This is a genomic window from Pseudofrankia coriaricola, assembly GCF_001854805.1.
Classification (GTDB): domain Bacteria; phylum Actinomycetota; class Actinomycetes; order Frankiales; family Frankiaceae; genus Pseudofrankia.
Window position 1 is genome coordinate 57,672 of sequence record NZ_MBLO01000147.1, and the last position, 115,343, is coordinate 173,014.

The window sequence follows — 115,343 nt, forward strand, 5'->3', positions numbered from 1 at the left end:
GGCGGACAACTGCACCGACGCGAAAAAGACGGCCCCGAGCGGGTTGACCTTGGTCAAGGTGGACAAGCTCTCGGGCGCCTTCGACGCACTGAAGAAGCTCGGCGGCCCCCAGCAGTCCTCGATCCCGACCTGCTGAGCCCGCTACGGGCGAAGCGCAGCGACTGAGTTGGGATCGGGTCGGGGCAGAAGGTTGTCTCTGGTTCGCTCCGTGCGGGCACGGCCCTCCGGCAGCCCGCTCGCCTGGCGGCTCACGGGCTACCTCCAGGCCGTGTCCTCCTCCGCTCACGTGCGCTGCGGTGACCTCCGCTGCGGCCCAACCACGTCGCTTCGCTCGTGGCCGGGCCTCCGCGGAGGTGCGCCTCCGCGCCAGCTCGGTTGCGTCCCGCTTGAACGGCACCAGTCCAAGACCGGCCCGATCCGGAGCCAGGCCCTTGCGGGGGCCACGTCGCTTCGTTCGTGGAACGTCTGGACTGGTGCTGGTCGCGGGTTCCGTGCCGATCAGGCGTGAAGGCCGCCCCACAAGCGAAGCGACGTGGCCGCGCAGAAGCTGGCCGTGGTTGATCCGTTCAAGCGTGACGCGACCGAGCTGGCGCGGAGGCGCGCCTCCGCGGAGGCATCCCTACGAGCGAAGCGACGTAGGGGTGCCGCAGCGGAGGTCGCCGGAGCGCACGTGAGCGGAGGAGGACACGGCGCGGAGGTCCCTTGGGAGCGAAGCGAGTAAGGGGCCGTAGCGCCGTGCCCGGACGGAGCGAACCATTAAAGGAAAGTCGCGAAGAGACCGTCGAACAGGGCGTCGGCGATGTCGGGGTCGACGACAACCTCGCCTTCGTCGTTGCGGCGGCGAAGGCACGAGGTGAACTTGCCCGAGCGGGTGACCGCGACGGCGACGCGGATGTCCTGGCGCTCTGGATGCCTGGTCGCCCAGATGTCGATCTCGTGATCCTCGTAGGGGATGTCCTCCTCCGCGCTCGGAGGCAGCACCACCAGCTCGGTCACGAGAACGCAGCCCTCGACCTCGTCCGGCCACCCGATCGTGCCCAGCATCTGCTCTAGCGGGCCCTCGGGCAGGTTCTCCTGCTCGATGGGGGTCAGCAACCGTGACGCCGCGTCGCCGAGGTGGTCGGTCAGGCCTGGGTCGTATGCCAGCAGATCGGCGGTGTGCGCGAGCGCGAAGAGCCGGTGAGGCTGGTTCCAGCCGGCCGCGGCGACGTATCGCTCGAGCTCGAGCACGACCTCGGTCAGCTCCGGGAGATTTGGGCTCGTCACGGGGCCCATCCTCTCCGATCGGCCCAGACGCCTTTCGGGCCACCCCGGACGGCTGGCGTAGGTTGCCCGTAGTGGGCCAAAGGGCGTGCGAAAATGATCTTTCTTCGCGCGCCCGGCGGCCATCGTCGCTGGAAACCGCCGGTGGGCCAAAGCCCGAGCGCCAGGTCGACTCGGGGGAAGGCGGGCCTGGTCCTGAGGGCACGGAGGATGCACTGTGGCAGCGCAACCGTCTGAGCGGGGAGCGCCGAGGGGCGCGAGCCGCCGGCTGTTCATCACCCGGCTACGCGTGATCGTGCCGCTGCTTGCGTTCATCCTGCTGGTGATCTTGTTCTTGGCGCTGACGCCGGTGTACACCGACCTGCTGTTCTACCAGTCGGTCAACTTCAGCAAGGTCTTCACCACGGTCCTGTGGACGCGGGTGCTGCTGTTCGTGCTGTTCGGCGCCGTGATGGCCGTCGCTGTCGGCACCAACCTGGTGCTGGCCTACCGGCTGCGCCCACCGGTGCGGCCGTTGTCGGTGGAGCAGCAGAACCTGGAGCGTTACCGGACCGCGATCGAGCCGTATCTGCTCGTCATCCTGCTCGGGGTCACGGCGCTGTTCGGCCTCGCGGCCGGCCTGTCGGCGTCCGGGCGGTGGCGGACCTGGCTGCAGTGGGTCAACGGGCAGTCGTTCGGCGTGCGCGACCCGCAGTTCCACCGGGACATCAGCTACTACGCCTTCACCTACCCGTTCTATCGGTTCCTGTTCGGTTTCCTGCTGAGCGTGATGATCCTCTCGCTGCTGGTGGCCGTGATCACCCATTACCTGTTCGGGGGCATCCGCATCCAGGCGCCGCGTGAGCGGACCGCCAGCGCGTCTATGGAGCGGGTGACCCCGGCTGCGAAGGCGCACCTGTCGGTGCTGCTCGGCCTGCTCGCGCTGCTCAAGGCCTGGGGTTACTACCTGGACCGGTTCGGGTCGGTCTTCTCGTCGCGCGGGGTGGTCTCGACGGGCGCGGGCTACACCGACGTGCACGCGGTACTGCCGGCGAAGCTCATCCTGCTGTTCATCTCGCTGGCCTGCGCGGGCCTGTTCATCTACAACATCTTCCAGCGCGGGTGGACGCTGCCGTTGCTCGGCGCCGGGATCCTCGTGCTGTCCGCGGTGGTGATCGGCGGCATCTACCCGGCGATCGTCCAGCAGTTCCAGGTGAAGCCGAACGAGGCGTCCCGGGAGGCGCCGTACATATCGCGCAACATCGAGGCGACGCGGGCGGCCTACGGAATCGCGAACGTGAAACCACGCGAATACCCGCCTGTGACGGACGTGACCGCGGACGCCGTCGCGGACGATGTCGGAACCGTCTCCAACGTCCGGCTGCTCGACCCGAACAAGCTGTCGAGAACCTTCACCCAGCTCCAGCAGTTCGGCAACTACTACGGCTTCCCGGACACCCTCGACATCGACCGGTACAAGGTCGACGGCAGCACGCGGGACTACGTCGTCTCCGTCCGTGAGCTCGACCAGGCCGGGCTCGTACCGTCGCAGCGCAACTGGATCAACGAGCACTTGATCTACACACACGGCAAGGGATTCGTCGCGGCGCCGGCGAACACCGTCGAGGGCGGCAAGCCGGACTTCACGGTGGGAAACCTGCCGCAGACCGGTGACTTCGGTATAACCAAGAACCAGATTTACTTCGGCGAGCTGTCTCCGGAGTACTCGATCGTCGGCACGAAGCAGGCCGAGATCGACGGCGCGGGTGACTCCCAGAACCAGGCGACCACGAGTTACGACGGCGGCGGCGGAGTCTCGATCGGCTCTAGGTTCAACAGGTTCGTCTTCGCCGTCCGTTTCGGTGAGAAGAACATCCTCTTCTCGTCCGACATCACCGACCAATCGCGGATCCTCTACGAGCGCAACCCGCGCGACCGGGTGGCCAAGGTCGCGCCGTGGCTGACGCTCGACGGCGACCCGTACCCGGCGGTCGTGAACGGCCGGGTGACCTGGATCCTCGATGGCTACACCACGTCGGATGGCTACCCGTACTCCGACCGCAACGCCCTCGGCGAGGTCACCGCCGACGCGGTCACGGGACAGAACCGCACCCAGCAGGGCTCCAACCAGATCAACTATCTCCGCAACTCGGTGAAGGCCACCGTCGACGCCTACGACGGCACGGTGACGCTTTACGCCTTCGACGAGTCGGATCCGGTGCTGCGGACCTGGATGCGCGCCTTCCCTGGCACGGTGAAGCCAGCCAAGGAAATCCCGCCCGCGTTGAGGGCGCACTTCCGCTACCCCGAGGACCTGTTCAAGGTGCAGCGGGACGTGCTCGCCGACTACCACGTGACCGATCCCCGGGCGTTCTACTCGCAGGAGGACTTCTGGGGTGTCTCGCCGGCGCCGGATGACGGGAGCAAGGACCAACCACCCTTCTACGTGTATAGCCAGCTGCCGGACCGGGACGCGCCGTCGTTCAACCTGACCTCACCGCTGATATCGCGAAAATCATCGAAGTTGGCCGCGTACGTGGCCGTCTCCAGTGATCCGGACAACTACGGGCAGTTCGAGGTGCTGCACCTGCCGCAGGGGGTGACGATCAACGGGCCGGCGCAGGTGCAGAGCCTGATAGAGGCCAACAGCGACGTGGCGCAGAAACTCCTGGCCTGGCGAGGGAGCGGCTCCAACACCACGATCGAGACCATCGAGGGCAACCTGCTCACCCTGCCGGTCGCCGACGGGCTCGTGTACATCGAGCCCTACTACGTCCAGGCCAGAGGTTCGTCCGGGTACCCGACGCTGCAGGGCGTCGCGGTGGTGTACGGCGACAAGGTCGCGCTGGAGGACTCGCTGCAGGCGGCGCTCGACAAGGTGTTCGGCCCCGGCGCCGGCGCGCCCGCCGCCGGCGCCGGGATCGGAGGCGGTGGCGGCGGCAGTGGCGCGGGGCCACCGACGACGACGCCCACCGCGGGTGCCACCGCCTCGGGGACACCTTCGCCGTTGACGACCGCGTCGCCGAGCGTGGCTCCACCTGGTGCGGGCCCCGATCTGCTGCGGGCGATCGGTGACCTCAACGCAGCCCGCACCGCCGAGGACAAGGCGCTGGCGGAGTCCCCGCCGGACTGGGCGGCCTTCGGCGCGGCGCGCGTGGACGAGGACAAGGCGATCCGCCGGATCAACGAGCTGACGGGCGCCAGCACGCCGTCGGCCTCACCGCCGCCGACAACACCGTCGCCCAGCACCGGTCCGTCCGGCTAGAGGGCCAAAGGGTGTGCGAAAATGATCTTCCTTCGCACACCCGGCGGCCCGTTGTCCCCAGGATCACTAACGGAGTCCCGATGGGGCCGCCCGAGGGGCGGCCCCATCGTTTTGACAGCCCACTCCGACCATCTGATACGGTAGTGACAACGACGCGGGGTGGAGCAGCTCGGTAGCTCGCTGGGCTCATAACCCAGAGGTCGCAGGTTCAAATCCTGTCCCCGCTACGAATTCAGGCCCGGAGATCGTGGATCTCCGGGCCTGAACATTGTGATGCGTCAGATCTCCCCTCCCGCGGACATGGCCAGGGTCGCGTCCAGCTCGGCGCGGGTGGGCGGGTCGGCGCCCTCCCTTCCCACCGTCAGCCCCGCGACGACGGAGGCCTGGGTCAGCACGTCGAACCACCCTCCGTCGTCGAGACTCCGGAGAGCCTCGCGCCGCGCGGACCCGAGCAGGCCCAGGCACCAGAGCCGGTCGATCACCCCCGCGCAGAAGGCGTCTCCCGCCCCGATCGTGTCCACGACCTCGACCCGTTGGGCGGCCGCGGCGACGACCGCACCCGGCGTGACGCACAGCGACCCGCGGGCGCCGAGCGTCACCACCACCGCGCTCGGCCCCAGCCCGAGGAGTCGTTCGGCGGCCTGGGCGGGCGCCAGCCCCGGCAGCAGGTGCGCGAGATCCTCGTCGGACGTGGTGACCACGTCCGCGAGTCGCACGATGCGCTCGACCCGTGTCCGCAGACCCTCGTCGGCTCCCATCGCGGCCGGGCGTAGGTTGAGGTCGTAGGTAACGGTCGTGGCTGGGGCTAGGCCGCGGATGAGTTCGGCCACGTGCTGGGCACCGGGCGGGAGCACGGCACCGAACGATCCGGTGTGCACCACCACGGGCCGCGTGGCTGGAGGGTCGGGAGCGACGTCCCAGTCGAGGTCGAAGACGTATGACGCGTTGCCGTCGGCCCGCAGCCGTGCGTGGGCAGTCGACGTCCGCGGTCCGCGCTGGGCGAGCAGCTCGATGCCTTCGCCGCGGAAGTGCGCCGCCAGCCGCGCGCCTCGGCGGTCCGTCCCAAGCCGGGTGGCCAACGTCACCGGATGGCCGAGCCGGGCCAGCCCCACCGCGACATTCGCCGGACTTCCGCCGGGTCGCTCGCGAAGCGAGCCGTACGCGCCGTGCAGCACGTCAACGAGCGCCTCGCCGACGACCAGCGCGCTCCCGGGTCCCACCGCGCCCTGGCCACCGCGGCCGCGGGTCGTCGCCTGGAGCGGTACGCCGGCGTCGATCGTCATGGTGCCGCACGTCCCGGGGTCTCGGCCAGCGTCGTGGCGCCGGTCATGATCGCGACGGCCTCGGACATCGTGTGCGACCTCGGCGTGATCACCCCGGCCGACCGCCCGAGCCGCTGAATCTGGATCCGGTTCGCCACCTCGAACACGTTCGGCATGTTGTGGCTGATCAGAATCACGGCGAGCCCGCGTTTCTTCACCTCCTCGATCAGCCGGAGCACCTGGGCCGTCTCCTTCACGCCCAGCGCGGCCGTCGGCTCGTCGAGGACGACGAGCTTGCTGGCGAAGGCCGCGGCACGCGCCACCGCGACCGCCTGCCGCTGGCCGCCGGAGAGGGTCTCGACCGCCTGGCCCATGTTCTGCAGGGTCCCGATGCCGAGTTCGGTCATCGAGCGCTCGGCGCTGGCGCGCATCCCCTTCTTGTCGAGCATGCGCAGGACGGAGCCGAGGACGCCCTTTCGGCGTACCTCGCGTCCGAGGAACAGGTTGCTCGCGATGTCGAGGGCCGGTGCCACCGCGAGCGTCTGGTAGACGGTCTCGATTCCGGCGGCCCGGGCGTCCTGCGGGCGCTTGAACTGCACCGGGGAGCCGTCGACCAGAATCTCGCCGGCGTCGGGGATGTAGGCCCCGGTGAGACACTTGATCAGGGTGGACTTGCCGGCGCCGTTGTCGCCGATGATGGCCAGAACCTCGCCTGGGTAGAGGGCGAGGTCGACGCCGTCGAGGCCGACCACCCGGCCGAAGGTCTTCACAAGCCCGCGGGCCTCGAGGGCGGGGACCCGGCGTTCGGCCGCGGCTAACGGCTTGGTCATCGTTGTGCTCATGCCCGCACTTTCCTGATCCATTGGTCGACACCCACGGCGGCGATGACGAGGATGCCGATGGCCAGCACGCGGTACTGGTCGTCGACCCCCGCGAGTGACAGGCCGCTGCGGAACACCCCGACGATCAGTGCGCCGATCAGCGACCCGACCACGACACCGCGGCCGCCGAAGAGGCTGGTTCCGCCGATCACGACGGCCGTGATGCTCTCGAGATTCGCGTCTGTCAGCGCATTGGGGCTGGCGGCCCCGGCGCGGCCGATGAGGATCCACGCGGTTATCCCGAAGATCACCCCGGCCGCGACGTACACCGACAGCAGCACCCGGCCTACTCTGATGCCCGCGAGCCTCGCCGCCTCCGCGTCGTTGCCGACCGCGTAGACGTGCCTGCCCCAGGCTGTCTGGCCGAGCGCGTACGCCGCGAGGACGTACATCACCGCGACGAGCACGACCCCGGTGGTGATCCGGAACCGGCCCGCGCCGAAGGTGTCGCCCGTCCAGCTCAGCACGTCGGGCATGGACGACGCCTGGATGCTGCGCGCCTTGGAGTAGAGCAGCCCGAGCGCCGTGAAGACGCTCAGCGTGCCGAGCGTGGCGATGAATGGCGGCACCTTCAACCGCATGACGAGCAAGCCGTTGACGAGGCCGCCCAGCGCGCCGAGGGCGACGCCGATCGCGATCGCGAGCCCGCCCGGCAGGCCCTGCTCGGCGGCGAGCTTGGCCATCACCATCATGGAGAGCAGGGTGAGCGCGCCGACGGAGAGGTCGATGCCCGCCGTCAGGATGATCAGCGTCTGGCCGATCGCCAGCGCCGCCACGATCGCTACCTGCTGGAGAACCAACGAGAGCGACTGCGCGGAGGAGAACCTCGGGTTGACGATCGTGAACACGACGAACGAGGCCACCAGCACGAGGATCGGGCTGATCGTGGGATGCCCGTGCAGGAGGTGCTGAACCGACTGCGTCGGCGACCGGCGCCGAGCGGCGAAGGCCTCAGCCGCCATGGCTGGCTGGTGCGGGATCGTGGTTGACACAGGCTCCTCCATCCCGGCCTCAGCTGACGGTGCCCCAGCAGATCTTGCTGGCCTCGTCGGTTCCGATGCTGTCGACGCCCGCGGCCGGCTTCTCGGTGACCAGCGCCGCGCCGGTGTCGATGAAGTCAAGGCCCGGCGAGGTGGCCGGCTTCGCGCCGCCCTTGGCGATCTGGGCGATGGCCTCGACGCCGAGCTGGGCCATCTTGAGCGGGTACTGCTGCGAGGTGGCCGCGAGCGTGCCGTCCTTCACCTTGCTGACGCCGAGACAGCCGCCGTCGACAGAGACGATGGTCGCCTTCTTACCCGCCGCCGCGAGGGCCTCGGACGCCCCGATCCCGGCCGGCTCGTTGATCGAGTAGACCAGGTTGATGTTCGGGTTCTTGGCCAGGCAGCGCTCCATGGCGCTCTTGCCGTCGGGCTGGGCGCCGTTGGTCGGCTCGTTGCAGGCGATCGTGTACCCGCCGCCGCTGTAGGTGCCGGCCTTGGCCTCGTCGCCGTTCTTGGTCTTGTCCTTGACGTCGATCCCCATGCCGGTCAGATAGCCCTGGTCGCGGTTGTAGTCCACGGAAACGATCTTGTCGTTGAAGAGGTCAAGCATCGCGATCACGACGTCCTGGCCCTTCATGGTCTTGGCCGCCCACTGGCCGATGAGCTCGCCGGCCTTGAAGTTGTCGGTCGCGTAGGTGATGTCGACGGTGTCGGCCGGGTCGGGCGGGGTGTCGAGCGCGATCACGTACAGGCCGGCGTCCCGAGCCTTCTTGATCGCGGAGTTCACGCCCGGCCCGTTCGGGGTGATGAGGATGCCGTCCTGGCCGGCCGCGATCGCGTTCTCGATGAGCGTGATCTGGCCCTCCTCGTCACCGTCCTCCTTGCCCGCGCCGACGGTGAGGTCGACGCCCTGGTCCTTGGCGGCCTTCTTGGCGCCCTCCTGCATCGCGACGAAGAACGGGTTGATCGAGTCCTTGGTGATCAGCGAGACCGCGACCGTGTCGGACCCGGACCCGGACCCGGAGCCGCCGCAGGCCGCCGTGGCGGTGACGGCAGACAGTAAGACGGCCACGCAGGCGACTCGGCTAACGCGGGAGCGGACCCGGCCGGACGCCGCGGGTCGGGTGTGGCGGGTTCGGTGCATCGTGGCGACCCTTCTCTCGACTGTCCGGCAGACCTCGGCCCCGGACCAGACAACGTTGTCAGGCGATGGTCATAGCGGGATGGCCCCGTGTCAAGTCTCATATGTCTGGATGCCGGGTATGATTGACAGCGTTGTCGGGACCCGGTACTCCTGGTTCCGGAGGGAGGCCGCGCATGCGCAAGCGCGCCACCATGACGGACGTCGCCGCCTTGGCTGGCGTGAGCCTCAAGACCGTCTCGCGGGTCGTCAACGGCGAGCCGGGGGTGTCGCCCGATCTGGTCGAGCGGGTCCGCCGAGCCGTCGAGCAGCTCGACTACCGGCACAACCTGGCGGCGAGCAACCTACGGCGCGGGGTGCGCACCCAGACGATCGGCGTGCTGCTCCATGACCTCCGTAACGAGTACGCCGCGGAGCTGCTGCGCGTGATCGACGACCATGCCCGGCCGCTCGGCGTCGCGGTGCTTGCGTCGAGCCTCGACGACCACGAGGACCGCGAGCAGGTTCTCGTCCACGACATGGTCACGCGGCGCGTCGACGGGCTCGTGCTGATGCCGGCCAGCCCGGACCAGAGCTACCTGCTCCCGGAGGTCCGAGCGGGCCTCCCCGTCGTCGCCGTGGACCGGCCCACGGCGGGCCTCGCGGTCGACACTGTCGTCGTCGACAACCGGGACGGTGCCCACCGGGCGACCGAGTACCTTCTTGGCCGAGGCCATGTTCGCGTCGCGTGTCTGACCGACCGCGGTCGGCTGTGGACCGCGCGGGAGCGACTCCGCGGGTACCTCGAAGCGATCACGGAAGCTGGCCTGCCCGTCGACGAGCGGATCGTCGTCAAGGACCTGGTTACCGCCGACGAGGCGACGGCGGCGACCCGTGCGCTCCTCGATCTCGCCGATCCGCCTACCGCGGTGTTCGCCGGCCGCAACGACCTGTCGGTCGGCGTGGTCAGGGCGCTGCGTGAGCGCGCCCTCGAGCGCAGGGTCGCGGTCGTCGGCTTCGACGACTTCCCCTTGGCCGATCTGATGAGCCCGGCCGTCACGGTGGTCAGCCAGCGGGTGACCGAGATCGGCGCGACCGCGGCACAGCTGCTTTTCGCCCGCATGCACGGCGAAGCGCCCACGCCACGGACTGTGGTGGTGCCGACCCGGCTCGTCGAGCGCGAGTCCGGGCTGATCCCCGTGCCGGTCACGTTTGCTTGACGGCGGCCCGCGCCAGATCGCGCTCGCGTCCTCCTGGGCGAGCGGGACCAACTCACCGTCACCCCGTCGATGGTGAACGTCGCCGGCCTCACCCCGCTCGACGAGGTCGCCTGCCCGCTGCCCGCGGCCGGGCGAGGCCGCGCGGGCCGGCGCCGCCGCTCGCTTTGACAGGCTCGGCCAGCCGGTGTGTATAGTTTGCAACAATGACGCGGGGTGGAGCAGCTCGGTAGCTCGCTGGGCTCATAACCCAGAGGTCGCAGGTTCAAATCCTGTCCCCGCTACCAGTTTGGTTGTACCGTCGAGGCCGTCCCGGAGAGATCCGGGGCGGCCTTTGACGTTTCCTGAGGGACGCTCGTCCGTGGCCGATCCATACCTCCGCCCCAGCCCGGGTTCGCCGGGGCGAAGCTGCCCAGTTTGGCCAGGTTGGGCTCCGTCGCGTACGGGTCACTCTCCGGGCGGTTGGGTTCGGTGGGGCCAGCTCACGGATCGGACATCCGCTTTGACACCTCCTGGCCACGAGCGTGTATAGTTGCCATTACCGACGCGGGGTGGAGCAGCTCGGTAGCTCGCTGGGCTCATAACCCAGAGGTCACAGGTTCAAATCCTGTCCCCGCTACGAGACCAGGGATAGAAGTAGCCCTGGATGACAAAGGCCGGCGCGATCGCGCCGGCCTTTGTCATTTCCGGGACTGGTTTTCGGGAGGGACGGGTCAGCCGGCCGCTCGGGCTAGGTCGGCGCACATCGCGTCGAGGCTGTCCAGGTAGCGGTCCACGTCGGCGTCGGTGTGCTGGACCGAGAGGGTCCACTCCTCCTCGCGCCCCGGGGCCATCAGCACGCCGCGGTTGGCGTTGTAGAGCCAGGCGAGCTCCGGCAGCTCGGCGTTCTGATGTTCCATGAATGTCGTGTAGTCGCGGATCGGGGCGTCGGTGAAGTGGACGCAGCCCTTCGACGAGATGCCGACCGTGTAGCCCGGGATGCCGTGGCGGGCGAGGATCGCGTCGCACCCGGCGATGAGCCGGTCGTTCAGGCGGTCGAGGTGCGCGTACGCCTCCGGGGTGAGCACGCCGAACAGGCTCGCGCGCGCCGCGGCCATCGTCAGCGGGTTGCCGTTGTAGGTGCCGACCTGCTTCACCTTCCCGGTCGCCACGACCTCCATGATCTCGTCGGTGGCGCCGATCGCCCCGGCCGGCAGGCCCCCGCCCAGCGCCTTGGCGAGCGTCACCATGTCCGGCGTGACACCGAACCGCTCGGTCGCGCCACCGGGAGCGACGCACAGGCCGGTCTTCACCTCGTCGAAGATCAGGACGATGCCGTGCCGCCGGGTGATGTCCCGGACGGCCTCCAGGTAGCCGGGCTCGGGCAGGATGACGCCGAGGTTCATCATCGCCGCCTCCATGATCACGCAGGCGGGCTTGCGGCCCTCGTCGATGAGCCGCTCGATCCGGCGCTCCATGGCCGGAGCGTCGTTGAACGGCACCGGGACGGTGAGGTCGACGACCGCCTCCGGGATGCCGGCGCCGTAGCCGAGCGAGTTCATGTCGTCCGCCGGGCCGATGTCGGCGTAGGGAGCGCCGATCGAGACCATGACGTAGTCGTGGTGGCCGTGGTACGAGCCGAAAATCTTGACGATGGTCTCCCGGCCGGTGAGCCCGCGCGCGATCCGGATCGCGTCCATCGTCGCCTCGGAGCCCGAGTTGACGAAGCGCCACTGCGGCAGCCCGAACCGGCGGGCCAGCTCCTCGCTCACCACGACGGCGTCCTCGGTCGGCATCGCGAAGTGGCTGCCCAGCGCGACCCGTTCCGAGACGGCGCGCACGATCGCCGGGTGCGCGTGGCCCTGCACCATCGAGCCGAACGCGTTGTGGAAGTCGGCGTACTCATTGCCGTCGACGTCCCATACCCGCGACCCGCGCCCATGGGTGAGGTAGATCGGCCATGGGTCGCGTTCCTGGTAGGACGACGGCACCCCTCCGGTCATGGTGCGCAGCGCGCGCTCGTGCATCGTGCCGGAGCCGGGGGTGGCCGCCTCCAGCCGCGCCTCCTCCCGCCCGGCGAGGTCGGCGGCCCGTTCGGTGAGTGCCGCCGTCGAGATCCTCTCGGCCGGTTGGTTGCGTGTGTCAGCCGTGGTCACGGCGGCCTCCCGGGGCTCGCGATGGGCAGTTCAACGCTGGAAGCGTAGCCCCCAACCCCGGTTTGCGATGGAATCCGTCGAGATAATCCCTTCTGATCATCGCATCACGGCCGAGATCGTGCGGTCATACGATGGCGGGTACTGTCGGCCGGCATGGCGCCGCGAATGGTGACCGGCTGGACGAGAGGTCGCCCGGCGGCTCTGTCTCGTGCCTTGCCGTCATGCCCGTCGGGGACGGGGTGACGTTCCCGCTGCCGGGTTCCATCGGGTCCAGCGGTATCCGATAACAGCCGTCAGGATTGTGGTCATCGGTGGCCAGGATTGGTGGCGAGGAGGAAGTGGAGGAAGCGGTGCAGATGCGCAGGGCGTCGGGTGGTCGCTCCTCGTCCGAGCCTCTGCTGGACGACGTCAACAAGGCGATCATCGAGCAGCTCCAGCAGGACGGCCGGCGGTCCTACGCGGCGATGGCGGCGGCGGTGGGGCTGTCCGAGGCCGCCGTGCGCCAGCGGGTGCAGCGGCTGCTCGACGCCGGGATCATGCAGATCGTCGCGGTCACCGACCCGTTGCGGGTGGGTTTCAAGCGTCAGGCGATGATCGGCGTGCGAGTGATCGGTGATACGAGGGAGGTCGCGGACGCGTTGTCCGCGCTGCCCGAGGTCGACTACGTCGTGATCACGGCCGGGTCGTTCGACCTGCTGCTGGAGATCGTCGCCGAGGACGACGAGCACTTGATCTCGCTGGTCAACGACCACATCAGGGCGCTTCCCCAGGTCAGGGAGACCGAGACGTTCGTCTACCTTCGCCTGGTCAAGCAGACCTACACCTGGGGCGTCCGCTAACACCCGCAGATGGGCCTTCGGCCGCCTGGACAGCAGCGCCGCGGTTGCCGGAGGACGCCGTTCAGTGCCGGCTTGCCCTCAACGAGGGCGTGGTGGGGTGCGCCAGCCGCCGGGGGCGGTCGGGTCGATGGTGTCCGCGGCGGCGAGGAGTGCCTGGGCGAGGGCCCGAGCCTCGGTTGGGCCCAGGTAGGCGACCGCGAGCGTGTCGAACATCGGGGAGACCAGGCGAAGCAGAATGACGGGCCCGTTGTCGCGGCCCGCTGGCGGTTCCGGCCGGACTGTGATCTCAGAACCGCCGAGGCGGGTCACCAGGATGTCATCGGCTGGTTCACGTCCGACCTGAGGCATGGGCCGTCCCATCTACCCGGGCCGGCTGACATCCGGCCACCGCGCTCTGTCGGACTCCTGAAACCACCCCCTGGTTGTGTATCGGTTGATTTTTGCGACTATTCGGCACGTTCGCCCGAGATCTCCCGCCGGTGCGGGGGAGCCGGTGCGACGAGGAAGCCGACCGACACCGCGACCAGCATCAGGTGAAACGAGTTGAGGCTGGTGCACCGGGTGGAGGCCGCGATCCGCGGTGACGAGCCGTCAGTGGCCGGTGAGACGATCCACGGCCTTGCCAAGGTGGGACGGCCGGCCGGTGCGGTTCTCCCGGGCGTCGGCCGTCGCGGCGCCGAGACGGCCGGCATTGACGCCGAGCCACCGCAGCGGTTCGGGCTCCCACGGCCGGGTCCGCCGGTTCACCCAGGGAAGCCTTGTGTTCGGCGTGTCCAGGCCCGCGACCAGCTCGGCGAGCGTCCGCCCGGCCAGGGCGCTCGCGGCGACGCCGTCGCCAACGTAGCCACCGCCGCTGCCCAGACCCGTGGCCGGGTCGAAACGCACCGACGGGGCCCAGTCGCGGGGCACACCGAGCGGGCCGCCCCAGCGATGGGTGATCTCGGCTCGCGCCGCCGCCGGGAACAGGGTGCCGAGGGTGCGGCGCAGGTGTTCGAAGACGGCGTCCTCATGGTCGAACGACGGCTTGATCCGCGAGCCCAGGTGGTAGGGCGCTCCCCGGCCGCCCAGCACGATGCGCCCGTCGGCGGTGCGCTGGGCGTAGATGATCAGGCGGCGGGCGTCGTTCAGGGTGAACCGCTCCCGCCAGCCGATCTCGTCCCAGGCCGCGGCCGGCAGCGGCTCGGTCGCGATGACCAGCGAGTAGATGGGCACGAGCTCGCGGCGGTGGCCGGCAAACCGGGGCGTCCACGCCTCGGTCGCCCGGATCACCGCGTCGGCTCGGACCGTGCCACCGTCGAGCTCGACGAGCCCAGGGGCGATCGCACGCGCCGGCGAGTGCTCGAAGACGGTCACGCCGCGCCGCTCGACCGCGTCCGCCAGTCCCCTGACCAGCTTCCCGGGGGACAGCGCGGCGCACTCCGGGTCGAACACACCGCCGAGCGCGCCCGGGATGCGCACCCGCGCCGCCACCTGGTCGGCGTTCAGCCAGCCGCGGCCCTCGGCACGCAGCCTCGCCTCCTGCGCGGGCGTGGTGGCCAGGCACAGGTAGCCGTCCTTGGCGAAGTCGCAGTCGATGCCCTCGGCCGCGGCGACCGCTCCCACCTCGTCGACGGTGGCGGCCAGCGCTGGGCGCAGCTGGTCGGCCATCGAGGCGACCGGGAACAGCGCCGAGCACCAGCCGCCGTTGCGGCCGGACGCGCCGAATCCGGCGACCTCGCTCTCGACCACGACCACGCGCCTTTCCGGGGCGAGCGTGGCCAGGTGGTACGCGGTCCACAGCCCGGTGAACCCGGCGCCGACGACGCACACGTCGGCGCGCAGCTCGCCGCGCAGCGCGGACCGTGGCGTCACCGGGCCCAGGAGCTGGTCGGCCCACAGTGAGGCCGGCAGCGCCGTCGACGGGCGCGCCGGGCGCCGGCGTATCCGCTGGACGATCCGGCTCGCGTCAGCCACCTGCCCTGCCTACCCTTCGGAACGGGGCGCGCACCGGATCCTGTCCGGTTGGCGCGGCCGGACGGAGGTGCGATCCGTGTTCTACCTCGGAACTCTGGCGCCCTTCGGCGGCGGGACCGGCTGCGGCCTGGGGCCACCGCATCGTGTGGGCCGTCCGTCACCGCGTCCCGACGACCTTCGGCCGCGCGATGGGCGACGTGCTCAGCGACATCTATCCGAGCGTGGTATCCGTGCCCTAGTGTGCGGGCAACTGCCGTCTTCGACCGTACTTGCCCGGTCCGAAGACGGCATCCGTAGGTCCGTCACGTTCTCGCCGCCGCGCGGCCGCGTGCCGGAATCCGGAATGTGGTGGAGTCTGAGCCCGGCGGATGTGGGGACCGCGGAGGGCTGACGTCGGGGACGGGAGAGGGTGGATGGGCACGGTTCTGGGCAACTTCATCGGCGGCGAGCACGTGCCGGCGGCCGACGGCCGAACGATGCCGATCGTCGACCCGTCGACCGGCGAGCAGTACGCCGAGGCGCCGCTCTCGGGCCCCGCCGACGTGGACCGCGCCGTCACCGCGGCGGCGGGCGCGTTCGAGTCATGGCGGGACGCGACGCCGAGCGAGCGCGCCCGCGCCCTGCTGAAGATCGCCGATGCGATCGAGGAGCGTGCCGACGACATCGTCGCGGCCGAGAGCCGCAACACGGGCAAGCCCGTCCAGCTCACCCTGGACGAGGAGATCCCGCCGTCGGCCGACCAGGTCCGGTTCTTCGCCGGTGCCGCGCGGCTGCTGGAGGGCCGCGCGGCCGGGGAGTACATGGCGGGGCATACCAGCTATGTACGGCGCGAGCCGATCGGCGTCTGCGGCCAGGTCACCCCGTGGAACTACCCGTTCATGATGGCGATCTGGAAGATCGCCCCCGCGCTCGCGGCTGGCAACACCGTCGTCCTTAAGCCGTCGGACACCACCCCGGCGAGCAGCCTGCTGCTGGCCGAGATCGCGGCCGAGTTCCTGCCGCCGGGCGTGCTCAACGTCGTCTGCGGCGACCGTGACTCCGGGCGGGCCCTGGTCACCCACAAGGTGCCAGCGATGGTCTCGGTGACCGGCAGCGTCCGCGCCGGCACGGAGGTCGCCAAGGCCGCGGCGGACGACCTCAAGCGGGTGCATCTGGAGCTCGGCGGCAAGGCGCCGGTCGTGGTGTTCGACGACGTCGACCCGGTGCGGGTGGCGGAGGGGATCGCCGGCGCGGGCTACTTCAACGCCGGCCAGGACTGCACCGCGGCGACGAGGGTGCTGGCCGCCCCCGGTATCTACGACGACCTCGTCGCGGCGCTCGGCGAGGCCGCCCGCGCCACCCACATCGGCCCGCCGTCGGACGCCGAGGCCGCCTTCGGGCCGCTGAACAACGCGAACCAGCTCGCCCGGGTGAGCGGGTTCGTCACGCGGGCGCCCGCGCACACCGAGGTCGTGGCGGGTGGCGTGGCGGTCGATGGTCCGGGGTACTTCTACCCACCCACGGTCATCGCCGGCGTACGTCAGGACGACGAGCTCGCCCAGCAGGAGGTCTTCGGGCCGGTCGTGACCGTGCAGCGGTTCTCGGACGAGGACGAGGCGGTGCGATGGGCCAACGGTGTCGAGTACGGCCTGGCGTCGAGCGTGTGGACGTCGGACCACGGGCGCGCCATGCGGGTCACCCGTCGCCTCGACTTCGGCTGCGTGTGGGTGAACACGCACATCCCGATCGTCGCGGAGATGCCGCACGGAGGTTTCAAGAAGAGCGGTTACGGTAAAGATCTCTCGGTCTACGGGCTCGAGGACTACACCCGGATCAAGCACGTCATGCATAACCTCGAGTTCTAGGCCTCGCGGAGGCGCTGCCCCCAAGGTCCGCGAGCGACGTCGGCGCGGTGCCGGCGGAGTGCACGGTCTGCTCCTCCCGCGCACCTCCGCCAGTCCTCAGGGGCACGGAGGCGGTGGTCGCGATGCGGGTGGATGGGACGGCCGGGCCCGAAAAACGTTCCGGTGGCCACGGCGCGTCGGGCCGTGGGGCGTCGTCAGGTGGCGGTGGCACCGAGGGGCCCGGCGGCGCCAAGCTGGAGGGCGCGGCAGCCACCAGGGCGGGTGAGCCGCGGAGCGGGCGGACGAACCAGCGGTCGCAGCGGTTCGTCACGCTGCACGGCTATCGTCGCGCCTACCTGCGCGCCGGGCGTGGCCCGGCCGTGCTGCTCATTCACGGCATCGGGGACAGTTCGGCGACCTGGAAGCCGGTGCTGTCCAGGCTCGCCCGCAGGCACACGGTCATCGCGCCCGACCTGCTCGGCCATGGCCTGTCCGACAAACCACGTGGCGACTACTCCCTCGGCGGGTTCGCCTGCGGGATGCGTGACCTGCTGACCGTGCTCGGCATCGACCGGGTCACCGTGGTTGGGCACTCGCTGGGTGGCGGTGTGGCCATGCAGTTCGCCTACCAGTTCCCCGAGCGCTGCGAGCGGCTGGTGCTGGTCGGTACCGGCGGCGTCGGGCCCCAGCTGCACCCCGCCCTGCGGCTGGCGGCCACTCCGGGCGGGGAGGCGCTGCTTTCGCTGCTTCGGCTGCCGCCGGCCCGCCTCGCCGGCCGGGGCGTGTTCGGTGCGCTCAGTCTGCTGGGGGCCGACCTCGGCCGGGACGCGGCCGATCTCGGTCAGGTGTTCGACGCGCTGACCGCGCCGGGCGCGCGGGCGGCGTTCCTGCGCACGCTACGGGCCGCCGCGGACTCCCGCGGCCAGGCGATCACGATGCTCGACCGCTGCTACCTGGCGCAGGGGATGCCGACGCTGATCATCTGGGGCGAGCACGACGCCGTGATTCCGGTCACACACGCCCGGATCGCCCACGAGGCGATGCCTGGTAGCCGGCTGGAGATCTTCCCCGACGCCGGCCACTTTCCCCACCACACCGACCCCGATCGGTTCCAGGCCGTCCTGGAGGACTTCCTCGCCACCACCCGCCCGGCGAGCCATTCGGCCCGCAAATGGCGCGCGCTGCTGCGCTCGCGCTCCCTGCCACCCGGCGAGCCCCTCGCGGGTGCGGTGGGCACGGACTCGACGGCCCCGGCCGGCCAGGGCGCGGCCACCGACCGCCCGGGGGCGCTCGGCGGCGGGACGCGTGGCGCCCGCGGCGCGCGTGTGGGGACCGCCCGGGCGGCGCAACGGCCGGCGAAGCCCGGTCGACCGGTGGAACGGACCGAACCGGCGGAATCGGCGGAACCCGCGGCGAGAACGGAGCACACCGAGCTGCTGGGACGTTTCTACAAAGCGGGATGAGTCCGCGCCCGGGCGGGCAACGTGCTGTCCGAAGGAGTCGTGGTGGCTTTCGGTGGCGTCGACAAGCAAGGCGGCGGTGACCCAAAGATGAGTGGATCATGTCTCCCACCCGGTCGGCGGTGGCATGAGTGTCCGAACGGGTCGGACCGCGCGGGCCCGGCCGTATCGGGCGCCGCGCGCCGGTCGGCGATGCCCGTGGCCCGTGGTGGTCAGCTACTGGTAAGGCCAACGCCAGTGACAAGCGGCACGGGTAAGTTCCACATTTAGTCTCCAGGAAGCGCTACCGTAGAGTTAGGCCTGTCGGCCACCGGCAATCTGACCAATGTTGGTGACCAGTCCCGGCGGCAAAGCTGGTGACGAGGCTGGCGACGAGGGACGGTGCGAGCCGCCTTGTTCGCCGAAGGGGTTATGTGGACACCCCGATGGACTATTCGGAGGTCGATCCTTGGCACGCCGTGCACGTCTCAGCTGGCCGGATGAACGCCGGGGGGCGAGTGAGGTAGTGGTGACGCGGTTCGATCCGGGCCGCGGCTGGACCCTCGAGCAGGCTCGCGACCTGGTACGCCAGGGTTACTCGGTGGATAATGTCGCGGAGCGGACTGGCTTTCCGTCGCAGATGTTGAAAGTCGCGGCCGTCGACGAGGACTGAACCTAGCCTGTCAGATTGCCGATGCCGATTTGCGAGGGTTAGGTTCAGCGCCCGACGGCGTGTCTTGCGGTGACGGTCACGAGACGGTCGACGTGGTCCGAGTAGACGGCGTCCAGGCCGTAGCCGAGCAGCCGGGCGAGCGTGGCTGGGCGCTGCGCGTCCCAGCCGAAGGCCAGCAGGCCGTGGTCGTGCAGCACTTGGGCTATCGGGGCGGTGGGCGCCACCCACTCCCGGGAACGCAGATTTAACGCGGTCACTCCGGCGGCACGCAGTTCGTGCGCGTAACGGCCGATTCCGCCGGCCGCCCGGACCTCGCGCATCGACGTGGAGTTGACCAGGCGCACATCGGGGTCGAGCTCGCGCCAGACGCGCAGGCTACCCAACGGGCCACATATCCACAGGCGGCGTGGCGCGTCCGCGCCGGCCGCCCGCGCCACGGCCAGCACCGCGGCCACGGTGGCGTCGGCCGCCCTGCCCGCCGGCGTCTTCACGTCCAGGCTGAACTCGAAGCCGGTGCCGAGCGCCCGGTAGAACGAGGACAGCGTCGGCAGCCAGCTCGGCAGCGCGTCGGCGGGCAGCGCCGTCACGTCACGGCGCAGCCTCGGCGGCCCATACACCCCGTCATGATGCAGTACGGGCACTCCGTCGGCGGCGAGCCAGGCGTCCGACTCCAGCCCCGTCGCCCTGTTCGCCAGCGCGCGGGCGAAGGCCGCCAGCGTGTTCTCCCGCTGGTACCAGGCGGGTGCCCCCCGGTGCGCGAACCCGATCGGCCCGCGTCGGGCGGTCGGCACCGGGCCGACGTCCGGGCCGTCCATGCGTCACCGTCCATGTCGTCGCTCTCACCGAGCGAAGGTTGGTGCCGAGGGGCCGCGGAGCGGCCCTGGCGGGAGCGCCGGGCGCGGGCCCGCCGGCCGGCGCGCGGGGCTGTCGGCGACCACCCCGCCGATCGGTGAGGCGGCCCGACGGCACGCCGTCAGCGCCTGGAGCCGCTCGTCACGAAGGAGGCCAGCGCCGCCTCGTGCAGGTGGCCGTTCGTCGAGAGCACCGTGCCGTGCCCGGCCCCGCGCCGGCCGCGCAGGTCGGTGAACCGGCCGCCGGCCTCCTCGACGATGACCTGCAGCGCGGCGAGGTCCCACAGCGAGACGACCGGCTCGGGAGCGACGTCGACGGCGCCCTCGGCCACCATCATGTGCGACCAGAAGTCGCCGTACGCCCTGGTCCGCCAGACCTGGCCGGCGAGGTGGAGCAGCTCGTCGAGGCGCCCACGCTCGGTCCAGCCCTCCAGCGAGGCGAACGACAGGAACGCGTCCTCCAGCCGGGACACCGAGGACACCCGCAGGGCCCGGGTGTCGCCGGTGGCGGTGCGGGTGAACGCGCCGCCGCCGCTGGCCGCCCACCACCGCCGGCCCATGGCCGGGGCGCTGGCGACGCCGACGACCATCTCACCGTCCACCTCGAGCCCGAGCAGCGTCCCCCAGACCGGGACGCCCCGCACGAAGTTCTTGGTGCCGTCGACCGGGTCGAGGATCCAGCGCCGCTGGGCGTCGCCGGTCAGCCCCTCCTCCTCGCCGAGCACCGCGTCGTCCGGACGGGCCACCGCCAGCCGCTCCCGGATCATCGACTCGACGGCCGTGTCCGCGTCCGACACCGGGGTGTTGTCCGGTTTTGACTCCACCCGCAGATCCACCGCCAGGAACCGAGCAAGCGTGATCTTGTCGGCGGCGTCCGCGAGACTCAACGCCAGGGCAAGGTCGTCGGCCGGCGTGGGCCAGCCGTCCGCGGCCGGCTCGGTCGCCGAACCGGAGTTGGTGGCGGAGTCGGCCGCCGCCGGGTCAGACAGCTTCACGGCTGTAGAGCCTACGGTTCCTTTCCTGCCGATTCTCCTTCCCCACAGGTCGCCAGTACCGGGGTCGAGACCGATCGGCCAGGTGCTTCGAATCGGTGGCCGGAGGCGATCCGCGGGGACCCGCGGACGGGGGTAGACCTTGAAGCGCGGCGGATCTCGGCCTGTGACGGTGGTGAGCAGGTCAGAAAGTAGACCGTGAAATGGAGGCGGGGTCACCCGCGGCCGTGGCGAGCGGGCCAGAAGGCGGACCTTGAAATGAGACGGGTCTCACCCGACGACGGCTGGGCAGAAAAATGAGAGACAGCTCTCATCCCTCCTTCCCCACAGATCGCCCATGTCTGGGGCCGGGCGGATCTGTGAGGTGCTGCCAGTCCATGGCTGGAGGCCGATCCGCGGGGACCCCGCGGGCAGCTAGGCCGGGAAGAGGGGGGTAGTCCTCATCCGCCCCGAGCGGCGAGAAGGCGGCGCAGGCTGGTGAGTCGGGCGGGGTCGGCGTGGCCGTCGCGGGCTGCCTGGTCCAGGGCGCAGTCCGCGAGGCCTTCGGCGTGGGTGCAGCCGGGGGGACAGTTGGCGGCGGCTTCGGCCAGCTCGGCGAACGCGGCGAGCACCCTGGCCAGGCTGACCGCCCCGAGCCCGAACGAGCGCACCCCCGGGGTGTCCACCACCCAGCCGCCGCCGGGCACCGGCAGGGCCACCGCGGCCGACGAGATGTGCCGGCCCCGACCGGTCACCGCGTTCACCTCGCCGATCTCCCTGGCCGCGTCCGGGACGAGCCGGTTGACCAGGGTGGACTTCCCGACCCCACTGTGACCGAACATCACACTCACCCGGTCGGTGATCAGCGCCCGTAGCTCGGCGGGGTCGACGTCCGGGCGGCTGGTGACGATGGTCACGCCGAGCGGCCGGTACAGGTCGCGCAGCTCCTCGTCGCCCGCGAGGTCCGCCTTGGTCAGGCAGAGCACTGGGTCGAGACCACCGTCGTAGGCGGCGACCAGGCAGCGGTCGACCAGGCCGGTACGCGGCGGCGGGTCGGCGAGCGCCGTCACGATGATGAGCTGGTCGGCGTTCGCGACGATCGGCCGCTCGGTCGGGTCGGTGTCGTCGGCGGTGCGCCGCAGCACGCTGGTGCGCTCGGCACGGCGCACCATCCGGGCGAGCGCGCCCGGATCGCCGGACACGTCACCGACGAGCGCCACCCGGTCGCCGACGACGACCGGCACCCGGCGCAGGTCCCCGCCCCGGATCGCGGCGACCACGGCGCCGGCAAGGTCCGCCCGGCCGTCCGGCAGGGTGCGCCGGCAGCTGTAGCGGCCCCGGTCGACGGCGACCACCACCGCGTCGACGGCGTCGGCATGCTCGGGGCGCTCGCGGGTACGCGGCCGTGAGCCGCGCCCCGGGCGGGTGCGGACGTCGTCCTCGTCGAGGTCGCGCCCGCTTCGTCGCGCGCCGCTCATCCAGTGTCGCTTGGGGCCGAATGCGGGCCGGTGTTGCTTGAGGCCAGGTGCGGGCCGGCGAGCATCGCTGCCCACATGGCCGGGAACTCGGGCACCGTCTTGCCCGTCGTGGCGATGTCGTCGACCGTCACCCCCGGCACCGCGAGGCCCACCACGGCGTAGGTCATGGCGAGCCGGTGGTCGGCGAGCGGGTCGAGCCGCGCCCCGCGCAGCGGCGCCGGCCGGATGGCCAGGCCGTCCTCGGTGACGGTGATGTCGGCGCCGAGCCGGCCGAGCTGGTCGGCGAGCGCCCCGAGCCGGTCGGTCTCCTGCAGCCGCAGGTGGGCGATCCCGCGCAGGCGGGACGGCGAGTCGGCGAGCACGGCCAGCGCGGTGAGGACCGGGGCCGCCTCGCCGACGTCACCGAGGTCGGCGTCCAGGCCGCGCAGGCCGTCGCCGGCGCGCACGCGCATGCCCGCGGGCGTCCGCTCGGCGCGCGCGCCCATCTGCTCCAGCAGAGCGGGCAGCATGCGGCCGGGCTGCGTGGTGACCTCGGGCCAGTCCGGGATCAGGACGTCCCCGCCGGTCGCCACCGCGGCGGCGAGGAACGGGGCGGCGCTGTTGAGATCCGGCTCGATCGCCCGGTCGTAGGCGCGCAGCGGGCCGGCCGCCACCCGCCAGGTCGGCGGCTGGCCGGCGGCGGCCGCCACGACCTCGACCGCCGCACCCGCCGCCCGCAGGTCGGCGACCGTCATGTCCAGGTACGGGCCGGAGGGCAGCCGGCCGCCGACGTGGCGGACCTCGACGCCCCGGTCATAGCCCGGCGCGGCCAGCAGGAGGCCGGAGATCAGCTGGCTGGAGCTGGAGGCGTCGACGGTCACCGGGCCACCGGGGAGGCGGCCCTGGCCATGGATGGTGAACGGCATCGCGTCGCCGTCGATGGCGGCGCCGAGGCGTCGCAGCGCGTCGAGCAGTGGGGTGAGCGGGCGCTCGCGCATCCGTGGGTCGCCGTCGAAGCGCGCGTCGCCGCGGGTCAGCGCGGCGAGCGCCGGGGTGAAGCGGGCGACGGTGCCCGCGTTGCCGCAGTCGACCGCGGTCGGGCCGCCGTCAGCGGAGCGCGAGCCGAGACCGCCCCGCACCACCCATTCCGTGCCCATGGCGACGGGAGAGGACTCCGTGTCCACCTCGATGCCGAGCGCCCGCAGCGCGCCGGCCATGAGCAGCGTGTCCCGGGAGCGCAGCGCGCCGCGCAGCCTGGAGACGCCGTCCGCCGCCGCGGCCAGGATCAGGGCCCGGTTCGTCCCGGACTTCGAGCCGGGCACCCGCACCACGGCCCGCACCGGACCGCTCGCGGTCGGCGCTGGCCACGGGTCGGCCGGAACACGTGTCGCTGTCGTCACGCCCTCTAGCATGCCCTCGCCCCCGCACTGATTCGCGGGCCGGTCCGCGGGTTCGACGGCTGCCCGACGCCTGAATGTGGGCGAATCGGCGCAGGCCGCGATCTAGCTCGGTCTTCTCGCGGAGGCGATGAGGTGGATACCGATGGACTCGCCTTCGCGCTCCGCGGCGAGTTCGACCTCGGTGCGAACCAGAGTGGGGAACGAGGACATGTCCGCTGACAGCGCCCGCTTCACCGCCTCGACGGACAGCACGGTGCGCGGCCGGACCCAGTCGACCTCCAGGCCGGCGCTCGTCAGCACGGCCTTGAGCTCCTCGGGCCAGAAGCACCGGGTGATCGTGCCGTCCTCCGCCGGGACGAGCACGACGTCGGCCCGTGGCACGTCGGAGAGCTCGGCCCAGCGGTGCTGCTCGGCCAGCCGGGCCAGGCCCAGCAGCAGCGAGTCGACGCACAGCAGCAACTGGCCGCCCGGCCGCAGCAGCCGGTGGATCTCCTCGAGGGTGCTCTCGGTGGCCAGGCAGAACGACAGTGCCCGTCCCTCGGCCAGCACCGCGTCGAACGACGCCGGCGCGAACCAGTCGAGGCTGCGGGCGTCGCCCACCACGCTGCGCAGCGCACCAGGCGGACCCCCGCCGGGCTGTTCGCCCGCGCGGCGCGCGCCGGACGCTGTCCTCGTCATCGCCTGCGAGGACGGCACCGACCGGCCGCGGCCGAGGGGCGGCGCCTGGCCACGTGCGCGCTCCCTGGGCCCCCCGAAGTCCCTGGGGCCCCGACCGGATCGGCCAAGGCCGGGACTCCCGCCGGATGGGCGAAGCCCGGCGCCCCCGCCGGATCGGTGCCAGGGTTCCTCCCAGACCGGTGCCAGGGTTCCTGCCGGGTCGGCGCCGGGATCCCTGCCGGATCGGCGAAGCCGATCGGGCAGGCCTGGAAGCCGGTCCGGGAAACCTGTTGGGAGGTCCGCGATCTGGGAGGTCTGCTGGGAGTCCGGCGATCTGGGAGTCCGGCGATCCATGAGGTCCGCCGGGAGGTTCGTGACCTGGGCGGCGTCACCGACGACGCGGATGACCTGGTGACCGGCCGCCACCATCTGCCGGGCGAACCGGTCACGCTGCCCGGAGACGTCGAGCACCCTTGACGGCGCGCCCGGCAGCCACTCGCGCAGCTGGACCGAGGCGACCTCGTCGTAGAACGACCAGTAGGGGTCGTCGCTGCCCGCGGGCGCCTCGCAGACCACGGTGGGTGCGAGGGGGCGACGAAACTCCGGATCACCAAGCTCAGGATCGGCGCCGGGACCAGAAAGCATGAACCATTCCTACCCTTCGAAGGGCCGCGATGCGAGGCATGTCACAGACCAGGGGCGGAAGCCTCAAACGTCGGAGGGTTTGCGGTCATCCTTCCTCCTGCCGCGCAGTGCACGGGCGGCGGGACCGCCCGTGATGTCGCGGGGAGGGCTTCGGTGGGGCTCACAGCACAACCTGATCTCATGACTCGAACCGTCGATGGCGCGACGCCCCGAGGTTGCTCCCAGAGCGGTGGAATCCGGGGTTCCTCCTCGATCGGCGAGGCTGATCCGGGAGGTCTGCCGGGAGGTCGGCTGGCAGGTCCAGCCACCCAGATCGCTATGGCCACATCCGCCGCCGCGCAAACCCCTGTTTCTGTGGACGGCGGACGGCTGCTCGTGGTTCCCGGTGTTGGCCAGCAGCTGGCCGCCAGTGCCGGCGGCGCGGCCGGCGGCACCGATGGCACACCGGTGGTGGTGCTGCTGCATGGCGCCGGGTCCGGCACCGACACGCCGCTGCTGCGGCGCCTGACCGAGCTGCTCGTCGTCGCGGGCGTCACCGTCGGCCGGCTGGAGATGCCCTACCGGGTCGCCGGCCGCAAGGCGCCCGACCGCCCGGCGCGCCTCGACGCCGTGCTCATGGCCGCCGTCGCGGCGCTGACCGGGGGTGCGCCGCCCGCCGAGGGCGCGCCGCGCCGGCTCGCGTTGGCGGGCGCGTCCATGGGTTCCCGGGTCGCGGTGCGCACCGCGAGGGCGGTCGGGGCTCGTGCGGTGCTGGCGCTCGGGTTCCCGCTGAACCCACCGCCCCCCCGGCCATCGCTTCGCGAGAGCCCGGGGACCCCTGCTCGCGACCGGCCCTCGCGCCAGGTGGAGCTGTCCGGCGCCGGCGTGCCGGTGCGCGTCGTCCAGGGAGAACGAGACTCCTTCGGCAGGCCAGAGCCCGATCCGCGGCGCGGCGTCGAGGTGGTCGTCGTGGCCGGCGCCGACCACTCGTTCAAGGTCAGGGTCCGGGATTGCCGTGCCGCCGAAGAGGTGATCGAGGAAGCCGCCATGCTCGGGGCGACCTGGCTGCTGCAGCGGCTGGACGTGCCCTCCTCGCCCGCCGGCGGCTCGGGGAGGCCGGTCTCGTAGCTTTCCCAGGCCCGCCTTCGACCGGTGGTCCCGACCAGGCCTGTCCAGGCCCGTCGTGGCCGTGACGGCCGGTCCGGCCGAAGCGCCGCCCGGACGACGGCGAGTCCTAAGGAGGCCCGGAGGCCTCCGGCCCGCCCGGTCAGGAATTCCTCGGGCCTGTCCAGGGATCCGCTCCAGGGATAGGGATCCGCCCTGAGCGGTCGCTCAGGAATCCCGGTCCGGTGGACCTGGGGAATCCCGAAGACGGCCAGGTGGTTGGCTGAGACGGAAGCCAAGGTCACGGAGGTCAGATTGACGTCTGAGAGCCAGCTGCGCCGGCCTGCCGCCCCGGCGGGGATGATCGGCGGTACAGGCCCATGGGCGGCCCGCGAGGTCGGCTCGTGGACGGGCGTACCTCCGCTGAGCGGGGTATCGTCACCACGGAAGGCCAGTGACAGCCGCTCGGCGCAGCCGATCACGCGATGGGAAGACGTGGCGGGCCGTGAGGCCCTGAAGGGCGACGTCCCGGCGGGCGAAGGCACGACGGACGAGAATCCGTCGGCGGCCGGCGACATCGCGACGACGGCGACGACGGCGGGCGGCCGGCGGACCAGCACGGTTGTTGACGTTCAGTCAGCTTCCCGGGGGCCCGCGACGTCGGCCGGGGAGGACCGCCTCCCGGGCCACCCGAGCGGTGAGGGAGTGATCCTGGTCGACGAGACCACCGAGGAGCGGGGCGCGCGATTCGAGCGTGACGCCCTTCCCTACCTCGACCAGCTGTACGCGGCCGCGCTGCGGATGACGCGCAACCCGGCGGATGCCGAAGATCTTGTTCAGGAGACCTTCGTCAAGGCGTTCGCGGCCTTCCACCAGTTCCAGGAGGGCACGAACCTCAAGGCCTGGCTGTACCGCATCCTCACCAACACCTTCATCAACAACTACCGGAAGCGCCAGCGCCAGCCGCTCCAGAGCCCGACCGAGCAGGTCGAGGACTGGCAGCTCGCGGAGGCGGAGTCGCACACCTCGACGGGTCTCAAGAGCGCAGAGATGGAGGCGCTCGAGCACCTGCCAGACAGCGACATCAAGGAAGCGCTCCAAGCGCTCCCCGAGGACTTCCGGATGGCCGTCTACCTGGCCGACGTGGAGGGTTTCGCCTACAAGGAGATCGCCGAGATCATGGGCACGCCCATCGGCACGGTGATGTCCCGGCTGCATCGAGGCCGGCGCGGCCTGCGCAAGTCGCTGGAGCAGTACGCCAGGGAGCGCGGGCTGGTTCCCGCCGGCTCCCCTGGGAACGAGGGCGGTGCCTCGTGAGCTGCGGCCACCCGCACGACATCGACTGCCGCAAGGTTCTCGACGCGGTCTTTCTGTACCTCGACGGAGAGTGCGACGGGACCCAGCAGAACCTGATCCGCGCCCACCTCGACGAGTGCTCGCCGTGCCTGCGCGAGTTCGGCGTCGAGCACGAGGTGAAGCTGCTGGTGGCGCGCAAGTGCGGCGGCGACCGGGCCCCCGACTCACTGCGCGCCAACCTGCTGGTCCGCCTGCGCGCCGCGCGGGTCGAGGCCGACGCGACCACCAGTGAGCTGAGCGCCGAGTAGGGCAGCCAGGCCCGCGCGGAGCGCTGCCGGGCCGCCTTCGGCCGCTGAACGCCCTCCCCGGGTTTCGGCCCGGGTCGAGTCGAGGCGTATGACAGCGCCGGCACGATCAGCCATCGGCGAGCCGGCTGGGCTGGCGGCTCCGGCCGCGGAGCGCGCCCCTGCTGGGCCTTACTTACGGGCACCGCCAGGCTCAGCCGGCCTGCCAGCGGCGGCCTTGGCGCCCCTGCTGGGCCTACGGGCACCGCGCTTCCCAACCGGCCGGCCGTCGAGCAACGCTTGACGCTTGTGCCCGCTCGGCGGCCAGGCGGTGGGAACCCCCATGAGGGCCGCACTGCGGGCCGATGGGGGGCGTCTGTCAGGTGTTGGGGCGCTTGCCGTGGTTGGCCTTGCTCTTCGCGCGGGCGCGCCGCTTACGCTTCTTCTTCGCCATGCCGCGACCTCCTTCCCTTGCCTGTCGCCGCCTTGGGCGGCGGGCGCAGTGCGCCCGCCGTCGAACGCTTCGCGTCCGACAATGTAGCCCGGGGTGGGTGCGGCAGGCTGGGGACCCGCCTGATCACGGGCCGGTCCCGCGGCCGGGTTCCTTCGTGACGGACGTGGCGGTGGACGTTCCCGAGGAGGACGCGTCCGCCGGGCGCCCGGCGGGCAGGGCCGCCGTCGGTCGACGGGGCCGGCGAGTGGCGGCGGGGGAGCCGTCGCGGTCTCCCCGAGTGTCCGCGTCCGCGTCGTCGGCCGAGCCGTCTTCGTCGGTCGTCGCCGTGGCTCGCTGCCGCTGGCGGCGCCGGCGGGCGCGTTCGGCCCCTCGGGCGCGCAGCGTCCGGTTCGCCCGTACGGGCGCGAGCCCCGCGAACAGCGCCACGCCGGACACGATCAGCACGTCCCCGGCGCTGAGCACCGACGGAGCCACCCAGAAGGGAAACGGGATCACGTCGCCGAGCACACGCAGCCGGGTGTCGTCGCCCGCGAGCGTGTAGTACCGCGAGGACGCCACATCGTCCCGCTCAACCCCGGCCGAGCTGATCGCCGCCGTCGAGACCGGCATCTGGCCATGGTTCGCGCCGATCACCGCCGCATTCAGCGCCAGCCCGAAGAACAGCAGGAATAGTCCGGGAACCCGCCGGTTCGCCGCGGTCAGGGCAGCGGCGAGTGCGGCGGCGGCGATCCAGCCCACGGTCCGGGCGCTGTCCACAAGCGCGGCGATGACCAGCGCCAGGACGATGCCCGCGGCGAGCCAGCCGAGCCGTACCCGGATGCGTCCCAGGGCGTCGAGGGTCCCTCCGCGCAGTCGGGCGACCAGCAGGCCGATCAGCAGGGCGAGGACGAGAAGAACGAACACACCTGTAGTTTGCAAGCCAAGGCACTTCCACCGCTTCCGTGGGGTCCCGCCCGACCTTCGCCACGCCGGCTGGGCTCGCCGCGAAGCGGTTTTGCGATGGCGCTCCGCGACATCCGACGCCTGAAACGGTCTAGCGGCGTCAGCCGACTACGCTGGCAGACGGACCGGAGAGCCGGTGACGTGGGCGGCCCGGTCAGCTGCCGGATCTCTGGTGATGTGCGCGACGCGCACTGTGCCCCCCGAAGGGATGACCATGGCCGAGGAAGTCCGCGCCGAGATGGTGGCGAACGTCTGGAAGGTCGTCGTGGGGGTGGGAGACCCTGTCGGCGCCGGAGACGCGTTGGTGATCCTCGACTCGATGAAGATGGAGATCCCGGTCATCAGCGAGGACGGCGGCACGGTGGCCGAGATCGCCGTCCGGGAGGGCGACGTCGTCCAGGACGGCGACCTCATCGCGATCGTGGAGCCGACCCCGGCCTGAGGGCATGGGCGGCCTCCGCCGCGGGCTGGGGTCCTCGGTGGATCCCCGCCCGCGGCCGCTCGTCAGCTGGCGGTGACGCCGTGTTCCGCGCAGCGAGCCGTCCAGCCGGTGGGAACGACCTGGACGACCAGCCTGCGCCGGCAGGTGGGGCAGTAGCGCGGTGGTTCCAGCGCGCGCGCCGCCGCGCAGCGATCATGGGAGCCCGTGGCCGCCGGCTCGCCGCAGCGGTCGCAGTAGCCGACCGGCGCGACCTGAACCGCTCCTGCTCGGTACGGCGAAGGGCCGTCGTGGGGGCCTGCCACCTGGTCCTCGTTCCTCGTCACTGTCTGGTTCCTCCGCGGTCGTCTGGACACCGGTACAGCGCCTCGGGCTCGCTTCGCCGCCGCGCTGCCGCCTCTACAGCGTCGCCTGCAGTGACTTGATCGGCATCGACAGGCGGTCGAGCATGGCGAGGTCGACGTCGGGGGACTGCCCGAGGGTCGTCAGGTAGTTGCCGACGATGACGGCGTTGATCCCGCCGAGCATGCCCTTGTCTGCCAGGTCGCCGAGGGTGATCTCCCGGCCGCCCGCGTAGCGCAGGATCGTGCGCGGCATCGCCAGGCGGAATGCCGCGATCGTGCGCAGCGCCTCGCGCGGCTCGACGGGGGGCAGGTCACCGAACGGCGTGCCCGGCCGCGGGTTGAGGAAGTTCAGCGGTACCTCGTCCGGTTCCAGCGCCGCGAGCTGCGCGGCGAGCTCCGCGCGCTGCGCGAGGCTCTCGCCGACGCCGATGATCGCGCCGCAGCACAGTTCCATCCCGGCCGCGCGGACCATCCGGCAGGTGTCGAGCCGCTCGTCCCAGCTGTGGGTGGTGACGACGTTCGGGAAGTGCGAGCGGGCCGTCTCGAGGTTGTGGTTGTAGCGATGCACGCCCATCGCGACCAGTTCGTCGACCTGCTCCTGGGTGAGCATCCCCAGCGAGCAGGCGACGTTGATGTCGACGGCGGCGCGGATCGCCGCCACGCCCTCGCGGACCTGGGTCATCAGCCGGGTGTCCGGCCCGCGTACCGCCGCGACGATGCAGAACTCGGTCGCGCCGGTCGCGGCGGTCGCCTTGGCGGCCTCGACCAGGCTCGGCACGTCCAGCCAGGCAGAGCGGACCGGCGATTCGAACTTGCCGGACTGCGAGCAGAAGTGGCAGTCCTCCGGGCAGCCACCCGTCTTGAGGCTGACGATGCCCTCCACCTCGACCTCGGGGCCGCACCAGCGCATCCGCACCTCGTGCGCGAGCGCGAGCAGCTCCGGCAGCGCCTCGTCCGCCAGCTCGAGCACGGCCAGCACCTGCCGCTCGTCCAGGCCCCGGCCCTCGAGAAGGACCTGCTGGCGGGTGGTGGCGAGCAGTCCGGCGGCGTCGGCCGGCAGGACAGCCGGACTGATGGTGGTCACGGGTGGGGTCACTTCGTTCGCTCCAGCCGCCGAAACCGGCATCGGGGACAGTGGCGTCATCATCGAGTCCATGGCCGAGGGGCGCGCGACGATGGCGAAGCCTCGCGCGCCCGGAGGCGCTTTCTAGCGTTCATGGCCGAAGGGCGCGCGACGATGGCGAAGCCTCGCGCGCCCGGAGGCGCTTTCTAGCGTTCATGGCCGAAGGGCACGCGACAGCGGCGAAGCCGCGCGCGCCTGAAGGCCCATTCCTAGCATCAGAGCCGTCGGGTGAGCGGGCATCGCCGCGTTCGTCACCACACGCCCGCTCATTGTCGAACTCAGGCCGCCCGCGGCGCGCGCCTGACGGACGTGGTATCTGGCACGTCGCCGCGGCGAGCCCTACCGTTCCGTGCTTCCGCTCTGGCCCCTCCGTGGCGTCGCCGGAGTCTGTTCCAGACCCAAGGCGTCCGGAGCTCCGGCAGGCCGTCACGAGGCCCGCGACGGGTCGCTGAGCGAGCCGGATGCCAAACGCGTGGCCGCCGAGCCCGGCCAGCCCGCGGACCGGGGCAGGGATGGGGGGCTGTGCAGGGCGCGGAAGGCGGCGGGGTCGAACGTCCCACCGAGGGACGGGGCTAGCGACCGTCGGGCGAGCTCGCGGAACCCCACACGGTCGAGCAGGCCCGCCCCGGCCGGGAGCACACCGGCGAGCGGCCGGCCGGCGACCGTCTCCAGATCGGCGAGGTTGGCTCGTTCGGCGAGGCCCGGGTCCGCCGGCCAGCTGCCGATGACCACACCGGCCGGTTCCAGGCCGCGGTGCGCCAGCGCCTCCAGCGTGAGTGCGGTGTCGTTCAAGGTGCCCAGTGCCGGCCGGGTGACCACGAGTACCGGCGCCCGGAGCAGCCGGGCCAGGTCGGCGAGCGTACGGCCGTCGTCGTCGTAGCGGACCAGCAGCCCGCCCGCCCCTTCCACGAGCACGAGCCGGTGATCGGCCGCCAGCCTGGTCACCGTGTCAGCCGCGGCAACCAGGTCGAGGGGGGGAAGCCCCGCGCGCCGGGCCGCGGTCGCCGGAGCGAGCGGCTCCGGGTAGCGGGCGAGCTCGTGCACCTCGCTGACGCCCGTCAGGTCGCGGACCAGGTCGGCGTCGCCGAGCTCGCCCGGCCCGACGCCGGTCTGCGCCGGCTTGACCACCGTCACCGGTGCGCCCCGGCCGCGTGCCAACGCCGCCACCGCCGCCGTGACGACGGTCTTGCCGACCTCCGTACCCGTACCGGTGACGACGAGGATGCTCATGTCCCGGTCTCCGGCCTGACGGCGCCGTCGGCGGCGCGCAGTGCCCCGGCGAGCGCGCTCGCGAACAGGGCCACGTCGTCGTCGGTGAGGTCGGCGCGCGCGGACAGCCGCAGCCGGCTGGTCCCCGGCGGCACCGTCGGAGGACGGAAACAGCCGACGGCCACGCCCCGCTCCCGACAGGCCGCGGCGGCCGCGACCGCCCGCTCGGGCGCGCCGAGCACGACGGAGACCACGGCCGCGGCGGGCGCTGGCGCGCCGGCGAGACGTGCCAGCTCCGCCGCCCTGGCCCGGCTGCGGGTGGCCAGGCCGGGGTCGGCCGCCAGGAGCCGCAGGGCACCTAGCGCGGCGCCGGCCGCCGCGGGCGCGAGGCCGGTGTCGAAGATGAAGGTGCGGGACGTGTCGATCAGGTGGTCGCGTACCTCGACCGGCCCCAGCACGGCGCCGCCCTGGCTGCCCAGGGACTTGGACATGGTGACGGTGGCTATGACGTCTGGCTCACCGGCGAGGCCGGTAGCGGCGGCCGCGCCCCGCCCGCCGGGGCCGACGACGCCGAGGGCATGCGCTTCGTCCAGCAGCAGCACCGCGCCGTGACGGCGGGCGGCCTGGTGCAGCTCGGCCAGGGGCGCGAGGTCACCGTCGGCGGAGAAGACCGAGTCGGTGACGACGAGAGCCCGCCGGTACCGCCGGTGCGTCAGGGCGCCGTCGACGGCGGCGACGTCCAGGTGCGGCACGATCGCGACGTCGGCGCGGGACAGCCGGCAGGCGTCGACGATCGAGGCGTGGTTTCGCTCGTCGGAGACGATCAGGTCGCCCGCCCCGACGAGCGCGGTGACGACGCCGAGGTTCGCGGCGTATCCGGAGGCGAAGACCAGGGCCGCCGCGAACCCGGTGTGCGCGGCGAGCGCGTCCTCCAGCTCGGCGTGCAGCGCCGTCGACCCGGTCACCAGCCTGCTGCCGGTGGAGCCGGCACCCCAGATCCGCAGCGCCTCGACACCGGCCTCGATCACGGCCGGGTGCCTGGAGAGGCCCAGGTAGTCGTTGCCAGCCAGGTCGACGCGCACCTGGTCGTCCAGCGCGGGCCGGGGCCGTACCGACCGGCGCAGCCCGGCCTCGCGTCGGGCCCGCGCGTTCGCGTCCAGCCAGGCGAGTGGGGCGGGCGGGGCGGAAAGTCGCTGGTCCACGGTCACGTCGCGACTGTATGACGGCGTTCTGGCTACGGCCCTTGGCGCTGTGAGCCAGGAATCGCCTGGCGCGCTTGTACGGCTGCCCAATGTGGAGCGCTGGTTGCGGGCCAGGGCCGGCCGTGGGCCACGCTGCTTCGGCCGTTTGGCTCGGAGGCTCTGGTTCGCCTGGCATGTACTGCCTCGGACGCGCTGTGGGCCTGGGGGCAGGCCGCGCGCCCAGGCACCAGGCGGAGGCGGACAGGGGCCCTCGGGGCACCGAGATTGTTCAGGAGGCAGCTTCGTCTGGCAGTCTGCCTGCCGTGGGAACCCTGGCCGACATGCTGCGCGCGAGCACCGACCTGAACGACGACGACATCGACCAGCTACACGCGCTCGTCGCCGACTGGGCGTTGCTGGCCGATCTCTCCTTCGCGGACCTGCTCCTGCTGGTTCCCAGCCGTACCTCGAGCCAGCGGGCGGCCAAGGTCGGGCACGCGGAGTTCCTCGTCGTCGCCCAGGTGCGCCCGACCACTGGCCCGACGGCGTATCACAACGACGAGGTCGGCAGCGTCGTCATCAATCGCTGGGTGGTACGCAACGCGTGGCGAGAGCACCGGATCGCCCGGGAGGGCGAGCCCGAGTGGGACGGCGGCGTTCCGGTGCGGACCGAGGCCATCCCGGTCCGGCACGGTAACCGGGTGATCGCCGTGCTTGCCCGGGACACCAACCTCGCGACCACCCGCACCCCGAGCGCGCTGGAGTCCGCCTACCTGCAGTGCGCCAACAACCTGGCCCTGATGGTCGCTGAGGGGCTGTTCCCGTTCCGGGGCAGCTCCGCCGAGCTCCCGGAAGCGCCTCGGGTGGGCGACGGGATGGTCCGCCTCGACGGCGCTGGCAAGGTCATCTTCGCGAGCCCGAACGCGCTGTCGGCCTACCGCCGGCTCGGCTACACCGGCAACGTCACCGGTGAGGACCTGCGTTCGGTGCACCGGGCGCTCAGCCTGCCGGCGACCACTCCCGCGGTGTGGCACGCGATCGGCCGGCGCCGGCCCGTGGAGGTCGAGCTCGCGGTCGGTAGCACTGTGGTGCTGCTGCGCGCGATTCCGTTGTTCCCCGGGCAGACCAGGGAGGTCCTGGTCCTGGTGCGCGACGTCTCCGAGCTGCGCCGCCGGGAGGCGCAGCTGCTGAGCAAGGACGCCACCATCCGGGAGATCCACCACCGGGTGAAGAACAACCTGCAGACGGTGGCGGCGCTGCTGCGGCTGCAGATGCGTCGCACGAAGGTCGACGAGGCCAGGGACGCGCTGCGGGAGTCGGTCCGCAGGGTGACGTCGATCGCGCTGGTGCACGAGACGCTCTCGCAGACGTTGGGGGAGTCGGTCCCGTTCGACGAGATCGCCGACCAGATCACCTCCGTCACGGTCGACCTCGCGACCACCGGGACGCGGGCGACGACACGGCGGGTCGGCTCGTTCGGCATGCTCTCGGGTGCGCTCGCCACGCCGCTGGCCCTTGTCCTCTCCGAGATTTTGCAGAATGCTGTCGAACATGCGTTCGATGGTTCGGCGGGCTCGATCGAGATCCGGGTACGGCGCACGGCCAGCCGGCTCGATGTCGTGGTCGCCGACGACGGCGCAGGCCTGCCGGACGACTTCCAGCTGGAGCATTCGCCGCGCCTCGGCCTGCAGATCGTCCGTCAGCTCGTGCTTGGGGAGATGCAGGGCACCATCCGCCTGCAGGCGGGCGCCGAGCGGGGGACCGAGGCGTTGCTCTCGATCCCACTTTCTTCAGGTTGAGTGTTTGGGGCGCTGGAAGGCGGGTATTACCGGACTCGTGGAGTGTGCCCTCAGTGAGCGCCCATCGAGCGCTCACGCTGCGTCTCACTTCATGCCGGTTGAGGTGACGCCCCGCTCTCGGGGCGCCGAGTCGGGCTCGGCGACCGGTCAGTGCGACGTGGCCACCACCGTGCCCGCGGCCGTCCAGGCCGCCTCCCGCAACGCAGCTCTTGCGTCGGGCCGTAGGCACGCCAACTCGGGCTCGGTCACCGGTCAGCGCGACTCGGCCACCACCGTGCCCGCGGCCGTCCAGGCCGCCTCCCGCAACGCAGCTCTTGCGTCGGGCCGTAGGCACGCCAACTCGGGCTCGGTCACCGGTCAGCGCGACTCGGCCACAGCCGGAACCGCGGCCGTCCAGGCCGCCCCACGCAACGCAACCGTCGCACCGACCCTGACGAGCGCCAAGTCGGAAGCGTCCGCCAGCCCCGGACCAAGGCCCTCGAGTTTTTGGGCCGTCCAGGCCCCAAAAACAGCATCGGCCGTTCCGTCCATGGCGCGCCAGCCGGAGGCGGCGGCCATACGGACAGAACGGCCGAGAGTGCCGTGGTCGGAGGCGCACCGACTGGGCGCGCTCCGTGACATGGGCACGGATGCAACTATCGCTGAGCCACGCGTCGCGTCGGCCAGCGATTTCTGCGATATATGGCCAGGTAGTGGCGTTGTTGGCCGCTGGCCCGCGGACCCGTGCGTCGAGAGTCGCACGAACTCACGGGGAGGGATGACCCCTCAGGCGCAGCTGGTGTGCGATCCCGGCGCGCAGTGGACCGATCACCGGTCCTCGGCCGGAGGCACCGCCGGTCAGGCGGTGCGGACTCGCAGCACCTGCCGCTTCAGGGCGCGCCGTTCGTCCTCGCTCAGGCCACCCCAGACGCCAGCGTCCTGGCCGGTCTCCAGTGCCCAGTTCAGGCAGTCGGAGGTCACGGCACAGCGTCGGCATACGGCTTTGGCTTCGTCGATCTGGCGCTCAGCAGGCCCGGTGGTCCCGATTGGGAAGAAAAGCTCGGGGTCCTCGTCACGGCAGAGCGCTCTGTGGCGCCAGTCCATGCGTCCTACTCCCTCTGTCGTAGCGGGCGACTCTGCACAAGAGACGCTCGACTGACTCCTAGGGTTGCGTCACGAGACGTGACCACGCGGCGAGCCCCGTTCTCGTCGCGACCCCGGGTGTCGTCTAGTCAACTGCGTGCAGGAGTGCGCCCGGGTGTATGTGGTCCATCCACCTCGGACATTCGCCACCCTCCCACCGGAACCGGCAGGGGCGCAAGAACCTGCAACCGCGTTCACACCATCTCTGGCCTGCACTTGTCCGTTAAGGACACGGACGGACCACGATCGGCTGCGCTCCGGATGACTAGTCCGGGCTGTCTGGATGCCTGGTGGCCATGGGCAGTTGGCTCCATCAGCCGGGTCTTGTCCGGATAGTCCGACCAGGCCATGCCCTGTCACCCGCCGATCCACCATGCCAACTAGGCATCCCGCCCGCTGCGCCGGGCCGCGGTACCGAGGTGGCCTCCGGTGACCCAGCCGGCCTCGTCGGGCCGCGCCAGCGCCCGTCCTGCTCCGCGCTCATTTCCTGTGCGGTGCCCGCGTCAGGCCGGGCGGCCGAGGGGCGTGCGGGCGGGCGCGGTGGCGAGGTGTGGCGGTCTCCACCGATCTGCCTACTGAGCAGAAACGGCGCGTCCGGTGCAGGATGGCTCCGGGACATGGTCTGGTGGCGGATCGCTGGGGAGGCCGCATGGAGGTACTGGGGCATCGCGGCAGCCGGAGCCCCGGGCCCGAGAATACGGCCGCGGCGGTCGACGCGGCGTTAGCGGCCGGGGCGGACGGGATCGAGATCGACATCCGGCGCACCGCCGACGGCGATCTCGTCTGCGTCCACGACGCGCGGCTGCCCCGGCTCGGGGGCCGGGCGGTGATCCGTCGGCCCACCGCCGACTTGGCGGCCAGGGGCATACCGACGCTGCATGATGTGCTGGACGCCTGGAGCGGCCGGGGACGGATCATCATAGAGATCAAGAACCAGCCCGGCCAGCCGGATTTCGATGCCCCCCGCGAGCGGTCCGCGCAGGCGCTGGTCGAGCTGCTGCGCGCCCGCGGGCTGACCGGGCCCGGTGCCGGGGTGACCGTGTCGTCGTTCGACTGGTTCGCGATCGAGCAGGTGCGAGGCAGCGGCGTGGGGGTGCGTACGGCGTTCCTGACCATGCCGAGGATGTCGGTGAGCGGCGGCCTGTCCTACGTGCGCTCCGCCGGGCACGCCGAACTGCATGCCCACACCTCGGCTGTGCTCGCCGCCGCCGACGCGGCCGAACGTGCCCGCGCGGCTGGGATCCGGCTGGTCACCTGGACCGTGACCAACGAGCGGGCGGCGCTGCGCCTGCGCGACGCGGGCGTCGACGGCATCATCTGCGACGACCCGGCCGGCGCCGTCCGCGCCCTGCGCCCCGCCCCACCGTCGCCCTGACCGCAAGCTCGTGACAACCCCGGGTCGGGGACTGGACTGAGGTCGGCCGGGGTTGGGCGGGAAGGTTGTCATGGTTCGCTCCGTGCGGGCGGCGCGCTCCGGCCCCGTACTCGCTTCGCTCCCACGGGACCTCCGCGCGCCGTCCTCCTGCGCTCACGTGCGCTGCGGCGACCTCCGCTGCGGCCCAACCACGTTCGCTTCGCTCCGTGGCCGGGCCTCCGCGGAGGCACGCCTCCGCGCCAGCACGGTGACCTTGCGTTGGGACGTCACCAACCCGAGACCACGGCGTTCGTATGGGCACTTCGCTTCGCTCGTGGGACGGTCTTCGCGCCTGATGGGTATGGATTGCTCGACTCGTCACCGTGTTAGGCGCTCCACGAGCGCAGCGAAGTGGCCCGACGGATGGGCATGCTTCGGATGGGTGACGTTCAGCGGCGGGCGACCGTGCGGCGCGGAGGCGCGCCTCGCGGAGGCCCGGCCCACGAGCGAAGCGACGTGGGCCGGGCCGCAGCGAGGTCGCCGGAGCGCCCGTTCGCGGAGGAGGACACGGCGCGGAGGTCCCGTGGGAGCGAAGCGAGTACGGGGCCGTAGCGCCGTGCCCGCACGGAGCGAACCAGAAATACAGCTATACAGCCGCGATCACACGCAGGGCCTGGGGGTGGGCGGTCAGCTCGACCTCGGCGTGCTCGCCGAGGTACTCGCCGTCCATCTGGAAGGGGGCGGTGGGTGCCGCGGTCATCCGGATCCTGGTCAGGTCGTGCTCGAGGACCACGTTGCGGCCGTGCGGGCCACGGTCGCCGGCGAGCATCTGCCCGGTGGTGCGCAGCAGGCTCGACAGGCGCGCCCTGCGCAGCCCCAGCAGGTCCAGGCCGGTGTCGAACGACGCCTCAGGGCAGGCGCGAACCGGCATGCCGCCCAGATAGGTCCACGGGACCGCGTTGCAGACGATGGCGACCGTCACCTCGCGGTCCGGCGTGGCCGCGCTCTCCTCAGCGCCGTCCTGGGTCTCCGCGGCGGTCCTGGGTATCTCCGGCCCCGCCTCGAGCTCGAGGTTGATGCCTACCCGGTCGCGGCCGATGCCGCGGCCGTACCGCGCCACCGCGCTGCGAAGGAACAGCCCGGCGCTGTTCGGCCGCCCGCCCGAGCGCCTGCGCTCGACCCTGCCGACGACCTCGGCGTCCAGCCCCATCCCCGCGCAGAACGTGAACCAGCGTGCCTCGCCGGCCCAGCGGGCATGGCCGAGGCCGACCAGTCGGGTCCTGCCGTCGCGCAGGTTGGCCAGCAGTTCCCCGGTCGCCTCGACGGGGGACGCGGAGTAGCCGAGCGCTCTGGCGAACACGTTGGTGCTGCCGCCGGGAACGACGGCGAGCGCCGGCGCGTCCGGCCTCGGCCCGCCGTGGAGAAGGCCGTTGACGACCTCGTTCACCGTGCCGTCGCCACCGAGGGCGATGACCACGTCGACACCGGTCTCGGACGCACGCTGGCCGAGCTCGGCCGCGTGCCCGCGTCCCTTGGTGATGACGGTCTCGACGGCGACGTCGGCGGACAGGGCCGTGACGAGGACGTCGCGGACCCGTTCCGTGGTCGTCGTCGCGGCGGGATTGACGACCAGGAGCCCTCGCATGCTCACCACGGTAGTACCCTGCCGCTTTCCGGCGCCGGCATGCGGAATGTCTCACAATGACAGCGAAGTATCGGAATGTCGCCAAGGCGTGAAACGGAGCGTGCTGTTGCTTGATAGACGCGTCTGCGTCACCTGGTGGCAACGGAGCGGCAGAACCGTCGTTCTGCCCTCGCCTCACACCATGCGGACCGGCCGCGGGGCATGTGAGCGGAATCGGCCTGGGGGCGGCGCCGTAAGGTCAACGCCATGGGAAGTGGCGAGACGCCGGGTGCTCGACCGGGAGCCTGGGCACGCGAGACAGCGACCGCGCTGGCGGCGGCTCCGCCCGCGCTGACGGTGGCCGCGGCGCTGGTAGCGGCCGAGGGCCTGCTGCTCGTGGGCCTGGGCGCTTTCCAGGTCATACGGGGCTTCGGGAACGGCATTGACGACCTTGCTCGCGCGGAGTTCGGTGGTGTGCTGTCGCTCGGGTGCGGACTCGTGGTGTTGGTACTCGCCCGCACGCTCATGGTCAACCGCGCCGCGACGAAGTCCCCGGTCATCGTCATCCAGCTGCTGTGTGTGCCGGTCGGCGCCGCGATGATCCAGAATGGTCTCTACGCCTATGGCATCCCGCTGCTGGTGGTCGCCGTGGCGGTCCTTCTCGCTCTGGCGGTCGCAGGGCTGCGCCGCTCCTCCGACCGCGACCCCAAGGCCTGAGCCCGCAAGGCCCTGAACACGGGCTGGCGGGAGCGTCCGGGACCTCCCAGCAGACCTCCCAGCAGACCTCCCAGATCGCTCCGCGATCCGGCAGGGACCCCGGCTCCGCGATCCGGCAGGGACCCCGGCTCCGCGATCCGGCAGGGACCCCGGCTCCGCGATCCGGCAGGGACCCCGGCTCCGCGATCCGGCAGGAACCCCGGCGCGCTGGCCCTAACCGTCCTCGAGGAGACCGCGGCGCAGCTGGGCCAGGGTGCGCGCGAGCAGGCGCGAGACGTGCATCTGGGAGATCCCCAGCTCCGTGGCGATCTGGGACTGGGTCATGTTCCCGAAGAAACGCAGTAGCAGAATGCGCTTCTCGCGCGGCGGAAGCTTCTCCAGCAGTGGCTTGAGCGACTCGCGGTACTCCACGCCCTCCAGGGACTCGTCCTGGACGCCGAGCGTGTCCGCGACGGCCGGCGACTCGTCGTCGCCGGAGTCGGGTGCGTCGAGCGAGACAGCCGAGTACGCGTTGGCCGACTCTAGCCCTTCGAGCACCTCCTCCTCGCTCATCTCGAGGTGGGCGGCGATCTCGGCGACCGTCGGTGACCGGCCGAGCGACTGGGACAGCTCCGAGGTCGCCTTCGTCAGCGACAGCTTGAGCTCCTGCAGCCGCCGCGGAACCCGGATCGCCCAGCCCTTGTCCCGGAAGTGCCGCTTGATCTCGCCGACGATGGTCGGCGTCGCGTAGGTCGAGAACTCGACGCCGCGCTCCGGGTCGAACCGGTCGACCGACTTGATCAGGCCGATGGTGGCGACCTGGACGAGGTCGTCCAGCGGCTCGCCGCGGTTGCGGAACCGGCGGGCGAGGTACTCGACGAGCGGCAGGTGCATCCGGACCAGCTGGTCACGGATCTGCGATCGCTCGCTGTCCCCTTCGGGCAGCTCGGCCAGCCGGGCGAACAACACGCGCGCGTGCGCCCGGTCGGGGGAGCTGGTCCGGTCCGGCGTGTGCTCGTCCCGCTCCGGGGCTTCGGGTGTCTCGCCCTTGGGCTCGTCCACGCCGGGCCGCTCGGTTCCGGTGTCGGTCACGGCATCCTCGGGCTTGAGGTCGTCCTCACCGGCCCTGGGCGGCGTCTGGCTCGCCAGCATGGCCGTCTCGGCGTCGCCGCGGGGAGGCTGGGGCCGCGGAGGCCGCGCGCTCGCGGACTCGGGCGGGTCGGCAAGCGCCTCGTCCGGCCCGCCGGCGCGCTGGCTCAGGGCCGGCACCCGGTCGCGCGGGGTGGTCGGGGTACGTCCTGGCGACGTCATGACGTTCCCACGGCACCGAGCTTCGCACCCTGGCCAAGCTCGGTCGATTCGGCGCTGCGGCTGCGCACGTGGCCCGCCGGCGGCTCGCCGAGGTCGGCGCGGGCGCCCTGTCGTTTCGCCAGCTCGATGGTCACCCGCTGACCGGGGCCGGTCGAGCTGGACACCTCACCGGCGAGTGCGTCCAGAACGGTCCAGGCGAAGGTGTCCTTCGACGGCGGTTCGCCGTCCAGGCTGTCCACCGAGACTGTGACCCGCATCACGCCAGGCGAGAGCGCGAACACGCACTCCAGCGCCGAGCCGGGCACGGCCGACACCAGGAGCAGCGCGGAGGCCTCGTCCACGGCGATCCGCAGGTCCTCGATGTCGTCGAGGGTGAAATCCAGCCGGGCGGCGAGGGATGCCGTCGCGGTGCGCAGGACCGTCAGGTACGCGCTCGCGGCCGGGAGGGTGAGCTGCACGACATCGCGCAGCCCGCCACCGTGGACACCGCCGGAGCTCACCGTGCCGCCGGCCGAAGGCGTCGGATCCACGTTCTACCCCCAGTGACTACGTCGTTCCAACGGCGGGCCTCGCCGTTGGTGGTGGTTGTTGTCCGGTCGCGTCGAGGCTCCCGGGTAGAACCGCCCGCCTACATCATCCGGCTTCGATGCCGGCTCGTCGCGGCGGGCATCCGGCTGTCGACTGCCGGCCACCGCCCGGTCAACCCACGACCGCGCCAGCGTGGCCCCGGGTCATGGTGGTCATCGATGGCGTATCCAGCATGCCGCCTCCCCGGCACACGCCACCGACGGCCCATGAGAGCCCCGCACCTGGCGCCGCCCCCGTCCGAGCGGCGGGAGCCCCGGGGAGCGGTTCTCGGGCCTGTCGTGGGCCCGCGGGGCACCAACCAGGACCAGGCGGGCGCGCAGCGCCGCGTGCCGAACCACCACGGCCGCGCTCGACGCCCGACTCCGTGCCGCTCGCCGTCCCCACGGTACCCAGCGTTGCCCCGGTGGCGCAGGTCGGGTGATCGGAAGTGTTTGGCACCTTGCCAGCCCGGGTGGTGAGCCTGGTGTGTGATTCCGGACCCCGTTTATAAAAAGGCGTCCAGGTGCGGGGGTGTTCCCCGGCCGCGGCCAGGGGCTGCCTGATGGCCTCCGGGGGCGCGAGGCTTCGCCATTTTCGCGCCCCCTTTGGCCTATGCGCTCCCGGTGAGGGCGGCGAGGGCGTCGGCGTCGAGCCGCCAGGTCGTCCAGCCCTGCTGGGGAGCGGCACCGAGCGATCGGTAGAAGTCGTGCGCGGAGGTGTTCCAGTCCAGCACGTCCCACTCCAGTCGCGGGTGGCCGCGGTCGCGCGCCATGGCCGCCAGCGCGACGAGCAGGGCCCGGCCATGGCCGGCGCGACGGTGTTCCGGCGTGACGAACAGGTCGACGAGGAATGTCCCCGTGCGTCCCGTCCAGGTAGAGAACGTCTCGTGGTAGATCGCGAACCCCACTACCGGTGCCCTACCGGCGGCGAGGTCCGGGCCGTCCGCCGTGGCCACGAGTGCCGCCGCCTTCGGCGGGTCCCCGAAGAGCGCCTCGGTGAGGTCGGGCTCGGTCATCCTCACCGCGTCCGGCTCCCGCTCGTACTCCGCGAGCGCCCGCACCAGCTCCAGCACGACCGGCACGTCATCCGGCTCGGCCGAACGAATCACTGACCTGCCTCCACTTCCGGGAGCTCGCCCCAAACAGACGTCGCCGGCCTCCGGTCGAATGACCGGAGGCCGGCGACATGGTCGCGCCCCAGGATCAGGCCGCGGCCTTGGTCTCCCAGAAGATCTTCGCGATCTCATCGATCTTGTCGAGCAGCTTCTGGCCGTCCGCCGGGTCTACCGAGGCCTTCGCGCCGGCGGCGCCGGCGGCCTTGGTGGCCTGCCAGAACAGGTCATGCAGCTGCGGGTACTTCTCCAGGTGGTTTGGCTTGAAGTAGTCGGTCCACAGCACCCAGAGGTGGTGCTTGACCAGGTCGGCGCGCTCCTCCTTGATGGACAGTGCCCGGGAGCGGAACACCGGGTCCTCGTTCCCCTGGTACTTCTCCTGGATCGCCTTGACCGACTGGGCCTCGACTCGGGCCTGCGCCGGGTCGTAGACGCCGCAGGGCAGGTCGCAGTGCGCGCTCACCCGGGTGGTGGGGTGCAGCAGGCTCATGCCGCCGTCCTTCCTCGCACGTTCGTCCGTCGGGGGCACGGGCGGCGCCTCGGCGCGAGACAGACCGTTTACCCGTCCGCCGCGGTGGCGTCGTACGGGGGGCGGCGGCCCGTGTCCCCACCTTCTGGCAACCTACCCTTGTGCGGCCTTCGGTTCCCGTGAGGGCGGTCTCCGTTCGCGGCGCGTCGATGGCGCCGACACTGCGTGACGGCGACGCCTGCCTGGTCTGGTGGGGCCGCGAGCCCCGCCCGGGTGATGTGGTCGTCGCCCGGCTGCCCGCGGGCCGCGGGCTCGGCGTGAAACGCGTCGCCTTCGGCGACGAGGACGGCGGCTGGTGGCTGCGCTCGGACAACGTGGGCGTCGGCACCGACAGCGCCGCCTTCGGCATGATCGCCACCGGCGACGTGCTCGGCCGGGTGGTGCTGCGCTACTGGCCCCGGCCGGCCTGGTTCCGCAGGTCGGCGTAGAAGGCCAGACAGTCGGCGTACCGGGGCAGCAGCCCGGCGGCGTCCGCCTCCTTCAGGGTCGGCGCGACAGCGTCCTTGTCGGACAGCAGCGGGGTCAGGTCGGCCGGCCAGGGCAGGCCAAGATCGGGGTCCAGCGGGTGCACGCCATGCTCGCGTCCCGGGCTGTACGAGGTGGAGCACAGGTAGGAGACCTGCGCGCCGTCGGTGAGGGCGACGAACGCGTGCCCCAGGCCCTCGGAGAGGTAGAGCCCCTTGCGGTCCACGTCGTCGAGGACGACCGCGTCCCATCGGCCGAACGTCGGCGAGCCGGAGCGGATGTCCACCACGCAGTCCAGCACCCGCCCGGACACACATGTGACGTATTTCGCCTGGCTGGGCGGCACATCCGCGTAGTGCACGCCGCGCAGCGTCCCCGCCCTGCTGACGCTGTGGTTGGCCTGGGCGAGCCGGAGCGGGTGGCCGACGGCCTTCTCCAGCGCCTCGACGCGGAACCATTCGAGGAAGGTGCCGCGGCCGTCGGTGTGCTGGCGGGGGGTGAAGACCCACGCGTCCGGTACGGACAGTTCGGTGACATCCACGCCTGCGGACCGTACCGGTTCAGCCGCCGGTCCGTACGCAGTCTCCCCGCCGACCCCACCACGGTGTGACTCCGTAGGCACGGCACCCCCCTCAGCCCGCGCCGAACCCGCTCAGACCCCAGCGTTCAGGTCAAAATAGTGTCCTTCCCGTGACAATCCGGAGCGCACCCCCGCACGAGCGAAGCGAAGTGCCCCCGCGCCAGCCCTGCCCCGGGTCCTGCACGCTCCGGCGGCGGGTGACCGTGCTGGGCGCCTCCGCGCCAGCACGGTTGCGTTGCGCTGGAACGTCACCAGCCCGACGCTGCTGGTCACAGCACCTTGGACAGGAAGGACCTGGTCCGCTCGTGCTGGGGGTCGACCAGCACCTGGCCGGGCGGGCCGCTCTCGACGACGACACCGCCGTCCATGAAGACGACGGTGTCGGCCACCTCGCGGGCGAAGCCCATCTCGTGGGTGACGACGACCATCGTCATGCCGTCCGCCGCGAGCCCCCGCATGATGTCGAGCACCTCGCCGACGAGCTCGGGGTCGAGTGCCGAGGTCGGCTCGTCGAACAGCATCAGCTTGGGCCGCATCGCCAGTGCCCTGGCGATCGCGACCCGCTGCTGCTGCCCGCCTGAGAGCTGGGACGGGTAGGCCTCGCATCGGTTCCCGAGACCAACCCGGTCCAGCAGGGCACGGGCGCGCTTCTCGACCTCGGAGCGTTTCTCCCGACGCACCCGCAAGGGCGCCTCCATGATGTTCTCCAGCGCCGTCATGTGGGCGAACAGGTTGAAGCGCTGGAAGACCATGCCGATGTCGGCGCGGCGCCGGCAGACCTCGCGCTCGCGCAGCTCGTGCAGCCGGCCGCGGTGTTCCCGGTAGCCGACCAGGTCGCCGTCCACCCACAGCCGGCCCGAGTCGATCTTCTCCAGGTGGTTGATGCAGCGCAGCATGGTCGTCTTGCCCGAGCCCGAGGGCCCGATCAGGCAGAGCACCTCGCCGGGCTCGACCCGCAGGTCGATCCCGCGGAGCACCTCGTTGTGGCCGAAGGAGCGGCGGATGCTCTCGGCGAGCACCATCGGCGTGCCGTTCTCCGCCTCGGCCGGGATCTCGCTGGTCACGTGACCACCCCGCTCTGGTCGCGGCGCATCGGACGGCTGGGACCCACCCTGTTGCGGCCAGCCGGGTCGTAGTGCCGTTCCAGGAAGTACTGGCCGACGCTGAGCACCGACGTGACCGCCAGGTACCAGATCGCGGCGACCATCAGCAGCGGGATGGTCTGGAAGTTGCGGCTGTAGATGATCTGGGCGGCGTAGAGCAGCTCGGTGTAGGCGATGACGCTGACGAGCGACGTCGTCTTGAGCATCGAGATGGTCTCGTTGCCGGTCGGCGGGATGATCACCCGCATCGCCTGCGGCAGCACGATCCGGCGCATCGTCTGCGCCTGGTTCATGCCGAGCGCCTGCGAGGCCTCGGCCTGGCCGGTGTCGACGGCGCCGACGCCGGCGCGCACGATCTCGGCCATGTACGCCGCCTCGTTGAGCCCGAGGCCGAGGACGGCCGCGCCCAGCAGCGGGATGAGCGTGTTCGACTCGGCGGAGGCGAACTCGGGGCCGAACGGGACGCCGATCGACAGCCTCGGGTAAAGCGCGCCGATCGATGCCCAGAACAGAATCTGGATCATCACCGGCGTACCGCGGAAGAACCACGTGTACAGCCAGGAGGCCGAGCGCAGGACCGGGTTCGGCGACAGCCGCAGGATGGCGAGCAGCACTCCGCCGACCACGCCGATGGCCATCGCGTAGAGCGTCAGGAAGAGCGTCGCCCACAGGCCGCGCAGTATCTGCTCGGAGAACAGGTACTTCCAGACGATGTCCCAGTGGAAGGCCTCGTTGGTGACCAGGGCGTGCACCAGCATCGCGGCGAGGAGGGCGAGGACGGCGACGCCCACCCAGCGTCCCGGGTGGCGGACCGGAACCGCCTTGATCACATCGGCCGTCGACGCGCCGGCGCCGGCCGCCCCGGTCACCGGGGCGGCCGGTGAGCCGGGGGCCTGCGCCCCCGGCTCACCGCCTGGCGCCTTGTCAGCTGAGAGCGCCATTGATCTTCGGGTCCGTGATGGCGCCCTCCTGCACGCCCCACTTCTCCAGCGTCTTCTGGTACGAGCCGTCCGCCATGACCGCCTTCAGCGCCGCCAGCAGCGGCTCGGCGAGGCCCGAGTTCTTCGGCACCGCGATGCCGTACGGAGCCGTGCCGTAGGGCGTGCCAACCAGCTTGAGCTTGCCCTCGGACAGCTTCACCTGGTAGTCGGCGACCGGCGAGTCGGCCATCGACACCTGCGCCCGGCCGGCGGTCAGCGCCAGGTTCGCCTGGTTCTGGTCCGGATAGGCCTGGACGGTCACGCCCGGCTTGCCGGCGCTCTTGCACTTCGTGTCCTGCGCGGTGGCGTCGTCGGCCTGGACGGTGCCCGTCTCGACGGCGACGGTCAGGCCGCAGAGGTCGTCCAGCCCGGTCAGGGTGGCCGGCTTGGCGGCGCTGGTGAAGAACGAGGTGCCGGCCGAGTAGTACGTGACGAAGTCGACGACCTGCTCGCGCTCCTTGGTGTCGGTGAACGACGAGATGCCGATGTCGTACTTGGCGGCGGCGAGCCCCGGGATGATGTCCTCGAAGCCGGCGTTCTCGACCTCGACCTTGACACCGAGCGCGGCGCCGAGGGCCTTGATCAGGTCGACATCCATGCCGATCACGGTCTTGCCGTCCGTGTCGAAGAACTCGTTCGGCGCGTAGGACGCGTCCGAGGCCACCTTGAGGGTGCCGCCCGCGTACTTGGCGGGCAGCGTGGCCGCGACGGAGGGATTCGCGGAGGGCGCCGCCGTCGTGCCGCCACCGTCCGACGAGTCGTCGCCACCGCCACAGGCGGCGAGGACGGCGAGCAGGCCGGCCGCCGCGGTCGCGGCCACCGCCCTGCGCGCGGCCCGGCGGCCCACGCCGCCGCCCATGATCCGGTGTGTTCGAAGGCGCATGCCGATCCTCTCCAGTTCCAGCCAGTTCCCGGTGCGGACGGCCCCACCGCCCTGGCCCAGGCTGGCGGTCGGCTCGCGGGCAGGTGAGCACACGCTCATCGGCTGCCCGGCCAGCAGACCCCTGGCTGGCTGGTTGGCGCTGGATGCACCCCCCGTCACGACGCGCGGCCCGGGGTCCCTGCCGGACCGCGAAGCCGGGGTTCCTGCCGGATCGCGAATCGATCTGGGAGGTCGGCTGGGAGGTTCGGGTTGCCCGTTCCGTATGTCCGTACTCGGGTGGGCAGGCGACAACGGCGGCGCACGTCCTGGGCCTTCACCCAAGCGTGGTTACGTGTCAGTAGTGCTACATGCATGCTTCGGCAACGTTGCAAGACATTTCGACCAGATGTCGTCGGTGTGATCGTCATGTGTAGTCGAACGATTGCATCTGGCCGACCGCCCGCCGCATACCGGCGCTGACGTGCAATATTTGAAGGTGCCCCGGGCGACCCCCGGTCCTACCCCCGCCGGCTCACCCGCTTGCCGCCGGGGTTCCCGCTGGTCCGCGCGGCAGACTGGCGGGTGAGCCGCTCAGGTCATCTCCTCGCGGCTGAGAGCTCCGCCCACGGGGACGGCCCGCCGGCCCCGGACGCCGGGCTGTGCCCGGCATCACCTCTCACGATGGGCGACCCCCGGACCACCGCAGACAACAGCCCCTCGACGACCCCGGGCCGTACGTAGGCAGCCGGGCCGCCCGTACCCAGGAGCACTTCCGTGACAGCGACCGCAGACCACCCGATCCTCGACCAGTCCTCCAGTGCCGTCGCGGGCGCCATGCCCGTTCCCGTGAGCCCGCGGGTGTCCGACGACGACCCGGTGTTCGCGCTGCACCGCGGCGGGAAGATCGCGCTCGAAGTGACGTCGCCACTGGCGAACGCCGACGACCTCTCCCTCGCCTACACGCCCGGCGTCGCCCGGGTGTGCCTGGCGATCGAGGAGACGCCGGCCCTCGCCGAGGACTACACCTGGCGCGGCAACCTGGTCGCCGTGGTCACCGACGGCACCGCCGTGCTCGGCCTCGGTGACATCGGCCCGGCCGCCGCCATGCCCGTCATGGAGGGCAAGGCGGCCCTGTTCAAGCACTTCGCCCGTGTCGACGCGGTGCCGATCTGCCTGGACACCAAGGACGCCGATGAGATCATCGACACGGTCGCCCGGATGGCGCCGAGCTTCGGCGGGATCAACCTCGAGGACATCTCCGCGCCCCGCTGCTTCGAGATCGAGCGGCGCCTGCAGGCGCGTCTCGACATCCCGGTCTTCCACGACGACCAGCACGGCACCGCCATCGTCGCGCTCGCCGCGCTGGAGAACGCCGCCCGGGTGACCGGCCGGCAGCTGTCGGACCTGCGGGTTGTCGTGTCGGGCGCGGGTGCTTCCGGCATCGCGGTGACCCGCATCATTCTCGCCGCCGGCATCGGCGACATCGCGGTCGGCGACCGTAAGGGGATCATCTACGCCGACCGGGGCGACCTCACGTCGGTCAAGGCGGACATCGCGGCCGTCACCAACCGGACCGGGCTGACGGGTTCGATCAACGACGCGCTGGCCGGGGCAGACGTCTTCATCGGCCTGTCCTCGGGCACCGTCCCCGAGGAGGCGGTCGCGACCATGGCGCCGGGCTCGATCATCTTCGCGATGGCCAACCCCGACCCGGAGGTCCAGCCGGAGGTCGCCCGCAAGTACGCGAGCATCGTCGCCACCGGCCGGAGCGACTTCCCGAACCAGATCAACAACGTGCTCGCCTTCCCCGGTGTCTTCAGGGGCGCGCTGGACGTGCGGGCGAGCCGGGTCACCGAGGGCATGAAGCTCGCGGCGGCCCGCGCGCTCGCCGACGTCATCGCCGACGAGCTCGCGCCGGACCACATCATCCCGAGCCCGTTCGACACCCGCGTCGCCCCGGCGGTCGCCGCCGCGGTCGCGGCCGCGGCCAAGGCGGACGGCGTCGCCCGCCGGTAAGGCGGAGGCGCGTTAGGCAGGGCGCGCGGCGCCCTGCCTAACTAACGCCTGCCGCAGCCCGGGCAGGGCGCCTTCGCGGTGACCTCCTCGATCGGGCGCAACGTCCCGCAGCTTTTGTAGGAACAGGCCACGAAGTCGGTCGGGGTCACGGTGATCACCGGGCGGCCGTCCTCGGTGAACGTCAGCGTCGGCGGCTCCGGGTCGAGCACCAGCCGGCGGCGGCGCCAGCGTGGCCCGCGCGTCGACCGTTCCCGTCCGGGCGCCGCCGCGGGCTCGGATGCCGCGGGCTGCGCGGCGGCCTGGGGCTGTGTAGCGGCCGGCGCCGCCTCGGCGGGCTCGGCCGTCAGCGGGCGCGCCGCGCGGGTCGGTGGCATGGACGGCTGAGCTGTCGGGAGGCCCGCGTCCACGGGACCGGTCGGGGGCCACGTCGGTTCAAGAGCCACCATGATGACGAGTCCAGCACATCCGGCGACAGACCGCGACCCAGCCTCCCCCCATCGACCGGTACTGGACACCAGCTGTCCTGTTGACCCGGGACTTCCGGTGGCGTCGCCTGACTCGGCGCCCTACGGTTTGTCCGTGCTTGCCGCCGCCGCAGTGACGATCAACCCGTCCGACCCGCTGGCCGGTCTGGCCGTGGGAGAGCAGCCGGAGCCGGCCGTGCCGGACGGCTGGGAGACCGTCTCGGTGCGGGCCGCCGCTCTCAACCACCATGACCTGTTCAGCCTGCGCGGCGTCGGCCTGCCTGCCGAGCGCCTGCCGATGATCCTGGGCTGCGACGGCGCGGGCGTGACGGCCGACGGCACCGAGGTCATCGTCCACGCGGTGATCGGCGATCCCGCGGCCGGCGGCGGTGACGAGACCCTGGACCCGAAGCGAACGCTGCTTTCGGAGCTGCACCCCGGCACGCTGGCCGAGCGGGTCGCGGTACCCACCCGCAACCTCGTGCCCAAGCCCGCGTCGCTCTCCTGGGCGGAGGCGGCCTGCCTGCCGACGGCCTGGCTCACCGCCTACCGGATGGTCTTCACCAAGTCAGGGCTGTCCGCCGGGGGCGGCGGCACGCTGCTCATCCAGGGCGCGGGCGGCGGCGTCGCCACGGCCGCGTTGCTGCTCGCCAAGGCCGCCGGCCACACCGTCTTCGTCACCTCTCGCGACGAGACCAAGCGCAAGCGGGCGCTGCAGCTGGGTGCCGACGCCGCGGTCGAGTCGGGTGCCCGGCTGCCGGCCAGGGCCGACGCGGTCATCGAGACCGTCGGCGCGGCCACCTGGAGCCACTCGCTGAAGTCGCTGCGCCCGGGTGGCATCGTCGTCTGCTCCGGCGCGACCAGCGGCCCGAACCCGCCGGCCGAGCTGAACCGGGTGTTCTTCCTACAGCTCAACATCGTCGGCTCGACGATGGGCACCCGTGACGAACTGGCCGCCCTCGTCGACTTCCTCGACCGCACGGGCGTGCGGCCGCTGATCGACGACGTCCGCCCCCTGGCCGACGCCCGCGCCTCCTTCGAGCGCATGGCCCAGGGCGAGATCTTCGGCAAGCTCGTCCTCACCGTCTGAGCGCGGACGGCCGGATCAGGACGGTGCCGAAGGCGACCGCCCAGGAGCCGAAGAACACGGTGATGACGGCCGCGGCCGAGTAGCCCCACCAGGGGAGGCCAGCGAGGCTCGCGGCCGGCCACGGAGCGAGCGCGAGCACCACGGTGGCGGCCAGCAGGAACCCGCCGACCGCTCGGTCGAGCGCGGACCGGTCGGACCGGGCGAGGCCGGCCGGGCCAAGCCCGGATGGCCGCGCCCGCGGCCCCGTCGCCGTGACCGGCTCGGTACTGGGTCCCCCCGTCGGGCCGACCTGCTCCGCCCCGTGTCCGGGCGACGTGGCGGCCGTGCCCGGTATGCCCAGAAGGCCCGGCCCAGCCTGGGGGCCCGATGGTGACGAACCCGTCAGGCCGGCCACCGGCGCCCGCGCGGCGGCGGCTGGCGCCTGCTCCGCGGCGACGGCGGTGAAGGCGGCGGCGGCCTCGTCCGCTGTGATCCGGCCGGCGAGGTCCTTCACCAGCAGCCCCAACACGGCATCCACCAAACGATCCGGGCCGGCCGGGCGGGTGGGAACGTGGTGGAGCACCGCCTCGATCGTCGCCGCCTCGGTCGACCGGCTGAAGGGGGATGCGCCGGTCAGGGCGAAGTAGAGCGTGGCACCGAGCGAGAACAGGTCGCCGGCCGGTTTCCCCCGCACGCCGGCGAACTGCTCCGGCGCGATGTAGGCGAGAGTGCCCACCGGGCCGCCGGCAATCGTCGGCTGCCCGTCGTGGGACGCCACTCCGAAATCGGCCAGTACCACGCGGCCTCCGTCGCCGATCAGAATGTTCGCCGGCTTGACGTCCCGGTGGGTGATACCCAGGCCATGCGCCGCGACGAGCGCGGCGAGCACCGCCACTCCGATGGTCGCGACCCTCTCCGGCGGCAGCGGGCCGGTCGCGCGCACCAGCTGCGCGAGTGACCTCGACTCGACGAGTTCCATGACGATCCATGGCAGGCCACCATCCGAGACGACGTCGAGCACCGTGACGACATGCGGATGATCTCGCAGCTTCGCGACGATGCGAGCCTCACGTTCGACCCGGGTGAACGCTAGGTGGTCGTCGGCGTCGCCAGCCGAGTTGTCCAGCCGCAGTTCCTTGACGGCGACCTGTACCTCCAGAACGCCGTCGAACGCCCGCCACACGGTGCCATGCGTGCCGGAACCAAGCTTTTCGAGCAGCCGGTACCGGCCGGCCACCACGCGGCCGCCCGACCCGTCGACGTCAGCGGTCACGGTCTGCTTCGCCCCCTTAGTTCCGCCGTTCGACGGCCCAGCCCGAGCACCCACCGCATCCCGTGAACTCGCCGGATGCCGATCCGGGCTCCTGTCGGGAATGCAAAGCTGACAATAGGCTAGAGACTGCGTGGATATTGGACAGTTCGAGGCAATTATGCTGGGATCGGAAGGCGAACACGCTGGCGGCTTGGCGCGGTCGCCGCTACATCTGCCTCTGGCGGTGCCACGTGTGGCGGTGGTCGCTTGTTCGGCCGCCGCCCGTGGCCGTTCTTTCCTGTGCCGCTCGTCATCGGTGGGGCTCAGAACCCGGATTGGGAGGATCCAGCGGTGGTGACGCCCGCCAGCGGCCGGCGCCCTGGTGGCCGGCTGAGCACCGCCGTGGCCACCCAGATCGGCCTGGCGGCGGGCCTGCTGCGCGGCTGGCTGTTCAGTAGCCGGCGGCTGCCGGCCGTGATCCTCGCGACGGCACTCGCGGCGGCGGCCACGGGGCTGCTCGCGCCGCGGGTGGACGCCGGTGGGCCGTCCGACCCAGCCAGGCCGCCGGCACGAGCGCCGGGCGCGCTCACGACCACCGCCGGCGGCACGGTGCTCGAATCGGGCGCTGATCCGCTCCCGACGGGCACACCGCCGGGAGCGGTCGCCGGGCTCATCGGTTCCAGCGGCACCCGAACCGCGCGGCTGTGCTGGCAGCCGGCCGACGGCGCCGCCGAGTACGTGCTGGAGTCCCGGGACGTGGCCGTCGGCGAGACGTGGACCACGATGCCCTACCCGATCAAGGAGCTGTGCTACACCGTTCAACAGCTACTCACCGGACATGCGTACGAGTTCCGGATTATCGGGTCGAACAGCGCCGGCAGGGGCGCACCGTCGAACACCGTCACCGTCACAGCGGGCCCGCCCCTGCCCGGCGCGGTGAATGGCCTGGCCGCCGTGCCTGGCGCGGCGACCGTCGAGTTGTGCTGGCACGCGGCGTCGGGAGCGAACCTTTACCTTTTCGACCACCGCGATGTCACCGCTGGCGAGGCGTGGACGACGATGCCCTACCCGATCAAGGAGCTGTGTTACACCGTCCAGCAGCTGGTCGCCGGTCATGCGTACGAGTTCCGGATCGCCGGGTCGAACAGCGCCGGCAGGGGAGCCCCGTCGAACACCGTGACGGCCTCGGTCGCCCCGGGAATGCCTTTGCCTGGTGCGGTGGCCGGCCTGACCGCCGCGCCCGGCCAGGGTACGGCCGACCTGTGCTGGCAGGCGGCCAAGGACGCCGCCGAGTACGTGCTGGAGTCCCGGGACGTGACCGCCAGCGAGGCGTGGACGACGATGCCCTACCCGATCAAGGAGCTGTGTTACACCGTCCAGCAGCTGGTCGCCGGTCATGCGTACGAGTTCCGGATCGCCGGGTCGAACAGCGCCGGCAGAGGAGCGCCGTCGAACACCGTCACCGTGGCCGTGTGACCTCCGGCGCGCCCGTCGTCGCTCAGAGCAAGACCGTCGGCCGGCTCGCCCTGACCCGGTGAGGCCTTGCGGCGTGAGCCGTATACCCGCGTATACTGGTCGGCGTTGGCAGGTGTTGACTTGCCGAAAGTGGCGCCGGGTGAGCCCGCGGTGGTGGGACCCCGGCGTTCGCGCTGTCTGAGCTAGGTCCTTCAATGAGCATCTACCACGTGCTGCTCTATCTTGCCGAGACGACCGAGTATCCAGGCCTCGTCTCGTCGGTGGGCGTGGAAGACCCCGCTAGCCAGAATGTCGGACACCCAGAGTGTTGGTTCCTCGGTGCCCAGCGGGAAGTCGTAGCGAAACCTGCCGATCCGTTCTCGTAAGGCTGCCAGTATGGTCGCGTCGTCGCGATTCTGCTGTTTGCCACGTGATTCGATCGCGATGGCATCGACTCGACCTTTCAGTTCCCAAAGAAATCGTTCCATCGCCTTGCGGCTGGCACGTTCTGGCCGGATACATGGCCGGGTGAGGACTACGATCTTCGGTCGATCCATTGCCGCCACGGCGTCCAGGTATGCGGTTACACGGGCTGGCTCCGCGTCGCGGAAATGGAGCTTCGCCGTCCCACGCCAGCGTTCGCGCAGGGCCAACATGGCCTCGCGGACCTCGGCGTCGTCGTCATGGGCGACGACGGCCGCGAGGACGTAGAGGCCGTTCGGTCCGGCCTCGTACGACTCGTCAATATATGCCCGCATCCGTCATGCATAGCAGACAATTTCGGCAAACCGCGGCGGGGTGGTAATCGGCTCGCGCGTGAGCGCTATTCTGGCGCTCGAAACCGCCCGTTTTGTTTTCTCTTCTTGCCCGGCCGGCGGAACTGCGTCCTAAAGGTCGGGATCGTCGTCGGGGCGGGCCAGCCAGGTGGCCAGGGACTCGATGGCGGCCTCGTGCTCGGGGTGCTCGTCGACGAAGGTACGCAGGGCGTCGGAGAGCCACTCGAGGGTGACGGTCTCCTCGCCGCGGCGCGCGGCCAGCTCCTCGATCCCCCGGTCGGTGAAGTACATCGCCCGCTCGCTTCCCTCGCCCACCGATCGCCGTGACGTTCCATCCTCGCCGGCCCGCCGGGGGCATCCGGGCCGGCTTGTCCTACCCCGCGTTGCGGTGCCCGGGGCCGTGCCAGCAAACCCTGGCCGTCCCGGAACGCCAGGATCCGGCGGGCCGAAACCGCCCCGCCGGATCCCAGGTCCTACGCGCCACCGCCTTAGGCCGCGAAGGCGGCCTCGATGAGAGCGCGCTGCTCCTTCTCGTGGACCTTCGACGAGCCCGACGCGGGGGCGGCCGAGGCCTTGCGGGAGACCCGGCGCAGCCGCAGGCCGGCCGGCAGGTGCTCCGGCAGGTGCAGGCCCATGTGCGGGTAGGCGCCCTGGTTCGCCGGCTCCTCCTGGACCCAGACGATGTCGGTCGCGTTCGGGTAGCGGCGTAGCGCCTCGGCGACCTCCGCTCCGGGGGTCGGGTAGAGCTGCTCGACCCGGAGCAGCGCGAACTGGCCCTTGTCGTCCCGCTTGTTCCGCGCGTCGGCGAGGTCCCAGTGCACCTTGCCGGCCGACAGCAGCACCCGGCGCACGGCGGCCGGGTCGGTGACCGTCGCGTCGTCGATCACCGGCCGCCACGAGCCTGACGTCAGCTCCTGCACGGTCGACGTCGCCGCCTTCAGCCGCAGCATCGACTTCGGCGTGAACACCACCAGTGGGCGACGCACCGGCGAGAGCGTCTGGCGGCGCAGCAGGTGGAAGTAGCTCGCCGCCGACGAGGGGTACGCCACCGTCATGTTCTCGTCGGCGCACAGGGACAGGAACCGCTCGATGTGGGCGGACGAGTGGTCGGGGCCCTGGCCCTCGTAGCCATGCGGCAGCAGGAGTGTCAGCGCGGTGCGCTGGCCCCACTTGGCCTCGCCGGCCGACAGGAACTCGTCGATGATCGACTGGGCGCCGTTGGCGAAGTCGCCGAACTGCGCCTCCCACAGGACGAGCATGTCGAGGCGCGCGACCGAGTAGCCGTACTCGAAGCCCATCGCCGCGTACTCGGACAGCAGCGAGTCGTGGGCGTAGAACGTGCCGACGGGGCCGCCGTCGGCGCGGCGCAGGGTGCGCAGCGGGACGTGGTCCTCACCGGAGTAGCGGTCGACCAGCACGGCGTGGCGCTGGCCGAAGGTGCCGCGCCGGCTGTCCTGGCCGGTGAGCCGGACCGAGCGGCCGTCGAGCAGCACGCTGCCCAGCGCGATCGTCTCGGCGCACGCCCAGTCGATCGCGCCGGTCTCGACCATCTGCGCGCGGCGCTCCAGCTGCGGGCGCAGCCGGGGGTGGATGGTGAAGTCGGCCGGCAGGTTCACCTGTGTGTCGATGACCTGCTTGACGACCTCCAGCGGCACCGCCGTGCTGACGGCCGCGGCGGCGGCCGCGTCCTCCGCCGTGGTGACGATGCGCGGCTGCGGGGTGGGCCGGTCGCCGGTGGCGTCGCGGGTCTCGGCGAACGCCTTCTCCAGCTCCAGGCGGTAGCTCTTCATCGCCTCCTCGGCCTGGTCGCGGGTGATGTCCCCGCGGCCGATGAGCGCCTCGGTGTAGAGCTTGCGCACGGAGCGCTTCGCCGCGATCTCGTCGTACATCAGCGGCTGGGTGAACGACGGCTCGTCCATCTCGTTGTGGCCCCGGCGCCGGTAGCAGATCATGTCGATCACGACGTCCTTGTGGAATGCCTGCCGGTAGGCGAACGCCAGCGTCGCCACCCGGACGCAGGCCTCCGGGTCGTCGCCGTTGACGTGGAAGATCGGGGCCTGCACCATCCGGGCGACGTCGGTGGCGTACACCGACGAGCGGCCCGAGGTCGGCGAGGTGGTGAAGCCGACCTGGTTGTTGATGACCAGGTGCACGGTCCCGCCGGTGCGGTAGCCGCGCAGCTGCGAGAGGTTCAGCGTCTCGGCGACCACGCCCTGGCCGGCGAACGCCGCGTCGCCGTGCACGAGCACGGGCAGGACGGTGAAGCCCTCCGGCCCCTTGTCCAGGATGTCCTGCTTGGCGCGCGCGACGCCCTCGAGGACCGGGTCGACCGCCTCCAGGTGCGACGGGTTGGCGACCACGGAGACCGGCACCTTCCTGCCGTCCGGGCCGCTGTAGACGCCCTCGGCGCCCAGGTGGTACTTCACGTCGCCGGAGCCGTGCGCGGTCTGCGGGTCGAGGTGGCCCTCGAACTCGGCGAAGATCTGCCGGTAGGACTTGCCGACGATGTTCGCCAGCACGTTCAGCCGGCCGCGGTGCGCCATGCCGATGACGACCTCGTCCATGCCGGTGCCCGCCGCCCGCGCCAGGACCTCGTCGAGCAGCGGGATCGCGGACTCGGCGCCCTCCAGCGAGAAGCGGCGCTGGCCGACGTACTTGGTCTGCAGGAAGGACTCGAACGCCTCCGCCGCGCCGAGGCGCTCGAGCACGCGCAGCTGCTCGGCCGGGTCCGGCCGCTCCGCGGAGCGCTCGACCCGGGCCTGGATCCACTGGCGCTCGTCCGGCTCCTGGATGTGCATGTACTCGATGCCGACCCGGCGGCAGTACGAGTCGCGCAGCACCCCGAGCACGTCGCGCAGCGTCATCGTCCGGTGGCCCGCGAACCCGGCGACCGGGAACTCCCGGTCGAGGTCCCACAGTGACAGGCCGTGGCTGCGGATGTCGAGGTCCGGGTGGCTGCGGATGGTGAACTCGAGCGGGTTCGTGTCCGCCATCAGGTGGCCGCGCACGCGGTAGGCGTGGATCAGCTCCTGCACCCGGGCGCTGTGGTCGAGGTCACCCTCGTGGCTGGTCGGGATGTCGGTGACCCAGCGGACCGGCTCGTACGGAACCCGCAGGGAGCGGAAGATCTCGTCGTAGAACTCGTCCTCGCCGAGCAGCAGCTGGTGGACCCGGCGCAGGTACTCGCCCGACTGGGCGCCCTGGATGATCCGGTGGTCGTAGGTGCTGGTCAGCGTGGTCACCTTGGAGATGGCCATGCGGGCGAGCGTCTCTGTGGACGCGCCGGCGAACTCGGCCGGGTACTCCATCGAGCCGACGCCGATGATCGTGCCCTGGCCCTCCATCAGCCGCGGCACCGAGTGCACGGTGCCCAGACCGCCCGGGTTCGTCAGGCTGATCGTGACGCCGGTGAAGTCGTCGGTGGTGAGCTTGCCCGCGCGGGCGCGGCGCACGATGTCCTCGTACGCGGCCCAGAACTGGGCGAAGTCCATCGCCTCGGCTTCCTTGACCGCGGCGACGACGAGCTGGCGGCCCTTCGACGTGACCAGGTCGATGGCGAGGCCCAGGTTGACGTGCCCCGGCGTGACCAGCGCCGGCTTGCCGTCGACCACCGCGTAGGAGTTGTTCATCTCGGGGAAGTCGACGAGCGCCTTCACCATCGCGAAGCCGATGAGATGGGTGAAGGAGATCTTGCCGCCGCGGGAGCGAGCCAGGTGGCGGTTGATGACGATCCTGTTGTCGATCATCAGCTTGGCCGGCACGACGCGCACCGAGGTTGCCGTCGGCACGTGCAGCGACGTCTCCATGTTGGTGACGACCCGGGCCGCGGCGCCCCGCAGCGTCGTCTGGGCCGCTGCCCGATTGGCGGAACCGGGGGGGCTGGCGGGGGAGGCCTGCGGCGCGCTGGGGGCCGGCGCCGCCTTCGCGGCGGGCACGGGGGCCGGCGGAGGAGCCACGGGCGCGGGCGGGGCGGCAGGGGCCGCGGCCGGGGTGGGCGCGGACGGCGTGGCGGCGGCTGGGGCCGCGGGCGCCTGGGCGGCGGGCGCCTGGGCGGCGGGCGCCTGGGCGGCGGGGCTCTGTGGCTCGGCTGGCGTGGTGGCGATGACCGCGCGAGCGCTCTCCGGGTCCGTGTTGTCGGTCGCGGTGGGCGCGCTCGGGTGATAGTCGGAGAGGAACTCGCGCCATTCGGGTGACACGCTGTCCGGATCCGCGAGGTACTGCTGGTAGATCTCGAACACCAGCCACTCGTTGGTTCCGAAGTCAGGTCCTGACGCGGGTACCGTCGGTGCTGTCACGGGGCCAATCGCCTCTATCCAGGTGGAGACTTCACTTTGCCGAAAGGGGCCTTCGAAAGGCCCTTCCGCTACCGCCTGTCCAGGCTACTCGCCGGGCCGAAGGTCCCTGGCGCGGCCCATTGCGGCAAATCAGTATGACGCCGCTCGCGCCGGCGTCGCCCCCGCTGGCCGGGCGGCCGCTGGTGGCGAGGCGTGGTCGCGGGGCTGCCCTGAGGCATCCGTCGCGGCATCGGCGGCGTGGCGTTCCGGCCGTCCCACCCATCGCGGGCGCCCGTCATCGCCTGCCGTGATTGACCGGCTACCCGTTGGCTCTCGGGCGCGGCCGATGTGAGTTTCCCAGCATCACGACCATCCCTCCCGCCGGCCCGGCCGGCCGGCCGGGCCGGCGCTCGCGGCCCGGATGGACATCCCCGCGCCCGGTGCCGGCGGCGGCGTGCGACGCTGCCCGGCGTGGTGGTGGGCAGGCGGGAAGGCACGGGAGGCGCCGCGGCGGCTCCCAGGACGGACGGGCGACGCGCGGCGGACCTGCCGGGTTACCGGGTGGGGATCGACGTCGGCGGTACCTTCACCGACCTCGCCGCCGTCGCGCCGGACGGGCGGACGCTGTTCGCGAAGGTGCCCTCCGTGCCGGCCGACCCGTCGATCGCGGTCCTGTCCGCGTTCGCCGCGGCGGCGCTCGCCGGCCTGGCGGCCCCGGCACGCGCCGAGGAGCCGGCCGGGCGGGTCGAGCGGTTCGCCCACGGCACGACGGTCGCCACCAACGCGCTGCTGGAACGGGCGGGCGCGAGGACCGCGCTGGTCACCACCCATGGCTTCCGCGACGTCATCGAGATCGGCCGACAGAACCGGCCGTCGCTCTACGACCTGACCATGGACCGGCCGGCCCCGCTCGTCCCGCGCGCGCTGCGATTCACGGTGCGTGAGCGCTGCGGCCCGGGCGGGGTGCTGGAGACCCTCACCCCTGGCGAGATCGCCCGGGTGGTCGACCAGGTCGCCGCCGTCGACGGCCTGGAGGCCGTCGCCGTCTGCCTGCTGTTCTCGTTCGCCTGGCCGGAGCACGAGCGGCGGCTGGCGGAGAGCCTGCGCGCCCGGCTGCCCGGGGTGACGGTCGTCGCCTCCAGCGAGGTGCTGCCCGCCTTCCGCGAGTACGAGCGGTTCGCCACCGCCACCGCGGATGCCTACCTGACGCCGAAGCTCTCCGCCTATCTCACCCGGCTGCGCGGGCGCCTGGCCGAGGTGGGCATCGGCGAGCCGCTCGTGATGCAGTCGTCGGGCGGGGTGGCGCGGCTGGCGGAGGCCGCGGCGCACGCGGCCACCTGCGTGCTGTCCGGCCCCGCCGGCGGGGTGGTCGGCGCGGCCTACGTCGCTGGTCTGTCCGGCGTGCGCGACCTGCTGACATTCGACATGGGCGGGACGTCCACCGACGTCGCACCGGTGCTCGGCGGGCGGGCACTGACCACCTCGGAGTCGGTGCTGGCCGGTATCCCGATCATGCTGCCGACGGTCGACGTGCACTCCGTCAGCGCGGGTGGCGGCTCGATCGCCTGGGTCGACTCGGGCGGCGCGCTGCGCGTCGGGCCGGCCTCCGCCGGCGCCGATCCCGGGCCGGCCTGCTACCAGCACGGGGGGCAGGCGGCGACGGTGACCGACGCCGACCTCGTCCTCGGCTATCTCGGCGACGGCGCGGGCCTCGGGGGGGAGGTCACGCTGTCGGCCGCGGCGGCTACGGCCGCGCTGGAGCGGCTGGGCGCGCGGCTCGGCCTCTCGGCGACCGACGCCGCGGCCGGGGTGGTCGCCGTCGCCGACGCCGAGATGACCCGCGCGCTGCGGGTGGTCTCCGTCGAACGTGGCCTCGACCCGCGCGCGCTCGCGCTGGTGGCGTTCGGCGGAGCGGGCGGGACGCACGCCTGCGCGCTCGCCGAGGCGCTCGGGATGACGATGGTGCTGGTGCCGCGGGCGGCGGGCGTGCTGTCCGCGCTGGGGCTCGCGCTCGGTGACGTGCGCCGTGACCACACGGCGCCGCTGCGCGGGCGGCTCGGCGACGTGGACCTCGCGGGCGCCTTCGGCCGGCTCGCCGGCCAGGTGTCGGCCACGGCCCGGAGCTCCGGCGGCGGAGATGGTGGGGAGGGCGGGGAGAGCGGGGACGGCCCGCTGCTGGAACGGCAGGTGGACTGCCGTTACGTGGGGCAGGCACACGAGCTGACCGTCTCCGCCGGCTCGCCGACGCCCGGCGACGCGGACGATCCGGCCGGCGCGGACGAGGCGCTCGCCGCCGCGGTGCGCGCGGCCTTCGAGGACACCCACGCCCAGCGCTATGGGCACGCGGCGCCCGGCCGGGACGTCGAGGTCGTCGCCGTCAGGCTCGTGGCCACCGCGCCCGGCCTGCGCCCCGCGCTCGCCGCCGAGCCGGCGGATCCGGCCGCCGCGCGCATCCGTCGCCGCGTCTGGCTGGGCAACCACCCGGATGGCGCCGGCCGCGTGCCCGAGGAGCCCGGCCACGCGGACCTGGGCGGGGGCTGGCACGAGGTCGACGTGGTCGCGCGCGCGGCCCTCGGCCCGGGCGACACGCTGGCCGGGCCTGCCGTCGTCGAGTTCACCGAGGCCACCTGCCTGGTCCGCCCCGGTTGGACCGCGCGCGTCGACCCGGTCGGCACGCTCACGCTCACCCGCCCGGCCAGCTGACCGCGGCTCCCCACTCGCGGCCACGAGCCACGCGCCGAGCCGAGCCGGTGAGGGGAGCGGAGGCGAGCGACGCTACGTGACGAAAATTGGGCATAGTAGGGACCTTTTCCCCGCCGTCCCGCGCCGGGAACAGTCCTGTGGCCTGCGTCGTTAACACGACCGTACCGGTCCGCATCATGGCCCCCGGACCTAAAAATTGTCGCTACGTGCGACCTTGCCCCGTGAGGCGACCTGGCGGGCCGGTGCTTTTCGTCAAGATCGCGCCCCAGCTGGGGCGCGATCTTGCATTTAGGGGTGTCTGTAGTGGTCCCAGCCCTGCGGGCCCTCATACGGGGTGCCGTCGACGAGGACACCGGAGCCCTCGGTCACCTCGCCGATCAGGCTCACGCCGGCCGGCAGCGCGGAGCTCGGCGGGAGGCAGGCGACGAAGGCGTTGTCGTCACCGCCGGTGAGGACCCAGCGCAGCGGGTCGGCGGCCAGGCGCTCGGCGGCCGCGCGCAGCGGCTCGGCGATGTCGAAGGCGGCCGAGCGCAACTCGACGCGGATGCCCGACGCGGTGGCGATGTGGCCGACATCGGCCAGCAGGCCGTCGCTGACGTCGCACATCGCGCTCGCGCCCGCGGCCGCCAGCGCCCGGCCGGCGGCGTAGGGCGGCTCGGGACGGCGGTGGGCGTCGAGCAGCTCGGCGGGGTCGCCCGCGCCCGCGCCCAGCAGTTCCAGGCCGGCCTGCGCCCAGCCCAGGCGGCCGGCGAGCACCACCCGGTCACCTGGGCGCGCCCCGGAACGCCGGATGGGCTCGGCGCCGCCCAGGTCGCCGAGCGCGGTGACCGCCAGGATCACGCGGTCCGCTGAGCTCACGTCCCCGCCGGCGATGACGGCGCCGACCTCGGCACACTCGTCGCGCAGCCCATCGGCGAGCCGCAGCACCCATGCGACCGGGAGATCGCCCGGCGCGGCCAGGCCAAGCAGCAGACCCGTCGGCCGGGCTCCCATCGCGACCACGTCGCTGAGGTTCTGCGCCGCGGCCTTGCGGCCGACGTCGTACCCGGACGAGTAGTCGCGCCGGAAGTGCCGGCTCTCGAGCAGCAGGTCGGTGGTCGCCACGACTCGGCCGTCCGGCGCGGCGAGCAGCGCGGCGTCGTCACCCGGGCCGATCAGCAGCCCGTCGCCGCCGGGGAACCGGGCGGTGATCGCCCTGATCAGGCCGAACTCGCCGAGATCGGCCACAACGCCCGTCATCGAAAGTGAGCGGCTGGGGAGGGGCGCACGCCCGGCACTCTAGCCTCGCGGCCCGCCGACAGTCATGCGCCGACCGTGTACACCGCTCGCGCCGAATACGGCGTTCCTTGTGAAATCGTCGCCCGCGGGTGCGCGGACCACCCGCTCATGGCCGGGCCATCCGCCCCGGCGGCGCGCGAGAGCGGTCTCCGCCTGGGAGGACGAACAGCGCCGTTTCCGCGGTATGGGACATTGTTTTCCTGGCGTTTCTTCGCGCGCGATGTCCGGTCGAAATACCCCGGCCCGGCGCGGCTGAATTCCGCCGCGAAACGGCGGCGCGATGCCGGGGCCGCCATCGCGGCGCGGTCGACGGGGCCCGGCGCGCGGGCCCGGTGATACGGCGCGGTTGCCCTCGGCCGGCGCCGCGATCCCGGTCGTCATTTCCGGCCGTCATCGTGATGTCGCCGGATGCCGCGTGTGCGGCGTCACGGCCGGCCAGGTGGGCGGCCGGAGCGACGCCCGGCCGCCGGGCGGACCACCAGACGACCGGTCCCGCCGGAGCGGGTCGCCACTGCTCTCGGCGGGTCCAGCGCGACGCCCGCACCCGGCAGCCGGCGGCTCCCGATGTTCCATCCGGGCGGCACCCTCGGCGTTCGGCCGGCAAGGTCACGACGGATGCCGTCGATGGCAACATCGCTGACATCTGACCGTCATATCCCGCTGGGACTCTGACGGCCGTGCCGCTCGTCATCCCCTGCCGCCCGTATCGCCCGGCGGTGCCGGCCGCGCATGCCTCGAGGCCGAGGCCGCGGACGCACCCTGGGCCGGTACCCGGCGCCCCGCCGGACGCCGGCGGGCGGGCCGGGACCAGGCGACGGTAGGGCGCCGGTGGCACTGCAGCCAGGGAAGGGAAAGGTCGAGGGCAAGCACTACCTGCCGTCCACCCCGGAGACGGTCCGCTGGGGGGAGCTGCCGACGGCGCGCACCAGGCCGGTGCTGACCGTCGACACGGGCGCGACCGTCACCGTCGACACGGTCAGCCAGGAGGGCATCCTGGAGGACCAGGGCCGCGACCCCGACGCGTTCTTCGGCCGTCACGGCGTCACCACGGCGGAGGTCCTCGAGGACGCCAGGGCGATCGCGGCGTCCGGGATGCCCCACCGCTTCGGCGTCGACGGCCCGCACATCGTCACCGGCCCCGTGTACGTGCGCGGCGCCGAGCCCGGCGACGTGCTGCGGATCGAGGTCGTGTCGCTCCTGCCCAGGGCCCGTTACGGCCTCATCTCCAACCGCCACGGGCAGGGCCTGCTCGCCGGCGAGTTTCCCGAGGGGCCGCCGCCGGACGACGACGCCGACTCCCGGCACTGGCACGGGTTTCGGACCGTCAGCAGCTTCTGCGCGGTCGAGCGCCGGCGCGGCAAGCTGTTCGGCGCGCTCGACGCGTCGACGGCCGGCGGCGCGCGGGTGCGTTTCCCGCTCATGCCGTTCATGGGAATCATGGCGGTGGCTGTGGAAACCGGCGCGGAGTCCGGTACCGACGGCGACGGCGGGGCGGTTGCGATGCCGTCCACGTCGGTCGGACTGCACGGTGGCGCGCTGGACTGCCGGGAGCTGGGAGTCGGTGCCAGGCTCTACCTGCCGGTGCAGGTGCCCGGAGCGCTCTTCGCCGTCGGGGACCCGCACTACTCGGCGGGAGACGGCAAGATCGGGCTGACCGCGCTGGAGGGGCCGCTGCGGGCGACGTTCCGGCTCACCGCCCTGCGCGAGCCAGCCGCGCGGTCGGCACTCGGGACGCTGCGGGAGCCGTTCGTCGAGACCGAGGCCTGCTGGCTCACGCTGGGGCTGGACGTCGACGTCACCGAGGCGGTCCGGCGGGCCGCCCGTTCGGCGGTGCTCTTCCTTTCCAGCCGGCTGGGACTGGAGCGCGCGGCCGCGCTCGCCTACCTGACGGCGGCGGCGGACTTCGGGATCAGCCAGGTCGTCAACGGCGTGCACACCGCTTACTGCCGCCTGCGGCGGGCCGACTTCAGCGAGACGCCGCCCAGGCCGCGGCTGCCGCGCGCCGCGCTCGGCCGGCTGGTCGGGCCCGAGGACGACGACGGGCTCGACCGGGACGCGGCGATCGACAGCGAGATCTCGGACAACGGCTCCCGCGACACCATCGGTCGTCATGGCGGCGGCCGTGGCCGCCCGTCCGCGGGCGCGGGAACCGCCCGCCCGCTGGCTGCCGGCGCCAGCCTCGCGGACGCGGATGGCGACGGGCAGGAGTCGTCCGCGGTCGACGGGCAACCGGTTGACGGACACACCGTCGATGGGTCCGCGGGTGACGGACACGCGGTCGATGGGCAACCGGTCGACGGGCATGGCGCCCGCACGCCCGGTGGCGACGGTCCCGGCTCGGACCCGGCCGACGTGAGCCCGAACGACCAGGCCGAGGACGAGGACACCGACGGCGACACGCCGGCAGTCCCGGTCGGGCAGGAGGCCACCGCCGCGTCCCGCCCGCCCCCGCCGCCCGGCCAGCGATCGCACGATCATGACGAAGCCCGCGCGGCCGGAGGCCAGACCGCGGGCGTCATCGGCCAGAGGTCGCGCGATCATGGCGAGGCCCGGGCGGCCGGAGCCCGGCAGCCAGGTCGCGATCCCGCGCCGCGCGGCGCGGGCAAGGCAACCGGGCGCCCAGCTCCCGACAGCCCGTCCGCCGCCGGCCGCTGACCGCTCCACGCCCATCGCCCGTTCCTGGGCGGCGGGCGCCCGCCGTCCAGCCTCAGAAATCCCATGCGCTCAGCTGTGGGCGCGGAGCGTCCGGCAACGGGAGCGCCTCAGGCCGGGGCGTCGTCCAGGCCGTCGAGCTCGGACAGCGTGATCGGGGACCACCGGCGGGCGAGTTCGCTCGGCTCGGCGCGGACGGCCGCCGTCCGGTCGGCCCGGCTGGCCCCGCCGGGGCTCGACGGCCCGCCCGCCTCCCCGCCCGCGCCGCCCGGTGTCTCGTCGAGGGCGGCACCCGTCGCCTCCTGGGGCGCGGCGGCGCGGTCGACGCCCGCGGAGGGGATGAGCTCGGCACCGGCTGGGCCAGCCGTCGCACGCTCGGCGGGGCCCGTTTCGGGCGTTCCCGCCCGGCCACCGGCCGGGCCGATGGCGGCGGCGGACAGGCGCGGCCACAGACTGGCCAGCGCCGCCGCCGGGTCACTTTCGAAGTCGGACTGGCGGACGCGCCAGAACGGCCAGCCGGCGCGGCGCAGCTGGCGCTCCCTGGCGAAGTCGTGGGCGACCTGTGCCGGCGTGCCGACCTCGTCACCGTCGCACTCGACCGCGAGCCGGGCCCGGCCGCCCGCGACGACCAGGTCGATCCGCCGGCCGTTCACCTCGACCTGCGGCAGCACGCGGTAGCCCGCGGCGGTGAGCTCGCGGAAGACCCGCTGCTCGAACAGCGAGTCGAAGCGGGGATGCGGGATGTCCGGGGACACCTGGTCGAGTCGCGGCGGCTCGTCGGCGTCCGCCTCCTGGGCACGGCTGCGGGCCAGCACGTAGCCGAGGTGGCTGTGCCGCAGGTCGTCCGGCCGCAGGTCCTCGAGGCCGACGGAGTGGAACAGCCACATCTGGTCGCGGGCGCGCGAGGCCGCCACGTTGAACCGCCGCTGGTACTCCTGCCTGGTCAGGGCCGGGGTCGCCGTGTCCGGCGTGACCACCATCGACAGGAACACCACGTCGCGCTCGTCGCCCTGGAAGTCCGGGGGCGTGCCGACCCGCAGCCGGCGGCGCTGCTGCTCGGCGGCCGACATCCGGGCGGCGAGCAGCGAGCGGACGAGGTCCGCCTGCCCGGTGCCCTGCAGGACGACGACGCCGAACGAGGCCCCGTCGTAACGCGGGTCGGCCGCGCAGCTCAGGACCTGTGAGACCAGCGCCTCCGCCTCCGCCGAGTTACGCAGCGCGGCGCCGGCGCCGGTGGTGTAGGCGTGCGGCACATAGCGGGCGCGCAGCGGAGGCAGCCGGTCGGCGCCGAACTGGCGCAGCGGCACCAGCGGCGCGTCCCGGTAGAACATCGCCGACGACCACTCGATGATCTCCGGCATGCAGCGGAAATGCTCGCGCAGGCGGATGACCTCGCCGAACCTGGTCCGCAGCAGGCTGAACAGGCTCGACCGGGGGGTGAACGAGACGCGCAGCCAGCCGGGCAGGTCGGGCAGCAGCGCGTCCAGGCGACGGAACATCGGGTCCAGGCCATCGTCGTCGGCGGTGGCCAGGCCCTCCCCGTCGGCGCTGGTGAGAGCGACGCGCGTCGTGTCGCCCGGCGCGGCCGCCGGGGCGCACTGCCGGTCGTCGCCGACGATGATCACTCGTGGGGCGAGCCACAGGAGGAACAGGCTGTCCAGGCCGGCCTGGCTGCCCTCGTCCACGATCACCACGTCGAAGCTGTCGCGGACAGCCGGGATGGTGGCGAGCACCTCGGCGATCGGCATGACCCAGGCGGGCACGCCCGTCTGGGCGATCGCCATCGCCTCCCTGGCGGCCTGCCGGTAGCGGTCGGCGTGCCGGCCGGCGAACCGGCCGCCGGCGGCGACCGCGTCCGCGTAGGCGCGCAGCGCGGCCGACTCGCGGGTGCCCATCCGCTCCAGGCAGTGCTTCCAGGCCTTGGCGCCGGCGAGCTCGGCGGTGGTGGCGGCGACCGCGTCCTCGGCGGCGTCGAGCTGGGCGTCGAGGTCAGCCGCGCCGGGGGTGGGTGCCCGGCCGGCATCGCCCGTCGGGCCACGCCGGGCGGTGCCCTTGCCCGGGGCTCCTCCCGGATCGGCTCGGCCAGTCCGGGAGGCCGTGAACCAGCCGGCGGCCAGCCCCCAGGACCAGGCGGCCTCGAACCGCACGAGCCGATGGCGCCATTCGTCGTCGTCCACGGGCTCGGGGGCGCCGCGCGGGCCGGCCGTGCCGGTGGCCGCCTGGGCGAGCAGCAGTTCCGCCAGTGCCGGGTGGGCGCCCCTCAGCCGCCGGAGCAGGACCTCGCGGCGGGCGGCCGCGCGCCGGGCGCCGACCGCGGCCAGCAGCCCGTCGCGCGCCAGGCGGTAGCCGGCGAGATCGCGGGCCGCGAGCGTGCCCGCGAGCCGGCGCAGCTCGGCGGGGAACCCGCTCCTGTCCGCGGCGGCCTCGACCTCGGCCCGCGGCCGCTCGATCTCCGCCCGGGCCTCGGCCGCGGCGAGCCGCAGCCGGGCGAGTGCCAGAGCCCCGGCCAGCGCCCGCAACGCGTCGGCCGATCCCAGGTCGACCAGGCCGCTCCCGAGGCCCGGGCCGGCCAGGTGCACGCCGGTTTCGGTGCCCAGCGACGCGAGCAGGGAGTGGACCTGGTCGCGGGCCGTGAGGACGGCGACGACGGCGCCCAGCGCGTCCTGCGCCTCGGTGAGCCGGGCGAGCCGGATCTCGGGGGCCACGACCTCGCCACCCGGCTCGCCGGCCGCGTCCTGGCCCGCGAGCTGCCCGGGACGGCCCCCGCCGTCGGACCCGGCGGATGAGCCGGCCGTCTCGCCCCGCCCGCGCGCGTCGCCGGGCCCGAAGCCGACGTTCACACCCGCGAGCGCCCAGGCCCTGGCGGCGGCGTCGATCGCGACCTCGGCGCGCAGCCGGGCGATCACGAGGTCCAACAGCTTGGGCGTGGTGGGCGCGCGGCCGTCGACCGTGGACTCGGCGAGCAGGTCGGCCGCGTCCCTCTGGACCTGGGAGCGGAACATCCGGCGCAGGCTGCCGCCCTGATCCAGATGCCGGCGCAGTGCCTCACCGGCCGCGAGCATGCGCGCGGCCGGCGTCGCCAGGGGGTCGCCGGTGCCCGCCGGGGCCAGGACCGCGGCGGCCGGCAGCGTGACGGCATGCAGGCCGAGCGTCCCGAGCGCCTCGGTTGCCTCGGCGAGTGCCGGCGCCGCGGAGGTGACCTTCCCCCACACGGCACCGTCGCGGCCGGCGAGCGCGTCGTCGAGCGCGCGCGGAAGCCAGGAAGCGCGCCGGGCCGTCCGGCGCGCTTCCTCCAGCGTCCGGGTGACGGCCTCGACGGCGGCGGTGAGCCGGTCGAGGCCGACAGTGTCAAGCACGCCGAGCGCGGCGGCCACCTCGCCGAGGGCCGACCCGGAGGCGGCCCTGGAGGCGGTGTCCGCCTCCGCCGTCGCGGCCCGCTCCCGTTCCAGCAGCCGCTCGAGGGCCTGGACACCGAGCAGGGACACCGGGCCGAGGCCGATGTCGTGGTCCAACGCGTCGCTGCCCGGCCCGACGGACTCGCCCGGGGCACCGGTGCCGGGCGCGGTCGGGCTCTGGCTGTGGGCCTCCGTCCCGTCACCCGGCGCCGTCCCGGCGCCGGCGCGTAGCAGCGCCCAGAGCTCGGTGGCCTCCTCGGCGGTCAGCGGCGCGGGCGGCGGCCCGCCCGCGGGGTCGCGGGGGACCGGGAGCGGGAGCCAGCCGTGCTCGGCGCGCTCGCCGCGGAGCCGGGCGGCGATCGCCCCCCGTGTCCCCGACCAGCCCGGAGCGACCTTGCGTTCAGGGTGACCGACGGCCTCAGCGGCGCGCAGCTCCTGAATGGCAGCCACGAGCTCGTCGCGGCGGGCGATCGCCGCGTCGCGGCGATCGCGGGCCTCGTCGATCCGGCGGGCCTGGCCGTCCGGATGGTAGGCGGCCTTCTCGGCGGCGAGCGCGCTCACGCTCGCCGCGAGGTCGGAGGTCCGGGCGTCCTCGGCGTCGGTGAGCGAGACGCACAGCCGCCGTAGCGACTCGGGGAGCTTGTCCCGCAGCACCCGCAACGCCTGCGCCTTCTGGCTGGTCACCAGCACTCGCTGCCCCTCGGCCAGCAGCGCCGAGACCAGGTTGGCGATGGTGTGCGTCTTGCCCGTGCCCGGTGGGCCCTCGACGATCACGCCGCTGTCGTGACGCAGCCGCTCCATGACGTGCGCCTGCTCCGGATTGGCCGGCAGCGGGAACAGCGGGTCGTCGGAGAGCCGCCCGGGGCTGGCGGCGCCCTCGGCGGCGAGCCAGGCAAGCCGCTCGTCGGCCTCCAGCGTCTCCACCAGCTGGACGAGCCCGAGCGGCGGGCGGCCCTCGCCGCGCAGCGCGTCGAGCATCTGCTCGTAGTAGGTGAGCAGCGCCGCGCTGCCGCGGGCGCGCAGCACCAGGGCGGGGGCGAGGTCGACGCGCGGTCGGTCGCTCGGCGGGCCGGGCGGCTGCCACGTGGCCGAGTACCCGTCGTGGCCGACATCGAGCGCGAGCGTCAGCCAGTCGCGCAGCAACCGCTCGTCCTCGCCGCCGAGCGGCGCGGCCGGGCGGGCGCGCAGCCGTTCGTGCAACGCGTTCGTGCGCTCGGCGTGGAAGACGGGCAGCCCGTCCAGCAGGCCATCCTCGAGCCGGGTGGCGATGCCGTCCGGCACGCGCAGCCGGATGGCGGAGGTGACCGGGTCGACCTCGACGGCGAGCCTCGTGGTCAGCAGGTGCCGGCGCAGCGTCCGGCCGTCGGGGGCGCGCCAGGAGAGCAGGCCGGTGGCGAGCACCAGCTCCAGCCCGTCGCCCTCCTGCGCGAGCCGGCCGGCCACGCCGTGCAGCACGCCGTGCAGGGCGCGCCGGTCCGCGTCGGCCCGCGCCCGGGCGGCCCAGATCTGCCAGGTGGGCAGCCAGTCCTGGTAGGCCTGCGGCACCTCGGGACGGTCGACGAGCCGCACCGGCTCGGCGAGCCCCTCGACCACCGGCTGGCCGCCCGGCCGCAGCGGGATCCCGTCCGGCCAGCCGGCGCGGGAGCGCAGACTCGTCTCGCGCAGCGGCGGCGAGTCCGACGGCACGTCGCCCGGCTCCGGCAGCACCACCCAGCCGGCCAGCGCGTCCGGCAGCGGCGGCGGCGAGGGCAGCACCGCGGCGGCCGGCGCCTCCAGCGCGACCTCGCCCGCGGTCGCGTGCTCGAACAGTGACAGGCCGCCCGGCAGCTGGGCGAGCCACACCACCAGTGGGTTGTCCTCGACCGCCGCCACCTGGTCGGACTGGGACAGCGCCACCTCATGCAGGAACCGCACCAGCCGGTGGCACCGGTTGGTGAGCATGGCGAACCGCTCCTGTTCCCCCGACGGTCCCGTCGTCATCACCCCTCCGCGCCCGGCCGCTCCGAATAATCCCCTACGCTTCCGCGCGGGCTACCGCGCGGCTCACCGATCGCCCTCGGGAGGCGTGATCGTGGCGGCCGTGCGGCGGGCTGTCGGTGGGGAGATGGTGGGCAAGGTGGTGGGAACGGGCCCGGCGGACGCGTCGCGCTCTGTCGTCCATGGGTGGCTTGGCCCGAGGGGCCACCGCCGTTGTCGCGGGGGCAGGGGAGAATGTCCGCCGCCCGGCCTGGCCAGGGGTCGCCCTGAACCGGGGTTCCTGCCGGATCGGCGACAGGGTCCCTGCCGGATCGGCGACAGGGTCCCTGCCGGATCGGCGACAGGGTCCCTGCCGGATCGGCGACAGGGTCCCTGCCGGATCCGGGGTCCCTGCCCGATTGGCGAAGCCAATCGGGGAGGTCTGGAAGCCGATCTGGGAGGTCGGCGATCTGGGGGTCGGCGGTCGGGAGGGTCTGGAGCGACGTGGCGGGAGCAGGGGTGACGGACGCGGCTGGTGACACGAGCGGGCTGCCGGATACGGACGGGCTGGGCGGGGGATCGCGCGGCGAGCCGACGCGGCCCGCGTTCTACGCGGATCTGCACGTGCACTCCCGCTACTCGCGGGCGTGCAGCCGGGACTGTGACCTGGAGCACCTTGCATGGTGGGCGGCCCGGAAGGGCATCCGCGTCGTCGGCACGGGGGACTTCACGCACCCGGCCTGGGCACAGGAGCTCGAGGACAAGCTGGTGCCGGCCGAGCCGGGGCTGTTCCGCCTGGCGCCCGACCTGGAGCGCGACGTACTGCGCCGGCTGCCGGCGTCGTGCCGGACGGCGACCCGGTTCATGCTGTCCACCGAGATCTCCACGATCTACAAGAAGGGCGACAAGACCCGCAAGGTCCACCACCTGCTCTACGCCCCGGACCGGGAGGCGGCGGGGCGGATCACCGCCGCGCTCGCCGGGATCGGCAACCTCGCCGCCGACGGTCGCCCGATCCTCGGCCTCGACTCCCGGCACCTGCTGGAGATCACTCTGCAGTCCCACCCCGCCAGCTACCTGGTGCCGGCGCACGTGTGGACACCGTGGTTCGCGGTTCTCGGCTCCAAGTCCGGTTTCGACGCCATTGACGACTGCTATGGCGACCTCGCCCACGAGGTCTTCGCCCTGGAGACCGGCCTGTCCGCCGACCCGGAGATGTTCTGGCGGATCTCCGGCCTCGACCGCTACCGCCTGGTCAGCAACTCCGACGCGCACTCGCCGCCCATGCTCGGCCGTGAGGCGACGGCGCTGTCCTGCGACCTTGACTACTTCGCCGTCCGGGAGGCGCTGCGCACCGGCGACGGCTACACCGGCACCGTCGAGTTCTTCCCCGAGGAGGGCAAGTACCACCACGACGGCCACCGCGCCTGCGGGGTGCGGTTCACCCCCGAGGAGACGAAGGCCACCGGCGGCGCCTGCCCCGCCTGCGGCAAGCCACTGACCGTCGGCGTGCTGCACCGCGTCGACGCGCTCGCGGACCGCGAGCAGACCACCGTCCCCGAGACGGCGGGGCGGTTCCGCTCCTTCGTCGCGCTGCCGGAGATCGTCGGTGAGATCCTCGGCGTGGGGCCGAAGAGCAAGGCGGTCGCCGCCCAGGTCGGCGCGCTCGTAGAGCGGCTCGGCCCGGAGCTGGGCATCCTCGGCGACGTCGAGCTGGCCGCGATCGGCGAGGTCGGCTCCGGCGAGCTGGTCGAGGCCGTCGGCCGGCTGCGCCGTGGTGAGGTGGTGCGCGAGGCCGGCTTCGACGGTGAGTACGGCGTCATCCGGATGTTCGCCCCGGGTGAGCTGGCGGGTGAAGAGGCGACCCTGTTCGACCTGGACTCGCCGGTGGCCGCCCCCAAGGCGAAGCGCCCGCGGAAGTCCGCCGTGGCGCCCCCCAGCCAGGAACAGGAAACCGACCCGGATCCGGAAACCGGCCACGAGCAGGCAACGCTGGAGGCCACCGGGCTTGCGGCAGCCGGACGAGGCGTGTCCATTCTCGACGGGCTGGACCCCGACCAGCGGGCCGCGGCGGCCGTCGCGGACGGTCCGCTGGTCATCCTGGCCGGTCCGGGCACCGGCAAGACGCGGACGCTGGTACATGCCATCGCGCACCGGGTGCGCGAACGGGGCGTCCCGGCCGGCGAGTGCCTGGCCGTGACGTTCACCCGGCGGGCGGCCGAGGAACTGGCCGAACGGCTCGACGGCATGCTCGGCCCGGAGGCCGGGCACGTCACCGCGACCACGTTCCACGGGCTGGGGCTGCGTGTCATCCGGGAACAGCACGTCCGGCTCGCGCGCGGGCCGGACGTCCAGGTGGCCGACGAGGCGATCCGCGCGGAGCTCCTCGCCGAGGCCCTCGGGGACACGACGGTGGCCGCCCGCGCGGCCGCCGAGCGGCGGATCGGCGGGCTCAAGCGCCTACGGGCGCTCGGCGAGCCGGTTCGCGGCGATGAGCTGGCCGGCGTTCTCGCGCGTTACGACGCCGCGCTGCGCGAGCATGGCCTCGTCGACCTGGACGACCTGCTGGCGCTGCCGCTCGCGCTGCTGACGGCCGAGCCGGAGCTGGCGGAGCACTACCGGCGCCGGTTCCGCCACATCTGGGTCGACGAGTACCAGGACGTGGACGAGGCGCAGTACCGGCTGCTGCGGGTCCTGTGCCCACCGGACGGCAACCTGTGCGTCATCGGCGACCCGGACCAGGCCATCTACTCGTTCCGCGGCGCGGACGTCGGCTTCTTTCTGCGCTTCGAGCAGGACTTCCCCACGGCGCGGCGGGCGTCACTGACCCGCAACTACCGCTCGACCGGGACCATCGTCGCCGCCGCGCGCTCGGCGATCGCGCCGGCCACCTTCGTGCCCGACCGGTTGCTGGTCGCGGTCCACCCCGACGGCCCGGACGCGGCTTCGGCGCGGGAGAAGGACACGTCCAGCCGGCCGGACCCCCGCCGCCGGGGCGGGCCCGGCGGCTCGAAGGTGGTCGTGCGGGCGTGCGCGACGGAGGCCGAGGAGGCGCTCGCCGTCGTCGACGCCATCGAGGAGGCACTCGGCGGGACGTCGTTCCACGCCCTCGACTCGGGGCTCGACGGCTCCGCGGGCAGCCTGCTCTCGTTCGCCGACATCGCCGTGCTCTACCGGACGGCGCGCCAGGCCGAGCCGGTCATGGCGGCACTCGCCAAGCGCGGTTTTCCCTTCCAGCGCCGCTCCCATGGCCCACTCGCCGATGCCCCCGGCGTCGCCGCGCTGCTGGCGGAGCTGCGCGGGCATGACGACGCCCCGCCCCGCTCCGTGTCGGCCGCCCTGCGCGACGCCGCGGCTCGCGCGGGCGAGCGGGCCACCGCCCGCGGTACCGCCCTCGCCGCGGCCCTGGCGGCCGAGGACCTGGCGGCGCGGCCGGGCGCCACCCGGCCAGGTCCCGCCGGCGGCTCCGCCACGGACCCGTCGGTGTCGGAGGCGGAGATCAGACTGGCGGTGGAGCTGCTGGCGCCGGCCGCGGCGGCGGCGGGGGAGGACCTGGCGAGGTTCCGCACGTCGGTGTCGCTCGCCACCGAGGCGGACACGCTCGATCCGCGGGCCGACCGGATCTCACTGCTGACCCTGCACGCGGCCAAGGGCCTCGAGTTCGGCCTGGTCTTCATCGTCGGCTGCGAGAACGGACTGCTCCCCATGAGCTGGGGCACCCGCTCCGGCCCGGGCAGGCCCGCGGCCAGGCAGGCCGCCGCCGCGGCCCCCGGTGACGACCGGGACCAGGACGCGGCGCGCGGCCCGCAGGCCGAGGAACGGCGGCTGTTCTTCGTCGGCATCACCCGGGCGCGCGCCCGGCTGGTCCTCAGCCACGTCGCCCGGCGCGCCGGTTCGGCCTCGGCCCGGACCCCGTCCCCGTTCCTCGCCGACCTGGATCCGGCCCTGCTGGACCGCGAGTCCGGACGCCCCGGCCAGCTGGCGCCCCGCCAGCGTCCTCTCGGCCAGCAACTGCGCCTGCTGTGACCTGGCCGGTCTGGGCACGGATCGGGCGAGGTCGACCGTGCGGGCCCCGCGGCCGCCGCGTCGGCCGGCCGGTCCCGGCGGTACCGACCGATGTCGTGCGAGGTATGAAGAAGCTGGCGTGACTGGCGCCTATCACCCCAAGAATGACGGAGCGCACGATCCCGAACCGACCAATCGAGCTGTCGCTGCTCGACGAACGTGACGCCCACGTCGAGGACCTGGCGCCGGGCACGGCGTCCGACCTCGCCGCTGGTGGGCCTGCGGGGCGTGACCGGACGCCCCGGCTGCCGTCGCTGTTCGTCGCGGTGGGCTTCGTCGTGCTGTGCCTGTTCGAGACGCCGGGGCAGATCGTGGCCGACACCAAGATGGACGTCGCGCTTGACCCGCTGCGGTTCATGGAGCGGGCCACCCATCTGTGGAACTCGTCCGCCGACTTCGGGTTCCTGCCGAACCAGTACGCCGGCTACCTCTTTCCGATGGGGCCGTTCTTCCTGCTCGGGCACCTCCTGCACGTCCCCCCGTGGATCACCCAGCGGCTGTGGATGGCCCTGATCCTCACGGTGGCGTGCTGGGGAACGGTGCGGCTCGCCGATGCGCTGCGCATCGGCCGGCCGCTGACCAGGGTGATCGCCGGGCTCGGGTACGCGCTGTCACCGATGTTCATCGGGAAGGTCGGCGCCGCGTCGGTGGCCCTGACCGGGGCGGCGATGCTGCCCTGGATCACGTTGCCGCTCGTGCTCGCGCTGCGCCCGGACGGTGCCGCCGGCGCCGGTGCCGGGACGGCCGGCCTCGCGCCCGGCGCCGCCCGGGGCGACGGGCGGGACAGCCGGCTGTCGCCTCGCCGGGCCGCGGCGCTTTCCGGCCTCGCGGTCTTCTGTACGGGTGGCGTCAACGCCAGCGTCACCCTGTGTGTCCTGCTGTTCCCGGCAGTGCTCCTCGTGTGCGCGGGGGGGACGCGGCGGGCCTGGGCGCTGCGGGCGTGGTGGACGCTCTCGGTCATCCTGGCGTGTTTCTGGTGGCTGTGCATGCTGGTGGTCCAGAGCCGGTACGGCCTGAACTTCCTGCCGTTCACCGAGACCGCGGCGACCACGACCGCGACGACATCCGTGGCCGAGGCGCTGCGCGGGACCACGGACTGGCTCGCCTACCTGCGGCTATCTGGCCCCTGGCTGCCGGCGGCGTCGGCCACCATCACCAATCCGGTGGCGGTCGCCGGCTCGGTGGCGGCGACCGGTATCGGTCTGTGGGGCCTTGCCCGTCGTGACCTGCCCGCGCGGCGAGTCCTCGTGATCAGCCTCGCTGCCGGCGTCGTGGCCGTCTCGGCCGCGTACCCGGGGCAGCCGGGCAGCCCGCTCGCGGACGGGGTCCAGCAGCTGCTCGCGGGGCAGCTGGCCTTCCTGCGTAACGTCTACAAGTTCCAGCCGGTAGCCCACCTGCCGTTGGCTCTCGGGATGGCGCATGCCCTCCATGTCGCCCTCGGCGCTCGCCGGCCGTCGCCAAAGCCCCAACCGGAGCGACGGCATCGCTCTGAGAGGCCCGCGGCGCGGCCGGCGGCCTCGTCGTCGGCCGGGGCCGCCCGCCGCGCGGACCCGCTGTCGGTGGGCGCCGTCGTGCTCACCGTCGCCGCGCTGGTGATGGGAATGGCACCGGCTTACACGGGCCAGTTCTTCCAGTCGGGAACCTTCCAGGAGGTTCCCGACTACTGGCACGAGGCGGCGGACTGGCTCGCCGACAACCCGGACGGTGGCCGGACCCTGATGCTGCCGGCGATGCCGTTCGGGGAGTACAGCTGGGGACGGCCCCTTGACGAGCCGATGTCCTGGCTGGCCAGCACGCCGTGGGCGTCGCGCGCCCTGGTCCCGCTGGGCAACACCGGGATGACCCGGTGGATGGACGGCATCGATCAGCAGCTGGAGCTGGGCCAGGCGCCGGGGCTCGCCGTCGCGCTCGCGCGCGCCGGGGTCGGCCAGGTGCTGATCCGCAACGACCTCGATGATCGGAACTGGGACATCCCGCCATCCACCGACCAGGTGCACCGCGCCCTGGAGGGCTCGGGACTGCGGCGCGCCGCCTCGTTCGGCCCGATGATCAACGCGAGGCTGAGCTCGAAGGGCCGGCTGATCCCATCGGCGGCGATGACGAGGAAGGAGAAGGTGCCGGCGCTGGAGGTCTGGGTCGTACCGGGCCACGCGTCCGAGGTGGCCGCGTACCCGGTGGACACCGCTGTCGTGGTGTCCGGTGGCGCGGAGGCCACGGTCCAGCTGGCCGCGCACGGAATCGTCGGTACCGACCGGGCGGTCGTGCTCGCCAGCGATCTCGCCGGCACGGCCGGCGCCGGCGGTTCGGCGGCCTCGTCAGGAGGGCTGAACCAGGCACCGCCAGCGAGCGAGGTCGTCGGCCCCACCACGGCACTGGTGGTGACGGACACCTCCCAGCGGCGTGACACCGACTTCGGGGTCGTTCACAACGGGACGTCCTACCTCCTCGGCCCGAACGAGAACGCCGCCGGCCGAAGTGACGCGCCGCGCCAGTGGCTGGACCAGTCGGCGGCCGGCCATCAGACCGTCGCCGGCTACACGGACGGGGTCAGGATCCGAGCATCCTCCTTCGGGTCGAACCTGATCGCCCTGCCGGACACCTCACCGGCCGCCGCCTTCGACGGCTTCCCCTACACGTCGTGGACCGCCGCCCCGGACAAGAAGAAGGGGTCCACGGGCGCCTGGGTCGAGGCAGACCTCCCACGGGCGACCACCCTGCCTTACATCGATGTGCAGCTGCTGGAGGAGGGCACCTGGCGGCCAGCCGTGCAGGCGATCCGCGTGACCAGCCAGGCGGGCTCCGTCGTCACGCGGGTCAGCCCGGTGGAGACGGCGCAGCGGCTCAAGGTCCCCGCCGGCCCGAGTAGCTGGTTCCGGATCACGTTCGAGCAGGTGACCAGGCAACAGAGCAACGTCTTTGGGGCGGGTATTCGTGAGCTCACCCTGCCCGGTGTGCGGATCCAGCACTACGCCCAGACCCCGTCGGACGCCGCCAGCCTGTTCACCGGTGGCGAGGGACAGCTTGCCTACACCTTCGACCGCATGGGTGTGGACGTCACCGACCTGTTCGGTGGTTCGGAGGAGCTCGCGCTGGCGAGGCGGTTCGACGTGCCCAGGCCGATGAACTTCACGCTGACCGGGTCCATGACGGCGGTGCCGATATTGTCCGAAGCGCCGCCCGACCCGACCGCGCCGTTCGTCGTGCCGTGCGGAGGCGGTCCCTCGCTGTCTGTCGACGGGGTCCGCTACGACGTGCGGGTCGAGGGCCTGATGTCCGATGTGGCCAAGAGCAGGCCCATGCGCATGAGTGTGTGCACGCCGGACGGGACGATCCCGCTGACGGCCGGCCAGCACCTGATCACCACCGACAGCGCGGGACTGCCCCTGCTGACGGGGCAGCTCACGCTAGTCGGGACAGGTACGCGGACCAGCGGCGACAAGCCTCGTTCGACCACGGTCACCAGCTGGACCCCCGAGCGCCGGACCGTCGAGATCGGCGCGGGGACGAGGGCGTTCCTGGTCGTCCGGGAGAACGCGAACTCGTCATGGACCGCGACGCTGAACGGACAGGCCCTCACCCCGGTCCGTCTCGACGGCTGGCAGCAGGGCTGGATCGTCCCGGCGGGCTCCGCCGGCACAGTCCTGATCGAGAACCACCCCGGGCAGTCCGCCCGGGGCCTCCTGGTCGTCGGCGGGATCCTGCTGTTGCTCCTCGTCGCGCTGGTGCTGATCCCCGCGCGGTGGCGGTTCCGGCGCTCGGTTGACCCCGACGGCTATCCGCTTGGCCTGGGCCGCGGGAAGGCGCCTCTGGCCTCGCGCCGTGCGAGGGTTGTGGGCGGCGTCGCCGGTGGCGTGTTCGCGGTGATCGCGGTGTTCCTGGTGGCCGGGCCGGTCGCCGTCATCGTCCTCGTCCTCGTCCTTGCCGGCCGCCGTCGCCCGACCGTGCTGCCGTGGACGGCCTTCGTGTTCGCGGTTCTCGCCGGGGTGGGCGTCGCCCTCGAGCCGGACGCGATTCCAGGCTCCGGTGACGGCGCCTTCAGCTGGCAGGTGCAGGCGGCGGGTGTCGTGGCATTCGCCGCCGTCGTGGCCGCGCTGACGCCGCGCCCCGCGGATGCCACCACCGGCTCCGAGGGGCGACGCGCCGGCGGCGACGCTCCCGCAACCAGGTCACCCGTCGAGGACGGCCGGCGGGGACACCCCGGCGAGTAGATGGACAGCCCGCGGAGTGGGGAGAGCTCCGTGGGCGACGCGGAGCCCGCTCACCCGGTCTCGCGTGCCCGCGCAGTCGCGCGGGTGCTCGCGCGCGTTCGCGGGCCGGGCCTGGCGCGCCGCTGTCCGGGCTACCTGGCGGCGCTGACGGCGAACAGGGTCTCCGGGCCCCCCTGGCCGACCATGTTGCCCTTCACCGGGACGACGCGGAAAGCGATGGTGGCTCCGGCGGCCAGCTTGCCGCTGGTCCAGGTGTAGCCCGTGATCGCGCCCGGCAGGCGGGTGAAGCCGGGCTCCCCGGCGCTGACCACGCGCTGTTCGACGAAGTACTGGGTCGCGCCGGGCGTCGCCGGCCAGGTCAGGGTGACCTGACCGGCGCCGGCGGGTGCCACCGCGGGCTGCCGGCCCTTCCCCGGCCAGCTCACCCCGCCGAGCACCGGTCCGTAGCGGCCGCCGACCCCTACTTCGGCAAGCGCGTTCGCGAAGCCTCGGGTGATGACGTACTCCCCGTCCGGATTGGGATGCGCGCCGTCCCAGGTGTGCCAGAGGGGATCCCAGCCCTCATCCGACCGAGCGATGACCACCTTGGACGTGGGGGTGGACCAGGCGCCAGCCGACTGGTCGAGGATCGTGTTGAAGGCGGACATCCGGTCCACGTCGAGCCCGGTCCAGAGCACATGGCCCAGGACAATCGTCAGGTTTGGATTCACGGTGCGCGCGGTGTCGATGAACTGTTTCATCAGCGCCGCGGCTTCCGCGGGGGCTGTCGCGACGCTCGAGGCGTGGAGCACGTCGTTTCTGCCAAGCATGATCAACATGATGTCGGTCGGATGGTCCCGGAGCGCCGCCGCGATGTGCGGGGTCGCCGTGGCGATCGTCAGTCCCCACACCGCCTGCTCGTCGGTGTCGAACCAGGGGTTCACGTAGTCGCGCGAGCCGTCAACGTCCTTCACGTTGTCCCAGACGGCGTTGCGAGTGCCGACGAAATCGACGCGGCCTGGCGCCGTGAGGCTGAGGTGCTGGTAGAGCCGGTAGCGCCACGTGTAGTCGCCGGCGGACTCCTCCGTCTGCGAATCGCCCACGATCATGATGCGGGTCTGGGGAACGGCCGAGGTATGTGCCGACGGCGGCGCGGCGGCCCGCTCCGCGCCTCCACAGGCGCTGATCGACAGTGCCGTCACCGCGGCGAGTATGGCGAGCCCGGCGCGGACACTGACCGGCCTGATCGGGCTGGCCGCGCGGTCCCCACCGTCCGGCACACCGTTCCTGGCTCTCCTGCGCACGCGGCTCGTCCCCTCGGCGATGACGGGAGCCTGTCGCCGCGATGGCGGCTCCGGGTTCAGTCCGGGCAGACTCGGACGTTCATTCTGCCCGGGTTGCCGGATCTGGCCCGTTGTGGGGGGGTGGGGTACAACAAGAGGCCATACCAATCGCAGATGGACCGTTGAGAAGCCCGCCGGAGGGCCGAAGACGGGACGCGGGCAGCACCCGGCTCGTCCGCCCCTTACGGCGCAGACCTCCGCCCGCCCGCGCCAGACCGGAGAGCCCTAGCCCGATGAGCTTTCAAGACACCGCACGCGACTGGACGCGACACGGCAGCGAGGACCCGTTGTGGGCCGTCCTCGTCGACCCCGCCAAGCGCGGTGGACGCTGGGACGCCGACGACTTCCTCGCCACCGGCAGGCAGGAGGTCGACGAGGCCCTCGGCGTCCTCGACCGCCTCGGCGGAACCCCGGCGCGGACCGGCGTCGCCCTCGACTTCGGCTGCGGCGCCGGACGGCTTACTCAGGCACTGGCCGCGCACTATGACAAGGTCATCGGCCTGGACATCTCCGAGCCGATGCTCGACGCCGCGCGTCGGCTCGACCGCACCGGCGGCCGAGCGGTCTTCCAGCACAACTCGACCCCCGATCTCGCGGCCATCCCCACCGCCAGCGTCGACCTCGTCTTCACCAGCATCGTCCTGCAGCACGTCCCGCCGGACGCGGCCGAGAGCTACCTGCTCGAGTTCGGACGCGTGCTACGCCCGGGCGGCGCCGCCATCATCCTCATGCCCAACGGCGTTCGGCCCACTGTCCAGGGGCTTCTCTTCCGCTACGCACCGCCGGCCGTCGTCGGAGCTCTCCAGCAGCGCCTTCTGCACTACCCGGCGCCGATGCGCATGAACACGCTGCCCGTCCGGATCATGACATCCCACCTCAGTCACGCGGGCCTGCGGATCATCGGCACCACCGACGAGCCGCAGCACGGCCCGCACTGGAACTTCACCCGGTACTACGCGGTCCGACCGGGCGCCGCGGCGTCCTGATCCGCCGCCGCTCACTGGTTGAGCAGGAGGTCGAGGTCAACGCGGATCAGCCACTGGTCCAGCTTGAACGGCGGGTAGGGCCACGGGATGCTGTCCAGCACCAGCTGGTTTATCGGGATCCAGAGAGTTCTCCGCCGGGCGTCCACCGCGGCCCGCCGGACTCCGACATATCGGGTTGCCGGGCCGCGCAGCCGCGACAGCCCGATGTCGATCGCCGACGTGCGGAAGGTCATCTGGTGGCCGGAGCCGGCCGGCCGGACGACCTGGAGCGTCCCGTCAAGACCGGTGAGCAGGATAGCTCCGCTGGCCGGATCCATCGTCAGGCTACGCACGAGGCCACCCCGTCCGGTCTCCGGGAGCAGGTGGTCTGGGCGGCACTCGATTCCGAAGAACCGAGGCCAGTCGGCGGTCGCCGGCGCCGTCGTCACGAGGCTGCGCTCCCGGCCGGCCTTGGTGTACACGGCCATCGGGGCCGCGTACAGGCCATCGGCCTTTGTCCGCGCCACGTAGAGGTTCCCGGCCGTGTCGAAGCAGGCCGACTCCATCCGGGACCCGTCCTGCACGGCCCGCACCGCGGCGCTCTTCGGGATGATCTGCCCGGTGCTCGCCGAGTAGGAGAACTCCTGCACCGGGAATGGCTGCGCCACCTTGTCTCCGGTGAAGCAGTCGCTGATCAGGACAAACCGCTCGTCATCCGGCTCGCTGGTCGGGTCCGTCACGACCTCTCGCGGGTTGACCACGGTCCGGATACCCAGTGGGCTGGTCGGCGGGTACTGCCACCAGGCTCGGGTCCGCCCTGCCAGGTCGACGACGAACAATGCGCCGGACTCGGTCCCGCCCGTTCCGGTTCCGAAGTACTGCGCGATGACAAGGTGGCCCGAACGCGGTAGCCGCGCCACCGATGCGAGTCCTCGGGCAGACCGGGGTGCCGTGGGCCCGACAGCGGGAAAGGCGCTGGCAGCCACCGCTGGTGGCGCGAGTGCGGCGAGTTCGTCGGCTGTCCGCGAGAGCGTCGGCTCGTACCGCCAGTCGCCGGCCCGATCGCGCCGTAGCTGCCCGAGGCTGGGGAACACGCCCTGGATCCGGGTGTCCCAGCCGTGGAACGGCACGACGGAGACGAATACCACCCGCTGTCCGGTGACGGGGTCGGGGACGACGACCACGTCGGCGACGTCCGCGCCACCGACCCCCTGAACGGTCGGGTCCGGGCTGGGTATCGAGACACGCCCGGCGGTCGAGGGAATCACGAGCCGGCTGAAGCGCCGCGCCTCCGGGTAGAAGATCCCGACTTCCATGGTGGTCGCGGTCGGCCGCGTCTGGTCGTCGCTGAACGGCGTCGTACCGATCAACACCGTGCCGTCGTCGGCCGCCACGGACATGAACGCGGCCTGGCCTGGGCCGAATCCGAAACCGGGCACACCGACCGTCTCGATCGTTTGAGAACCAGCCAGCTCGCCGAAACTATCCGGCGTGCCGAAGATCGACAGGAGGCCGAGGGTGTCCTTCTCCGCCAGGCCCGGCAGGAGCCGCCGTACGCCGACCGTGGCACCGAAGGCCGCGGCTCCCAGGCCGGCGGCACTCAGCCCGATGGCGCCCACAAGCCGTCGGCGAGTCGGGTGGGCGCGATGCCGCGGCGCCTCGTCGGGCGCTCTGGGTCCGTCGTGCCACCGGCCGTTCCCGATGTAGGCACGGTCGCGGGCATCGGCGGCGGGCGACCGTCGGCCGCCGGCGCCGTGGCCGGCCGGGTCGGATGGAATGACCATTCCCTCATACAGTGATCGGCCCGCGAAGGACTCTGGTCCGAAGGTCAGACGTGCGCGGGCAGCGGTCGGAAGACGATGGTGTTCACGTACCGGTCACTGGCCCTGGTAGCGATGGCTCGCAGGTAGCTCTCCTTGGACACCTCGGCCATCGCGGCCTGGTGCCCGACCAGGTCGAAGTCGGCGAGCGGCTGCCACTGCCCGTCCTTGAGGTATATGCCCTCATAACCCCAGCTGTCGACCAGGCTGAGCGTGTCCGCGGCCGGCGCGCGGTGGTCCTCGACCTCGACGATGAGCATCGGACGCCACTTCCGGACCAGGCCTTCGGCCCCACGCAGCGCCTGTAGCTCATGGCCTTCGACATCGATCTTGATAAGGCCCACGTCGGCTACGTCCAGGCTGTCGAGCCGCATGGTCGTCACCTCGACAGACCGGCCGTCGCCCTGCCCGTGCAGGGACGCGCGTCCCTCGGTGCCCTTTCCGCCCACCGGCAGCCACAGAGTGGCCGTCCCTTCCTCGTCGGAGGCCGCGGCGGACACGACGGTGACGTTGGGAAGCGCTGTCCGCCGCACGAAGTCCGCGAGCTCCGGGTTCGCCTCGACCGTGACAACGGAGGCGGCGGCGCGCGCCAGCCAGTGAGTCCACGGCCCGTACCAGGCGCCGACGTCGATCGCGGTCTGGTTCGGGCCGACGAACATTTTGACCTGCCGAAGAATCGGCTCGAACCGCCGGTGCGCGTAGGCGACAGTCGTCGCGAAGATGCGGTCCGGGATGAACTCGGCGATTGTGCTCTTCAGTTCCATGGAGGTCTCCGTTCCGATTGATGGGCTTACTGCCGAGTCGGCAGGGTGTGCTCTGGCTCCGTACGCACACCACAGACAGGAAGAAAGTAGGGCGTCGCGCCCGCTACGGCGACGCCAGCCACTCATTCGAACCTCACAGCGACAGCGAGCTGGCCGCGCCGTCCGGCGCTGGGCACCCGCTCGGGCGTGAGCGCGTCGAACGTCCATCGCTCCCCGGAAGGGCTCGGTGCCGAGGGCGTTACCTCGCTGGCGCTACCATCCCGCTGCCCCCGTCCGCGATGGTCGTGGCCGGCGAGGCCGCGGCGGTGGGCCCGGAGTCGCGACGGCCACGATGCGGTCCGGCTCGCTGGCTTCGATGGTGGTCCGCGAGGCGGCCCGTCGGTCGGAATGGTGTAGCCGGTGGACGAACCAGCCGGTCGCGGTCGCGGTCGCGGCCTGGCAGGCCAGAGCCGTTGCCACGGTGTGCCCGATCCCACCGCCGGCAAGGACGAGGCCGACGCCGGTCAACGCCGAGCAGGCGAAGAGCACCACGACGATCACGCGCTGGTTCGCGCCCAGCAGGTAGGTGGCGAACATCATGGTGACCGCCATGGCTGTCATCGCGAGCGCGAGGACCCACAGTGACCCGGCGGCCGCCGTCAGATCGGAGCCGAACACCAGCGCCAGCAGGGGTTCGGCGCCGACCAGCCCGATCGCGGTCAGCAGGATTCCGGGCGCGACGACGCAGCCGACCGCCATCGCCAGTGCTCGGCCCGCCTGCAGGCCCTCCTTGCGCCGTCGCGCCGCCTCGGGCAGCAGGAAGTTCGCGACCGCCAACCCGATGAACACCGGTACCTTGCAGGCCGTTGAGATCGCGGCGTAGGCGCCGACCGCCTCCGGATTGCGCCAGCCGACGATGACGACGTCCATGTTCTGCAGCAGCGCCAGCGGGACGAGCGCGCCGAGCGCGGTCGAGGCGTCCGAGATCAGGCTGTGCCGGATCCTCTGCGGCCGCGGCGTCGGCAGCATCTGCGGCCGCGGCGTCGGCAGCATCGGAATCGGGCCGGTGGCGGTTGGGGTCACCGAGCCTTCCAGCCCAGGCCGTGGCTTCGGACGCGGCAGCCGGGGCAGTGCCGGGGTACGGACGACCGCCCGGCGGGCATGCTCCGCGCCCACCGCGATACCGAGTGCCAGCGCGAGGCCGGCCCCGTTCACCTCGAGACCGACTCCGACCAGAGCGACCACACAGGCGGTCCGGAACGCGGACTCGAACACCAGGTTGCGGGCCAGCGCCGGGTAGTTGCCGCGGGCCTGGAGCAGCCCGCGTTCCACGCAGAGCGAGATCCAGATCGCCGCCGCGATCGTGGCCTCGGCGATCGCGAACGGGTGCGGGTAGGACAGCAGCGTCGCGACCGGTTCGCACAGTGCGAACGCAATCACGATGGAGACAACGACGCCGACGAATGTGACACCGCGCAGCTGACGGATCCAGGCGAGCCGATCGCGCCGGGTCTGGCCGATCCGCGCCGACTCCCAGTGGACCACGGCGATTAGCACGGCTGTCCCGCCGACCGAGAGAATCATGAAGATGTTCGTCTGGACGACGACGGCGCCATATGCGTCCGGATCGAGTACCCGTGCGAGCGCCAGGTTCATCAGCAGGTTGAAGACGTTGACGACCATGCCTGCCGCGGCGAGAGCCATCGGGCCCCGCAGCAGCTCGGCTAACACATCCCGCTTCACCGACAGCGCCATGCACCTCTCCGTAGCGCGGTCACCCGCCGGTACGCAGCCAGACGCTGGCCCAGCGGTGGGCGATCCCGCCGTTGGGATCGGCGAACTGATCCCAACGGTAATCAATTGCGGTTTGTCGCAATTGCGAGGCGTGTCGCACGTTACACGGGAGTTCGCCGAGGCGCCGCCGATATCGGGCGAGGGACGATGCGGCCCCCGGCCATCCAGGTGGTGCTGGATCGTTTCCGGCGGGACCACCGCGACGCGAAATCAGACCGGCGACAAACCGGTGACCTGGCCCAACCGCAGACGGCTTCCGGCGGTGGTTGCGGCGGTCAGATCTTGCGGAGGATCAGCAGCAGGTTCCAGGTGAGAACCTCGCGCACTCCGGGCACCTTCAGGATCGGCTTGGACCAGTCCGGCAGGTACCGCGGCAGGGCGTCGATGACGACGACGTCCTGCCGGGAACGAGCCCAGGCGAGGGTGTCGCCGACGTACACGGGAAACATGGTCTCGCCGTAGATGTTCTTGGGCGGTTCGCCGTTGAGCCGCTCGTAGCGGGCCTGGGCCCGGCGGCCGCCGAGGTAGTGCCAGGGCGCGGTCTCGTGACCGCCCCACGGGGACAGCCAGCTGCAGTAGCTGAGGTAGATGAGGCCGCCGGGGCGGGTCACCCGGACCAGCTCCGAGCACATCTGCCAGGCGTCCGGGACGTGCTCCAGCACGTTCGACGTGTAGCAGATGTCCACCGAGTCGGTCCGCACCGGCAACGCGAGCGCGCTGCCCCGGATGCGGCCCGGGACGTCGGTGACCGCGAGCTCCGAGACGTCCGGCTCGATCCAGCAGTAGCGGGAGCCGGCCTCGAGGAACGCGTCCCGGAAGTAGCCCGGGCCGCCGCCGACGTCGAGGACGGACTGCCCGGCGACCGAGACATACCGGGACAGCTGGCGGACGGAGTCCGCGGCGACGAGCCGGTAGAAGCTGGGCGGCGGGTCGACGGGCTTCTTGCGGTGCTCGGTGAACAGCGTCCAGGAGCGACGCAGGCCCCAGCCGACGTAGGGCACGGAGGGCAGGGTGGCCGCGCGTGGCCGGGCCGGTCCCGACGCCGTCGACTCGGCCGTTGGCGCCGTCGTGGCCGGTAGCGGATCTGGGGCCAAGTCAACCATAGGCGGACCCTAACACCCGTCCGCCGTGGTGAATGCGGTGGGCAGGGTCACCGCCGGAGCGGCCAGCCGGTCGGTTCTTGCCGCCGGGATATGGGACTCCGGGCCGTCTGGAGGAGCCCCGTTGGGGTCGAACTCACACAGCTTCGCGGACGCGGGCCGGACCCGCCGCGGACCGCGAGGCCGACCCCCGGCACCAGCCGAACGGGGTCCGGCGGTCCGGCTGACGCCGCCTCCGGCTGACGCCGCCTCCGGCTGACGCCGCCTCCGTCGGCTCGGCCGGATCGCCAGGGTGGTCACGTCGGCGGCGTCGGGCTCGGCGTAGGCCCACCCGGCGTCGAACCGCTCGGACGTCGTTCGTGGCCGCTGGCGACAGCGGGTCCCGGCGCCGCCTGTATGCGGCGGACCGCTGCCTGTAGGGCCGCCATGGGTATCTATGGACGCAATTGGTGCCCTTCGCTATCGTTGCGCCACGTAAAGCTCGATATCTCGATATACCGTGAGAGTGGTATCGCCCGGACCTGCGAGAAGATCATGCCCGCGCCGGGGCCATGCCGGTGGTCACGCAGGGGAGTGATCGTGTTGGTGCCCACGCGCGCGGCCGAGGACATGGCATCCGTGGCCGTCCCGGCCGTCGGGAGACCGCTCGCGCCGGCCTTCGGCCGGGTGCTGGCCCAGCCTCCGGGCGGGCTGGCCGAGATGCACCGGTTGCGCGGCCGCGTCCCGTTCTGGGACTCGGTCGTCGACGAGATCGACGGCCGCCGCATCCGGGTGGGCGAGCACTGGCTGATCGACTTCGCGTCCTGCAACTACCTCGGGTTCGACCTTGAACCCGAGATCAGCGCGGTCGTCCCCGAGTACATCGCCCGCTGGGGAACTCATCCCAGCTGGTGTCGGCTGGTCGGTAACCCGCGGCTGTTCGCGGAGATCGAGGAGGAGCTCGCCGAGCTCCTCGGCGCCGAGGACACCCTGCTGCTGCCGACCATCAGCCACATTCACTTCTCGGTGCTGCCGGCCCTCGCCGGGGCCGGCGCCGTGTTTCTGGAGCGTCGCGCTCACCAGACGATCCACGAAGGCGCCCGGATGGCGTCGGCGCGGGGCGCACAGGTCATCCGGTTCCGTGAGGAGAACCTGCCCGACCTCGCCCTTAAGCTCGCGGCGAGTGACCGATACCCCCGCGTCATCTGCGTCGACGGGGTGAACAGCATGACGGGCAACGGCCCGCCGCTCGCGGAGCTCGCCGAACTCGCCCACCGGTACGACGCGGTGCTCTACATCGACGACGCGCACGGCTTTGGGGTGCTGGGGGAGCGGTCGGTCGACGAGCTCTCGCCCTACGGGTCGCGGGGCAACGGCATCGTGCGCCACCTCGGCCGGGACTACGACGGTCTGGTTCTCGTCGGCGGATTCTCCAAGGCCTACTCGTCGTTGTTGGCCTTTGTCGCCTGTCCGCCCGAGATCAGGCATTTCCTGCGGATCACCGCGGGGACGTACACGTATTCGGGCCCGCCTCCGGTGGCTTCGCTCGCGACCGCGCAGGCGGGCCTGCGATTCAACGCGGCCCACGGCGACGAACGGCGTGCCGAGCTGTACCGGCGGACGTCGCGGGTGCTCGACGGCATCCGCGCGCTCGGCCTGGACACGCTGAACACGACCGGTTTCCCGATCGTCGAGGTCCCGCTGGCCGACCCCGACCTGCTCGAGCCTCTTGGGCGCTTCCTGTTCGAGCGGGGCATCCTCGCCACATTGGTGCCGTACCCGATCGTGCCGCGTGGCGAGACGGGTTTCCGTCTCTCGGTGACGGCGGCCAACACGGACGAGGAGATCGAGGAGCTGCTGCGCGTCATCGACGCGGCGGCTGACCGGTTCCCGCTGCGCCGGGCGGCGGACGACCGGGACCCGGCGCAGGAAGCAGGCGGTTGACGGGGAGCTGGTCGGTGACGAGCCGGATGTCGTCGTCGCGGACCGCCCGCAGCGTCGCCAGATAGCGGTCTCGCGAGATCTCGACGGCGCCGAGCGTGCGCAGGTGGTCGCTGGCGATCTGGACGTCGAGCAGGCGGCCGCCGGCGGCGGCGAACCGGGCGTCGAGGTCCACCATCGCGATCTTGGAGGCGTCGGTCTCGTCATGGAACATTGACTCACCGACGAAGACCCCGCCGATCAGGATGCCGAACGCGCCGCCGACCAGCCGGTCGGCCGCCCACACCTCCAGGCTGTGCGCCCAGCCGAGCGCGTGGAGCTGGGCATAGCCGGCGCGCAGCTCGTCGGTGATCCAGATCTCGGGCGCCGCGCGCCGGCAGCGGGTGACCACCTCGTCGAAGGCCCGGTCCACCGTGGTCGTCCAGCCGCAGGAGCGGATCCGGCCGCGCAGTGACCGGGCGGCGCGCACCGTGCCGGCCGGGATCACCGCCCGCGGGTCGGGACACCACCACGGGAGGTCTCCGAGCCGTGGCCGGCGCACGAGACCCCGGCCCACAGCGCGCAGCGCGAGCGCGAGCTGGTGCGACTGCCAACCTGTCTGGGCATCCTCGCTCGGCCAGGGGAACACGCCGGCCCGGTAGGCCCCGATGAGCGCGTCCGGCGTGGCGCTGCCACCGAGGGCTACTGGCCCGTCGGCCTGGCCCTCGGTCAGCGGCAGCGTGTCCCACCAGCTCGGGCCGCATGGGGCCGGCCGGGCGGTGAGGCTCACGGCCCCGAGCCGGCCCGGGGTTCCTGCCGGATCGACGAGGGCGATCCGGCAGGCCCGGGGTCGTCAGCGGCCGGCTGGGCCGCAACGGTCCGCGCGGTCGTGGCCATCGTGGGCCTCGGCCTTGCGCCGGCCGGTCCGGCGCCGCCGCCCGCGATGGTCACGGGAGGCGCGGCGGGCATCGTGGCCGGGATGAGCCTTGGAGTGACGTGCTCAGCCGGGCCGGGCTCGCCGACGAAGAAGCCCTGGGCCAGGTCGCAGCCGAAGTCGCGCAGCAGCGCGAGCCCGCGCTCCGTCTCGACGCCCTCGGCGACCACGCGCAGCCCGAGGTCGTGCGCGAGGTCGACGGTCGACCGGACGATCTTGCGAGCCACGTCGTTGCACTCCAGCCGGCTGACGAAGAACCGGTCCAGCTTGAGCACGTCCACCGGGAAGTCCCCGGACAGGTAGGCCAGCGTCGAGTAGCCGGTCCCATAGTCGTCCACCGCGATGCCCACGCCCAGGTCGTGCAGCTCGGTGAGCACCTTGCTCGCGCGGGTGCGGTCAAGCATCAGCGTGGTCTCGGTGAGCTCGAGCTCGAGCGCGTCGGCGCCGAGCCCGTGCGCGGCGAGCAGACCGCGTACATGGTCGGGGAAGGCCTGGTCGAGCAGGTCGGTCGCGGAGATGTTCACCGCGGCCGTGACGTCGAGGCCCGCGGAGCGCCAGCTCGCCAGCTGGGCGCACGACTGGTCGAGCACGGCGGTGGTCAGCGGGCGCATCAGCCCAGCATGCTCGGCGAGCCGCACGAACGAGTCCGGGGCGAGCAGGCCCCGGTCCGGGTGGTTCCAGCGGGCCAGCGCCTCCACCGATCGGATCCGGCCGGTGGCGATCTCGACCTTCGGCTGGAAGTGCGCCTCGATCTGGTCGCCGCTGATGCCGTCCCGCAGGGCCTCGGTCAGGGTGAGCTCGACCATCGACGCGTCGCCGGCCCTCGGGTCGTAGTGCTCCACGCCGGTGTGCCGTTCCTTGGCGGCGTACATGGCGATGTCGGCGCGCGCCAGCAGCTCGTCGGCGTCGGCCGCCTGGTCGGGGTAGACCGCGGCGCCGATGCTCGCCGTCACCGGGATCGTGAGCGTGCCGACGTGGATGTAGTCGTCAAGTGCCGCGCGCACCCGGTCGGCGACCAGCTGGGCGCCGGCACCGTCGGTCCGTTCCAGCAGCACGGCGAACTCGTCGCCGCCGAGTCGCGCGACCACGTCCCCGGGGCGCAGCGCGGTGGCGATGCGCCCGCTGACCTCGACGAGCACCTCGTCGCCGACCTTGTGACCGAGCGAGTCGTTGACGAGCTTGAACCGGTCGAGGTCGAGGAGCAGCAGGGCGAGCGAGTGCCCCGCGCTGGTGGCACGCGTGATGGCGGCGCGCAGCCGCTCGTCCAGTCCGCGCCGGTTGGGCTGGTTGGTGAGGTCATCCGTCAGCGCCAGCGCCTTGGACTCGGCCAGCCGCTGCATCTCGACGAACGTCAGGCCCGCCCGCCCGAGTGCGGCGATCACCGTGCTGGCCGCGAGCAGCACGGCGGCCAGCGGCAGGCGCACGGTCGCTCCGGCCACGAGGATGCCGAGCGCAGTCAGGGCGAGCACCGTGGGGATGAGCATGATGCCCCAGCCGGCGGCCCTGGCCGGAGACACACGGGGCTGGCGCTGCCAGGCGGCGAACGCCAGCAGCAGCTGGGACAGTGCCCACAGGAAGTCCGGCTCTGGCGCATATTCGGTGGTGACGTTCAGTGATCGCGTGGTGAGACGCCGCTTGCGTCTACTTTGTCCTGGTTGAGGCTTTCCAGCGCAGCGCGGCGGCGCCTGCCGGACCTCGCGAACGTCTGTGAGGTGGCCGATTTCGACCGCTTTGACCTCCACGACCGGCGCTAACGCACCGTTACCACCGAATGTGCGCCAGAGCCGGAAGTCCGACGGGCCACCGGGGGAGAAGCCGCCCGCGGTCGCCGTCTGCGAGGCCAGCACGGTGTCCGCGGCGACGAAGCACAGCAGACCGCAGCCGAGCAGCCACCACACCCGCCCGGCGCGGCGGCCGAGCAGGCCGAACACGCTGATCACCAGCAGCGCGAGGAGCAGATCGGCGAGTGGGTAGACCAGCGCGATCAGCAGGTCGCCAAGCCCCAGCTCGGGCTCACGCCGCGTCATGACCACGCCGAGGCCGGTCGTGAGCGCCGCGACCCCGAGCAGGCCGATCAGCGCGTCGAGCAGCAGGCTCCTGGGCAGCCGCAACAGCCGGTGGCGCAGCAGCAGGATGACGGCCGCGTAGCAGGCCGGATAGAACGCCAGCCAGCCGGCGTCGATGACCGACGGCGCGATGGCCTGCTGCTTGCCCTCGATGAGGTGCCCGGCGACGGAGGAACAGAGCGTGGCGGCGCCGTACAGGATCAGCCCGCCGCCGAGGACCGCCCAGGGCGCTCGGTCACCGCGGATCATCACGGCGCGCAGGAGGCACAACAGGCCTACCGCGAGGCTGAACGTGTTGCGCAGTGGCCAGGTCACCGCGTCGAGCCAGGGGGTCTTGGTGAAGCCGGAGGCCGCGAGCATCACTGCCGCGACCAGCAGGAGGATCTGGCTGACGCGGATCATCCGGTACCGGCGCGACGGGGGCCCGATGGTGATCATCGTAGGCGCTCGCCATCGCCGGTGCCGGCGCCGCGTCGTCGTCCGGCCGGCGCCGTGATCCGCGCACCCGCCCATGGCCCGGGTACGGCGACCCGGGAACACCGCCCGTCGTTGAATCGCCGGACCTGGTGACGCACGGGTCTCGACATGCGGCAATTGTCGCTGATTCTGGTGGGAACCATGGGGTCGGTGTTTCCCCGGCGATATTGGCCTGTTCGCGCGTTGGGTCACGTTAGCGCGCTGAATGCTCTCTGGTCGGCTTCGGTCACCGGCCGGCTTCTCGTTGCTTGCCTCACGGTCATGTGTGGGTAGGTATCGCCGGCACGGACGGCCGGCGGACGCGGACGGCCCGCTGGCGGGACGGGCCCCTGCCCGTCGGGCCCGAGGGGCGAGGCGGGCGTGACCGGTGGCAGGCAGATGGCCCATGGCGGGCATAGGGTCGTCGGGTAGCCGCGCAGCTCGGCCGGCGCGTCTCTCAGTCGTGGGTGCGTGGGTGCGGGCCATCGGAGCTCTGGCCCGTGCCGGGAACACCGCCTGTTCGGCCGCGGGCCGCGGGCCGCGGGTGACCTCGCGGCGGCGTTCGTCAGCCTGCCGCCCCGTCAGGGTCGCCTCCGGTGCCCGCACCGGGCCACAGCCACGTGGATCGGGCGCCACGCGCCGCCGGCGCTCAGCGGTAGGCACCGCCGGGCCGGCCCGGACCAGGACCGGCCCGGAGTCATGCACCGGCCCCTGGCCACGCAGGTCGGGCGCTCGGTGCCCGTCAGACGGGCGCCCGCGCGCCCGCCCAACCGGAGAGGGCCAAGCCTGATGCGGATTGGACTTCAGATCCCCGACTTCACCTGGCCCGGCGGGCCGGAGCGGCTCGGAGCGGATCTCGCCGAGATCGCGAGGACCGCCGACGCGACCGGTTTCGACAAGCTGGCCGTGATGGACCACTTCTTCCAGATCGCCTTCGTCGGCCCGCCCGAGCACGAGATGCTGGAGGCCTACACGACGCTCGGCTACCTGGCCGCCATCACCGAGCGCGTCAAGCTGCTGACGCTGGTCACGGGCACGGTCTACCGGCAGCCCGGCGTCCTCGCGAAGACGATCAGCACGCTCGACGTGCTGTCCGGCGGGCGGGCGTGGCTGGGCATCGGCGCGGCCTGGAACGAGGAGGAGGCAGTCGGGCTCGGTATCCCGTTCCCGCCCGTCGCGGAGCGGTTCGAGCGGCTGGAGGAGACGCTCCAGATCTGCCTGGCGATGTGGTCGGATGACGAGAGCGCCTATACCGGCAAGCACTACCAGCTGGCTCGGCCACTCAACGCGCCGCCGAACCTGAGCCGCCCGTTCCCGCCGATCATGATCGGCGGCGGCGGCGAGAAGAAGACGCTGCGGCTGGTGGCCCGCTACGGCCAGGCCTGCAACCTCTTCCCCGGCCCGGACCTCGAGCGCAAGCTCGCGGTGCTGCGCGGGCACTGCGAGGCGGAGGGGCGCGACTACGACGAGATCATCAAGACGGCCTACTACGAGTTCGACCCGGGTGAGGGCGGCGAGAACGTCGGCGCGATCCTCGCCGACCTGGAGCGCTTGGCCGCACTAGGCATCCAGGAGGTCATCGGCCGGGTCACCGACGTGGTCAAGATCCGTCCGCTGGAAATCCTCGGCTCCGAGGTGATCGGCCAGGTGGCCGACCTGTAGCAACGGGACGGCTGGCGTCGTGGGGGCGTCGGGCGGCCGGCGTGTCCGGTGTGTCCGGCATGCTGGATTGGTGACCTCCGCGCCCGAACGGGCCCCTCGGCCAGCGTCTTCGAAGCCGGAGGGTCTGAGGCCGCCGCGTCCGCGGCAATCTCAGACCCTCCGGCCTCATCGCGCCTGGGTGGTGGCCGCGGTGGCGTTCGTCGCGCTCGTCGGGGCCGCCGGGTTCCGCGCGGTGCCCAGCGTGTTCATCCTGCCGCTGCAGGAGGAGTTCGGCTGGTCGCGGGCCACGGTCTCCTCGGCGGTGTCCGTGAACCTGGTCCTTTACGGGCTCACGGCGCCGTTCGCCGCGGCGCTGATGGAACGGTTCGGGATCCGGCGGGTGGTGGCCGTGGCGCTGCTGCTGGTCGCGACCGGCAGCGGGCTGACCGTGTTCATGACCGCCACCTGGCAGCTGATCGCCTGCTGGGGCGTGCTGGTGGGCCTCGGCACCGGATCGATGGCACTGGTGTTCGCCGCGACGGTCGCCGGCAGGTGGTTCGAGCAATATCGCGGCCTGGTGGTGGGTGTGCTCACGGCGGGCGGAGCGACCGGTCAGCTGGTCTTTCTCCCGGTGCTCGCGGTACTGGTCGACCGGTACGGGTGGCGCACCGCCGCGCTGACGGTGACGATCGCCGCGGCGGCCGTGATCCCACTCGTCGTCGCCGGGATCCGTGACTACCCGAGCGACGTCGGCCTGCGCCCCTATGGCGCCGCGCCTGAGCCCGAGCCTCCGGTCCCGGCCGTGCCCGAGCCCCCGGCCCTGGTCGTGCCCGAGCCGCCGGACAGCCCCGACGCGGCGGCGGGCATCGCGGTTCCCGGCCGGCGGGTGAAGCCCGTGAGGGAGGTCTCCTCGGGTGTCGGGGCCGCCGGCGTGGCGCTGACCGGGCTCGCCGACGCGGCCCGGAACCGGGCCTTCTGGGCGCTCGCCGGCGGGTTCTTCATCTGCGGTATGAGCACCAACGGGCTGATCGGCACGCACTTCGTGCCGGCCGCGCATGACCACGGGATGCCCGAGGTCACCGCCGCCGGGCTGCTGGCCGTCGTCGGGATCTTCGACATCGTGGGGACGGTGGCGTCCGGCTGGCTGACCGACCGGTTCGACAGCCGCCACCTGCTCGTCGCGTACTACGCGCTGCGCGGGCTCGGGCTCGCGGGGCTGCCGGTGCTGCTCTCATCCGAGCCGCATCCCAGCATGATCGCCTTCATCGTCGTGTACGGGCTGGACTGGGTGGCCACGGTGCCGCCGACGATCGCGCTATGCCGGTCCGAGTTCGGTCCCGAGCGTGCTTCGGTGGTCTTCGGCTGGGTGTTCGCCTCCCACCAGCTCGGCGCCGCGGTGGCGGCCCTGGCCGCGGGCTGGGTGCGCGGGGTGACCGGTACCTACACGGCTGCCTGGTATGGCGCGGCGTTCCTTTGCCTGGTGGCCGCGTTCCTGTCCGCGACGATCCGCGCCGGGTCGGCGGACGCCGCGCCGCGCGGGCGGCGGGCGCGCCGGAACGTGGTCGCGCGCGGCCCGGCGGACGACACCTTGCCCGCCCCCGCCGGCTGAGCCGTCCCCCCGCGGTCCCGCCGCCGGAGGGCAAGGCCGAGCCGGCCGGCCGCCTGACCCCGTCCGTATGGGCCGAGGCGGGACCGGAATGGAATGAGCGCTGACCGGGTCCACTGGGCCGGGGGATGGTGCTGCGTCCAGGGCTGGCGGGGAGGAGGCATGTCAACGGCTCCTTTCCCGAATGGCCGGTGGGAAATGCGGAACAAGGCGCTGCCGGCCACTACGGCCGGGGCAATGGCTCGGGTGCGCGGTTGCCCTTGGAACGCCCATTTATCCCGGGGGGTGACCGAGCTTCGCCCGCGAGCCACTGACCATCCACCGGACGAAGTCCCGAGCTACAAGCGATCCGAATTAACGTGACCTGGGGCAGAGCTGACGGGAGTGCTAACTTGTCGAGGCAGGACGGGCGGCGCGACGAGGGGCCGGCCGCGGCGGTGATACCAGGAGGGCGGACCGCGTGTAGGTGCGCGCGACGTCGCCGGACGGGAGTGCCCCATGCGGCTGTTGATCGTGGAGGACGATGACCGCGTCGCGGCGGCGCTGTCCAGCGTGCTCGGCCGGCACGGCTTCGACATCGTCCGGGCCCGCACCGCAGCGCGCGCCCTGGATCTCATGCACACCCGGCCCGATCTGGTGCTGCTGGACTTGGGCCTGCCCGACCGTGACGGCTTCGACGTCTGCGGCCGGATACGCAAGGTGTCCAACACTCCCGTGATCATGGTGACCGCGCGGGCCGAACTGTCCGCCCGCATCCACGGGCTCTACCTGGGCGCGGACGACTACATCGTCAAGCCCTACGACCTGCGGGAGCTGATCGCTCGGATCCACGCCGTGGTGCGCCGCTCCCGGCCCGACCCGCTCGCCCCCGCCGACGTCGACACGACCGGCCACGTGGGCGGGACGGCCACCCGGCCGGACGGCCAGGCGACCGGCGGCGCGGGCTCCACGGGAGCGGTCGTCGGCACCGGTGCGGCGGAGGTCGGCCGGGTGGTCGAGACCCGCGGCCTGCGCGTCCACCTCGACAGCCGAGAGGTGACGGGCAACGACGGGCGGACCGTCGCCCTGACCCGCAAGGAGTTCGACCTGCTCGCCGAGCTCGCCCGGGCCCCCGGTGTGGTGTTCCGGCGCGAGCAGCTGATCAGCGAGGTCTGGGGCTCGTCGGTGCAGTCAGCGTCGCGCACGCTTGAGGTGCACGTGGCCTCGCTGCGCGCCAAGCTGGGCGACCCGTGCGTCGTGCAGACAGTGCGGGGCGTCGGCTACCGGCTCGCGGCGGCGGGCGCTCCCGCGCCCCCGCCCGCCGAGGTCGCCCGCGCCGGCACGGGCGCCGCCGTGGCCGCGGTCGAGCAGGACACGGACGGGCCGGAGCTGGCCGCCGCGGCCGCCGTGAAACGTCGCCGGCGGGCCTGATCGTCTCGTGCGCGTCAGGCTGCTGGTGATCCTGCTGTCGCTGATGACCGCGGCGCTCGTCGCGCTCGGCATCCCGCTGGCGCGCAGCATCGCCGAGGGCCGCCAGCAGGCGATGTTCTTCGACCGGCTCGGCGACACCACCCGGTTCGCCGGCATGGCCGGGCAGAACCCAGGACCTGACGGCACCCGCGCACTGACCGGCGAGCTTGTCCGTTACGACCAGGTATATGGCGTCGAGGCCGTCGTCTACGGCCGTGACGTCACCGTCCGCGCGGCCTCCCGCGTCGTGCCCTCGGTTCCCGACCCCCGGGCGCGCGCACAGCTGAACGCGGCGCTACGCGGGCGGGCGGGGGAGAACCCGGCGCAGATCTGGCCCTGGCAGAACCGGCCCCTCGTGATCGCCGAGCCGGTGCTCGCGGGCGGCGACGTGGTCGGGGCGGCGCTCACCGTCTCCCCGACCGACCGGCTGCGCGGCCAGGTGTTGCGCCGCTGGCTGCTGCTCGGCCTCGGCGAGCTGGCGGCGCTGCTGCTGTGCCTCGCGGTCGCGCTGCGGCTGACCAGGTGGCTGCTCGCGCCGATCGACAGCCTCGACGCGGTCACCCACGCGATCGCCACCGGCCAGATGTCCACCCGGGTCTCGGAGCGGGTCGGGCCACCGGAGCTGCGCCGGCTCGCGAGTGCGTTCAACGAGATGGCCGACCATGTGCAGGAGGTCATCTTCCAGCAGCGGGCGTTCGTCGCGGACGCGTCCCACCAGCTGCGCAACCCGCTGTCGGCGCTGCTGCTGCGGATCGAGACCGTCGGGCTGGGCCTGCCCCCGGAGTGGCTCGACGAGCTGGAGGAGACCAGGGCCGAGGGACGCCGGCTGACCGAGGTGCTCGACGAACTGCTCGCGCTCGCCCAGGCCGAGCACGCGGCCACCCGCCCGGTGCTGTTCGATGTCGCCGCCGCCGCGCGCGAGCGGCTGTCGGCCTGGCGGCCGGTGGCGACGTCGAGGCAGATCGTCCTCGGCCAGACGGGGCTGTCCGAGGCCATGGGGTACGCCGACCGCACGGCGATCGGCAGCGCCCTCGACGCGGTGGTCGACAATGCGATCAAGTTCTCGCCGGCGGGCTCCACCGTCGAGGTGATGGTGCTCCGGGACGCCGACTCGGTGCGGGTCGTCGTGCGCGACCAGGGCCCCGGCGTCGCCCCTGAGGAGCTGGCCGCCGTCGGTCGGAGGTTCTGGCGCAGCCCGCGCAACGTCAACGTCGGTGGCTCCGGGCTGGGTCTGAGCATCGCCATCGCGCTGCTGGAAGCCTCCGGTGGCGGCCTGTCGGTCGCGCTGGTGGAGCCCACCGGCCTCGCGGTGACCCTGCGCGTCCCGCGGCGGCCGTCGGCCGCGCTGACGACGGCTCAGTCGCTCGTCAAGGTGCCCGCCACCTAAGCCGTGCGCACCGCCGGGCCAGTCGGTCCGCTCGGCGCGGGAACAAGCGGGACCAATCTGTGCGGACCGGTTAACCATCGCTCCATCCCCGGGACGGTTTTCGGCCATCGGGGAGATGGAGGCTCGCCGACGGCGTGCCGCCAGGCACGCTGTGGGGAGGATGGGGAAGCGGATGAACCGTCTACGTATCACCTCGGTGGCCGCCGGGGCGATGGCCATCGCGTTGGTCGGTGCCGGTGTCGCCCAGGCCGGTGGCAAGAATTACGGGCTCGCGGCCAAGAATGACAGCTACCGCACGAAGGCGGGCGCAACGCTTACGGTGCGTGGCAATGGCGATGGCCTGTTCAGGAACGACAGCGGTGACCCGCTGACGCTGGTCTCGAGCACCAAGCCAGCTCACGGGACGCTGAACCTCAACCCCGATGGGACCTTCAGCTACACGCCGAACGCCGGCTTCACCGGGACCGACACGTTCACCTACGCCGTGAGTGACGCGGTCACCCAGTACGACACCCACCTGCCGCCCATGGCCACGATCGGCGGCGTCAAGATTACGGGTGGGGCGTATGGCTCGTCGATCTACCCCGCGCCGGGCAAGAAGGACGAGTTCTACGGTGTGACCGACCGCGGCCCGAACGTCGACGGGCCGAACGGCGTGAAGGTCGAGCCGATGCCGGCGTTCACTCCGGCCATTGGCCTTTTCAAGCTGAAGAAGGACGGCCGGGCGGAGCTCGAGAAGTCGATCCCGCTGCGCGCGGCCAACGGAACCCCATACAGCGGCCGGGTCAGCACCGAGGCCACCACCGGCGAGACGATCCTCGACCTGAACGGCGACACGCTGGCCCCCGACCCGAACGGGTATGACCCCGAGGGCTTGGTCGCGCTGCCCGACGGCACATTCTGGATCTCGGACGAGTACGGCCCGTACATCACGCACTTCGACAGGAACGGACGCCAGATCGGCCGGCTGTCGCCGTTCGACGGCTCCCTGCCCGCCGAGCTGAGGTACCGGATGCCGAACCGCGGCATGGAGGGCCTGACCATCACGCCCGACGGAACGACCCTCGTCGGGATTGTGCAGTCCGCTTTGCAGCAGAAGGACACCACCGCGAAGCCGGCGAGCATCGCGCCGTTGCGGGTCGTCACCTACAACCTGAGGACGAAGGCAACGGCCGAGTACCTCTACCTGCTGGACGACCCGGCCATCAACGGTGGCGCCGTCAGCGAGATCACCGCGCTGTCCAACACGACGTTCCTGCTCGACGAGCGGGACGGCAAGTTCGAGCCGGGCGCGTTCAAGAAGTTCTACAAGATCGACCTGGCTGGCGCGACCAACGTCGGCCCGAATGCCGAGGTCCCGGGCGCGACCTACGCGGGTGACAAGGGCGGCCTGCTGGTCGGCGCCGACCAGAAGACCATCGAGGCATCCGTCGGCACCTCCGCCACCGCCGCCGCGCTGGCCACGCTGAAGGCGAACGGCATCACCCCGGTGACGAAGTCGCTCTACCTCGACTTCGCCGGCCTGGTCAGCAAGCTCGACCCGACCGGTGGCTTCTTCGGCCACGACAAGATCGAGGGCGTCGCGACAACCGACCGCGGCCGGACGCTGGTCATCAGCAACGACAGCGACTTCGGCATCTCCGGCCTCGCGAGCTCGACTGCCCCGTTCCAGCTCGCGCCGAAGATCCTTCCGAACGGCGAGCAGGACGACGGCGCGTTCCTGGTGGTCGACACGACCAGGCTGGGGCGCACCTACACCAGCACCGCCACCGTCACCGTCACCGTCAGCAAGAAGTAACCCGGCGGCCAGCGGGGTGGGCCCGGGCGCGCGTGTCGCGCCCGGGCCCACCCGTCTGCTGGGCCCTTCTGAGCTGGTCTTCTGAGCCTCGTGCTCCGAGCCCTTCGAGTTCCGAGCTCTTCGAGTTCTGAGCCCTTCGAGCGATGTCGCGGGGGTGCGCGACTGCCCGTGGGCCCTGCGGGCGTCGGCGGGCCGCCCCTACTGTGGGTAGCCACGTCCGGGTATCGTCGTTCGGCAATGCGGCGGTTACGACTGGGGCGCCTGACACGCGGGTGGCTCACGCGTCGGCGCGTGCTCACCGTTATGTCCGCCGTGACCGCCGTGCTCGCCGCCACCGCCGCCACCGTCTTCGCCGTCGCCAAGGACGGGCAGGACAACCAGTACCGGCACGGCACGATCATGATCCTCACCGGTGGGACCAAGGACATCTACTACACCTACGGGGTGGAGCTCGCCGCGGCCGTCAACCGCCGCCTCAACGGGGTGCAGGCGCAGGCGATGGCCACCACGGCGTCGGTCGAGAACGTGCGCCAGGTCGCCCGGTCGGCGAACGTCTTCGCGTTCACCGCCGCCGACGCCGCCTCCGCCGCCGTGGACGGGCGAGCGCCGTTCACCCAGCGGGTGCCGATCCGGGCGCTGGCACGGATCTACGACGACTACGTGCACCTGGTGGTACGCGCGGACGCCCCGATCAACTCCATTGAGGACCTTGCCGGCAAGCGGGTGTCGATCGGTTCGGACGGGTCGGGCACCGAGCTGATCACCGAACGGATGCTCGAGGTCGCCGGGATCAACCCGGCGTCGCTGAGCGTCAGCACGCTTGGCATCAACGAGTCGGTGGCCGCGCTGCGGGCCGGCGACATCGACGCGTTCTTCTGGTCGGGGGGGCTGCCGACCGCCGGCATCACCGAGCTGGCCCAGAAGACCCCGATCCGCCTGGTCCCACTCGGCCAGCTCGCCGCCGGCCTGCACGCCGAGTGGGACCCGGTCTATCGCTCCGGCGCCATCCTCGCCGACACCTACCGACTCGCCGGCGAGGCCGTCGACACGCCGACGGTCGCCGTGCCCGACCTGCTCGTCACCCGCGCCGACACCGACCCGGGACTGGTCGAGGAGGTGACCAGGATCCTGTTCGACGCGCGCGCCGAGATCGCTGACCGGGTGCCGGTCGCCTATGCGCTGGACCGGCGCAGCGCCATCGCCACGGCGCCCATCCCCCTGCACGACGGCGCCCTGCGCTACTACCGCGCCACCAAGACCTGAGCGTGTCCCGCGGCCGACGGCCCTGCCGGGGCCGGCCTGGGCCGTCAGCCGGCGGCGGCGCGGCGCAGTGAGCGGTAGAGAAGCTGGGCGTCGCCGAGGCGGCGGCGCAGCGCCCGTTCCAGTCCGGCGATGGGGTAGAGGTTCTGGGGAGCGCGGCCGTCCTTGAACTCCTGGGAGGCGAACCGGGGGAGCACCGCCTGGCTCAGGTCGGCGAGCGCGACAGCCTCGTCCAGGGGCAGGTCGGCGCGGCATTCGACGCGGGCGACGCCGGCCCAGGGGGCGCCGGGGCGGCTGGGAAGCCGCAGGTACCAGGTGAACCGGTCCCAGCTGGCGTCCCGGCGGTTGTTCAGGAGGAAGATCGGCGTGCGTTCCGCCCGGCCGAGCGCGCCGACGACGGCGTGCTGCGCCGCCGGCAGGTACTGGGTGTGGTGGGTCTTGACGAAGCCCAGCGTGCGGGGCAGGCGTGTCCGGCCGCGCAGCGGGCCGTCAACGACGAGCAGGTCGTCCGCCTGCCCGGCGGACCGGTCGGCGGTGTGCTGGCCGGGCCGGCCGCCGAAGCCCTCGCCGAACTCGCCCGCGAGGACGTCCGCGAACGGGCGGTCGTCGTCATCGATGGTCTGGACCAGCTCATGGGCGCCGCGGGCCTTGGCGGCGATCCGTACCTCCAGCTCGAGCAGCTCCTGCTGCAGCGCCAGGGTGGGGCCGTCGGGGCCGTCCTTGGCCGTCCTGACGCGGTACCTGCCGCCGCCGGTGGCGAGGTCGACGGCGTGACTGGCGGCGGTGAAAAGGCCGCGGCGGACATGGGCCCCCAGCAGGTGGGCGCCCTGGCCGCAGCAGCAGACGACGCCGCAGGCGTACGAGGCGCAGATGGCCGGCGCGGCGGCGGTCGCCTGGCCGCCGTCCGGGGCGAGGTCATGGATCCACGCCCTCGCCTCGACCCGGCGCACGCCGTCCACGAACAGCACGGCCGAGGGCGCGGTGACGGACCGTGCCCTGGCCGAGGGCACGGCCATGGGCCGCCACGCCGCCGCCCGGACCTCGAGGTTCACCTCCACGCGGGCGCTGGAGTCCGCGAGGTCGTCCCCGGCCACGCTGGTGCCGTAGCTCGGGTCCCACGCGTCGACGCTGAACCGCATGCCCCGGGCGGCGAACGGCGTCACGCCCGAGGTAGTGAGGCCCGAGGTGAGGCCCGAGGTGGTCGTCAAGCGCTCTCCCTGGTGACAGTGGAGGTGCGCTGGTCGCGGCTCACCGCGAAACGGACGGGGACCCGTTCGGCCAGCGCGTGGACGTGCGTGACGATGCCGACCATCCGGCCGGCGCCGCCCGCGCCGCCGCCGGCCAGGTTCTCCAGGGTCGTCGCGACGACGTCGAGCGTCGCGTCGTCGAGGGTGCCGAACCCCTCGTCGAGGAAGATCGAGTCGAGTCGAGCCGCGCCGGCCGCCGCCATCATCGTGAGTTGTGCGGACAGTGCCAGTGCCAGTGCCAGGCTCGCCTGGAACGTCTCCCCGCCCGACAGGGTACGTACCGGGCGGCGGGAGTCGGCATCGGCGTGATCGACGACGATGAACTCGCCGTCCTCGTGAGTCAGCTCGAACTGCCCGCCCGACAGCTCCGCCAGCGTCAGCGACGCGTCGGCTACCAGCGTGTCCAGCGCCGCGGCGACCAGCCAGCGCTGGAACCCGTTCGAGCGCAGCAAGTTACCGAGCTGGTGGGAGACCTGCTCGGCTTCTCGCGCGCGGCTCAGCTCGTCGCGTAGCCCGGCGGCCTCGGCGCGCCGCTCGGCGATCCGATGCCGGTCCGCCCGGGCTCGCTCCAGAGCCACGGACACCGCGCGTGCCGCGGCGTCGGCGGCCGCGGAGGCGGGCAGCTCGACTCCGTGCGCCGTGAGCAGCTCGGTCAGCGCGCGTGCCGCGCCGTCCCTCGCCTGTTCGGCGCGGGTGACGGCGCCGCCCAGGCCGGGCAGCCGCCGCTCCCGCGCGGCGATCTCGGCGCCCGCCCATCCGGTGAGCGACGTCCAGTCGGCGAGCAGGTCATGGCTGGCGAGCGCCGGCGCGCCCAGCGCGACGACCCGGTCGCGCGCCCCGGCCAGCGCCGCGTGGGCCTCGCGCAGCGCGTCCTGGGCGCGGCGCAGCCCGGCTGTGGCCACGTCGGCCTCCGCGCGGGCCACGCGCAGCAGGTGGTCGGCGTCCCTGGCCGCCCCCGCGCGCCGGTCCAGCTCGGCGAGCGCCGCCGCCACCTCGGCGGCCGCGGGAGCGCCGGCGAGGGCGGCACGCAGCTGGGTGATCCGCGTGTCCAGGGACTCCAGCCGGCTCGCCACGGTCCGCTCGTCGTGCAGGGCCGCGACCTGGTCGTGTTCGGCCCGGTCCGCCGCGGACGACGCCTGGCCGTGGGCGCGGTCGGCGGCGGTGAGGGCCTCGCGGGCGACCGCCTCGCGGACCGCCGCGCCGCCGAGCTGGGTCGTCCGCTCGGCCGCGAACTCCCCGGCCCAGCCGACCAGCCGCGCCCAGCTTCCGGCCAGGTCGATCCCGGTCCCGCCGGTCGGGTCGTCGGGCTCGTCGACGAGGCCCGGCGCGCCCAGGGCGACGAACTGGTCACGGGCCGCCGCCAGCTCCGCGCGTGCTCGCGCACCCGCCGCCGCGAGCCCGGCGGCCGCCCGGTCGGCCGCGTCCGCGTCCCGGCGCGCCGCCGCCAGCTCGCGGGCCGTGTGCGCGACGGCCTGCTCGCGGCGGGCGATCTCGGCGAGACCCACCGCGGCGCCGTCCTGGTCCGGCGCGTCGGCGAGTCCGCGTCGCAGTTCGCCCTCGCGCTCCGTGAGCTGGCGCAGCCGAAGTCTGGCCTCGTACTCGGCCCGGCCGGCCTCGGCTGAGCGTTGCTCGCCGGCGTCCAGCGCCTTCCTGGCCGCGTCGAGCGCCGCGCGCGCCGACGCCAGCGCCGCTGGGTGAGCGGCGGCGGGCAGGGTGACGACCTCCCGTTCGCACACCGGGCAGGGCTCGCCCGCGACGAGGTGCGGGCGCAGCGCGGCGGCGAGGTCGCCCGTCTGGGCCCGCTCCAGCGCGGCGGCGGCGTCGCCGTGACCGCGGCGGGCATCCTCGACCGCCGTGATCGCCGCGTCCAGCGCGCTGCGCGCAACCACATGCGCCCGGTCGGCCTCGGCGCGCGCCGGCAGCAGCCGGTCGAGTTCGTGATGCGCGTCGCGGGCGCGTTCCAGGGCGGCCCGGTCGGGAGCGACGAGCAGCGCGGCCCGGGCGTCGTCGTCCGCCCGTTCCGCCGCCTGGCGGTGCCGCCCGGCCTCGGCGGCGGCGCGCTGGGCCGCGCGCAGCCTCCCCGCGGCCGCCACGACGCCCGGCGGGGTGCGCACGCTCGCCAGCAGGTCACGGTCGGCGCGCAGCCGGGCCACCTCGCCGGCAGCCTCCAGGGCCCGCCGGGAGGCCTCGTCCCGGGTGGCGGCCGCGGCGTCCCGGGCCTTGCGGGTGTCGGCGACCGCGGCGGTCACCCGGCCGAGGGCGGCGCGGGCGGCGGTATGGGTCGCCTGGGCTTCGGGCTGGGCCGCGAGCAGCCGGGCACGTTCCTCGTGGTCGCGGCTGGCCTGTTCGAGCGGGGCACGTTCGGGTGCCGCGGCCAGGTCGTCGCGGGCCGCGGTGTCGGCCCGCTCGGCCGCCTGCCGGCGCTCGGCCGCCTCGGCGGCGGCCCGGCTCGCCTGGGCCAGCCGGGAGGTGAGCTCGACGATGCCCGCCGGCATCCGGACCGCCGCCAGCAGGTCGCGCTCCTCGTGGACGCGGCTCAGCTCGGCGGCGGCCTCCTGTGCGGCGGCGGCGCTCGCGGCGGCCTCGGCGAGCGCGGCGTCGACCCTGCCGGCGACCTCGACGAGCGTGTCCACCCGCCCCGCGGCGCCCGCCTCGGCCTCCTCGGTGGCGTCGCGGTAGCCGGCCAGCCGCTCGTCGAGCACCTCGGCGCGGTGCCGCTGTTCGGTCGCCCGGTTGTTGGCCGCGACGCGGATCTCGTCGTAGACGCCCAGGCCGAGCAGTTTTGTGAGGATCTTCTGCCGGTCGGCCGGCTTGGCGTGCAGGAACTCGGCGAAGTCGCCCTGGGGGAGTACGACGCAGGAGCAGAAGTGCTCGAAGCTCAGGCCGAGCAGCGCCTCGACGGCCCTGCTCACCTCGGAGTCCGCCGCGACCACCTCGGTCTGGTCGCCGGGCGCGCCGAGCCCCGCCGGGTCGGCGAGCCTCTCCAGCCGGGCATTGCGCACCGTGACCCCGCCGCTGGCCATCCGGCGCAGCTCCCTGGCCGCCACATAGCGGCTGCCGGCCGCGTCGAAGACCAGCCGGACCGTGCCACGCGCCACCGTCGGCGCCAGCGCCAGCGACACCATCCGCCGGTCGTTCCACCGGGGCACCGACCCGTAGAGGGCGAACGTCATCGCGTCGATGACCGTCGACTTCCCGGACCCGGTCGGCCCCACGAGCGCGAAGTAGTCCGCGTCGGCGAAGTCCACCGCCGCCGCGTCCCGGAACGAGCCGAAACCGGCGATCTCCAGCAACACCGGCCGCATCAGCTCTCCCCCTCCGACGCTCCTCGGTCCCCGCATCCTCGGTCCCCGCCCGCCGCCGGGCCGGCGCGCTCCGCCACGCCGCGCCGGCCGGGGCCAGCCTCCCGACCAGCGGCGATGCCCGGGGCCGTCGGGCTAACCATGCCGGTCGGCTCCGACAGTTTCGTCGTGCAGGGCGGCGAAGAGCGCCTCGACCCGTTCGTCGGCGATGTTCTGCGTGCCGAGGTACTCGTGGAAGAGGTCCGCCGGGCCGCCCTGCCCGTCCGCGGGGCGGCTGGGCCGCGAGCCGGTGGCCGCGGCGGCGAACTCCGGGTCGATGCGCACCTCGAGCGCGTTCGGCAGCAGCTCCTGCACCTGCTCGCGCAGCCCGGCTCGCGCCGGCTCGCGCACCCACACCCGCAGCAGGGCGTCGCCGTACTCGGCCGCCGCCTCCGCGAGCTCCGCCACGGTGCCGCGCACCGTCCGCAGCCGCCGCCCCGCCGTGACCGGGATGTCGACGCCTTTCGCCGGGACGCCCGGCGCCGCGTCGACGACCCGGACCACCGGTACGTAGTCCTCCTCGCCGAAGTCGACGGCGAGCGGGGAGCCGCAGTACTCGACCGGGCAGGGCGCCGGCAGCGTCTGGCGGCGGTGCAGGTGGCCGAGCGCGACGTAGTGCGCGTCGGCGGGGAACGCCGTCGCCGGCACGTAGTAGTCAAAGATCGACTGTGCCAGCCGTTCGCCGCCGCCGAACCTCCCGCCGGTCACCGTGAGGTGCGCGAGCACCAGGTTGACCGCGTTGTCGTCGAAGCCCCGGGACAGCGCGGCGAGCAGGTCACGCACCATCTGGTCGTACTTCGCCGAGTTCTCCGCCGGCGTCTGGGTGACCAGCTCGGAGGCGCGCACCGCGTAGCGCTGCGACAGGAACGGCAGCAGGGCCACCCGCACGGGTTCACCGGTGCCACGGGCCGTGAACGCGACGACCCCGCCCTTCTCCGCCCTGCGCACCGTGCCGACCATCGTGATCCCGGCCGCCCGCATCAGCGGCCGGTACGCCTCGAACGAGCGCGGATGGTCGTGGTTGCCGGCGATCACGATCACCTCGGCGCCCGTGCCGCGCAGGCCGAGCAGGGTCTGGACAGCGAGCCGCTGCGCCTCCGCCGACGGTGCCGCCGAGTCGTAGACGTCGCCCGCCACCAGAACCGCGTCGACCTCCTGGGCGCGGGCGATGCCGACGACCTCGCGCAGCACCGCCTCCTGGTCGTCGAGCCGGCTGCGACCCTTCAGGGACTTGCCGATGTGCCAGTCGGACGTGTGCAGAAACCTCATGGCTGGCGGTCCTTCGTGGCGCGGCCGGGCGCGGGGCGCGCCCGCCGGTGGACGAGCGGCTCGGTGTCGGCGGTCAAGGCGGTGTCGGCGGTCAAAGCGGTGTTGACGGTCAGACGGTGATGGTGGTGAGAACGGCGACGGTGGTGAGAACGGCGCGGTGGTCAGAACGGTGGCGGGTCGTCGTCGGGGTCGGGCAGCTGGCTGAACGGGTCCGGGCGGGGCTGCGCGGGCACCGGCAGCCCGCCGTCGGGCGCGTCCGGCGCCTCCAGGCCGCCGTCGCCCGCCTCCGACGGCCGGGTCGCCCAGGCGGGGAACGGGAACGTGACGGCCAGCGGGACGGGGATCTCCGGCTGGGTGACGAACATCGTGCCCGGCTTCGCCAGTGTCGCCCTGGCTCGCTGACTGGGTGGCAGGAACCCGTACTCCGGCCGGGACGCCTCCGCCGGGTCGAGCCGGCCGACGATCCGGATCGCGCTGTTCGCGATGATCCGCCGTTCCACCTCGCTCGCCGTCTGCTGCGCGCCGACCAGGATGATGCCCAGGGACCGGCCGCGCTCCGCGATGTCGAGCAGCACCTCCTTGATCGGGCTCGTGCCGTCGCGGGGCGCGTACTTGTTCAGCTCGTCCAGCATCGTGAACAGCAGCCCGCCGGGGCCCGCGTCCTCCTTGCGCCGCATCTCCGCCGCGAGCACCACGCCGACGACGAACCGCTGCGCCCGCTCCGGCAGGTTGTGCAGGTCGACGACGGTCACCTGGTGGCCGGCCGTGCTGACCCGGCGGCCCGCGGCGTCCGACAGGTCGGCCCGGATGACCGTGCGCAGCGCCCGCAGCGACGAGCGCAGCCGGCGCACGAACGCGTTCACCGTGCCCGCGCCGGTCGCCGGCCCGGCCCACTTGGCCCGCGCGCCGTCGTCGTTCACCCGGTCGATGACGAAGTCGACGAGCTCCTCGTAGGTCCGCAGGACCTGCCCCTCGACCTTGACGGCGCCGTCCGCGCCGAACGGGACCGCGTCCAGGCGCAGCCGGTTCGTGACCTGGTGGACGACCATTGTGTACTGCTGGCGGTCGTCCTCGGAGTCCGCGAAGACGTAGGGGAGCAGCTCGTCCCGGCAGAACTCGAGCGGGGTCCACCAGAACGCGCTCACCCCGGACGTCCGGGCCGAGACATGCGGGCGTCCGGTGGTGTCTCCCGGCAGCGGCGGGGCGTAGAAGCCGGCGGAGGCGAACGGTTCGGCCGGCAGCCCCAGCCGGTCATAGACCGCGCGGATCTCGTCGGTCAGCCGGATGTTCGGCCGGTCGAGGAACAGCAGGTCCTCGCCCTTGACCGAGAACACCAGCGCCTTCGCGTTCACCGCCGCCCGGCCGAGCACGCCGCAGCGGAAGACCGAGTAGAGCAGGAAGAGCGCGAAGCTGGTCTTCGTCGCGACGCCGGAGATGCCGCTGATGGAGACGTGCGCGCCGCGGGTGCCGTCGAGGAACTCCAGGTTGATGTAGATCGGCGTGCCGTCGCGGCCCAGGCCGACCGGGACCTGACGGTCCATCTGGTCGAAGTAGAGCGCGGTCGCCCGCTCGTCGCCGGTGGCGCGCCGCACCAGCTCGCCCGGGCGGGGCGGGACGTAGATCTCCGGTTCCAGGCGCGTCGTCGTCACCTCGGCGATCTCCTGCACCTGGGCGGGCAGCACGCCCTCGGCGATCAGGAACACGTCCGAGTCGAAACTCGCGCCCTCGTGCCGCGCCTCGACCTGCGTGACCACCCCGGCCGTCATCACCGGCCCGACGCCGGGCACGGTGCGGACAGTGACGACCACGTCGTCCAACTGCAGGTAGCTGCCTTCGTTCAGCGCGACGTGGAAGAGCAGCGGCGTGGCTTCTTCCGTGCCCATGACCCGCCCGACCGGGGGGTTGACCGGCGTGGTGGCGGCGGCCGGCGCGCCCAGCGCGTCGTCGTCGTCGTCCGGACGCGGCTGTCGCGCGCCGTTCGGCGGCGCGCCGCCGCGACCACCGGCATCCGTCACCGTCACGGGTACGTCACCTCCACCGTCGCGCGGCCTGCCGTCCGGCGTTCGCTCGGCCAGGTACGCGTTCTCGTGCTCGGAGCGCGTCCGCCCGGACCGCGATCACGCCAGCCCCGCATTATCCGGCCGGCCGCGGCCGCGGCATGTTCGCCCGACTTCGGCGTGTCTCGTCGCATCCGATCCGGGACCGCCCGGCGCCCGGGCCGCGAAGCGCTAGCCGACCGCACCATATGCCGTGTTCCGGACAGTTTCGCCGGCCCACGGCTCTCGGCGTTTCTCCCCGGCCCATGCCGGTCGCGGGGCAACCGCGCGGTTCAGCCGGACGTCAGACCCACCATGACGCGTCGACGCCGCGCGGTCGCCTGGTATGCGCCGGTATGCCTGGTCGTCGCGCTCGCCGCGTGTGGCGGCGAGGCGCCCGCCCAGCCAGCTCCCGGCCCCACCGCGGGCACGGCCACCGCGTCGGCGGCCGGGGCGGACGGGGCGGGCGGGGCGGGAAGCGCGAGCCCGTCGCTAGGCACGTCGGCGTTCGGGCCGTCCGCTGGGCAGACGAATCGGCCGACCACCCCGCCGGCCGCGTCGGCCGTGCCGAGGCCGAGCAGCATCGGACCCCCGCCGCCGACGCCGGGGACCGGGCTGCCCGCCGGGCTGTTCGGGAAGGACTGGGAGCGCATCCCGACGGACCGCAAGATCGTCGCGCTGACCTTTGACGCCGGCGCCAACGCGGACGGTGTCACCCCGATTCTCGCGACGCTGGCGCGGGAGCACGTCGCGGGGACGTTCTTCCTCACCGGCCAGTTCGCGACCAGCTTCCCGGCCAAGGTGCGCGACATCGCGGCGTCCGGCGGACGGATGGGCAACCACTCGTCGACCCACCCGTACTTCACCAAGATCGACGACGCCGCGCTGCGCGGTGAGGTGCTGGGGGCCGAGCGCGACATCCTGGCGGTGGGCGGCAAGGACCCGCGGCCCTTCTTCCGCTTCCCGTTCGGGGACCGGAACGCGCATGACATCGCCGCCGTGAACGCGCTCGGTTATGTGCCGATCCGGTGGACGGTCGACACCCTCGGCTGGCAGGGCACCTCAGGCGGGCGCACCGCCGCCTCCGGCACCGCTCGCGTCCTGGACGCGCTGCAGCCCGGCGAGATCGTGCTCATGCACCTGGGCTCGCACCCGCAGGACCATTCGACGCTCGACGCCGACGCGCTGCCCGGCATCATCAGCGCCCTGCGCGACCGCGGCTACGGCTTCGTCACCCTGGACGCTCTCGTCGGATAGCCCGACCTCCACAGCCCCAACCGATGCCTCGCGGGCCGACGTTTCCGCCGTTTCCGCGCGCCGGTGCCCGGTGGTCAGCGGGCTCCGCGGATCAGCCGGCCGGGGCGGGCACCGGTGTCGACGCCGTCCCGGCGGGTGACGCTGCCCGCGACCATGGTGACGTCATAGCCGGAGGCGTCCTGGACGAGGCGGCGGCCGCCGGCGGGCAGGTCGTAGGCCATCCGCGGGGTGTGCAGGGTGAGACGGTCGAGGTCGACGACGTTGAGGTCGGCCCGCTTGCCCGGGGCGAGGATGCCGCGGTCGCCGAGGCCGAACAGGGCGGCGGTGTCGGAGGTCTGCTTCTTGACGACGTGCTCCAGCGGTAGCCGCTCGCCGCGGCGGCGGTCGCGGACCCAGTGGGTGAGCAGGAAAGTCGGATAGGAGGCGTCGCAGATCATGCCGCAGTGAGCGCCGGCGTCGGAAAGGCCGGAGACACCGGCAGGGTGTGTGAGCATCTCGCGGATCACGTCGTGGTTGGCGTCGGCGTAGTTGAAGAACGGGATCATCAGCATGGCAGTCGCCGGGTGGTCGGTGCCGGCGGCCTGTTCCAGCATCAGGTCGTAGAGAGCCTCGAGGCCGCTGACGCCGCGCTGCTCGGCGATGGCGGCGACCGTCCGCTCGCGGGTCGGCTCGTAGTCGGGCGGGTCACCCATCGCGTAGAGCCGATCCAGACTGAAAGCGATCACGTCCTTCATGGCGTCGAACTGCCTCGTGCGGTCGACGGGCAGGTCCCCCTCGGCCAGGATCGCCTTCCTGACCGCCGGCTTCGCCAGCTCGAAGCCGCGCTCAGCCGGGGACAGGTGCGCGAGAGCGCGGAACGACGGCCGGTGGGTGAAGGCGTGGTGGCCGGCGAAGCCGATGAGCATCCCGAACGGACGGGCCGCGATCTGCGGGTACAACGGCGATCCCGCCTGGAACGCGGCGGCGGAGGACTCCATCAACTCACGCCACATGGTGGGGGCGGCATCAACCTGGAGCAGCGCATAAGAAACCGGGCGGTCGATCTCCTTGGCTAGCCGGCGCATCCAGTCGAGCTCGCGGGCCGGGGCGACGAGGTCCTCGCCGGCGGAGCCGGTCGGCGCCAGCTCGAAGACGGCCCGCCCACCGCGCGCCATGGCTCGGCCAAGCCCGAACAGCTCGTCCTCGGCGGCATAGGTCCCCGGGACGGGCTCGCCGTTCATCGCCCGGTGCGCGACCGTCCGTGACGTGGAGAAGCCGAGCGCGCCGGCCTCGATCGCCTCCTGGACGAGGCGAGCCATGGTGGCGATGTCGTCCGCGGTCGCGACCTCGTTGCGGGCGCCGCGGTCGCCCATGACGTAGGCACGGACTGGCCCATGCGCGACCTGGACGCCGAAGTCGACGGCGAGCTCCCGGCCGGCGATCCGGTCGAGGTAGCCGGGGAAGGACTCCCAGCCCCAGGTCATCCCCTCGGTGAGAGCCGTGCCTGGGATGTCCTCGACGCCTTCCATCAGCTCGATCAACCACGGCTCGCGGCCGGGGGTCACCGGCGCGAAGCCGACGCCACAGTTGCCGGACACCACGGTCGTGACCCCGTGTGAGCTGCTTGGCTCCAGCAACGAGTCCCAGGTGACCTGCCCGTCGTAATGGGTGTGGATGTCCACGAACCCCGGAAGGACGTACTTGCCGGTCGCGTCGGTCGTCTCTGCAGCCTCGGTCTCGATTCCGCTGGATAAACCGTCGGATCGACGTATGTCGACGATCCGCCCGTTCTTGACGCCGATGTCGGCGCGGAACGGCGCCGCCCCTGTGCCGTCCACTACCAGGCCGCCGACGATTTTCGAGTCCAACATTCCGGATTCTCCACTTCGAGGCGGTCGACCCGGCACAACGCCGAGGCGTCACCAAGCCGGCACCGAAAGAACATATACAATATCCACAGTATGACTCGCATCACGGTGCCGATGGAAGAGGTGGCCGGCACGGGCGAACGGCCCCCGCCTAACCCGGCCCCGACGCAGGCGGCGGTCACCAGGTGGATATTTCTGGCCTTGACGGCAATTCGCCGTGCAGCCTTGCCTCATGCCCGATGACACGGCCCAGGGTTTCGACCGCTGGCGGTGCCAGTTCGAGGCCAACAGACACCGGCGTGACCCGGACTGGAACCAGGGCGCCGAGATCCCGGCGGTCCTGGCGGCGAGCCTCGCCAGGTTCCAGGTCGGCGAGGGTGGCGACGGCGACGGGATGATCCGCGCCGCCACGCGCGCGGGTGACGGCTACCTCGCGGCCGCGCGGCTGTTCGTCGGCGAGGAGCGCGACCATGCGCGGCTGCTCGGCCGGCTGCTCGCCGCCGGCGGCCGGCCGGCCATCGCGGCGCACTGGAGTGATGCCGCCTTCCGGTCGCTGCGCTGGCGTGCCGGCCTGCGGCGGGAGGTGATGGTGCTGACCGTCGCCGAGGTGTGTGCGCTGCGTTACTACGAGGCCATCCGTGACGGCGCGGACGACCAGCTGACTCGCGAGGTCGCCGCGCGCATCCTCGCGGACGAGGAAGAGCACGTCCCGTTCCACGTCCACCGGCTGCGCCTGGATCTCTTCAGCCTGCCCGCGCCGGCGCGCGTCGCGCTCGCCGCCGCCTGGTGGGCACTGGCCATCCCCTCCGCCGCGGTGGTGGCCGTCGACCACCGCGGCGCCCTGCGCCTTCTCGGGGTCCCGGCGGGGCGGTATCTCACCGAGACGCTCAGGCTGTTCGGCTCCGTCACCCGGGCGACGCTCACGCCCGAGCCCGTCGGGGCGGAAGATCGACCGGTCCGGGCGGGGCCCGCGGACGGCCCCGGGCCGGCGGTATGACCGCCGAAACCCAGTTGGCGCGCCTGGGAGAATGGTGGACGACGAAGGAGGGGAGTCCCTGTGAGCAACCACGAGGTGCCACCGCTGCTCGGCCAGGTCGCCGACGCCGTGTCCGGGGCGATCGGTCGCGTCCGCCCCGAGCTGGCGGGAGCGGACCCCGTGGTGCGCCGGTCCGAGCACGCCGACTTCCAGGCCAACGCGGCGCTGGCGCTCGCGAAGCGGGCCAGAGCCAGGCCCGCGGACCTCGCCGCGGAGCTGGTCGCGGCGCTCGGCAGCGGGCCGATCGGCACGGTCGAGGTGTCCGGTCCCGGCTTCCTGAACATCAGGGTTCCCGACGCCGTGGTCTGGGGGCAGGTGGCGGCGCGGCTGGGGAGTTCTCGCCTGGGAGTCGGCCTGCCGGACGACGGGCGGCGGACCGTGATCGACTATTCCGGGCCGAACATCGCCAAGGAGATGCACGTCGGGCATCTGCGGACGACGATCATCGGCGACAGCCTCGTCCGGGTACTGGGCTTCCTGGGAGAGGAGGTCGTCCGGCAGAACCATCTCGGGGACTGGGGCACCCAGTTCGGGATGCTGATCCAGTACCTCGACGAGCATCCCGAGGCCGCCTGGCACCAGGACGAGCTGTCCGCCGGCACCTCGTCTGTGTCGGCCCTGGACGAGCTGTACAAGACCGCCCGCAAGGAGTTCGACGCCGAGCCGGCCTTCGCCGACCGTTCCCGGCAGCGGGTGGTCGACCTTCAGTCCGGCGACCCCGCCACCCTGGCCAAGTGGAAGGAGATCGTCGCCGAGTCCGAGAAGGCCTTCCGCGTCATCTACGACCGCCTTGGCGTTCTGCTGCGTCCCGAGGACTCGGTCGGCGAGTCGTTCTACAACCCCATGCTCGCGGAGACCATCGACGAGCTGGTCAGGGCCGGGCTGGCCGTGGAGAGCGACGACGCCCTGGTGATCTTCTCCGAGGAGGTCACCGGCCCCGACGGCAGCCCGGTGCCGCTGATGGTCCGCAAGCGCGACGGTGGCTACGGCTATGACACCACGGACCTGGCGACGATCCGCTACCGCATTCATGACCTCAAGGCGACCCGGCTGCTGTATGTCACCGACTCCCGGCAGGCGCTGCACTTCAAGATGATCTTTGAGGCTGCCCGCAGGATGGGCTGGCTCACCGACGCCATCGAGGTAGAGCACGTCCCCTTCGGCACCGTGCTGGGCAAGGACGGCCGGCCGTTCAAGACGAGGGCGGGTGGCACCGTCCGGCTGATGGACCTTCTCGACGAGGCGGTCGCGCGTGCCCGCGCGGTCGTCGCGGAGGCGGAGAAGAACCCGGAGCTGACGGACACCGATCTCGACCAGATCGCCGAGCTGGCTGGAATCGGGGCGGTCAAATATGCCGACCTGTCGACGTCACGGGTCAAGGACTACGTCTTCGACCCCGACCGCATGGTCTCGTTCAACGGAAACACCGGCGTCTATCTGCAGTACGCGCACACCCGGATCCGGTCGATCCTGCGGCGGGCGGGTGACCCCGAGGTAATCGTCGACCCCGGTGTGGCCCTGGAACCCGCGGAACGAGCCCTGGCCCTCCAGCTCGACGGCTACAGCGCCATGCTGAATGAGGTCAGCACGACCCTCGAGCCCCACCGCCTGTCCGGCTACCTGTACGAGCTCGCGCGGGACTTCACGACCTTCTACGAGTCCTGCCGCGTCCTCGACGCCGACGAGCCCATCCGCTCCAACCGCCTGGCCCTCTGCCAGCTGACCGCCCGCACCCTCGCCCACGGCCTGTCGCTCCTAGGCATCACGGCCCCCGAACGCATGTGACCCCACACCCCCTATAGCCAAGGCCATCCACCCGGCCCTGCTCCGCGCCGGCCCCTCGCCCCAGGGCCCGGCGCGGAGACCCGCCCCACGCACGAGCCGCACCCCGGCCTCGCCGTGAGCCGGAGGGGGTTCCAGGGGGCGAAGCCTCCCTGGCGCGGGTTCCGGGGCTGGGCGCCGAAGCGAAATACCGTGGAAGCCCGGAAGCAGACCGAAGGTTTGCGACCGGGCAACCGGCCGAGCCCCGTGGTGGTCCACGGCTCGCTGTTGGAGCGGGCGCGGCGCGAGGATGCCCGCTACTGGGAGGAACACGCCGTCCGAGCTCCTCGGACGAGCTGCGGCGCCCCGGTCGTCATCATGACCACCGACTTCCTCACCTACGGCAGCACCGCGGACGCCGCTGGGAGCTTCCCGACCCACTCCTGGCCCACCTGGCCACCGAGGTCATCCGGGTGCC

Annotated in this window: 79 protein-coding genes, 3 tRNA genes and 2 pseudogenes (1 of these 84 only partly in view); 36 read left to right on the forward strand and 48 right to left on the reverse strand. The window is 72.5% G+C overall.

Going from position 1 to position 115,343, the window contains the following annotated elements:
- On the forward strand, positions 1–136 hold the 3' end of the coding sequence (locus BCD48_RS20195; RefSeq protein WP_071049973.1) for a YlbL family protein. It extends 932 nt beyond the left edge of the window; 136 of the gene's 1,068 nt are visible here — the last part of the coding sequence; the start codon falls outside the window, past its left edge; its stop codon occupies positions 134–136.
- A gap of 620 nt (positions 137–756) precedes the next feature.
- Here the strand turns inward: BCD48_RS20195 and BCD48_RS20200 are convergent.
- Positions 757–1,266, reverse strand: coding sequence for a PPA1309 family protein (locus BCD48_RS20200; RefSeq protein WP_071049974.1), 510 nt, complete (start codon positions 1,264–1,266; stop codon positions 757–759).
- A gap of 214 nt (positions 1,267–1,480) precedes the next feature.
- Here BCD48_RS20200 and BCD48_RS20205 point away from each other — a divergent pair, with 214 nt between their 5' ends.
- Both BCD48_RS20205 and BCD48_RS20210 read left to right on the forward strand, forming a co-directional pair.
- On the forward strand, positions 1,481–4,507 hold the full coding sequence (locus tag BCD48_RS20205; RefSeq protein WP_071049975.1) for a UPF0182 family membrane protein: 3,027 nt from the start codon (positions 1,481–1,483) through the stop codon (positions 4,505–4,507).
- A 153-nt stretch (positions 4,508–4,660) separates the two neighbouring features.
- Positions 4,661–4,734 (forward strand) — tRNA-Met (locus BCD48_RS20210).
- A 51-nt stretch (positions 4,735–4,785) separates the two neighbouring features.
- Here the strand turns inward: BCD48_RS20210 and BCD48_RS20215 are convergent.
- Genes BCD48_RS20215 through BCD48_RS20230 form a run of 4 tightly spaced genes read right to left on the reverse strand, consistent with a single transcriptional unit; the run spans position 4,786 to position 8,702 of the window.
- Positions 4,786–5,790, reverse strand: a complete 1,005-nt coding sequence (locus tag BCD48_RS20215; RefSeq protein WP_083418937.1) for a PfkB family carbohydrate kinase — start codon at positions 5,788–5,790, stop codon at positions 4,786–4,788.
- Complete coding sequence (locus BCD48_RS20220) at positions 5,787–6,611, reverse strand: ATP-binding cassette domain-containing protein (protein ID WP_071049976.1); 825 nt, start codon at positions 6,609–6,611, stop codon at positions 5,787–5,789. The genes BCD48_RS20215 and BCD48_RS20220 overlap by 4 nt, the downstream gene beginning before the upstream one ends.
- Positions 6,608–7,642 carry an ABC transporter permease gene (locus BCD48_RS20225; protein ID WP_007515983.1) on the reverse strand — a complete coding sequence of 345 codons (1,035 nt, stop codon included), beginning with the start codon at positions 7,640–7,642 and terminating at the stop codon, positions 6,608–6,610. The genes BCD48_RS20220 and BCD48_RS20225 overlap by 4 nt, the downstream gene beginning before the upstream one ends.
- A gap of 19 nt (positions 7,643–7,661) precedes the next feature.
- Positions 7,662–8,702 (reverse strand): substrate-binding domain-containing protein, encoded by a 1,041-nt coding sequence (locus tag BCD48_RS20230; protein WP_241841873.1) that lies wholly within the window; start codon positions 8,700–8,702, stop codon positions 7,662–7,664.
- Positions 8,703–8,947: 245 nt separating this feature from the next.
- Here BCD48_RS20230 and BCD48_RS20235 point away from each other — a divergent pair, with 245 nt between their 5' ends.
- The 3 genes from BCD48_RS20235 to BCD48_RS20245 all read left to right on the forward strand — a co-directional run bounded on the left by BCD48_RS20235 (position 8,948) and on the right by BCD48_RS20245 (position 10,586).
- Positions 8,948–9,970 (forward strand): LacI family DNA-binding transcriptional regulator, encoded by a 1,023-nt coding sequence (locus BCD48_RS20235; protein WP_071049979.1) that lies wholly within the window; start codon positions 8,948–8,950, stop codon positions 9,968–9,970.
- A gap of 207 nt (positions 9,971–10,177) precedes the next feature.
- A tRNA-Met gene (locus BCD48_RS20240) sits at positions 10,178–10,254 on the forward strand.
- Positions 10,255–10,512: 258 nt separating this feature from the next.
- A tRNA-Met gene (locus tag BCD48_RS20245) sits at positions 10,513–10,586 on the forward strand.
- Between the two features lie 94 nt (positions 10,587–10,680).
- Here the strand turns inward: BCD48_RS20245 and BCD48_RS20250 are convergent.
- Positions 10,681–12,063 (reverse strand): aspartate aminotransferase family protein, encoded by a 1,383-nt coding sequence (locus BCD48_RS20250; protein WP_071050042.1) that lies wholly within the window; start codon positions 12,061–12,063, stop codon positions 10,681–10,683.
- Positions 12,064–12,452: 389 nt separating this feature from the next.
- Here BCD48_RS20250 and BCD48_RS20255 point away from each other — a divergent pair, with 389 nt between their 5' ends.
- Positions 12,453–12,941 carry an Lrp/AsnC family transcriptional regulator gene (locus tag BCD48_RS20255; RefSeq protein ID WP_083418960.1) on the forward strand — a complete coding sequence of 163 codons (489 nt, stop codon included), beginning with the start codon at positions 12,453–12,455 and terminating at the stop codon, positions 12,939–12,941.
- A gap of 78 nt (positions 12,942–13,019) precedes the next feature.
- Here BCD48_RS20255 and BCD48_RS20260 read toward each other — a convergent pair whose 3' ends face one another.
- Positions 13,020–13,289: a hypothetical protein gene (locus tag BCD48_RS20260; protein ID WP_071049980.1), complete on the reverse strand. Its 270-nt coding sequence runs from the start codon at positions 13,287–13,289 to the stop codon at positions 13,020–13,022.
- A gap of 243 nt (positions 13,290–13,532) precedes the next feature.
- Positions 13,533–14,894 (reverse strand): NAD(P)/FAD-dependent oxidoreductase, encoded by a 1,362-nt coding sequence (locus BCD48_RS20265; RefSeq protein ID WP_071049981.1) that lies wholly within the window; start codon positions 14,892–14,894, stop codon positions 13,533–13,535.
- A 413-nt stretch (positions 14,895–15,307) separates the two neighbouring features.
- On the opposite strand from BCD48_RS20265, the gene BCD48_RS20270 reads away from it, so the two are divergent.
- The 3 genes from BCD48_RS20270 to BCD48_RS20280 all read left to right on the forward strand — a co-directional run bounded on the left by BCD48_RS20270 (position 15,308) and on the right by BCD48_RS20280 (position 18,829).
- Positions 15,308–16,738 (forward strand): gamma-aminobutyraldehyde dehydrogenase, encoded by a 1,431-nt coding sequence (locus tag BCD48_RS20270; protein WP_071049982.1) that lies wholly within the window; start codon positions 15,308–15,310, stop codon positions 16,736–16,738.
- 122 nt (positions 16,739–16,860) lie between these two features.
- Positions 16,861–18,180: an alpha/beta fold hydrolase gene (locus BCD48_RS20275; protein ID WP_083418961.1), complete on the forward strand. Its 1,320-nt coding sequence runs from the start codon at positions 16,861–16,863 to the stop codon at positions 18,178–18,180.
- A gap of 505 nt (positions 18,181–18,685) precedes the next feature.
- Complete coding sequence (locus BCD48_RS20280; protein ID WP_241834383.1) at positions 18,686–18,829, forward strand: hypothetical protein; 144 nt, start codon at positions 18,686–18,688, stop codon at positions 18,827–18,829.
- Positions 18,830–18,873: 44 nt separating this feature from the next.
- Here the strand turns inward: BCD48_RS20280 and BCD48_RS20285 are convergent, their stop codons facing one another.
- The 5 genes and pseudogenes from BCD48_RS20285 to BCD48_RS20305 all read right to left on the reverse strand — a co-directional run.
- Positions 18,874–19,644: a glycerophosphodiester phosphodiesterase gene (locus BCD48_RS20285; protein WP_071049984.1), complete on the reverse strand. Its 771-nt coding sequence runs from the start codon at positions 19,642–19,644 to the stop codon at positions 18,874–18,876.
- A 158-nt stretch (positions 19,645–19,802) separates the two neighbouring features.
- A complete protein-coding gene (gene hisN / locus BCD48_RS20290; protein ID WP_312624161.1) occupies positions 19,803–20,675 on the reverse strand; it encodes a histidinol-phosphatase in 873 nt (290 codons plus the stop codon).
- 437 nt (positions 20,676–21,112) lie between these two features.
- Entirely contained in the window at positions 21,113–22,129 is a 1,017-nt protein-coding gene (gene rsgA / locus BCD48_RS20295) for a ribosome small subunit-dependent GTPase A (RefSeq protein WP_071049985.1), read from the reverse strand.
- Positions 22,126–23,508, reverse strand: a complete 1,383-nt coding sequence (gene aroA / locus BCD48_RS20300; protein ID WP_083418962.1) for a 3-phosphoshikimate 1-carboxyvinyltransferase — start codon at positions 23,506–23,508, stop codon at positions 22,126–22,128. The genes rsgA and aroA overlap by 4 nt, the downstream gene beginning before the upstream one ends.
- Positions 23,509–23,610: 102 nt before the next feature.
- A pseudogene (locus BCD48_RS20305) lies at positions 23,611–24,132 on the reverse strand (methyltransferase domain-containing protein); the annotation flags it as partial.
- 1,053 nt (positions 24,133–25,185) lie between these two features.
- Between BCD48_RS20305 and BCD48_RS20315 the strand changes: the two are divergent.
- The 3 genes from BCD48_RS20315 to rsrA all read left to right on the forward strand — a co-directional run bounded on the left by BCD48_RS20315 (position 25,186) and on the right by rsrA (position 27,497).
- Positions 25,186–25,917 (forward strand): alpha/beta family hydrolase, encoded by a 732-nt coding sequence (locus BCD48_RS20315; RefSeq protein ID WP_349308036.1) that lies wholly within the window; start codon positions 25,186–25,188, stop codon positions 25,915–25,917.
- Between the two features lie 471 nt (positions 25,918–26,388).
- Positions 26,389–27,210 (forward strand): sigma-70 family RNA polymerase sigma factor, encoded by an 822-nt coding sequence (locus tag BCD48_RS20320; RefSeq protein ID WP_274536557.1) that lies wholly within the window; start codon positions 26,389–26,391, stop codon positions 27,208–27,210.
- Positions 27,207–27,497 carry a mycothiol system anti-sigma-R factor gene (rsrA, locus tag BCD48_RS20325; RefSeq protein ID WP_071049988.1) on the forward strand — a complete coding sequence of 97 codons (291 nt, stop codon included), beginning with the start codon at positions 27,207–27,209 and terminating at the stop codon, positions 27,495–27,497. The genes BCD48_RS20320 and rsrA overlap by 4 nt, the downstream gene beginning before the upstream one ends.
- A 355-nt stretch (positions 27,498–27,852) precedes the next feature.
- Here the strand turns inward: rsrA and BCD48_RS56755 are convergent, their stop codons facing one another.
- Entirely contained in the window at positions 27,853–27,927 is a 75-nt protein-coding gene (locus BCD48_RS56755; RefSeq protein ID WP_369299096.1) for a 50S ribosomal protein bL37, read from the reverse strand.
- A 123-nt stretch (positions 27,928–28,050) separates the two neighbouring features.
- Positions 28,051–28,845, reverse strand: a complete 795-nt coding sequence (locus tag BCD48_RS20330; protein ID WP_241841874.1) for a DUF5317 family protein — start codon at positions 28,843–28,845, stop codon at positions 28,051–28,053.
- A 238-nt stretch (positions 28,846–29,083) separates the two neighbouring features.
- Here BCD48_RS20330 and BCD48_RS20335 point away from each other — a divergent pair, with 238 nt between their 5' ends.
- Complete coding sequence (locus BCD48_RS20335) at positions 29,084–29,311, forward strand: biotin/lipoyl-binding carrier protein (RefSeq protein ID WP_071050046.1); 228 nt, start codon at positions 29,084–29,086, stop codon at positions 29,309–29,311.
- Between the two features lie 62 nt (positions 29,312–29,373).
- On the opposite strand, the gene bsaP is transcribed toward BCD48_RS20335, so the two are convergent.
- The 4 genes from bsaP to BCD48_RS20355 form a co-directional block, all read right to left on the reverse strand.
- Positions 29,374–29,634 (reverse strand): biotin synthase auxiliary protein BsaP, encoded by a 261-nt coding sequence (gene bsaP, locus BCD48_RS20340; RefSeq protein ID WP_241841875.1) that lies wholly within the window; start codon positions 29,632–29,634, stop codon positions 29,374–29,376.
- A gap of 73 nt (positions 29,635–29,707) precedes the next feature.
- Entirely contained in the window at positions 29,708–30,799 is a 1,092-nt protein-coding gene (gene bioB / locus BCD48_RS20345) for a biotin synthase BioB (protein ID WP_071050048.1), read from the reverse strand.
- A gap of 402 nt (positions 30,800–31,201) precedes the next feature.
- Positions 31,202–32,005, reverse strand: coding sequence for a dethiobiotin synthase (bioD, locus tag BCD48_RS20350; protein ID WP_083418938.1), 804 nt, complete (start codon positions 32,003–32,005; stop codon positions 31,202–31,204).
- Complete coding sequence (locus BCD48_RS20355; protein WP_071050049.1) at positions 32,002–33,186, reverse strand: 8-amino-7-oxononanoate synthase; 1,185 nt, start codon at positions 33,184–33,186, stop codon at positions 32,002–32,004. Before BCD48_RS20355 ends, bioD begins: the two co-directional genes overlap by 4 nt.
- A 320-nt stretch (positions 33,187–33,506) precedes the next feature.
- Between BCD48_RS20355 and BCD48_RS20360 the strand changes: the two genes are divergently transcribed.
- A complete protein-coding gene (locus BCD48_RS20360) occupies positions 33,507–34,964 on the forward strand; it encodes a GAF domain-containing sensor histidine kinase (protein ID WP_198543324.1) in 1,458 nt (485 codons plus the stop codon).
- 837 nt (positions 34,965–35,801) lie between these two features.
- On the opposite strand, the gene BCD48_RS20370 is transcribed toward BCD48_RS20360, so the two are convergent.
- Positions 35,802–36,047 (reverse strand): WhiB family transcriptional regulator, encoded by a 246-nt coding sequence (locus tag BCD48_RS20370; RefSeq protein ID WP_007518532.1) that lies wholly within the window; start codon positions 36,045–36,047, stop codon positions 35,802–35,804.
- 688 nt (positions 36,048–36,735) lie between these two features.
- Between BCD48_RS20370 and BCD48_RS20375 the strand changes: the two genes are divergently transcribed.
- Complete coding sequence (locus tag BCD48_RS20375) at positions 36,736–37,461, forward strand: glycerophosphodiester phosphodiesterase (RefSeq protein ID WP_071049992.1); 726 nt, start codon at positions 36,736–36,738, stop codon at positions 37,459–37,461.
- A gap of 625 nt (positions 37,462–38,086) precedes the next feature.
- On the opposite strand, the gene BCD48_RS20380 is transcribed toward BCD48_RS20375, so the two are convergent.
- Positions 38,087–39,085, reverse strand: coding sequence for a diacylglycerol/lipid kinase family protein (locus BCD48_RS20380; RefSeq protein WP_071049993.1), 999 nt, complete (start codon positions 39,083–39,085; stop codon positions 38,087–38,089).
- 246 nt (positions 39,086–39,331) lie between these two features.
- Between BCD48_RS20380 and BCD48_RS20385 the strand changes: the two genes are divergently transcribed.
- Positions 39,332–39,781, forward strand: a complete 450-nt coding sequence (locus tag BCD48_RS20385) for a hypothetical protein (RefSeq protein ID WP_083418940.1) — start codon at positions 39,332–39,334, stop codon at positions 39,779–39,781.
- Positions 39,782–39,994: 213 nt separating this feature from the next.
- On the opposite strand, the gene BCD48_RS20390 is transcribed toward BCD48_RS20385, so the two are convergent.
- The 4 genes from BCD48_RS20390 to sodN all read right to left on the reverse strand — a co-directional run bounded on the left by BCD48_RS20390 (position 39,995) and on the right by sodN (position 43,239).
- Positions 39,995–41,071 carry an RNA polymerase sigma factor SigF gene (locus BCD48_RS20390; protein ID WP_083418941.1) on the reverse strand — a complete coding sequence of 359 codons (1,077 nt, stop codon included), beginning with the start codon at positions 41,069–41,071 and terminating at the stop codon, positions 39,995–39,997.
- Positions 41,068–41,601 (reverse strand): ATP-binding protein, encoded by a 534-nt coding sequence (locus tag BCD48_RS20395; protein ID WP_071049994.1) that lies wholly within the window; start codon positions 41,599–41,601, stop codon positions 41,068–41,070. The genes BCD48_RS20390 and BCD48_RS20395 overlap by 4 nt, the downstream gene beginning before the upstream one ends.
- Before the next feature lie 647 nt (positions 41,602–42,248).
- Complete coding sequence (locus BCD48_RS20400) at positions 42,249–42,746, reverse strand: GNAT family N-acetyltransferase (protein WP_071049995.1); 498 nt, start codon at positions 42,744–42,746, stop codon at positions 42,249–42,251.
- A gap of 94 nt (positions 42,747–42,840) precedes the next feature.
- Positions 42,841–43,239, reverse strand: a complete 399-nt coding sequence (gene sodN, locus BCD48_RS20405; RefSeq protein ID WP_071049996.1) for a superoxide dismutase, Ni — start codon at positions 43,237–43,239, stop codon at positions 42,841–42,843.
- A gap of 137 nt (positions 43,240–43,376) precedes the next feature.
- On the opposite strand from sodN, the pseudogene BCD48_RS20410 reads away from it, so the two are divergent.
- A pseudogene (locus BCD48_RS20410) lies at positions 43,377–43,706 on the forward strand (S24/S26 family peptidase); the annotation flags it as partial.
- On the opposite strand, the gene rfbC reads toward BCD48_RS20410, so the two are convergent.
- The 4 genes from rfbC to BCD48_RS20430 all read right to left on the reverse strand — a co-directional run bounded on the left by rfbC (position 43,667) and on the right by BCD48_RS20430 (position 47,448).
- The gene (gene rfbC, locus BCD48_RS20415) at positions 43,667–44,284 is read right to left on the reverse strand and encodes a dTDP-4-dehydrorhamnose 3,5-epimerase (RefSeq protein ID WP_071049998.1); all 618 of its coding nucleotides are present in this window, start codon (positions 44,282–44,284) and stop codon (positions 43,667–43,669) included. The pseudogene BCD48_RS20410 and the gene rfbC sit on opposite strands and share 40 nt — an antisense overlap.
- Before the next feature lie 308 nt (positions 44,285–44,592).
- Complete coding sequence (locus BCD48_RS20420; RefSeq protein ID WP_116271596.1) at positions 44,593–45,345, reverse strand: amino acid ABC transporter ATP-binding protein; 753 nt, start codon at positions 45,343–45,345, stop codon at positions 44,593–44,595.
- Positions 45,346–45,383: 38 nt separating this feature from the next.
- A complete protein-coding gene (locus tag BCD48_RS20425) occupies positions 45,384–46,367 on the reverse strand; it encodes an amino acid ABC transporter permease (RefSeq protein WP_083418942.1) in 984 nt (327 codons plus the stop codon).
- Complete coding sequence (locus tag BCD48_RS20430; RefSeq protein ID WP_241841877.1) at positions 46,351–47,448, reverse strand: ABC transporter substrate-binding protein; 1,098 nt, start codon at positions 47,446–47,448, stop codon at positions 46,351–46,353. The genes BCD48_RS20425 and BCD48_RS20430 overlap by 17 nt, the downstream gene beginning before the upstream one ends.
- A 594-nt stretch (positions 47,449–48,042) precedes the next feature.
- Here BCD48_RS20430 and BCD48_RS20435 point away from each other — a divergent pair.
- Positions 48,043–49,284 carry an NAD(P)-dependent malic enzyme gene (locus BCD48_RS20435; RefSeq protein ID WP_071050000.1) on the forward strand — a complete coding sequence of 414 codons (1,242 nt, stop codon included), beginning with the start codon at positions 48,043–48,045 and terminating at the stop codon, positions 49,282–49,284.
- A gap of 41 nt (positions 49,285–49,325) precedes the next feature.
- Here the strand turns inward: BCD48_RS20435 and BCD48_RS20440 are convergent, their stop codons facing one another.
- Positions 49,326–49,658 (reverse strand): hypothetical protein, encoded by a 333-nt coding sequence (locus BCD48_RS20440; RefSeq protein ID WP_071050001.1) that lies wholly within the window; start codon positions 49,656–49,658, stop codon positions 49,326–49,328.
- Positions 49,659–49,863: 205 nt separating this feature from the next.
- Here BCD48_RS20440 and BCD48_RS20445 point away from each other — a divergent pair, with 205 nt between their 5' ends.
- Positions 49,864–50,838, forward strand: a complete 975-nt coding sequence (locus BCD48_RS20445; protein ID WP_071050054.1) for a zinc-binding dehydrogenase — start codon at positions 49,864–49,866, stop codon at positions 50,836–50,838.
- Here the strand turns inward: BCD48_RS20445 and BCD48_RS51450 are convergent.
- The gene (locus tag BCD48_RS51450; RefSeq protein WP_071050002.1) at positions 50,828–52,090 is read right to left on the reverse strand and encodes a serine/threonine-protein kinase; all 1,263 of its coding nucleotides are present in this window, start codon (positions 52,088–52,090) and stop codon (positions 50,828–50,830) included. The genes BCD48_RS20445 and BCD48_RS51450 overlap by 11 nt on opposite strands.
- A gap of 330 nt (positions 52,091–52,420) precedes the next feature.
- Here BCD48_RS51450 and BCD48_RS51455 point away from each other — a divergent pair, with 330 nt between their 5' ends.
- On the forward strand, positions 52,421–53,545 hold the full coding sequence (locus BCD48_RS51455; protein ID WP_071050003.1) for a fibronectin type III domain-containing protein: 1,125 nt from the start codon (positions 52,421–52,423) through the stop codon (positions 53,543–53,545).
- A gap of 191 nt (positions 53,546–53,736) precedes the next feature.
- Here the strand turns inward: BCD48_RS51455 and BCD48_RS20460 are convergent, their stop codons facing one another.
- The 3 genes from BCD48_RS20460 to BCD48_RS20470 form a co-directional block, all read right to left on the reverse strand.
- Positions 53,737–54,282: a DUF3800 domain-containing protein gene (locus tag BCD48_RS20460; RefSeq protein ID WP_071050004.1), complete on the reverse strand. Its 546-nt coding sequence runs from the start codon at positions 54,280–54,282 to the stop codon at positions 53,737–53,739.
- Positions 54,283–54,411: 129 nt separating this feature from the next.
- The gene (locus BCD48_RS20465) at positions 54,412–54,591 is read right to left on the reverse strand and encodes a DUF6104 family protein (protein WP_071050055.1); all 180 of its coding nucleotides are present in this window, start codon (positions 54,589–54,591) and stop codon (positions 54,412–54,414) included.
- A 197-nt stretch (positions 54,592–54,788) separates the two neighbouring features.
- Positions 54,789–58,595 (reverse strand): multifunctional oxoglutarate decarboxylase/oxoglutarate dehydrogenase thiamine pyrophosphate-binding subunit/dihydrolipoyllysine-residue succinyltransferase subunit, encoded by a 3,807-nt coding sequence (locus BCD48_RS20470; protein ID WP_071050005.1) that lies wholly within the window; start codon positions 58,593–58,595, stop codon positions 54,789–54,791.
- Between the two features lie 450 nt (positions 58,596–59,045).
- Here BCD48_RS20470 and BCD48_RS20475 point away from each other — a divergent pair, with 450 nt between their 5' ends.
- Positions 59,046–61,277: a hydantoinase/oxoprolinase family protein gene (locus BCD48_RS20475; RefSeq protein ID WP_083418944.1), complete on the forward strand. Its 2,232-nt coding sequence runs from the start codon at positions 59,046–59,048 to the stop codon at positions 61,275–61,277.
- A gap of 288 nt (positions 61,278–61,565) precedes the next feature.
- On the opposite strand, the gene BCD48_RS20480 is transcribed toward BCD48_RS20475, so the two are convergent.
- The gene (locus BCD48_RS20480; RefSeq protein WP_071050006.1) at positions 61,566–62,516 is read right to left on the reverse strand and encodes a thiamine-phosphate kinase; all 951 of its coding nucleotides are present in this window, start codon (positions 62,514–62,516) and stop codon (positions 61,566–61,568) included.
- A gap of 867 nt (positions 62,517–63,383) precedes the next feature.
- Here BCD48_RS20480 and BCD48_RS20485 point away from each other — a divergent pair.
- Positions 63,384–65,210, forward strand: coding sequence for an acetamidase/formamidase family protein (locus tag BCD48_RS20485; protein WP_083418945.1), 1,827 nt, complete (start codon positions 63,384–63,386; stop codon positions 65,208–65,210).
- A gap of 107 nt (positions 65,211–65,317) precedes the next feature.
- Here the strand turns inward: BCD48_RS20485 and BCD48_RS20490 are convergent, their stop codons facing one another.
- Positions 65,318–70,582 carry a PDDEXK-like endonuclease domain-containing protein gene (locus BCD48_RS20490; RefSeq protein ID WP_241841878.1) on the reverse strand — a complete coding sequence of 1,755 codons (5,265 nt, stop codon included), beginning with the start codon at positions 70,580–70,582 and terminating at the stop codon, positions 65,318–65,320.
- Positions 70,583–71,107: 525 nt separating this feature from the next.
- Here BCD48_RS20490 and BCD48_RS20495 point away from each other — a divergent pair.
- Both BCD48_RS20495 and BCD48_RS20500 read left to right on the forward strand, forming a co-directional pair.
- Complete coding sequence (locus BCD48_RS20495; protein WP_116271597.1) at positions 71,108–74,584, forward strand: UvrD-helicase domain-containing protein; 3,477 nt, start codon at positions 71,108–71,110, stop codon at positions 74,582–74,584.
- Positions 74,585–74,727: 143 nt separating this feature from the next.
- The gene (locus tag BCD48_RS20500) at positions 74,728–78,831 is read left to right on the forward strand and encodes an alpha-(1->3)-arabinofuranosyltransferase domain-containing protein (RefSeq protein ID WP_083418947.1); all 4,104 of its coding nucleotides are present in this window, start codon (positions 74,728–74,730) and stop codon (positions 78,829–78,831) included.
- Between the two features lie 131 nt (positions 78,832–78,962).
- Here BCD48_RS20500 and BCD48_RS20505 read toward each other — a convergent pair whose 3' ends face one another.
- The gene (locus BCD48_RS20505; RefSeq protein ID WP_071050007.1) at positions 78,963–80,090 is read right to left on the reverse strand and encodes an SGNH/GDSL hydrolase family protein; all 1,128 of its coding nucleotides are present in this window, start codon (positions 80,088–80,090) and stop codon (positions 78,963–78,965) included.
- A gap of 296 nt (positions 80,091–80,386) precedes the next feature.
- Here BCD48_RS20505 and BCD48_RS20510 point away from each other — a divergent pair, with 296 nt between their 5' ends.
- Positions 80,387–81,139: a class I SAM-dependent methyltransferase gene (locus BCD48_RS20510; RefSeq protein WP_071050008.1), complete on the forward strand. Its 753-nt coding sequence runs from the start codon at positions 80,387–80,389 to the stop codon at positions 81,137–81,139.
- Positions 81,140–81,150: 11 nt separating this feature from the next.
- Here the strand turns inward: BCD48_RS20510 and BCD48_RS20515 are convergent, their stop codons facing one another.
- The 4 genes from BCD48_RS20515 to BCD48_RS20530 all read right to left on the reverse strand — a co-directional run bounded on the left by BCD48_RS20515 (position 81,151) and on the right by BCD48_RS20530 (position 86,578).
- Positions 81,151–82,902 (reverse strand): hypothetical protein, encoded by a 1,752-nt coding sequence (locus BCD48_RS20515; RefSeq protein WP_241841879.1) that lies wholly within the window; start codon positions 82,900–82,902, stop codon positions 81,151–81,153.
- A 44-nt stretch (positions 82,903–82,946) separates the two neighbouring features.
- Entirely contained in the window at positions 82,947–83,702 is a 756-nt protein-coding gene (locus tag BCD48_RS20520) for an FkbM family methyltransferase (protein WP_071050009.1), read from the reverse strand.
- Positions 83,703–83,954: 252 nt separating this feature from the next.
- Complete coding sequence (locus BCD48_RS20525) at positions 83,955–85,436, reverse strand: lipopolysaccharide biosynthesis protein (protein ID WP_071050010.1); 1,482 nt, start codon at positions 85,434–85,436, stop codon at positions 83,955–83,957.
- 314 nt (positions 85,437–85,750) lie between these two features.
- On the reverse strand, positions 85,751–86,578 hold the full coding sequence (locus BCD48_RS20530; RefSeq protein ID WP_397428784.1) for a class I SAM-dependent methyltransferase: 828 nt from the start codon (positions 86,576–86,578) through the stop codon (positions 85,751–85,753).
- Between the two features lie 576 nt (positions 86,579–87,154).
- On the opposite strand from BCD48_RS20530, the gene BCD48_RS20535 reads away from it, so the two are divergent.
- A complete protein-coding gene (locus BCD48_RS20535; RefSeq protein WP_312624149.1) occupies positions 87,155–88,498 on the forward strand; it encodes an aminotransferase class I/II-fold pyridoxal phosphate-dependent enzyme in 1,344 nt (447 codons plus the stop codon).
- Here the strand turns inward: BCD48_RS20535 and aat are convergent.
- Positions 88,419–89,264: a leucyl/phenylalanyl-tRNA--protein transferase gene (gene aat / locus BCD48_RS20540; protein WP_071050011.1), complete on the reverse strand. Its 846-nt coding sequence runs from the start codon at positions 89,262–89,264 to the stop codon at positions 88,419–88,421. The two genes, BCD48_RS20535 and aat, sit on opposite strands and share 80 nt — an antisense overlap.
- Positions 89,261–91,912 (reverse strand): putative bifunctional diguanylate cyclase/phosphodiesterase, encoded by a 2,652-nt coding sequence (locus BCD48_RS53895; RefSeq protein ID WP_241841880.1) that lies wholly within the window; start codon positions 91,910–91,912, stop codon positions 89,261–89,263. Before BCD48_RS53895 ends, aat begins: the two co-directional genes overlap by 4 nt.
- Before the next feature lie 807 nt (positions 91,913–92,719).
- Between BCD48_RS53895 and BCD48_RS20550 the strand changes: the two genes are divergently transcribed.
- The 6 genes from BCD48_RS20550 (at position 92,720) to BCD48_RS20575 (ending at position 101,074) form a co-directional block, all read left to right on the forward strand.
- Entirely contained in the window at positions 92,720–93,592 is an 873-nt protein-coding gene (locus BCD48_RS20550) for an LLM class F420-dependent oxidoreductase (RefSeq protein WP_071050012.1), read from the forward strand.
- A 190-nt stretch (positions 93,593–93,782) separates the two neighbouring features.
- Positions 93,783–95,180, forward strand: coding sequence for an MFS transporter (locus BCD48_RS20555; RefSeq protein WP_198543322.1), 1,398 nt, complete (start codon positions 93,783–93,785; stop codon positions 95,178–95,180).
- A 495-nt stretch (positions 95,181–95,675) separates the two neighbouring features.
- Positions 95,676–96,587 (forward strand): response regulator transcription factor, encoded by a 912-nt coding sequence (locus BCD48_RS20560; RefSeq protein ID WP_071050014.1) that lies wholly within the window; start codon positions 95,676–95,678, stop codon positions 96,585–96,587.
- Positions 96,588–96,594: 7 nt separating this feature from the next.
- Entirely contained in the window at positions 96,595–98,013 is a 1,419-nt protein-coding gene (locus tag BCD48_RS20565; RefSeq protein WP_071050015.1) for a sensor histidine kinase, read from the forward strand.
- Between the two features lie 172 nt (positions 98,014–98,185).
- Positions 98,186–99,811 (forward strand): esterase-like activity of phytase family protein, encoded by a 1,626-nt coding sequence (locus tag BCD48_RS20570; RefSeq protein WP_071050016.1) that lies wholly within the window; start codon positions 98,186–98,188, stop codon positions 99,809–99,811.
- A gap of 303 nt (positions 99,812–100,114) precedes the next feature.
- Positions 100,115–101,074 (forward strand): TAXI family TRAP transporter solute-binding subunit, encoded by a 960-nt coding sequence (locus BCD48_RS20575; RefSeq protein ID WP_241841881.1) that lies wholly within the window; start codon positions 100,115–100,117, stop codon positions 101,072–101,074.
- Positions 101,075–101,118: 44 nt separating this feature from the next.
- Here the strand turns inward: BCD48_RS20575 and BCD48_RS20580 are convergent, their stop codons facing one another.
- The 4 genes from BCD48_RS20580 to BCD48_RS20595 form a co-directional block, all read right to left on the reverse strand.
- Positions 101,119–102,279, reverse strand: a complete 1,161-nt coding sequence (locus BCD48_RS20580) for a hypothetical protein (RefSeq protein ID WP_083418950.1) — start codon at positions 102,277–102,279, stop codon at positions 101,119–101,121.
- Positions 102,276–105,623 carry an AAA family ATPase gene (locus BCD48_RS20585; protein WP_071050018.1) on the reverse strand — a complete coding sequence of 1,116 codons (3,348 nt, stop codon included), beginning with the start codon at positions 105,621–105,623 and terminating at the stop codon, positions 102,276–102,278. The genes BCD48_RS20580 and BCD48_RS20585 overlap by 4 nt, the downstream gene beginning before the upstream one ends.
- A gap of 132 nt (positions 105,624–105,755) precedes the next feature.
- Entirely contained in the window at positions 105,756–106,928 is a 1,173-nt protein-coding gene (locus BCD48_RS20590) for a metallophosphoesterase family protein (RefSeq protein ID WP_071050019.1), read from the reverse strand.
- A gap of 161 nt (positions 106,929–107,089) precedes the next feature.
- Complete coding sequence (locus tag BCD48_RS20595) at positions 107,090–108,949, reverse strand: ATP-binding protein (protein WP_116271594.1); 1,860 nt, start codon at positions 108,947–108,949, stop codon at positions 107,090–107,092.
- A 330-nt stretch (positions 108,950–109,279) separates the two neighbouring features.
- Between BCD48_RS20595 and BCD48_RS20600 the strand changes: the two genes are divergently transcribed.
- A complete protein-coding gene (locus tag BCD48_RS20600; protein WP_071050020.1) occupies positions 109,280–110,221 on the forward strand; it encodes a polysaccharide deacetylase family protein in 942 nt (313 codons plus the stop codon).
- 74 nt (positions 110,222–110,295) lie between these two features.
- Here BCD48_RS20600 and BCD48_RS20605 read toward each other — a convergent pair whose 3' ends face one another.
- Positions 110,296–112,071 carry an N-acyl-D-amino-acid deacylase family protein gene (locus BCD48_RS20605; protein WP_071050021.1) on the reverse strand — a complete coding sequence of 592 codons (1,776 nt, stop codon included), beginning with the start codon at positions 112,069–112,071 and terminating at the stop codon, positions 110,296–110,298.
- Positions 112,072–112,300: 229 nt separating this feature from the next.
- Here BCD48_RS20605 and BCD48_RS20610 point away from each other — a divergent pair, with 229 nt between their 5' ends.
- Positions 112,301–113,065 (forward strand): ferritin-like domain-containing protein, encoded by a 765-nt coding sequence (locus tag BCD48_RS20610; protein ID WP_071050022.1) that lies wholly within the window; start codon positions 112,301–112,303, stop codon positions 113,063–113,065.
- A gap of 60 nt (positions 113,066–113,125) precedes the next feature.
- Complete coding sequence (argS, locus tag BCD48_RS20615; protein ID WP_083418951.1) at positions 113,126–114,889, forward strand: arginine--tRNA ligase; 1,764 nt, start codon at positions 113,126–113,128, stop codon at positions 114,887–114,889.
- The last annotated feature ends 454 nt before the right edge of the window (positions 114,890–115,343 follow it).

What these genes read in the sequence shown, in the direction of transcription:
- BCD48_RS20215 (WP_083418937.1), bottom strand. Translation starts at nt 5,790, where the DNA reads ATGACGATCGACGCCGGCGTACCGCTCCAGGCGACGACCCGCGGCCGC.
- BCD48_RS20220 (WP_071049976.1), bottom strand. Translation starts at nt 6,611, where the DNA reads ATGAGCACAACGATGACCAAGCCGTTAGCCGCGGCCGAACGCCGGGTC.
- BCD48_RS20235 (WP_071049979.1), top strand. Translation starts at nt 8,948, where the DNA reads ATGCGCAAGCGCGCCACCATGACGGACGTCGCCGCCTTGGCTGGCGTG.
- BCD48_RS20260 (WP_071049980.1), bottom strand. Translation starts at nt 13,289, where the DNA reads ATGCCTCAGGTCGGACGTGAACCAGCCGATGACATCCTGGTGACCCGC.
- BCD48_RS20270 (WP_071049982.1), top strand. Translation starts at nt 15,308, where the DNA reads ATGGGCACGGTTCTGGGCAACTTCATCGGCGGCGAGCACGTGCCGGCG.
- BCD48_RS20275 (WP_083418961.1), top strand. Translation starts at nt 16,861, where the DNA reads ATGCGGGTGGATGGGACGGCCGGGCCCGAAAAACGTTCCGGTGGCCAC.
- BCD48_RS20285 (WP_071049984.1), bottom strand. Translation starts at nt 19,644, where the DNA reads ATGGACGGCCCGGACGTCGGCCCGGTGCCGACCGCCCGACGCGGGCCG.
- rsgA (WP_071049985.1), bottom strand. Translation starts at nt 22,129, where the DNA reads ATGAGCGGCGCGCGACGAAGCGGGCGCGACCTCGACGAGGACGACGTC.
- BCD48_RS20335 (WP_071050046.1), top strand. Translation starts at nt 29,084, where the DNA reads ATGGCCGAGGAAGTCCGCGCCGAGATGGTGGCGAACGTCTGGAAGGTC.
- bioB (WP_071050048.1), bottom strand. Translation starts at nt 30,799, where the DNA reads ATGATGACGCCACTGTCCCCGATGCCGGTTTCGGCGGCTGGAGCGAAC.
- bioD (WP_083418938.1), bottom strand. Translation starts at nt 32,005, where the DNA reads ATGAGCATCCTCGTCGTCACCGGTACGGGTACGGAGGTCGGCAAGACC.
- BCD48_RS20360 (WP_198543324.1), top strand. Translation starts at nt 33,507, where the DNA reads ATGCTGCGCGCGAGCACCGACCTGAACGACGACGACATCGACCAGCTA.
- BCD48_RS20370 (WP_007518532.1), bottom strand. Translation starts at nt 36,047, where the DNA reads ATGGACTGGCGCCACAGAGCGCTCTGCCGTGACGAGGACCCCGAGCTT.
- BCD48_RS20375 (WP_071049992.1), top strand. Translation starts at nt 36,736, where the DNA reads ATGGAGGTACTGGGGCATCGCGGCAGCCGGAGCCCCGGGCCCGAGAAT.
- BCD48_RS20380 (WP_071049993.1), bottom strand. Translation starts at nt 39,085, where the DNA reads ATGCGAGGGCTCCTGGTCGTCAATCCCGCCGCGACGACGACCACGGAA.
- BCD48_RS20385 (WP_083418940.1), top strand. Translation starts at nt 39,332, where the DNA reads ATGGGAAGTGGCGAGACGCCGGGTGCTCGACCGGGAGCCTGGGCACGC.
- BCD48_RS20390 (WP_083418941.1), bottom strand. Translation starts at nt 41,071, where the DNA reads ATGACGTCGCCAGGACGTACCCCGACCACCCCGCGCGACCGGGTGCCG.
- sodN (WP_071049996.1), bottom strand. Translation starts at nt 43,239, where the DNA reads ATGAGCCTGCTGCACCCCACCACCCGGGTGAGCGCGCACTGCGACCTG.
- BCD48_RS20420 (WP_116271596.1), bottom strand. Translation starts at nt 45,345, where the DNA reads ATGGTGCTCGCCGAGAGCATCCGCCGCTCCTTCGGCCACAACGAGGTG.
- BCD48_RS20425 (WP_083418942.1), bottom strand. Translation starts at nt 46,367, where the DNA reads ATGGCGCTCTCAGCTGACAAGGCGCCAGGCGGTGAGCCGGGGGCGCAG.
- BCD48_RS20440 (WP_071050001.1), bottom strand. Translation starts at nt 49,658, where the DNA reads ATGCCACCGACCCGCGCGGCGCGCCCGCTGACGGCCGAGCCCGCCGAG.
- BCD48_RS20460 (WP_071050004.1), bottom strand. Translation starts at nt 54,282, where the DNA reads ATGCGGGCATATATTGACGAGTCGTACGAGGCCGGACCGAACGGCCTC.
- BCD48_RS20465 (WP_071050055.1), bottom strand. Translation starts at nt 54,591, where the DNA reads ATGTACTTCACCGACCGGGGGATCGAGGAGCTGGCCGCGCGCCGCGGC.
- BCD48_RS20480 (WP_071050006.1), bottom strand. Translation starts at nt 62,516, where the DNA reads ATGACGGGCGTTGTGGCCGATCTCGGCGAGTTCGGCCTGATCAGGGCG.
- BCD48_RS20490 (WP_241841878.1), bottom strand. Translation starts at nt 70,582, where the DNA reads ATGACGACGGGACCGTCGGGGGAACAGGAGCGGTTCGCCATGCTCACC.
- BCD48_RS20500 (WP_083418947.1), top strand. Translation starts at nt 74,728, where the DNA reads ATGACGGAGCGCACGATCCCGAACCGACCAATCGAGCTGTCGCTGCTC.
- BCD48_RS20510 (WP_071050008.1), top strand. Translation starts at nt 80,387, where the DNA reads ATGAGCTTTCAAGACACCGCACGCGACTGGACGCGACACGGCAGCGAG.
- BCD48_RS20515 (WP_241841879.1), bottom strand. Translation starts at nt 82,902, where the DNA reads ATGGTCATTCCATCCGACCCGGCCGGCCACGGCGCCGGCGGCCGACGG.
- BCD48_RS20520 (WP_071050009.1), bottom strand. Translation starts at nt 83,702, where the DNA reads ATGGAACTGAAGAGCACAATCGCCGAGTTCATCCCGGACCGCATCTTC.
- BCD48_RS20525 (WP_071050010.1), bottom strand. Translation starts at nt 85,436, where the DNA reads ATGGCGCTGTCGGTGAAGCGGGATGTGTTAGCCGAGCTGCTGCGGGGC.
- BCD48_RS20530 (WP_397428784.1), bottom strand. Translation starts at nt 86,578, where the DNA reads ATGGTTGACTTGGCCCCAGATCCGCTACCGGCCACGACGGCGCCAACG.
- BCD48_RS53895 (WP_241841880.1), bottom strand. Translation starts at nt 91,912, where the DNA reads ATGATCACCATCGGGCCCCCGTCGCGCCGGTACCGGATGATCCGCGTC.
- BCD48_RS20550 (WP_071050012.1), top strand. Translation starts at nt 92,720, where the DNA reads ATGCGGATTGGACTTCAGATCCCCGACTTCACCTGGCCCGGCGGGCCG.
- BCD48_RS20560 (WP_071050014.1), top strand. Translation starts at nt 95,676, where the DNA reads ATGCGGCTGTTGATCGTGGAGGACGATGACCGCGTCGCGGCGGCGCTG.
- BCD48_RS20570 (WP_071050016.1), top strand. Translation starts at nt 98,186, where the DNA reads ATGAACCGTCTACGTATCACCTCGGTGGCCGCCGGGGCGATGGCCATC.
- BCD48_RS20575 (WP_241841881.1), top strand. Translation starts at nt 100,115, where the DNA reads ATGTCCGCCGTGACCGCCGTGCTCGCCGCCACCGCCGCCACCGTCTTC.
- BCD48_RS20585 (WP_071050018.1), bottom strand. Translation starts at nt 105,623, where the DNA reads ATGCGGCCGGTGTTGCTGGAGATCGCCGGTTTCGGCTCGTTCCGGGAC.
- BCD48_RS20590 (WP_071050019.1), bottom strand. Translation starts at nt 106,928, where the DNA reads ATGAGGTTTCTGCACACGTCCGACTGGCACATCGGCAAGTCCCTGAAG.
- BCD48_RS20600 (WP_071050020.1), top strand. Translation starts at nt 109,280, where the DNA reads ATGACGCGTCGACGCCGCGCGGTCGCCTGGTATGCGCCGGTATGCCTG.
- BCD48_RS20605 (WP_071050021.1), bottom strand. Translation starts at nt 112,071, where the DNA reads ATGTTGGACTCGAAAATCGTCGGCGGCCTGGTAGTGGACGGCACAGGG.
- BCD48_RS20610 (WP_071050022.1), top strand. Translation starts at nt 112,301, where the DNA reads ATGCCCGATGACACGGCCCAGGGTTTCGACCGCTGGCGGTGCCAGTTC.